This window comes from Mesorhizobium amorphae CCNWGS0123 (assembly GCF_001686985.1).
GTDB classification, from domain to species: Bacteria; Pseudomonadota; Alphaproteobacteria; order Rhizobiales; family Rhizobiaceae; genus Mesorhizobium; species Mesorhizobium amorphae.
The window spans coordinates 3,613,130-3,723,556 of record NZ_CP015318.1; the positions used below are offsets into that span (position 1 = coordinate 3,613,130).

Annotated in this window: 113 protein-coding genes, 3 tRNA genes and 1 pseudogene (1 of these 117 running past the window's edge); 66 read left to right on the forward strand and 51 right to left on the reverse strand. The window is 63.3% G+C overall.

Annotated features, from left to right (window positions below):
* Nucleotides 1-372: 372 nt before the first annotated feature.
* The gene (locus A6B35_RS16900; protein WP_006205938.1) at nt 373-2,541 is read left to right on the forward strand and encodes a tetratricopeptide repeat protein; all 2,169 of its coding nucleotides are present in this window, start codon (nt 373-375) and stop codon (nt 2,539-2,541) included.
* A 770-nt stretch (nt 2,542-3,311) separates the two neighbouring features.
* Here the strand turns inward: A6B35_RS16900 and A6B35_RS16905 are convergent.
* The 3 genes from A6B35_RS16905 to A6B35_RS16915 form a co-directional block, all read right to left on the reverse strand.
* Nucleotides 3,312-3,806, reverse strand: coding sequence for a DUF302 domain-containing protein (locus A6B35_RS16905; protein WP_006205939.1), 495 nt, complete (start codon nt 3,804-3,806; stop codon nt 3,312-3,314).
* Between the two features lie 68 nt (nt 3,807-3,874).
* Nucleotides 3,875-4,735: an alpha/beta fold hydrolase gene (locus A6B35_RS16910; RefSeq protein WP_006205940.1), complete on the reverse strand. Its 861-nt coding sequence runs from the start codon at nt 4,733-4,735 to the stop codon at nt 3,875-3,877.
* A gap of 150 nt (nt 4,736-4,885) precedes the next feature.
* A complete protein-coding gene (locus tag A6B35_RS16915) occupies nt 4,886-5,656 on the reverse strand; it encodes an alpha/beta hydrolase (RefSeq protein WP_006205941.1) in 771 nt (256 codons plus the stop codon).
* Between the two features lie 216 nt (nt 5,657-5,872).
* Here A6B35_RS16915 and A6B35_RS16920 point away from each other — a divergent pair, with 216 nt between their 5' ends.
* Entirely contained in the window at nt 5,873-6,838 is a 966-nt protein-coding gene (locus A6B35_RS16920) for an AraC family transcriptional regulator (protein ID WP_040584031.1), read from the forward strand.
* A 120-nt stretch (nt 6,839-6,958) separates the two neighbouring features.
* On the opposite strand, the gene A6B35_RS16925 is transcribed toward A6B35_RS16920, so the two are convergent.
* The 4 genes from A6B35_RS16925 to A6B35_RS16940 all read right to left on the reverse strand — a co-directional run bounded on the left by A6B35_RS16925 (nt 6,959) and on the right by A6B35_RS16940 (nt 9,026).
* Nucleotides 6,959-7,029, reverse strand: a tRNA-Gln gene (locus A6B35_RS16925).
* Between the two features lie 111 nt (nt 7,030-7,140).
* A complete protein-coding gene (locus A6B35_RS16930; RefSeq protein WP_006205945.1) occupies nt 7,141-7,773 on the reverse strand; it encodes a hypothetical protein in 633 nt (210 codons plus the stop codon).
* A gap of 98 nt (nt 7,774-7,871) precedes the next feature.
* Nucleotides 7,872-7,945 (reverse strand) — tRNA-Gln (locus tag A6B35_RS16935).
* Nucleotides 7,946-8,096: 151 nt separating this feature from the next.
* Nucleotides 8,097-9,026: a lysylphosphatidylglycerol synthase domain-containing protein gene (locus A6B35_RS16940; RefSeq protein WP_006205946.1), complete on the reverse strand. Its 930-nt coding sequence runs from the start codon at nt 9,024-9,026 to the stop codon at nt 8,097-8,099.
* Nucleotides 9,027-9,270: 244 nt separating this feature from the next.
* On the opposite strand from A6B35_RS16940, the gene A6B35_RS16945 reads away from it, so the two are divergent.
* Entirely contained in the window at nt 9,271-10,614 is a 1,344-nt protein-coding gene (locus A6B35_RS16945; RefSeq protein ID WP_006205947.1) for a Ppx/GppA phosphatase family protein, read from the forward strand.
* Complete coding sequence (locus A6B35_RS16950) at nt 10,611-11,408, forward strand: RlmE family RNA methyltransferase (protein ID WP_006205948.1); 798 nt, start codon at nt 10,611-10,613, stop codon at nt 11,406-11,408. Before A6B35_RS16945 ends, A6B35_RS16950 begins: the two co-directional genes overlap by 4 nt.
* A gap of 11 nt (nt 11,409-11,419) precedes the next feature.
* Here A6B35_RS16950 and A6B35_RS16955 read toward each other — a convergent pair whose 3' ends face one another.
* The gene (locus A6B35_RS16955) at nt 11,420-12,841 is read right to left on the reverse strand and encodes an MFS transporter (protein WP_006205949.1); all 1,422 of its coding nucleotides are present in this window, start codon (nt 12,839-12,841) and stop codon (nt 11,420-11,422) included.
* 308 nt (nt 12,842-13,149) lie between these two features.
* Between A6B35_RS16955 and guaB the strand changes: the two genes are divergently transcribed.
* The 3 genes from guaB (at nt 13,150) to A6B35_RS16970 (ending at nt 15,687) form a co-directional block, all read left to right on the forward strand.
* On the forward strand, nt 13,150-14,652 hold the full coding sequence (gene guaB, locus A6B35_RS16960) for an IMP dehydrogenase (protein ID WP_006205950.1): 1,503 nt from the start codon (nt 13,150-13,152) through the stop codon (nt 14,650-14,652).
* Between the two features lie 70 nt (nt 14,653-14,722).
* A complete protein-coding gene (locus tag A6B35_RS16965) occupies nt 14,723-15,271 on the forward strand; it encodes a hypothetical protein (RefSeq protein WP_006205951.1) in 549 nt (182 codons plus the stop codon).
* Nucleotides 15,268-15,687, forward strand: a complete 420-nt coding sequence (locus A6B35_RS16970; protein ID WP_006205952.1) for an MAPEG family protein — start codon at nt 15,268-15,270, stop codon at nt 15,685-15,687. Before A6B35_RS16965 ends, A6B35_RS16970 begins: the two co-directional genes overlap by 4 nt.
* Before the next feature lie 18 nt (nt 15,688-15,705).
* Here the strand turns inward: A6B35_RS16970 and rnd are convergent, their stop codons facing one another.
* Together rnd and A6B35_RS16980 are read right to left on the reverse strand one after the other, a co-directional pair.
* Nucleotides 15,706-16,857 (reverse strand): ribonuclease D, encoded by a 1,152-nt coding sequence (gene rnd / locus A6B35_RS16975; protein WP_006205953.1) that lies wholly within the window; start codon nt 16,855-16,857, stop codon nt 15,706-15,708.
* Nucleotides 16,858-16,930: 73 nt separating this feature from the next.
* The gene (locus A6B35_RS16980) at nt 16,931-18,175 is read right to left on the reverse strand and encodes an MFS transporter (RefSeq protein WP_006205954.1); all 1,245 of its coding nucleotides are present in this window, start codon (nt 18,173-18,175) and stop codon (nt 16,931-16,933) included.
* Between the two features lie 184 nt (nt 18,176-18,359).
* Here A6B35_RS16980 and A6B35_RS16985 point away from each other — a divergent pair, with 184 nt between their 5' ends.
* The gene (locus tag A6B35_RS16985; protein ID WP_006205955.1) at nt 18,360-19,154 is read left to right on the forward strand and encodes a GNAT family N-acetyltransferase; all 795 of its coding nucleotides are present in this window, start codon (nt 18,360-18,362) and stop codon (nt 19,152-19,154) included.
* Between the two features lie 40 nt (nt 19,155-19,194).
* Here the strand turns inward: A6B35_RS16985 and A6B35_RS16990 are convergent, their stop codons facing one another.
* Nucleotides 19,195-19,656: an Lrp/AsnC family transcriptional regulator gene (locus A6B35_RS16990; protein ID WP_006205956.1), complete on the reverse strand. Its 462-nt coding sequence runs from the start codon at nt 19,654-19,656 to the stop codon at nt 19,195-19,197.
* 129 nt (nt 19,657-19,785) lie between these two features.
* Between A6B35_RS16990 and A6B35_RS16995 the strand changes: the two genes are divergently transcribed.
* Nucleotides 19,786-20,781 (forward strand): ornithine cyclodeaminase family protein, encoded by a 996-nt coding sequence (locus A6B35_RS16995; RefSeq protein WP_050900885.1) that lies wholly within the window; start codon nt 19,786-19,788, stop codon nt 20,779-20,781.
* A 75-nt stretch (nt 20,782-20,856) separates the two neighbouring features.
* Here A6B35_RS16995 and A6B35_RS17000 read toward each other — a convergent pair whose 3' ends face one another.
* Nucleotides 20,857-22,089: an MFS transporter gene (locus tag A6B35_RS17000; protein WP_006205958.1), complete on the reverse strand. Its 1,233-nt coding sequence runs from the start codon at nt 22,087-22,089 to the stop codon at nt 20,857-20,859.
* A gap of 120 nt (nt 22,090-22,209) precedes the next feature.
* On the opposite strand from A6B35_RS17000, the gene A6B35_RS17005 reads away from it, so the two are divergent.
* Both A6B35_RS17005 and aspS read left to right on the forward strand, forming a co-directional pair.
* Nucleotides 22,210-22,968, forward strand: a complete 759-nt coding sequence (locus tag A6B35_RS17005; RefSeq protein WP_006205959.1) for a DeoR/GlpR family DNA-binding transcription regulator — start codon at nt 22,210-22,212, stop codon at nt 22,966-22,968.
* A gap of 123 nt (nt 22,969-23,091) precedes the next feature.
* Nucleotides 23,092-24,882 (forward strand): aspartate--tRNA ligase, encoded by a 1,791-nt coding sequence (gene aspS / locus A6B35_RS17010; protein WP_006205960.1) that lies wholly within the window; start codon nt 23,092-23,094, stop codon nt 24,880-24,882.
* A 116-nt stretch (nt 24,883-24,998) separates the two neighbouring features.
* Here aspS and A6B35_RS17015 read toward each other — a convergent pair whose 3' ends face one another.
* On the reverse strand, nt 24,999-26,186 hold the full coding sequence (locus A6B35_RS17015) for a hypothetical protein (protein WP_006205961.1): 1,188 nt from the start codon (nt 26,184-26,186) through the stop codon (nt 24,999-25,001).
* Nucleotides 26,187-26,621: 435 nt separating this feature from the next.
* On the opposite strand from A6B35_RS17015, the gene parC reads away from it, so the two are divergent.
* Nucleotides 26,622-28,874 (forward strand): DNA topoisomerase IV subunit A, encoded by a 2,253-nt coding sequence (gene parC, locus A6B35_RS17020; RefSeq protein WP_065518225.1) that lies wholly within the window; start codon nt 26,622-26,624, stop codon nt 28,872-28,874.
* Between the two features lie 281 nt (nt 28,875-29,155).
* Nucleotides 29,156-30,376, forward strand: a complete 1,221-nt coding sequence (locus tag A6B35_RS17025) for an AI-2E family transporter (RefSeq protein ID WP_006201943.1) — start codon at nt 29,156-29,158, stop codon at nt 30,374-30,376.
* Here A6B35_RS17025 and A6B35_RS17030 read toward each other — a convergent pair.
* From A6B35_RS17030 to A6B35_RS17040, 3 genes are all read right to left on the reverse strand, one after another.
* The gene (locus A6B35_RS17030; protein ID WP_006201942.1) at nt 30,364-31,260 is read right to left on the reverse strand and encodes a DMT family transporter; all 897 of its coding nucleotides are present in this window, start codon (nt 31,258-31,260) and stop codon (nt 30,364-30,366) included. The two genes, A6B35_RS17025 and A6B35_RS17030, sit on opposite strands and share 13 nt — an antisense overlap.
* A gap of 128 nt (nt 31,261-31,388) precedes the next feature.
* Complete coding sequence (locus tag A6B35_RS17035; RefSeq protein ID WP_006201941.1) at nt 31,389-32,153, reverse strand: arginyltransferase; 765 nt, start codon at nt 32,151-32,153, stop codon at nt 31,389-31,391.
* 139 nt (nt 32,154-32,292) lie between these two features.
* Nucleotides 32,293-32,763, reverse strand: coding sequence for an RDD family protein (locus A6B35_RS17040; protein WP_006201940.1), 471 nt, complete (start codon nt 32,761-32,763; stop codon nt 32,293-32,295).
* 214 nt (nt 32,764-32,977) lie between these two features.
* On the opposite strand from A6B35_RS17040, the gene sthA reads away from it, so the two are divergent.
* Entirely contained in the window at nt 32,978-34,366 is a 1,389-nt protein-coding gene (sthA, locus tag A6B35_RS17045; RefSeq protein WP_006201939.1) for a Si-specific NAD(P)(+) transhydrogenase, read from the forward strand.
* 94 nt (nt 34,367-34,460) lie between these two features.
* On the opposite strand, the gene A6B35_RS17050 is transcribed toward sthA, so the two are convergent.
* Nucleotides 34,461-34,640, reverse strand: a complete 180-nt coding sequence (locus tag A6B35_RS17050; protein ID WP_040582684.1) for a hypothetical protein — start codon at nt 34,638-34,640, stop codon at nt 34,461-34,463.
* 270 nt (nt 34,641-34,910) lie between these two features.
* On the opposite strand from A6B35_RS17050, the gene A6B35_RS17055 reads away from it, so the two are divergent.
* Both A6B35_RS17055 and A6B35_RS17060 read left to right on the forward strand, forming a co-directional pair.
* A complete protein-coding gene (locus A6B35_RS17055; protein ID WP_006201937.1) occupies nt 34,911-35,552 on the forward strand; it encodes a DUF47 domain-containing protein in 642 nt (213 codons plus the stop codon).
* Nucleotides 35,552-36,556, forward strand: coding sequence for an inorganic phosphate transporter (locus A6B35_RS17060; RefSeq protein ID WP_006201936.1), 1,005 nt, complete (start codon nt 35,552-35,554; stop codon nt 36,554-36,556). Before A6B35_RS17055 ends, A6B35_RS17060 begins: the two co-directional genes overlap by 1 nt.
* An 89-nt stretch (nt 36,557-36,645) precedes the next feature.
* On the opposite strand, the gene A6B35_RS17065 is transcribed toward A6B35_RS17060, so the two are convergent.
* Together A6B35_RS17065 and A6B35_RS17070 are read right to left on the reverse strand one after the other, a co-directional pair.
* A complete protein-coding gene (locus tag A6B35_RS17065; protein ID WP_006201935.1) occupies nt 36,646-36,831 on the reverse strand; it encodes a hypothetical protein in 186 nt (61 codons plus the stop codon).
* 203 nt (nt 36,832-37,034) lie between these two features.
* A complete protein-coding gene (locus A6B35_RS17070) occupies nt 37,035-37,688 on the reverse strand; it encodes an alpha/beta hydrolase (RefSeq protein ID WP_006201934.1) in 654 nt (217 codons plus the stop codon).
* Nucleotides 37,689-37,906: 218 nt separating this feature from the next.
* Between A6B35_RS17070 and A6B35_RS17075 the strand changes: the two genes are divergently transcribed.
* Nucleotides 37,907-39,124: an OpgC family protein gene (locus tag A6B35_RS17075; RefSeq protein ID WP_006201933.1), complete on the forward strand. Its 1,218-nt coding sequence runs from the start codon at nt 37,907-37,909 to the stop codon at nt 39,122-39,124.
* Nucleotides 39,125-39,148: 24 nt separating this feature from the next.
* On the opposite strand, the gene A6B35_RS17080 is transcribed toward A6B35_RS17075, so the two are convergent.
* Complete coding sequence (locus A6B35_RS17080; RefSeq protein ID WP_006201932.1) at nt 39,149-40,231, reverse strand: LacI family DNA-binding transcriptional regulator; 1,083 nt, start codon at nt 40,229-40,231, stop codon at nt 39,149-39,151.
* A 132-nt stretch (nt 40,232-40,363) separates the two neighbouring features.
* On the opposite strand from A6B35_RS17080, the gene A6B35_RS36230 reads away from it, so the two are divergent.
* The gene (locus tag A6B35_RS36230) at nt 40,364-40,507 is read left to right on the forward strand and encodes a hypothetical protein (RefSeq protein WP_006201931.1); all 144 of its coding nucleotides are present in this window, start codon (nt 40,364-40,366) and stop codon (nt 40,505-40,507) included.
* Between the two features lie 62 nt (nt 40,508-40,569).
* Nucleotides 40,570-40,719 (forward strand): hypothetical protein, encoded by a 150-nt coding sequence (locus tag A6B35_RS36235; protein ID WP_006201930.1) that lies wholly within the window; start codon nt 40,570-40,572, stop codon nt 40,717-40,719.
* Between the two features lie 22 nt (nt 40,720-40,741).
* On the opposite strand, the gene A6B35_RS17085 is transcribed toward A6B35_RS36235, so the two are convergent.
* From A6B35_RS17085 to A6B35_RS17095, 3 genes are all read right to left on the reverse strand, one after another.
* Entirely contained in the window at nt 40,742-41,113 is a 372-nt protein-coding gene (locus A6B35_RS17085) for a DUF423 domain-containing protein (RefSeq protein WP_006201929.1), read from the reverse strand.
* 70 nt (nt 41,114-41,183) lie between these two features.
* On the reverse strand, nt 41,184-41,564 hold the full coding sequence (locus A6B35_RS17090; protein WP_006201928.1) for a YkvA family protein: 381 nt from the start codon (nt 41,562-41,564) through the stop codon (nt 41,184-41,186).
* 60 nt (nt 41,565-41,624) lie between these two features.
* Nucleotides 41,625-42,872, reverse strand: a complete 1,248-nt coding sequence (locus A6B35_RS17095) for a multidrug efflux MFS transporter (RefSeq protein ID WP_006201927.1) — start codon at nt 42,870-42,872, stop codon at nt 41,625-41,627.
* 117 nt (nt 42,873-42,989) lie between these two features.
* On the opposite strand from A6B35_RS17095, the gene A6B35_RS17100 reads away from it, so the two are divergent.
* Nucleotides 42,990-43,655, forward strand: a complete 666-nt coding sequence (locus tag A6B35_RS17100) for a GntR family transcriptional regulator (protein WP_040582694.1) — start codon at nt 42,990-42,992, stop codon at nt 43,653-43,655.
* 70 nt (nt 43,656-43,725) lie between these two features.
* Nucleotides 43,726-43,986: a DUF982 domain-containing protein gene (locus A6B35_RS17105; protein WP_006201925.1), complete on the forward strand. Its 261-nt coding sequence runs from the start codon at nt 43,726-43,728 to the stop codon at nt 43,984-43,986.
* Between the two features lie 42 nt (nt 43,987-44,028).
* Here A6B35_RS17105 and A6B35_RS34555 read toward each other — a convergent pair whose 3' ends face one another.
* Entirely contained in the window at nt 44,029-44,187 is a 159-nt protein-coding gene (locus tag A6B35_RS34555; protein ID WP_006201924.1) for a hypothetical protein, read from the reverse strand.
* Nucleotides 44,188-44,389: 202 nt separating this feature from the next.
* Here A6B35_RS34555 and A6B35_RS17110 point away from each other — a divergent pair, with 202 nt between their 5' ends.
* The gene (locus tag A6B35_RS17110) at nt 44,390-45,361 is read left to right on the forward strand and encodes a glycosyl transferase family 90 (protein ID WP_006201923.1); all 972 of its coding nucleotides are present in this window, start codon (nt 44,390-44,392) and stop codon (nt 45,359-45,361) included.
* Between the two features lie 24 nt (nt 45,362-45,385).
* Here A6B35_RS17110 and A6B35_RS17115 read toward each other — a convergent pair whose 3' ends face one another.
* Nucleotides 45,386-46,429 carry an aldo/keto reductase gene (locus tag A6B35_RS17115; protein ID WP_006201922.1) on the reverse strand — a complete coding sequence of 348 codons (1,044 nt, stop codon included), beginning with the start codon at nt 46,427-46,429 and terminating at the stop codon, nt 45,386-45,388.
* Between the two features lie 268 nt (nt 46,430-46,697).
* On the opposite strand from A6B35_RS17115, the gene ppk2 reads away from it, so the two are divergent.
* The gene (gene ppk2 / locus A6B35_RS17120) at nt 46,698-47,618 is read left to right on the forward strand and encodes a polyphosphate kinase 2 (protein WP_006201921.1); all 921 of its coding nucleotides are present in this window, start codon (nt 46,698-46,700) and stop codon (nt 47,616-47,618) included.
* A 99-nt stretch (nt 47,619-47,717) separates the two neighbouring features.
* On the opposite strand, the gene A6B35_RS17125 is transcribed toward ppk2, so the two are convergent.
* The 3 genes from A6B35_RS17125 to A6B35_RS17135 all read right to left on the reverse strand — a co-directional run bounded on the left by A6B35_RS17125 (nt 47,718) and on the right by A6B35_RS17135 (nt 50,482).
* On the reverse strand, nt 47,718-48,362 hold the full coding sequence (locus tag A6B35_RS17125) for a dihydrofolate reductase family protein (protein WP_006201920.1): 645 nt from the start codon (nt 48,360-48,362) through the stop codon (nt 47,718-47,720).
* A gap of 187 nt (nt 48,363-48,549) precedes the next feature.
* Nucleotides 48,550-49,581: a porphobilinogen synthase gene (gene hemB / locus A6B35_RS17130; RefSeq protein ID WP_006201919.1), complete on the reverse strand. Its 1,032-nt coding sequence runs from the start codon at nt 49,579-49,581 to the stop codon at nt 48,550-48,552.
* A 76-nt stretch (nt 49,582-49,657) separates the two neighbouring features.
* The gene (locus A6B35_RS17135; RefSeq protein WP_006201918.1) at nt 49,658-50,482 is read right to left on the reverse strand and encodes a DUF2066 domain-containing protein; all 825 of its coding nucleotides are present in this window, start codon (nt 50,480-50,482) and stop codon (nt 49,658-49,660) included.
* A gap of 205 nt (nt 50,483-50,687) precedes the next feature.
* Between A6B35_RS17135 and A6B35_RS17140 the strand changes: the two genes are divergently transcribed.
* The 20 genes from A6B35_RS17140 (at nt 50,688) to A6B35_RS17235 (ending at nt 70,385) form a co-directional block, all read left to right on the forward strand.
* Complete coding sequence (locus tag A6B35_RS17140) at nt 50,688-51,731, forward strand: enoyl-CoA hydratase/isomerase family protein (RefSeq protein WP_006201917.1); 1,044 nt, start codon at nt 50,688-50,690, stop codon at nt 51,729-51,731.
* Nucleotides 51,728-52,150, forward strand: coding sequence for a DUF6163 family protein (locus A6B35_RS17145; RefSeq protein WP_006201916.1), 423 nt, complete (start codon nt 51,728-51,730; stop codon nt 52,148-52,150). The genes A6B35_RS17140 and A6B35_RS17145 overlap by 4 nt, the downstream gene beginning before the upstream one ends.
* A gap of 204 nt (nt 52,151-52,354) precedes the next feature.
* Nucleotides 52,355-52,870: a transcriptional regulator LdtR gene (gene ldtR, locus A6B35_RS17150; protein ID WP_006201915.1), complete on the forward strand. Its 516-nt coding sequence runs from the start codon at nt 52,355-52,357 to the stop codon at nt 52,868-52,870.
* Between the two features lie 183 nt (nt 52,871-53,053).
* On the forward strand, nt 53,054-53,452 hold the full coding sequence (locus tag A6B35_RS17155) for a hypothetical protein (RefSeq protein WP_100084773.1): 399 nt from the start codon (nt 53,054-53,056) through the stop codon (nt 53,450-53,452).
* Between the two features lie 375 nt (nt 53,453-53,827).
* Complete coding sequence (locus A6B35_RS17160; protein ID WP_006201912.1) at nt 53,828-55,081, forward strand: L,D-transpeptidase family protein; 1,254 nt, start codon at nt 53,828-53,830, stop codon at nt 55,079-55,081.
* A 140-nt stretch (nt 55,082-55,221) separates the two neighbouring features.
* Nucleotides 55,222-56,862, forward strand: coding sequence for a Na+/H+ antiporter (locus A6B35_RS17165; protein ID WP_006201911.1), 1,641 nt, complete (start codon nt 55,222-55,224; stop codon nt 56,860-56,862).
* A gap of 173 nt (nt 56,863-57,035) precedes the next feature.
* Entirely contained in the window at nt 57,036-58,349 is a 1,314-nt protein-coding gene (gene glyA, locus A6B35_RS17170) for a serine hydroxymethyltransferase (RefSeq protein ID WP_006201910.1), read from the forward strand.
* 84 nt (nt 58,350-58,433) lie between these two features.
* Entirely contained in the window at nt 58,434-59,030 is a 597-nt protein-coding gene (locus tag A6B35_RS17175) for an invasion associated locus B family protein (protein ID WP_006201909.1), read from the forward strand.
* Between the two features lie 25 nt (nt 59,031-59,055).
* Entirely contained in the window at nt 59,056-59,385 is a 330-nt protein-coding gene (locus A6B35_RS17180; protein ID WP_006201908.1) for a GlpM family protein, read from the forward strand.
* Between the two features lie 86 nt (nt 59,386-59,471).
* Nucleotides 59,472-59,951, forward strand: coding sequence for a transcriptional regulator NrdR (nrdR, locus tag A6B35_RS17185; RefSeq protein ID WP_006201907.1), 480 nt, complete (start codon nt 59,472-59,474; stop codon nt 59,949-59,951).
* Nucleotides 59,952-59,953: 2 nt separating this feature from the next.
* Nucleotides 59,954-61,084, forward strand: coding sequence for a bifunctional diaminohydroxyphosphoribosylaminopyrimidine deaminase/5-amino-6-(5-phosphoribosylamino)uracil reductase RibD (gene ribD, locus A6B35_RS17190; RefSeq protein ID WP_006201906.1), 1,131 nt, complete (start codon nt 59,954-59,956; stop codon nt 61,082-61,084).
* Nucleotides 61,084-61,701: a riboflavin synthase gene (locus tag A6B35_RS17195; protein ID WP_006201905.1), complete on the forward strand. Its 618-nt coding sequence runs from the start codon at nt 61,084-61,086 to the stop codon at nt 61,699-61,701. The genes ribD and A6B35_RS17195 overlap by 1 nt, the downstream gene beginning before the upstream one ends.
* 95 nt (nt 61,702-61,796) lie before the next feature.
* Entirely contained in the window at nt 61,797-62,291 is a 495-nt protein-coding gene (ribH, locus tag A6B35_RS17200; RefSeq protein WP_006201904.1) for a 6,7-dimethyl-8-ribityllumazine synthase, read from the forward strand.
* Nucleotides 62,288-62,788 (forward strand): transcription antitermination factor NusB, encoded by a 501-nt coding sequence (gene nusB / locus A6B35_RS17205; RefSeq protein ID WP_006201903.1) that lies wholly within the window; start codon nt 62,288-62,290, stop codon nt 62,786-62,788. The genes ribH and nusB overlap by 4 nt, the downstream gene beginning before the upstream one ends.
* Nucleotides 62,785-64,005 (forward strand): MFS transporter, encoded by a 1,221-nt coding sequence (locus A6B35_RS17210; protein WP_006201902.1) that lies wholly within the window; start codon nt 62,785-62,787, stop codon nt 64,003-64,005. The genes nusB and A6B35_RS17210 overlap by 4 nt, the downstream gene beginning before the upstream one ends.
* A gap of 157 nt (nt 64,006-64,162) precedes the next feature.
* Nucleotides 64,163-65,074 carry a glycine betaine ABC transporter substrate-binding protein OsmF gene (osmF, locus tag A6B35_RS17215; RefSeq protein WP_006201901.1) on the forward strand — a complete coding sequence of 304 codons (912 nt, stop codon included), beginning with the start codon at nt 64,163-64,165 and terminating at the stop codon, nt 65,072-65,074.
* A 43-nt stretch (nt 65,075-65,117) separates the two neighbouring features.
* Nucleotides 65,118-66,293 carry an ABC transporter permease gene (locus A6B35_RS17220; RefSeq protein WP_006201900.1) on the forward strand — a complete coding sequence of 392 codons (1,176 nt, stop codon included), beginning with the start codon at nt 65,118-65,120 and terminating at the stop codon, nt 66,291-66,293.
* Nucleotides 66,290-67,228 carry an ABC transporter ATP-binding protein gene (locus A6B35_RS17225; protein WP_006201899.1) on the forward strand — a complete coding sequence of 313 codons (939 nt, stop codon included), beginning with the start codon at nt 66,290-66,292 and terminating at the stop codon, nt 67,226-67,228. Before A6B35_RS17220 ends, A6B35_RS17225 begins: the two co-directional genes overlap by 4 nt.
* On the forward strand, nt 67,225-67,974 hold the full coding sequence (locus tag A6B35_RS17230) for an ABC transporter permease (RefSeq protein WP_006201898.1): 750 nt from the start codon (nt 67,225-67,227) through the stop codon (nt 67,972-67,974). Before A6B35_RS17225 ends, A6B35_RS17230 begins: the two co-directional genes overlap by 4 nt.
* A gap of 269 nt (nt 67,975-68,243) precedes the next feature.
* A complete protein-coding gene (locus A6B35_RS17235; RefSeq protein ID WP_006201897.1) occupies nt 68,244-70,385 on the forward strand; it encodes a sodium-translocating pyrophosphatase in 2,142 nt (713 codons plus the stop codon).
* A gap of 172 nt (nt 70,386-70,557) precedes the next feature.
* Here the strand turns inward: A6B35_RS17235 and A6B35_RS17240 are convergent, their stop codons facing one another.
* Nucleotides 70,558-71,073, reverse strand: coding sequence for an outer membrane protein assembly factor BamE (locus tag A6B35_RS17240; RefSeq protein WP_040582691.1), 516 nt, complete (start codon nt 71,071-71,073; stop codon nt 70,558-70,560).
* Nucleotides 71,074-71,188: 115 nt separating this feature from the next.
* Between A6B35_RS17240 and A6B35_RS17245 the strand changes: the two genes are divergently transcribed.
* The 7 genes from A6B35_RS17245 to A6B35_RS17275 all read left to right on the forward strand — a co-directional run bounded on the left by A6B35_RS17245 (nt 71,189) and on the right by A6B35_RS17275 (nt 76,106).
* Entirely contained in the window at nt 71,189-71,731 is a 543-nt protein-coding gene (locus A6B35_RS17245; RefSeq protein ID WP_006201895.1) for a ubiquinol-cytochrome C chaperone family protein, read from the forward strand.
* A gap of 11 nt (nt 71,732-71,742) precedes the next feature.
* The gene (locus A6B35_RS17250) at nt 71,743-72,291 is read left to right on the forward strand and encodes a YceD family protein (protein WP_006201894.1); all 549 of its coding nucleotides are present in this window, start codon (nt 71,743-71,745) and stop codon (nt 72,289-72,291) included.
* Nucleotides 72,292-72,423: 132 nt separating this feature from the next.
* Complete coding sequence (gene plsX / locus A6B35_RS17255; protein WP_006201893.1) at nt 72,424-73,494, forward strand: phosphate acyltransferase PlsX; 1,071 nt, start codon at nt 72,424-72,426, stop codon at nt 73,492-73,494.
* Nucleotides 73,495-73,503: 9 nt separating this feature from the next.
* A complete protein-coding gene (locus A6B35_RS17260) occupies nt 73,504-74,475 on the forward strand; it encodes a beta-ketoacyl-ACP synthase III (RefSeq protein ID WP_006201892.1) in 972 nt (323 codons plus the stop codon).
* Between the two features lie 102 nt (nt 74,476-74,577).
* Nucleotides 74,578-74,901, forward strand: coding sequence for an integration host factor subunit alpha (locus tag A6B35_RS17265; RefSeq protein ID WP_006201891.1), 324 nt, complete (start codon nt 74,578-74,580; stop codon nt 74,899-74,901).
* Between the two features lie 263 nt (nt 74,902-75,164).
* Complete coding sequence (locus tag A6B35_RS17270) at nt 75,165-75,707, forward strand: MerR family transcriptional regulator (protein ID WP_006201890.1); 543 nt, start codon at nt 75,165-75,167, stop codon at nt 75,705-75,707.
* Nucleotides 75,708-75,803: 96 nt separating this feature from the next.
* Nucleotides 75,804-76,106: a hypothetical protein gene (locus A6B35_RS17275; protein ID WP_006201889.1), complete on the forward strand. Its 303-nt coding sequence runs from the start codon at nt 75,804-75,806 to the stop codon at nt 76,104-76,106.
* A gap of 70 nt (nt 76,107-76,176) precedes the next feature.
* Here A6B35_RS17275 and A6B35_RS17280 read toward each other — a convergent pair whose 3' ends face one another.
* The 4 genes from A6B35_RS17280 to A6B35_RS17295 form a co-directional block, all read right to left on the reverse strand.
* Nucleotides 76,177-76,452, reverse strand: coding sequence for a hypothetical protein (locus A6B35_RS17280; protein ID WP_006201888.1), 276 nt, complete (start codon nt 76,450-76,452; stop codon nt 76,177-76,179).
* A gap of 193 nt (nt 76,453-76,645) precedes the next feature.
* Nucleotides 76,646-77,617: an ATP-grasp fold amidoligase family protein gene (locus A6B35_RS17285; protein ID WP_006201887.1), complete on the reverse strand. Its 972-nt coding sequence runs from the start codon at nt 77,615-77,617 to the stop codon at nt 76,646-76,648.
* Nucleotides 77,618-77,808: 191 nt separating this feature from the next.
* Nucleotides 77,809-77,991, reverse strand: coding sequence for a hypothetical protein (locus A6B35_RS35620; protein ID WP_139032204.1), 183 nt, complete (start codon nt 77,989-77,991; stop codon nt 77,809-77,811).
* Nucleotides 77,992-78,163: 172 nt separating this feature from the next.
* Nucleotides 78,164-78,772 (reverse strand): hypothetical protein, encoded by a 609-nt coding sequence (locus A6B35_RS17295; RefSeq protein ID WP_040582688.1) that lies wholly within the window; start codon nt 78,770-78,772, stop codon nt 78,164-78,166.
* A gap of 308 nt (nt 78,773-79,080) precedes the next feature.
* Here A6B35_RS17295 and A6B35_RS17300 point away from each other — a divergent pair, with 308 nt between their 5' ends.
* The 4 genes from A6B35_RS17300 (at nt 79,081) to A6B35_RS17315 (ending at nt 81,663) form a co-directional block, all read left to right on the forward strand.
* A complete protein-coding gene (locus A6B35_RS17300) occupies nt 79,081-79,344 on the forward strand; it encodes a helix-turn-helix domain-containing protein (protein WP_040582677.1) in 264 nt (87 codons plus the stop codon).
* A gap of 104 nt (nt 79,345-79,448) precedes the next feature.
* Nucleotides 79,449-79,982 carry a hypothetical protein gene (locus A6B35_RS17305; RefSeq protein WP_040582676.1) on the forward strand — a complete coding sequence of 178 codons (534 nt, stop codon included), beginning with the start codon at nt 79,449-79,451 and terminating at the stop codon, nt 79,980-79,982.
* Between the two features lie 10 nt (nt 79,983-79,992).
* Nucleotides 79,993-81,180, forward strand: coding sequence for an SMI1/KNR4 family protein (locus A6B35_RS17310; protein ID WP_139032203.1), 1,188 nt, complete (start codon nt 79,993-79,995; stop codon nt 81,178-81,180).
* Nucleotides 81,181-81,459: 279 nt separating this feature from the next.
* On the forward strand, nt 81,460-81,663 hold the full coding sequence (locus A6B35_RS17315) for a hypothetical protein (protein WP_006201881.1): 204 nt from the start codon (nt 81,460-81,462) through the stop codon (nt 81,661-81,663).
* A 1,160-nt stretch (nt 81,664-82,823) separates the two neighbouring features.
* On the opposite strand, the gene A6B35_RS35625 is transcribed toward A6B35_RS17315, so the two are convergent.
* From A6B35_RS35625 to A6B35_RS17340, 6 genes are all read right to left on the reverse strand, one after another.
* Complete coding sequence (locus A6B35_RS35625; RefSeq protein WP_139032202.1) at nt 82,824-83,150, reverse strand: hypothetical protein; 327 nt, start codon at nt 83,148-83,150, stop codon at nt 82,824-82,826.
* Nucleotides 83,151-83,441: 291 nt separating this feature from the next.
* Nucleotides 83,442-83,518, reverse strand: a tRNA-Pro gene (locus A6B35_RS17320).
* 54 nt (nt 83,519-83,572) lie between these two features.
* A complete protein-coding gene (locus tag A6B35_RS17325) occupies nt 83,573-84,844 on the reverse strand; it encodes an O-antigen ligase family protein (RefSeq protein WP_006201878.1) in 1,272 nt (423 codons plus the stop codon).
* Nucleotides 84,841-86,376 carry an undecaprenyl-phosphate glucose phosphotransferase gene (locus tag A6B35_RS17330; protein WP_006201877.1) on the reverse strand — a complete coding sequence of 512 codons (1,536 nt, stop codon included), beginning with the start codon at nt 86,374-86,376 and terminating at the stop codon, nt 84,841-84,843. The genes A6B35_RS17325 and A6B35_RS17330 overlap by 4 nt, the downstream gene beginning before the upstream one ends.
* Nucleotides 86,377-86,485: 109 nt before the next feature.
* Nucleotides 86,486-87,616, reverse strand: a complete 1,131-nt coding sequence (locus tag A6B35_RS17335; protein ID WP_040582675.1) for a glycosyltransferase — start codon at nt 87,614-87,616, stop codon at nt 86,486-86,488.
* 8 nt (nt 87,617-87,624) lie between these two features.
* A complete protein-coding gene (locus A6B35_RS17340; RefSeq protein WP_006201875.1) occupies nt 87,625-88,188 on the reverse strand; it encodes a polysaccharide biosynthesis/export family protein in 564 nt (187 codons plus the stop codon).
* 272 nt (nt 88,189-88,460) lie between these two features.
* On the opposite strand from A6B35_RS17340, the gene A6B35_RS17345 reads away from it, so the two are divergent.
* The gene (locus A6B35_RS17345; RefSeq protein ID WP_006201874.1) at nt 88,461-90,635 is read left to right on the forward strand and encodes a GumC family protein; all 2,175 of its coding nucleotides are present in this window, start codon (nt 88,461-88,463) and stop codon (nt 90,633-90,635) included.
* A gap of 82 nt (nt 90,636-90,717) precedes the next feature.
* Here A6B35_RS17345 and A6B35_RS17350 read toward each other — a convergent pair whose 3' ends face one another.
* Nucleotides 90,718-91,950, reverse strand: coding sequence for a GNAT family N-acetyltransferase (locus A6B35_RS17350; RefSeq protein WP_006201873.1), 1,233 nt, complete (start codon nt 91,948-91,950; stop codon nt 90,718-90,720).
* Between the two features lie 90 nt (nt 91,951-92,040).
* Here A6B35_RS17350 and A6B35_RS17355 point away from each other — a divergent pair, with 90 nt between their 5' ends.
* Nucleotides 92,041-93,099 carry a polysaccharide deacetylase family protein gene (locus A6B35_RS17355; protein WP_006201872.1) on the forward strand — a complete coding sequence of 353 codons (1,059 nt, stop codon included), beginning with the start codon at nt 92,041-92,043 and terminating at the stop codon, nt 93,097-93,099.
* 36 nt (nt 93,100-93,135) lie between these two features.
* Here A6B35_RS17355 and A6B35_RS17360 read toward each other — a convergent pair whose 3' ends face one another.
* Both A6B35_RS17360 and A6B35_RS17365 read right to left on the reverse strand, forming a co-directional pair.
* Entirely contained in the window at nt 93,136-93,540 is a 405-nt protein-coding gene (locus A6B35_RS17360; RefSeq protein ID WP_006201871.1) for a hypothetical protein, read from the reverse strand.
* A gap of 99 nt (nt 93,541-93,639) precedes the next feature.
* Nucleotides 93,640-93,855, reverse strand: coding sequence for a DUF2842 domain-containing protein (locus tag A6B35_RS17365; RefSeq protein WP_006201870.1), 216 nt, complete (start codon nt 93,853-93,855; stop codon nt 93,640-93,642).
* A gap of 148 nt (nt 93,856-94,003) precedes the next feature.
* Here A6B35_RS17365 and A6B35_RS17370 point away from each other — a divergent pair, with 148 nt between their 5' ends.
* Nucleotides 94,004-95,095 carry a COX15/CtaA family protein gene (locus A6B35_RS17370; protein ID WP_006201869.1) on the forward strand — a complete coding sequence of 364 codons (1,092 nt, stop codon included), beginning with the start codon at nt 94,004-94,006 and terminating at the stop codon, nt 95,093-95,095.
* A gap of 466 nt (nt 95,096-95,561) precedes the next feature.
* On the opposite strand, the pseudogene A6B35_RS17380 reads toward A6B35_RS17370, so the two are convergent.
* From A6B35_RS17380 to speB, 3 genes and pseudogenes are all read right to left on the reverse strand, one after another.
* A pseudogene (locus A6B35_RS17380) lies at nt 95,562-96,353 on the reverse strand (aminoglycoside phosphotransferase family protein); the annotation flags it as partial.
* A 6-nt stretch (nt 96,354-96,359) separates the two neighbouring features.
* Nucleotides 96,360-97,292: an N-acetyl-gamma-glutamyl-phosphate reductase gene (gene argC / locus A6B35_RS17385; RefSeq protein ID WP_006201867.1), complete on the reverse strand. Its 933-nt coding sequence runs from the start codon at nt 97,290-97,292 to the stop codon at nt 96,360-96,362.
* 30 nt (nt 97,293-97,322) lie between these two features.
* Nucleotides 97,323-98,324, reverse strand: coding sequence for an agmatinase (speB, locus tag A6B35_RS17390; RefSeq protein WP_006201866.1), 1,002 nt, complete (start codon nt 98,322-98,324; stop codon nt 97,323-97,325).
* A gap of 122 nt (nt 98,325-98,446) precedes the next feature.
* Here speB and A6B35_RS17395 point away from each other — a divergent pair, with 122 nt between their 5' ends.
* Complete coding sequence (locus A6B35_RS17395) at nt 98,447-99,661, forward strand: acyltransferase family protein (RefSeq protein ID WP_006201865.1); 1,215 nt, start codon at nt 98,447-98,449, stop codon at nt 99,659-99,661.
* A gap of 95 nt (nt 99,662-99,756) precedes the next feature.
* Nucleotides 99,757-100,815 (forward strand): glycerophosphodiester phosphodiesterase family protein, encoded by a 1,059-nt coding sequence (locus A6B35_RS17400; RefSeq protein WP_006201864.1) that lies wholly within the window; start codon nt 99,757-99,759, stop codon nt 100,813-100,815.
* Between the two features lie 84 nt (nt 100,816-100,899).
* On the opposite strand, the gene A6B35_RS17405 is transcribed toward A6B35_RS17400, so the two are convergent.
* Complete coding sequence (locus tag A6B35_RS17405; RefSeq protein ID WP_006201863.1) at nt 100,900-101,772, reverse strand: aldo/keto reductase family oxidoreductase; 873 nt, start codon at nt 101,770-101,772, stop codon at nt 100,900-100,902.
* Nucleotides 101,773-101,863: 91 nt separating this feature from the next.
* Here A6B35_RS17405 and A6B35_RS17410 point away from each other — a divergent pair, with 91 nt between their 5' ends.
* Nucleotides 101,864-102,763 (forward strand): LysR family transcriptional regulator, encoded by a 900-nt coding sequence (locus A6B35_RS17410; protein WP_006201862.1) that lies wholly within the window; start codon nt 101,864-101,866, stop codon nt 102,761-102,763.
* Nucleotides 102,764-102,824: 61 nt separating this feature from the next.
* Here A6B35_RS17410 and rpsI read toward each other — a convergent pair whose 3' ends face one another.
* The 3 genes from rpsI to A6B35_RS17425 all read right to left on the reverse strand — a co-directional run bounded on the left by rpsI (nt 102,825) and on the right by A6B35_RS17425 (nt 104,468).
* The gene (gene rpsI / locus A6B35_RS17415; protein ID WP_006201861.1) at nt 102,825-103,307 is read right to left on the reverse strand and encodes a 30S ribosomal protein S9; all 483 of its coding nucleotides are present in this window, start codon (nt 103,305-103,307) and stop codon (nt 102,825-102,827) included.
* 1 nt (nt 103,308) lies between these two features.
* Nucleotides 103,309-103,773, reverse strand: coding sequence for a 50S ribosomal protein L13 (gene rplM / locus A6B35_RS17420; protein WP_006201860.1), 465 nt, complete (start codon nt 103,771-103,773; stop codon nt 103,309-103,311).
* A 230-nt stretch (nt 103,774-104,003) separates the two neighbouring features.
* Nucleotides 104,004-104,468: a PaaI family thioesterase gene (locus A6B35_RS17425; RefSeq protein WP_006201859.1), complete on the reverse strand. Its 465-nt coding sequence runs from the start codon at nt 104,466-104,468 to the stop codon at nt 104,004-104,006.
* 161 nt (nt 104,469-104,629) lie between these two features.
* On the opposite strand from A6B35_RS17425, the gene A6B35_RS17430 reads away from it, so the two are divergent.
* The 6 genes from A6B35_RS17430 to A6B35_RS17455 all read left to right on the forward strand — a co-directional run bounded on the left by A6B35_RS17430 (nt 104,630) and on the right by A6B35_RS17455 (nt 108,963).
* Entirely contained in the window at nt 104,630-105,451 is an 822-nt protein-coding gene (locus A6B35_RS17430) for an enoyl-CoA hydratase (protein ID WP_006201858.1), read from the forward strand.
* Nucleotides 105,452-105,453: 2 nt separating this feature from the next.
* Nucleotides 105,454-105,876 carry a VOC family protein gene (locus tag A6B35_RS17435; RefSeq protein WP_006201857.1) on the forward strand — a complete coding sequence of 141 codons (423 nt, stop codon included), beginning with the start codon at nt 105,454-105,456 and terminating at the stop codon, nt 105,874-105,876.
* Nucleotides 105,877-105,886: 10 nt separating this feature from the next.
* Nucleotides 105,887-106,663, forward strand: coding sequence for an AAA family ATPase (locus A6B35_RS17440; protein ID WP_006201856.1), 777 nt, complete (start codon nt 105,887-105,889; stop codon nt 106,661-106,663).
* On the forward strand, nt 106,660-107,181 hold the full coding sequence (locus A6B35_RS17445; protein ID WP_006201855.1) for a CoA-binding protein: 522 nt from the start codon (nt 106,660-106,662) through the stop codon (nt 107,179-107,181). Before A6B35_RS17440 ends, A6B35_RS17445 begins: the two co-directional genes overlap by 4 nt.
* A gap of 146 nt (nt 107,182-107,327) precedes the next feature.
* Complete coding sequence (locus A6B35_RS17450) at nt 107,328-108,608, forward strand: O-acetylhomoserine aminocarboxypropyltransferase (protein ID WP_006201854.1); 1,281 nt, start codon at nt 107,328-107,330, stop codon at nt 108,606-108,608.
* 4 nt (nt 108,609-108,612) lie between these two features.
* Entirely contained in the window at nt 108,613-108,963 is a 351-nt protein-coding gene (locus A6B35_RS17455) for a cupin domain-containing protein (RefSeq protein WP_006201853.1), read from the forward strand.
* Between the two features lie 15 nt (nt 108,964-108,978).
* Here the strand turns inward: A6B35_RS17455 and A6B35_RS17460 are convergent, their stop codons facing one another.
* Together A6B35_RS17460 and A6B35_RS17465 are read right to left on the reverse strand one after the other, a co-directional pair.
* Complete coding sequence (locus A6B35_RS17460; RefSeq protein WP_081482126.1) at nt 108,979-109,686, reverse strand: transporter substrate-binding domain-containing protein; 708 nt, start codon at nt 109,684-109,686, stop codon at nt 108,979-108,981.
* 21 nt (nt 109,687-109,707) lie between these two features.
* A protein-coding gene (locus A6B35_RS17465) for a cytochrome P450 (protein WP_006201851.1) crosses the window boundary here: on the reverse strand, nt 109,708-110,427 show its 3' portion. Its footprint extends 528 nt past the window's final position; 720 of the gene's 1,248 nt are visible here — the last part of the coding sequence; the start codon falls outside the window, past its right edge; its stop codon occupies nt 109,708-109,710.

The following is a 110,427-nucleotide window of genomic DNA, read 5'->3' on the forward strand; positions in this document are numbered from 1 at the left end:
AGAATAGGACAGCGCGGTCTAAATTTTGGTTAATACGTTACAGGCTGCTAATTCAGCAAATATAGCCTTTGAGGGCGCGGGCGCAGCCGCCGAAGATGCGCTTCACCTTTCCTTCACCATATTAGCGCACGTTCATAAGTGGACATGCTGGTGTAGCTCGTACATGCCCAGAGCCCCGGTGCCGACCTAGGCGCCGGGGCATTTTGGTTTCGCCCCTACGGCTGGCTAGCAGCTGGCTCACCTTACGTCTTTGTGCTTAGCGACCTTGGACCGCTGCTGGATCCCGAGACGCCCACGGCGGACGCTGGTGAGGTCAGTCGTTTTCATTTCAGCGCAACTAGTTCTATAATCCGTCGAGGATGGGCCAGATCGATGGACCGCAAGCTTTCCGCCATTCTCGCCGCTGATGTTGTGGGCTATTCCACCCAGATGGAGCGCGACGAGGCCGGCACGTTCGAGCGCCTTCGTGCTGGACGCAAGGAACTGTTCGAGCCCGAGATTGCCCGCCACCACGGCCGCGTCTTCAAGCTGATAGGCGATGGACTGCTGGCCGAATTCGGTAGCGTCGTCGACGCGGTCGAATGTGCCGTGTCGTTGCAGCGCGGCCTAGTGGAACGCAACGCCGCCGTTTCCGAAGATCATCGGATTCGCGTCAGGATCGGGATCAATCTCGGCGAGGTGATTGTCGAGGGCGAGGACCGGTATGGCGAGGGAGTCAACGTCGCTGCCAGGCTTCAACAGCTGGCACAACCTGGCGGCATCTGCGTCTCAGGAAAGGTCGCCAAAGAGGTCGAGAAGAAGTTGGCTTTCGGCTTTGAGCCGATGGGCGAACAGAAGCTGAAGAACATCGCCGAATCGGTGAAGGTATACCGGGTGCTGCTCGATCCCGCGGTGGCGGGAAAGCCTAGGGATGATGTCAATCAACCCCCACGCTTCTGGCGCAATCTGGCCGTCTCTATTGGGGTCTTAGTTGTCGCAGTCGGCCTTGCCGCAGCCTGGTGGCGACTGTGGGAGCCGACGATTCGGCCAGCCGCTTTGGAGGCCAACGCGAAAGCCGACGCCCGGCCATCCCTCGTCGTGCTTCCATTTGACAATCTCAGCGACGATAAGGCGCAAGGCTATCTGGCAGACGGTTTCACCGAAGACCTGACCACAGAACTTGCACGCATACCCGGCTTGTTCGTCGTGTCGCGAAACGCGGCTTCCGCCTACAAGGGCAAGGAGACTAAACCCGCGGAGGTCGCCGCTGCGCTTGGTGTCCGGTACATGCTGGAGGGCTCGATACGTCGGGTCGGCGACGACATGCGTATCAACGCTCAATTGGTCGACGGCTCGACCACCGGTCATCTCTGGGCGGAACGTTTCGACGGCCAGTGGGCGGATGTCTTTGCGCTACAGGACAAGGTCGTCGCCAGCATCGCAGGCGCGCTCAAGCTCCGTCTCGTCAGCGCCCAAGGTAAGGCAGACTTCGCAGGAGGCACGCGCAATCCCGCAGCCTACGAAGCTTACCTCATGGGCATGGAAATCTACAATCGTCGCAATACTCCAGAGGAGTTTGCGCAGGCGGTGAGGTTATTCCAGCAGGCGCTGGAACTCGATCCGAACTTCGGCGCGGCGGCAGCATCGCTCGCATGGGCCTATTGGGAGATGGACGGGCCGCGGGTCAAGGCTTTGGCAGTCTCGGACATTATCGCGATTTACAACGTCTACAAGTACCTGGAGCAGGCGGCCAAGCATCCTTCGCCCTCCTACTATCAGCTCGTCGCCAGTTTGCTGGTTCGCGAGCACCGGTCCGATGAGGCAGTCGCGGTTATGTTCAAGGCAGTGGCGCTCGACCCGAGCGATCCCCTGAACTATGTCGGGCTGGCAGAAGCCCTGAGTTTCAATGGCAGGCCGAACGAGGCCCGCGACTATCTCGACGCGGCCAACCGTGTCGATCCAGGCGGCAATGACCATCGGCACTACCAGACTGGGCTGGCTGCATTTGGCCAGGGTCGTTTCGAGGAAGCCGTCGACTACCTTGAAAGGATCGATCTCCAATCGCCCGATCCATGGCCGAAATTCTACGGCCTGCAGGTATTGGTCTCGGCCTACGCACATCTCGGGCGTAGTGACCAGGTCGCCGCCTATAGCGACAGGCTAAGGAACGTCATGTTGGAAAGAAAGGATGGAGGGGCAAATCAGCTGGTTACGCAGAGGTATTTTGTGTTCAAGAACCCGGCAGACATCGGGCGCCTGCTGGACGGCCTGGACAAGGCCGGTGTGCCGGAGTTGCCGGAACAGCTCGATTTGGATGCGAAGGACCGGCTTACCGGTTCGGAGATCAGGTCGCTCATCCTCGGTCATGACCTGCGCGGGGGAGGCGCATGGATAGATAAAGGAACCAGTTGGGTGCAGGAGAACTTCCTGTGCGACGCTATTCCGAAAGTTCAGACAACCTGCGGCGCGATCTTCCGCAATCCTGCAGGGACGCCGGGGCGGGGCCACGAGTATACGGCAGTTTTCCGTTTTGATCGTTTTGAGTTTTCGACCATCAAATGAGACCATTTGAGAATCGACCTCCCCAGTGTTCGGCGCGAATTCGGCGTTTGGTCAGAAGCCCGTCGACAATGGAGGTCAGGACGCTTTATCCACGTTTGTGCCGTCGAGCGCGCTGGTCTTTCGGCAACCGTTTGACACCCTTGTGGAAACGACTGCAGCGGCCGCGCGCATTGAGGAAAACGCGAGCGCCAAACTTCGAAATCTGAGATTTGGCTGGGGTTCCTGGAAGCTTTTCGAACTTTCTGGGTCGCGCCTCAGCCCGAGTTGCGCGTGCTTATGGACAAAGTAGGATACTAGATTGGGCTTTTGATAGTGCGGAAGGCATCGACTTCTGGCACGTATGCCGCAGGCGTCAGCATCTCCTCCCAAGTTCTCGACGGTCTGAACGGCAGCTTTGCGCCTGATATCGGCCGTTCGAAGTGGTGGTCACCGCGCCCAAAAGCAGCCGTTCATTCAATGCGCCAAGAATGGCTGCTTGCCGCGCCTGTGGGTGAGTCGATCGAGCTCGCGAGGGAAAGCGCACGTCGCATCGCGACGCAAGTGGTGCCGCCGAGACGGAACGCGCTTGCTCGCGGGGCTGTCACCGTCTCTCGAAGCGATCCCGTACCGAGCCGCTCCGCACGACCCGGAAGGATGCCGAGCCACCATCGCTTCGGCGACCGCTTTACTCAACGCCCGTCGCAATGGTTCTCATCCGCCGCATCGCGGGAGGTCATGCGTTTTCGGGACAGGCTCTCACTTCCATCCGTCAGAAGCTTCATCAGGAGAGCTTAGCTTGCGCATTCGCGCAACAAGGTTGTGATTTTCGCATCAAGGTCGCGGGCGACAGCAAGAGCCTCCAAACTACCATAAGAGAGCAGATAACTCTCCATTTTGTCATAGGAGACATGCACGCCATCGGGACGTTGATCAAGAAGGACTGTGACTGGGGCGTAAGATCCAGCATCGGGAACGTGCTTGACCATTTCTTTCATAATGAGAGGATTGCCCACTAAAAACCGCATGCTCTTAGGAGTGTCGCGTCCAGTTTCGCGGCGCAGAATGGCGCCCAGGTCGAATTCCGCGAAGAGCATGAGACCTGTGCGGCCTTGGCTGTTTTGCACAACGCGCTCCAAATCCGAGAAGGAATTTGCAGCCCTCGTCGCCTTGAAAAATTCGACCATGTCGGGTTGCCCAACTGCTGACTTGAGCACGGCCACAACGGCGTCGAATGGTTTGGAACACGTCAGGCTGAAACGCTCAACCTCGACCTTTGCGATTGTCATTTCTTTCTCCGCAACAACTCTCAGGAATAAAGGTGCGACCGATCGCGCCGGGATCATGCAACCGCCGATCACGCTTCCAGGAAGGTCCGGACGTGGCTGACGAACAATTCGTGGTACTGAAACAGGGCGCCGTGGCTGGAATCGGGATAGAGGACCAGCTGGGCGTTGCTTAGAGCCTTGAACATTGCATAGGCGTTGTCCGCCGGCAGCATGGTGTCGTGGCTGCCGCTGACCACGAGGGCGGGCTGGCGGATGGCGCGCAGAATGGCGTGCTCGGGATCAGGTGTGGCGCACCAGGTAGTAAGCGCCTTGGCCTGCGGATCCGTCACCGCGCCGCCGTTGTCGGTGTCCCGATCTTCCTTACGCGCCTTCGCCCGCTTCAGGAACGCCAGGCCGGCCGACTGGCTGGCGGACGACTTCGTGAAGAATAGAGGCAGGCGGAGGTCCGGCGCCTCGGTTTGGGAAAACGCGTCCTGGAGAACCGTCAACAGATGCTCCTCTCCACCTTTCGGAGCCGTGCCAACGAGGATGAGCTTGCGGACCAGCCGTCCGTGCTCGGCAGCGATCTGCTGGGCGACGCAGCCGCCGAGGGAAAAGCCAAGAAGGTCGACTTCGGAGAGGCCGAGCAGTTTGATAAAAGCGACCGCGTCTCGGGCCATCGCCTCGATATTGTCGGGCGTTTGGCCTGTCGAGCGGCCGACCCCGGCGTTATCGAAGGCGATCACCGGTCGATTGGCGGCCAGGACATTCACGACGGCGGGGTCCCACGCGTCGATGTTGCCCGAGAAATGCTGCAGGAGAACCAGCGCCGTTCCGGTCGATGGGCCGAGGCGGCGATAGGCGAAGCGAATACCGCCGCCTTCGACGTAACGGGTGGGGGCCGTTTCTAGCGTGGCGGTGTCCTGGCTCGCAGTGTCGAACTCAGTCATGTCATCCTCCGGATGCTTGGCATGGAATAATCGAGTGGGAGTAGCTGGGTGCGATTTTGGCTAGGTCTGCGCCGCTCGCGGACCGAGGCATTCCGCAGTCCGCCGAGCACGCGTGGTGCTCCCGGCACGAAGGCGCCGGGAGCAAAATCGTCACTTCACGAGCGCGGCCTTTTCAATCACCGCGGCGACTTCCTTCGCGTGGACGACCAGGGAGGCATGGCTGCCGGCGACCTCCGTCGTCTGGGCCTTCATCCCGGCGGCGAACATCTTTTGAGCCTCGGGTGCGATGACCTTGTCCTTCGTGCTGATCACATAGAACGTTGGCTTGTCGTGCCAAGCTGCCGTATCGACCGGAGCCTCGAACGCTGTGTGGTTCAACGGGAGCTGATGGTTTGCCAAGGATTCTGCGATCTCCGGAGGAAGGTCGGCCGCGACTGCCGAAGGAAACACTTTGGGATCGATGTAGAGGTTGCCCTTTTCGTCGGGATGAATCGCCGCGGCGCCTTCGGTTGCCGGACCGCTCTTGGCTAAGCTCGCCAGAGATTGTCCCACGTCGGGCGCGAATGCAGAGACGTAGACGAGGGCCGAGACCTTGGGATCGTCACCTGCTTGCGTGATGACCACACCGCCCCAGGAGTGGCCAACGAGAACGGTCTTGCCGTTCTGTTTCGCGAGCGCCTGTTTGGTGGCATCGACGTCCGCTGCGAGGGAGGTGAGCGGGTTTTCGACGAGCGTTACATTGTAGCCCTTCTTCGTGAGGATATCGGCAACCGGCTTCCAACTCGTCTGGTCGACGAAAGCGCCGTGGACGAGCACGATGTTGTGAGCCGCCCCCTTAGGCAGTTGAGTCGATTGGGCGGGGCCGGCAACCGTTGCTCCGGCCATGAGGACGGTGGCGACGGAGAGTAGAAGATTTCGCATTGGTTGCTCCTGTTGAGATGACGGACGACGCGGGTCCGGAGAAAGGGCAGGCGTGTCGGCAAAAAGTCGCGGTTCTCCCATCCGTCGTTTGCGTGATGGTTTGCCGCGCGACCTGTTGGCTCGACGTGAGATCAGGTAGTACGTGGAGCATTTGGACGTTAGGCCTCAATCGTCCGAATATTGTGTCTGACTGTCCGTCGTATTAACATCGGGACGATGGACATCCTCGCCCAAGTGCTTGATCGCGTCCGCCTCAGTGGGACCCTGCTCTTCCACTTCGAGCTCGGCCATCCATGGAATCTGGCATTGCCAGCGCGCCCATACGCCCTGTTCCACTATCTCAGTCGTGGCTCAGCTACCCTCGCGCTCGAAAAGGGACGAGAACTCCACATGACCGAGGGCGACTTTGTTGTCGTCACGCGTGGCGAGCCTCATGTGATCTACTCGGATAGCGAGACGGAGCCGCTGCCGATTCTCGACATCGATCGACTAGCTGGGCGTCTTGGCCTCGTTCGTCACGGAGGCGGCGAGCAGCCGCTCGCGACGATGATCTGTGGTAATTTCACAGTGGCACGGCCGCCCTCGCGCGGCAGCGTCTTGGAATTGCTTCCGCCCGTGCTTCTCCTGAAGCCGACGGAAGACGGAGAATGGCTCAAGGCCATTCTGCAACGCATGGTGAGCGAGGCGGCGTTCGAGCGTCCCGGGCAAGGCGTCGCGCTCTCACGTCTAACTGAAGTGCTCTTCGTCGAGGTGTTGCGAAGCTGGATCAAGTCGCTCGGTCCCGGAGAAGGCGGGTGGCTGGGGGCGATGGCGGACCCGCACATAGGACCGGCGCTTCAGTTGATTCACGAACGACCGGATCGGCCCTGGACACTTGGCGACCTTGGGCTCAGCGTGGGGCTCGGCCGCTCGGCATTTTCGGCTCGCTTCACCAAGCTCGTTGGCCAGTCCATGTACCGCTATCTGATCGCACGACGGATGTCGGAGGCTGCGTTTCTACTCGAAACAAGCGACGAGGGAATTGCACGGATTGCGACCCGTGTAGGCTACGAGACCACGGCCGCGTTTTCGAAGCTGTTCCATCGACATCATGGCCTGTCGCCTGGCCGTTATCGAGCGGTGCGCCGGTCTGACAGTGGCCGAAGGCAAGGTGGCGTTCTGGAAGCGGAAGTCGCCGATTGACCTCGACCAGGCTGGCTATCACAGTCGCGACAGACTGCTTTCGCGAGGTGCCATATAGCAGTGGACAGTCTGCATGCGGCCCCAAACCGGTCGTCAGCTAGTTCTACAATTCGCGATCGACTGGGGAACCTGGATTCGAACCAGGATCAACGGAGTCAGAGTCCGTGGGTCTGCCGTTACCCTATTCCCCAGCCAGCGTGGCTATGAGGACAAACGTGAAAACCGCAGGGGCCGAGGAGGTGGCCAAAGGGTCAATTGTCTGCTGGCCCCCTTGGCTTCTGCGTTTAGATACTGCCGCCACGCTAGTTCGTCCCTTGGGGCGGCGCTTCATTTTGCCAGCCGGCTAGCTCTGGCAGGTCGTCAAGCCAGCTTTTCTCTGTCATCGAGGCATCGCCGGCTTGCGGTGCAGCCTCGGTGGCGTTTTGAATGAGCCAGTCCATCCACTTCCGGTAGGCAAGCGGGTCAAGTTGGGGCGGCAGGACCTTGGCCTTGGCCAGCATGCGTTTGCGGAAACTGACTTGCCTGCGTAGCTTGGTCGTCGTGAACTTGATGGCCTTGCCCTGGTATTCAACCGTCCATCGCCCATCGCCGTGGCTGGCGAGCCTGTCGATAGCGAAACCGGCATCGACCGGCCTGTCGCGCCAGGGAAGCTCGATGGCATTCTTCCTCAGATCGATAGCCCATCGCCTGTAGCTGGCTCCTGCACGCTGGGGCGGCAGCACACCTGCTTGTTCGAGCATCTTCCTGCGGAAGGTAGGCTGCTTCTTGAGCTGGCCTGTCGTCAGCTCGATGCGATGCCCACGGAATTCGACGTGCCAGCGGATCCTTCCGTTGCCGACATACTTCACCAGCCTGTCGATGAAGAACTCGTCATCGGTAAGCATCACGCATCCCTGCTTGATGCTTTCGAGAATGTACTGGCTATCGGTGGGCATGAAGCGGTCTCGTGCAGGAACCTCTTGGGAAGCATAGCGATGCAAAATGAAAGCAGGGCCGAATTGCCGCACCAAGACATGTTTCTGTTGTGGAATCTTGGCTGGGGAACCTGGATTCGAACCAGGACTAACGGAGTCAGAGTCCGTGGGTCTACCGTTAACCTATTCCCCAGCAGGCGCGGTCGATAACGGACCGTGCGAAGCGGGCGGCTATGTGCCGCGAGCGCTGCCTTGTAGCCGCCGCCGGAAAATAGTCAACCCCGCGCTGCGTTTCAATCGCTGCCTTTTGGCGCTCCCGCCTCAGCTCCGGCGGCGAGCGAGCCTCAATTCTCCGTCCGGCTGTATTGCGAGTGTTCGAAGAACAGCACCACACAGAGCCCGATCAGCAGCGGGATGATCAGGTAGAACAGTCGGAACACGAGGAGCGCCGCCAGCACGCCGACCGGGTCCATGTGCGACAGACCGGCAAGGAACACCACCTCGAACACGCCGAGGCCGCCCGGCGCATGCGAGATCTGCGCCACCGAGAACGACACCAGGAAGACGCCGAGGATGACGAAATAGCCCGGGTTGCCGGCGGGGAGCGCAAAGAAGATGATCGCCGCCGCCGCCAAAAGCTCGATCGGACCGATCAGCAATTGCCGCGCCACGATCGGCAGCGCCGGATAGTGCAACTGGAAGCTGCCGATCTTGAGCGGCTTCAGATGCAGCCAGCTGCCGAAGACATAGGCGCCGACGAGGATCAGCATGGCGAGGCCGGCGGCGATCGCCAGTCCATGGTGCGGGGCACCGGAATAACGGTCGATGATCTCGGGTTCGAACACCAGCACGAGGCCGCCAACGAGCAGGCTGGACAGCACGAACGTGATCCAGCAGATGGCGACGAGTACGCCGACATCCTGGCCGCTGAGCCCCCTAGTGCCGTAGGCGCGGTAGCGGATCACGGCGCCCGAGATGACCGAACCGCCGATATTGTGCGACAGCGCATAGGTGGTGAAGGAGCAGAAGGTGACGAACAGCCACGAGACCTTCTTGCCGATATGCAAAAGCGCGATGTGGTCGTAGCCGGCGAGCGAGGCATAAGCGATGACGGAGCTCAAGGCTGCCAGCAGCCAGCCGCGCGCCGGGATCGCGACAATGCCGTCCCAGACATCGTCGATCGAGATGCCGCGCAACTCGTGCCACAAAAGCAGGAGCGAGAAGACGACCGCCGCAATGCCGATGACCGGCCAGAGATAGCGCCTCCAGTTCATGCGTCGCAGCTCATCGTCAGGCTTTGGCCCCGCATCTCTTTCCCAGTCCGCCCTCGATTTCAGACATGCCTGATTGAAGCCGGCTATTCAACAGGCAAGCACTGCCGGCGCATTGCGCCGCGAAAATTCACCCGCGTGCGCTCTTGGTGATCCGGCCCGGCGCTGTTAGTCTGGCCGCAACTTGAAACATTTAAGCGCCTGCTGCGTCCGGTCTCCGGTTCGCGCGGCGCCGGAAGGAACTGAAGTGGAAGACCACGACACCGGCGCTGGTGCGCCGGCAGTGGGCGTGTCCAGGGCTTCGCCGACGCCGCCAGGTCAGGCAAGCCCATCCGCCGGGCGGCATCACGATCGCCATGCGGGGCCAGGCAGCAGACATGCTGACGAGGCGGGCGAGGCCCAGCACCAGAAAGGCAAATCAAGAAAACGGCGCAAGCGCCGGCGCGGCCGCAAGGTTTTCGCCCGCGACGACAATCCTGCCGCGAAGGCACCGGCGCCAGCCGCCAGTGTCGCGCCGGTCGCCCGTCCGCCCGAAGCCGCGCCTTCGCCGGTAGCGGCCCGGCCGCAGCACGGCCGGCCGCCGATGCAGGAACTGCCTGTGTTCGCCGCGCTCGATCTCGGCACCAACAATTGCCGCCTGCTGGTCGCGGTGCCGACGCGCCATGGCCAGTTCCGGGTCATCGATGCCTTTTCGCGCATCGTCAGGCTGGGCGAGGGGCTCACCGCCAATGGCCGCCTCGGTCAGGCCGCCATGGACCGCGCCGTCGAGGCGCTGAAGGTCTGCGGCGACAAGCTGCGCAACCGCAAGATCAGGAAGGCGAGGCTGATCGCCACCGAAGCCTGTCGCTCGGCTGACAATGGCGTCGAATTCCTCGAGCGCGTCGAGCGCGAGGCGGGGCTGAAGCTCGAGATCATCGACCGCCAGACCGAGGCGCGGCTTGCTGTGTCGGGCTGCGGTTCGCTGGTCGAGCGCGACACGCAAGGCGTCGTCCTGTTCGACATCGGCGGCGGCTCTTCCGAAATCGCGCTGATCGACCTCACCGGGCATCGTTCGCCACGGCTCGCCAACCACATCGTCTCCTGGACCTCGCTGCCCGTCGGCGTCGTCTCGCTGGCCGAGCGCTTTGGTGGTCGTACCGTGACGCGCGAGATCTTCACCGCCATGGTCGAGGATGTCGCGGTCCGGCTGAAGGCCTTCGACGGGCGCGACCGGCTGGCACATGTGCTCGCCAGTCCGAATTTCCACCTGCTCGGCACCTCCGGCACGGTGACGACGCTGGCCGGCGTCCATCTCGACCTCGAGCGCTACGACCGCCGCCGCGTCGACGGTTTGTGGATGGACCGCGACAGCGTCGACCGCATGGTCGAAAAACTGGTCGGCTGGGATTTCCAGCAACGCGTCGCCAATCCCTGTATCGGCGCCGATCGCGCCGACCTGGTGCTCGCCGGCTGCGCCATACTGGAAGCGATCCGGGCCGTGTGGCCGTCCGAGCGGCTGCGCGTCGCCGACCGCGGCCTGCGCGAGGGCATCTTGAGCGAGCTGATGGCCGATGATGGCGTCTGGCGCAATAACGGGCGTGGCCGGCAATGAGCAAGAAACCGGAAAAGCCAGGTTCGGGAAGCATTCGCGTCCTGAAGACCAGGATCAAGAAGAAGAGCGGCCTGAAGGAATCGTCGCGCCGCTGGCTGCAGCGCCACATCAACGATCCCTATGTGCAGCGCTCCAAGGCCGACGGCTATCGCTCGCGCGCGGCCTACAAGCTGATCGAGATCGACGACAAGCACCATCTGCTGAAGCCCGGCATGAAGGTCATCGACCTCGGTGCCGCCCCCGGCGGCTGGTGCCAGGTTGCGGCGGCACGCACCAAGTCGACGGCGGACAATCCGCATGTCATCGGCATCGACTATCTGGAAATGGATGCCGTGCCTGGCGCGCCGGTGCTTTTGATGGACTTCCTCGATCCCGAGGCGCCGCAAAAGCTTGCCGAGGCGCTCGGCGGCGATCCTGATGTCGTGCTGTCCGACATGGCGGCCCCCACAACCGGTCATAAAAGAACCGACCACATCCGCACCATGCACTTGTGCGAGGTGGCGGCGGACTTCGCGCTTTCGGTCCTGAAGCCCGGCGGCCATTTCCTCGCCAAGACTTTTCAGGGCGGCGCCGAGAACGAATTGCTCTCCATGCTCAAGAAGAATTTCCGCTCGGTCCACCACGTCAAGCCGCCGGCGTCGAGGGATGAGTCGGTGGAGCTGTATTTGCTGGCGAAGGATTTTAAGGGGCGAGAGGCCGGTCCGCCCTCAGGCGGATCGGAACGTCCAGTGGACGTTCCGAAGGACTCGAGCGCCCGGAGCCATAGCGGAGGGCCGGGGGATGCCGAGGCCTGATTGGGCCGCCCTTACTCCCCCGGCGACCTCGCCGGCTCCAGCACCTTGGGCGTCGTCAGCCTGCCATGCCCCGACACGGCGTTGCCGGCATCGGGCGCCAGCCGCATGAACGACAGCGATGCGGCCGCAGAAATCGCCGCCACTATGAAGAAGGCGATGTGGAAGTCGGCGAGCGTCAGCGATCCGCCGTGGATCGATGTCGACACTTCCAGAACCCCGCCGGCGACAGCCACGCCGAGCGCGATCGACAGCTGCTGGAACACCGCCGTGATCGGCGTCGCCTTGCTCGTGTCTTCGGCCGACACCTCGGCATAGGAGAGCGCGTTGACGCCCGTGAAGAACATCGAGCGGATGAAGCCGCCAACCAAAAGCATGGCGAGCATCAGCACATAGGGCGTGTCGGGCGTGAACAGGCCGTAGACGCCCATCGATGCCGCCGCCACCAGCGAGCCGACAATCAGCACGCGGCGGAACCCTGCCACGCGGAAAATCAGCGCCGTGACGAATTTCATGCCGATGGCGCCGATCGCTGAGACGAAGGTGATCATGCCCGACTGGAACGGTGTCAGCCCGAAGCCGATCTGGAACATCAGCGGCAGCAAAAACGGCACCGCGCCGATGCCGATGCGGAACAGCGAGCCGCCGAGCACGGAGGAGCGGAACACTTGGTTGCGGAACAATTCGAGCGCCAGCAGCGGGTTTTGGGCGCGGCGCGCATGCAGTAGGTAGAGCGCGCCCGACACCACTCCGACGGCCACGGTGATCAAGCCGGCAAGCGGCGGCAGGGCCGGCAGGCTGACCACCGACAGGCCGAAGACCACGCCTGACGCTGCCAGCCCGCTCAGCACGAAGCCGATGAAATCGAGCGGCGGCGTCTCGGTTGCTTCGGTTTCCGGCAGGAAGCGCGTGGCAAGCCAGATGCCGAGGAGCCCGATCGGCACATTGATCAGGAAGATCCAGTGCCAGGTGAAATAGGTGGTGATGAAGCCGCCGATCGGTGGACCGACAAGCGGCCCGACAAGTGCCGGAACGGTCAGCCAGGACATGGCGGCGACAAGTTCGCTCTTGGGCGTCGCGCGCACCAGCACCAGGCGCCCGACCGGCGTCATCATGGCGCCGCCAATGCCTTGCAGGAAGCGCGACACGACGAAGGCCGGCAGTGAATTGGAAACCGCGCAGGCGACCGAACCGACGATGAACACCGCGATCGCGGCGCGAAAGACATTCTTGGCGCCGAAGCGATCCGCCATCCAGCCGCTGATCGGAATGAAGATCGCCAGCGACACCAGATAGGCCGTCAGCGCCAGCTTGAGCGCGATCGGGCTGGTGTGGATGTCGATGGCGATCGCCGGCAGCGACGTCGCGATGACGGTCGAATCCATGTTTTCCATGAAAAGAGCGACCGCCAGGATGAGCGGGATGGTGCGGTTCACAAAACGCGTCCGGACTTGATTCTCTGTGTCGTCGACCGGGGGCAAGCCGACACCAGGGGCGGTTATCATGCCGCGGTCCGGATGTCGCATTAATTTGCTGTCACTTTTGTGCGACCGCAATCCTTGGTGGCGGCTGTCAGGACAAATCCCAGACTTTGCGATCGCGTCGCAATGATCGGCTTTTCATCGGCGCCGCGACGTGTTACCAGCCAGCGCCAATCCTGAAGGGGAAGAAACGAGTCGGCGCTGTCCATTCCGGTCCAGCGCTTTTTTGTATTCCCGGCACTTTTGTACACCAAGGACTGGCCATGGCAAAAATCATCGAAACGTCCACCGGCGCGCTGGCGCTGACCTTTGACGACGTGCTGCTGCAGCCCGGCCATTCCGAGGTCATGCCCGGCGAGACCGACATCCGCACCCGCATCGCCGGAGACATCGATCTCAACGTTCCGATTCTCTCCGCCGCCATGGACACCGTCACCGAGGCGAGGCTCGCCATCGCCATGGCGCAGGCCGGCGGTATTGGCGTCATCCATCGCAATTTCTCGCCGGCCGAGCAGGCCGAGCAGGTGCGGCAGGTGAAGAAATTCGAATCCGGCATGGTGGTGAACCCCGTTACCATCGGTCCCGACGCCACGCTCGCCGACGCGCTGGCGCTGATGCGGACCTACTCGATCTCGGGCATTCCGGTGGTCGAGAACGGCGGCTCGGGCGGTCACACGGTCGGCCGCCTGGTCGGCATCCTGACCAACCGCGACGTGCGTTTCGCCTCCGACCCTGCGCAAAAAGTCTACGAACTGATGACCCGTGAGAACCTGATCACGGTCAAGGAGAATGTCGACCAGGACGAGGCCAAGCGTCTGCTCCATCAGCACCGCATCGAAAAGCTGGTCGTCGTCGACAAAAATGGCAATTGCGTCGGCCTGATCACCGTCAAGGACATCGAGAAGTCGCAGCTCAACCCGCACGCTACCAAGGATGCGCAGGGCCGCCTGCGCGCCGCCGCCGCCACCAGCGTTGGCGATGACGGCTTCGAGCGCGCCGAGCGGCTGATCGATGCCGGCGTCGACCTTTTGGTCATCGACACCGCGCACGGTCATTCGCAGCGCGTTCTCGATGCCGTCACCCGCGCCAAGAAGCTGTCCAACTCGGTGCGCATCCTGGCCGGCAACGTCGCCACTGCAGAAGGCACGCAGGCGCTCATCGATGCCGGCGCCGACGCCGTCAAGGTCGGCATCGGCCCGGGCTCGATCTGCACCACCCGCATCGTCGCCGGCGTCGGCGTGCCACAGCTTTCGGCCATCATGTCGGCGGTCGAGACGGCGCACAAAGCAGGCGTCTCGGTGATTGCCGACGGCGGCATCAAATATTCGGGTGATCTCGCCAAGGCGCTCGCCGCCGGCGCCAGCGCGGCCATGATCGGCTCGCTGCTCGCCGGCACCGACGAGAGCCCGGGCGAGGTCTATCTGCACCAGGGACGTTCCTTCAAGGCCTATCGCGGCATGGGCTCGGTCGGCGCCATGGCCCGGGGCTCCGCCGATCGCTACTTCCAGGCCGAGGTCCGCGACACGCTGAAACTGGTTCCGGAGGGCATTGAAGGGCAGGTTCCCTACAAAGGACCTGTGTCCGGCGTACTGCACCAGCTTGCGGGCGGCCTGAAAGCCGCTATGGGTTATGTCGGCGGTCGCGATCTTGCCGATTTTCGCGACCGCGCCACTTTTGTGCGCATATCCAACGCCGGACTTCGTGAAAGCCACGCCCATGACGTCACGATCACCCGCGAAAGCCCGAACTATCCGGGCGGACTTTGATCATGCCGATCGGGTCGATCAGCGAGATCGCTATGCATTTTGGCGTAATCTGACGGCGAGTGTGCTCAGGTTGTCGCGCCACGCCGCCGCGCTTTGTATCGCGACGGCGGCGGTCTTCGTCGCCATGACGGCGCTGGAATTCCTCTATTTCCGCAATCTGAGCGGCGGGCTGCCGTCGCTCGACATGCGCGTTACCGGCTTCACCCCGGACGAGGGCATGGCCTGGCTGACGGCGCTTGGCCGGCGCGGCGGCGAGATCATTCTGGTCTGGCACTACCTGACCTTCGATCTGCTGTTCCCGGCGTTGCTGTCGCTGACCCTGGTTAGCCTGATTCTGGCAACCGGACGGCAGCTGAGGAATTTCCGGGCAATGATCGCGCCGGTTCAGGCGCTGGTCGCGCTGGTGCTCGTGCTGCCCTACACGCTCGCCGACTACGCGCAGAATTTCGCTGTGGCGCGGCTGTTGTCCGACTTCCAGTCGGCCAATCCCGATTCGCTCGCTTTCGCCTCGGCGCTGACCGTCACCAAATTCGCGCTGCTGGCGATACCCTTCGCCGTCATCGCGGTCTTTTACCTGGCGGGGCAGCGGCGATCCGCTGAGGGCGGGGAGCAATCGTGAACCAGACCGCGATCTTCTGGCCTGTCCTGGCGCATGTGCTGCTTGTCTATATCGTCTATCTCGTGATGGCCCGTCGCCGGTATTTCGCCGTCAAATCCGGCGAGGCCAAGGTCCGTCAGTACAAGGTGCGTTCGACCGAGCCGGCCTCCAGCGTCACCGTCGCCAACAATCTGATCAACCAGTTCGAACTTCCGGTACTGTTCCACGCGCTTTGCCTGGCGCTTTTCGTCACCAACGGCGTCAACTACCTGACGCTGGCGCTGGCCTGGATCTTCATCCTGTCGCGCTATGTCCATGCCTGGGTGCATCTGACCAGCAATCGGGTGATGCTGCGCAGTCGCGCCTTTTTCTTCGGCGCGGTTGTCCTGCTGCTGGCCTGGATGTGGTTCGCGTTTCATTTGCTCGGCGCGGTCTGAGCCGCGCCGGCGCAGTCGCTACAGATCGAACAGCGCGATCTTGCGCTTGTCGAACTTGATGCCGATCTCGCCGCGCACCAGCTTGAGCGCCGCTTCTCCGAACACCGCGCGCCGCCAGCCCTGCAGGGCCGGCACGTCGGCGGCCTCGCCCTCGGCGGCGATGCGGTCGATGTCGTCGCTGGAAGCCAGCACCTTCGACGCCACGCCTTCCTTTTCGGCGACGATGCGCAAAAGCACTTTCAGCAATTCCGACGCGGCATTCGAGCCTTCCGGCGGCTGGAAACTCTTCGGCAGCTTGGGCATCGCTTCCTTCGGCAGCGCCAGCGCGGTGTTGACCGCGCCGAGCAGGGCGGTTGCCGTCGCCGAGCGTTCCCAGCCTTTCGGCGTGGTGCGCAGGCGGCCAAGTCCCGCCGCATCGCGCGGCGCCTGCTGGGCGACCTCGTAGATCGCGTCGTCCTTCAGCACCCGGCCGCGCGGCACGTCGCGTTCGCGCGCCTCGCGCTCGCGCCATGCCGCCACCGCCTGTACGATCGCCAGCTCCTGCGGCTTGCGCAGCCGCATCTTCAGCCGCTTCCAGGCGTCCTCGGGATGCGGATCGTAGGTCTCGCGCGAGGTCAGCACCTCCATTTCCTCGTTCAGCCAATGGGCGCGGTTTTCCCGCACCAGTTCGGCGCTGAGGTGCTGGTAGACCTCGATCAGATGGGTGACGTCGGCCAGCGCGTAGTCGAGCTGCTTGTCGGACAAGGGACGATGGCGCCAGTCGGTGAAGCGAGAGGACTTGTCGAGCCGGGCGCCGGTGATGCGCTGCACCAGCTGGTCGTAGGAGACGCTGTCGCCGAAGCCGCAGACCATCGCCGCCACCTGTGTGTCGAACACCGGATGCGGCACGAGATCGCCGAGATGGACGATGATTTCGATGTCCTGCCGCGCCGCGTGGAAGACCTTGACCACCGCTTCGTTGGCCATCAGCCGGAAGAATGGTTTCAGGTCGATGTCCGGCGACAACGGATCGATCAGCGCCGTCACGCCGGGCGCCGCCATCTGGATCAGGCAGAGAATCGGCCAGAAGGTCGTTTCGCGGATGAATTCGGTGTCGACGGTGACGAAATCCGACTTTTCGAACGCGGCGACAACGTTCTCGAGTTCACTTTGTGTGGTGATGACGTGCATCAAATCGCTTTTGGCAACATATTAGGTCTCTTTCAATTTCAGCCGCGCGGGCTTTCGTCAAGCCGCCGCACGGTCATGTGTCCGTCGATCCGTCGGAATCACCGTTCCGCCGCGCCAGCCGCGCAAACACCGTCGATGTGCGCAACAGTGCGGTAAACCGGCTGCGGTGGCCCGCCGGCACGCCGGAGCGCACCTGCATCCGGTAAAGGATCACGATGATGAGAATGGCGTACACGACAGCCGTGAAAACAAACAGGGCGCCCGGTCCGAAATACTGCATCGCCGTCGAGGCGGCGAACGGGCCGCCGATGGCACCGAAGGAATAGAACAGCATCAGTGCCGCGTTAATCAGCACGAATTCGCCCTTGTCGGCGCGATCGTTGGAATGCGCCGCCGACAGCGAATAGAGCGGCATGGCGAAGCTGCCGAAGATGAAGACGATGACGAAGTTGAGGAACGGGTCGTTGCCGGGAATGAACGCCAGCACCAGCGCCGCGAGCATGGCGCAGCACGTCGTCGCCAGGAGCACCGTGCGCCGGTCCCGGCGGTCGGAGAGGTAGCCCAGCGGATACTGGATGAGGGCCCCGCCGAAGATGCCGACGCTGACGAAGGTGACGACGTCGGCCACCGACATGCCGAGCTGTTCGGCATAGACCGGCGACAGCGTACGGAAGGCGCTGTTGGTGACGCCGACGCAGATGCAGCCGAAGCAACCGAGCGGCGAGATCCGCCAGACGCGCGCGAGGTCGAGCTTGACGTCTTCTGGCGGAGTCGGGTTGGAGCGGTCGCCGAGCGACACCGGCACCAGCGACAGCGTGATCATCATCGACATGATGGCGAAGATGGTGAAGCCGCCGGCGCCGAAGACCGGGATCAGGAATTGCGCTGATGTCACCGAGCCGATATCGACCATGCGGTAGATGGCAAGCACGCGCGCACGGTCCTTGTTGGTGACGCCGGAGTTGAGCCAGGCTTCCATGACGGTGAACAGGCCGGCGAAGCAGAAGCCGCCGGCAAAGCGCACCGCGCACCACATCACCGGGTCGATGACCAGAACCAGCAGCAGCGTGCCGGCCGATGCGGTCGCCGCCAGCGCGGCAAAGGTCCTGACATGGCCGACCGCCTTGAGGATGCGGGTGACGGCCAGGCAGCCGAGCAGGAAACCGGCGAAGTAGAACGTGCCCAGCAGGCCGATGATCGTGGCGGAAAACCCTTCCTGGGCGCCGCGCAGCGCGATCAGCGTGCCCTGCAGCCCATTGCCGCCAAGCAGGATGCCGGCGGCGATGAGAAGCGGGATCAGCGGGCGGATGGAAGACATGAAGGAAGGCAATCACTTTTCGTTGATCCTTCTTGAACCATCGCTACCGCCAATGCCAGCGGCAATTCCCGGTGGCATTGAGCCAACCAGGCGGCCCGACTGGTTCCAACAGTAAGCAGCTTGGCTGTATTCCGTGGTCCTTGCTACACTCCATGGGGCTCGTCAAACGGGGTGGGGACTTTCCATGTCAGGCTATTTCGGCACGGAGCTTCAGCAGCACCTGCAAGCTCAGGCTGAGGCGAGTGTCGACTTCATCAGAACAACCCCAGGCGCGTGTCAGACCGGTCGCACCATGGGGTGCGATGATCCCGATCGGTTTGGGTGGGAGCTGATCGACAAGATACTCAATCGCGACGGCATCTGCGGCTTTCGCATGATACCGGCAAGTAAGGTGGACGAGCTCAAGTCGCGATTGGCCAAGGGCGGCTTCCGCCTCGATACCTGGGACGTGTTTGTGGCCGACCGGCTAGGTGCCCTGGCGGCATCGGAGGCAATTGTCCGCCGCGGATTGCCTGACGGGCTTGTCGATCAAGACAAGCCGTCCGAGCCGGAAGGTGCTTACACGGCCCGCATCCAGGCGCTTATGGCGGCATCGGGCGTAGTCCCATTTTCAGGGTCGCTGCTGGCCGGAACCTTGGGACCGGCGACGACGGTAGTGGTGTGCGACGAGACGGGAACTGTCGCGGCAACCGCGCATGGCTACTTTGCGCACAATTCCTACAGCGCCTATCACCGATATGCATGGGGTGGATTGGTTGCAGTCGCCGAATCGCAGAGGGGCCGAGGGCTCGGCAACTACATCAACGCTCGCATGATCCTTAGTGTGTTTCGCGACCTGCATGCGACGCACATTTATGAGCTCGTCTCAACATCGAACATACCGTCCCGACGAATGGTGGAATCATGCGGACTTCGTCCAGATCCCACTGTCGTGTGTGGGGCTGCCACGCCCAGCGATAGTGCTCGCTTCACCCGCTGACCACCGTGTTGGGGAAGGCGGACGCTGCCTTGATGCCAATCTAGATCGGCAACAAGGCGTCGGGCTTCACATTGGCGATCGAGGCGTAGGTGTGCGTTTCCCGGACCCCGGGCAGCGGCAGGATGACCCGTTGCAGGAAGTCCTGGAACATTGCCATGTCGGCGATGCGCGCCTTGACCAAGTAGTCGAAGCCGCCAGCCACCATGTGGCACTCGATGATCTCGGGCGCCCGCAAGACCGCCTCGGCGAAGCGGTCGAAGACATGCGGCGCCGTATGGTCGAGCCGAACCTCGATGAAGACGAGTTGTGCCTGCCCGATCCTGGCCGGGTCGAGGACGGCCCGCACCGCCCGGATGAAGCCTTCACTGAACAGCCGCTTGATGCGCTGCGAGGCGCCCGTCGGCGACAGCCCGACCCGGCGGGCCAGGTCGAGCGTCGTGCGGCGGCCATCCTCCTGCAACAAACGCAACAGCGAGCGGTCGATACCGTCGAGATTGTCCATTTCAGGATTCACACTTCTTGGCCAAGAATAGCGTGATAGTCACGCTAAAATAGCCAAAACAGCATATTTCATCACGCCGTCAGGTGGCAATACCGTTGGCAGGCAACTCAACCAGCCAAGGCAAGACCCATGACATCAGCTATATCGAACTCCCGCAACGCTCAGGCCAAGGGCGACACGCCAGTGCTCATCTTGAGCGAGGCCGAGGTGAAAACCTGCATCGACCTCCGCCGGCTTCTCGACGTGCTGGCGGACGGCTTCGAGGCGCTGTCTGGCGGCAAGGTCGTCTATCCGGCGCGGCCGCAACTCGACATTCCCCAGGCAGGCTATTCGCTGGCGATGCCGGCCTGGATGGCGGGCATGCATCTGACGGTGAAGATCGTCAACGTGTTCGAGGGCAATATCGCCAAAGGCATCCCCAGCCATCTCGCCACCATCCATCTGTTCGACCCGCAGACGGGATTGCCGGTCTGCGTCATGGACGGCACCTACATCACCGCCGTGCGCACCTCCGGCTCGGCCGTGCTCTCGGTGCGCGAACTGGCCCGGCGCGACGCCAAGGTCGCGACAGTGGTGGGCGCCGGCGTCCAGGCCGGCCAGCACCTGCACCTTTTGCCGCTGGTGCGAGACTTCGCCGAGATCCGCGTTGCCTCGAAGGAGTTCGCGGATGCGCAGGCGCTTGCCACACTACATCCGGGTGTTGTTGCCGTCAGCGATGTCGAGGCCGCGGTGCGCTCGTCGGATGTCGTCTGCCTGGCAACGCATTCCTATGAGCCGGTGATTTCAGCCGAATGGGTGAGACCCGGCACCCACGTCTCGTCGGTCGGCGTCGCGCCACCCGGCGGCGAATTGCCGGTCGAGCTTGTCGGCAAGGCCGGCCTCTTCGTCGAGACAAGCGACGCATTCGCCCCGACGCCTGTCGGCTCCTACGAATTGGCCGGGATCAACCCGGAAACCGGAACCGAACTTGGCGAGATACTGCTCGGGGTGCGGCCGGGACGGGTCAGCGCCGACCAGATCACCGTCTACAAGGCAATGGGCGTTGCCATGGAGGACATGGTGGCGGCCGACCTCGCTTACCGCGAGGCGATTCGCCGGGGAATCGGGGGCGTCGCTTCGCTGTAGGGGTGGCCGCCACGATGCGCCAAATATGGGGAAAGCGGGCCGAGATGGCGATCGACTTGGTGATGGGCGAGCCGTTCACGCCTCACCGGCCTCTGCCAGTATCTTCTTCTGCTTCGGGTCAGGCGCTTCGCCCGCTGGCACTACGGCCTTCTCCGAGGCAGCCCTTCGCCCAAGCGACCCGGCGGTCAGCAGGCTGAGCGCGATCAACGGGATGCCGATGGCAAAGGCAGAGCGGATGCCCCAATGGTCCGAGACGAAGCCAAGCAGCGGCGGGCCGAGCAGGAAGGCGACGAAGGAGATCTGCGACAGCGCTGCGACATTGATGGCCGCGGGGCGATCCGTCCGCTGGGCGGCCGCGGAGATCGCCAGTGGAAACAACGCGCTGCTGCCGATGCCCAGAAGGGCAAAACCCAGCATGGACAGGAACGGGGCAGGCGACAGGAAGACGAGCAGCACGCCCGCCGCCATGCTCGCCAGCAGCACGCGCGCCACGCCGCTCGGCGAGTGGCGGTCGACGAAGCTGTCGGCGAAGAAGCGCGTGGTCGCTTGCGAGAAGGCGAACAGCGCCACGGTGAAGCCGGCGACGAAGGGGCCTGAGTCGAAGACGGTGCGCATGTAGATTGCCGACCAGTCGATGCTGGCACCTTCCAAGAGCATTGCCGACAGCGTCACCGCGACAAGGACGAGGATCGGCAGTGTCGGCCTTGCCAGCCTGGGCGCTTTGTCGCCATTGCCGGCGAAGCGGCTCGGCGCCGGTTCGTAACCGCCGAGAAACAGCGCCATCGATATCACCACGATCGGCACGACAAGAGCCAGGTGCAGTTGCGGCGACATGCCGAGATGGCCGAGCGCCGCGCCGAACAGGCCTGCGCCGAAGAAGCCCATGCTCCAGAACGAATGCGCCCGGTTCATGATCCGGCGTTTCAGCAGGAATTCGGTTCTGTCGGCCTCGACATTGAGCATGATCTCGATGCTGCCGATCATCAGGCCCACCGGAAAAAGCATCAGGAACAGCGCTACAGGCCCCGGCGCATGCACCGCGATGGCATAGGCTGCCGCCACCAATGGGACCAGCACGAGCAGCGCGCGGCGGAAGCCAACCCGCTCCAGAATAGGGGTCGCCAGCGTCAGCGCGGTCAAGGTGCCGATCGGCGTTCCGATCAGGCTGAGGCCGAGCGTGCCGTCCTCGATGCCCATAGCGTGCTTGATGTCCGGCAGCCGCGGAAAGATGTTGCCCATGGCGAACGAATAGATCGCAAATCCGGCATAGACCCGGTGTTGAGGGGCAAGGCTGAGGCCAAAAGTCATCGCGGTGCTTTCAACGAAAGAGAAACCGGCGGTTGGTTTGTCAAACGGCTCGGTACACCCTGCTTCTTGCACAAACATGCAAAACATGCAAGAACGTGCAGAAAGAAACAGGATCATGCGATGCTCACCGATGAACGGCACCAACTCATCCGCGACCGGCTTGCGGCGGAGGGAAGGGTACTGGCCGGCGAACTGGCGAGCCGCTTCGGCGTTTCGGAAGACACGGTCCGCCGCGACCTGAGGGAAATGGCCAAGGCCGGGCAATGCCGCCGCGTCTATGGCGGCGCGGTCGCGGCCGCACCTTTCGCCGCCGCGCCGGTCAGTCTGCGCGGTGGCCATGCGGTCGAGGAGAAGATGCGGCTGGCGCGCGCGGCGGTGGCTCTTCTCTCCAGCGGTCAAAGCCTGTTCATCGACGGCGGCACCACCAATGCCGCGATCGCCAGCGCCATTCCGCGCGATCTCGAACTGACCATCGCCACCAATTCGCTCAGTGTCGCTTCGGCTCTCTCCGATCACGCCTTGGTCGAACTGATCGTGCTCGGCGGCAGGTTCGACCGAGACCTCGGAACCTGCGTCGGCGCCGATACGCTGGCTGCCGTCGCACAGCTTGGCGCCGACCTGTTTTTCCTGGGCTCCTGCGGTCTCGATGCCTCGCGCGGCGTGACCGCTTTCGATTCGGCGGAGGCAGAAGTGAAGCGGGCCATGGCCAGGAACAGCGCCGGCATCGTCATCGCCGTCACCAACGACAAGCTGGCCACGGCGGCGCCCTACCGCGTCGCCGGACCCGAAGCGATCCGCCATCTGGTGGTCGAAAAGACGGCGCCGGCCGCTATCCTCGCGGATTTCGAACACCAGGGCGCTGAAATCCACTTCGCCTGAACAGGCGCGCCGCACCGGAACCGCCCGCTTGCCTTGACAAAGCCGGCCTCTCATGCGCTTTTCGCGCAAATTTCGAGCAGGGCGCACGGCCCGCAACCCAGCATCCGGACTTCACCCATGACAATGCATCGTTACCGCAGCCACACCTGTGCCCAGTTGAGAAAGAGCGACGTCGGCACGCCCGTCCGCCTGTCGGGCTGGGTGCACCGTGTGCGCGACCATGGCGGCCTGCTGTTCATCGACCTGCGCGACCATTACGGCCTGACCCAGATCGTCGCCGATCCGGATTCGCCGGCTTTCAAGATCGCCGAGACCGTGCGCGGCGAGTGGGTGATCCGCGTCGACGGCGAGGTCAAGGCGCGCCTGCCCGAGACAACCAACGCCAATCTGCCGACCGGCGAGATCGAGATTTTCGCGCGCGAGATCGAAGTGCTGTCCGCGGCCAAGGAATTGCCGCTGCCGGTGTTCGGCGAGCCTGACTATCCCGAGGACATCCGCCTCAAATACCGCTTCCTCGACCTGCGCCGCGAGACGCTGCACAAGAACATCGTGGCGCGGACAAAGATCATCGCCGAGATGCGCAAGCGCATGGGCGAGGTCGGTTTCACCGAATTCTCGACGCCGATCCTGACCGCGTCGTCGCCCGAGGGCGCGCGCGACTTCCTGGTGCCGTCGCGCATCCATCCCGGCACTTTCTACGCGCTGCCGCAGGCGCCGCAGCAGTACAAGCAGCTGATCATGGTGTCGGGCTTCGACCGTTATTTCCAGATCGCGCCCTGCTTCCGCGACGAGGATCCGCGCGCCGACCGTCTGCCGGGCGAATTCTACCAGCTCGACCTGGAGATGAGCTTCGTCGAGCAGGACGACGTGCTCTCCACGATGGAGCCCGTGCTGCGCTCCGTCTTCGAGACCTTCGCCAACGGCAAGCCGGTGACGCAGACATTCCAGCGCATTCCCTATGATGTCTCCATGCGCAAATACGGCACCGACAAGCCGGACCTGCGCAACCCGATCGAGATGCAGGCGGTCTCCGACCATTTTCGCGAGTCCGGCTTCAAGGTGTTCGCCAACATCCTCGCCAACGATCCGAAGGCCGAGATCTGGGCCATTCCCGCCAAGACCGGCGGCTCACGCGCTTTCTGCGACCGCATGAATTCCTGGGCGCAAGGCGAGGGCCAGCCGGGGCTGGGCTACATCTTCTGGCGCAAGGAGGGCGAAAAACTCGAAGGCGCCGGACCGCTGGCCAAGAACATCGGCGAGGAACGCACCGAGGCGATCCGCCTGCAGCTCGGCCTTGCCGACGGTGATGCCGCCTTCTTCGTCGCCGGCGACCCGAAGAAATTTGTGTCCTTCGCGGGTGCCGCGCGCACGCGCGCCGGCGAGGAATTGAACCTCGTCGACCGCGAGCGCTTCGAACTGTGCTGGATCGTCGACTTCCCGTTCTTCGAATGGAACGAGGAGGAGAAGAAGATCGACTTCGCCCACAACCCGTTCTCCATGCCGCAAGGCGGCATCGACGCGCTCAACGGCGGGGATCTGCTCGGCATCAAGGCGTTCCAGTACGACATGGTCTGCAACGGCTTCGAGATCGCCTCGGGCGGCATCCGCAACCATCTGCCGGAAACCATGGTCAAGGCCTTCGAGACGGTCGGGCTCGACCGTGCGACGGTCGAGGAGCGTTTCGGCGGCCTCTACCGTGCCTTCCAGTACGGCGCGCCGCCGCATGGCGGCATGGCTGCCGGCATCGATCGCGTCGTCATGCTTCTGGTCGGGGCCAAGAACCTGCGCGAAGTCACCATGTTCCCGATGAACCAGCAGGCCTACGACCTCCTGATGAACGCGCCCTCCGAAGCTAGCCCGCAGCAGCTCCGCGAACTGGCGCTGCGCGTTGCGGCCACCAAGAAGGACGCCTGATCCCGTTTTCGGCCAGCACTTTAAAGAACGGCCGGAACTGGTTCTTTCGATTCGACAATCCAACAAAAAAGCCCGGCATCGCTGCCGGGCTTTTTCATCTCGTGAGACGGTCTCGATCAGTCTTCGTTCGCCTTGACCTTGACGCCCAGCGTCTTCGGCAACTCGAGCGGGTTGGACATGGCGCCCGCCATGATCAGCGCGAACGGCACCGAGGCCGGCGGCTCGGCCGAAATCTCGAGGCTCTTCGGGTCGTCCAGATACTTGCTTACCGCGGCCGTCACTTCGGCCGTCAGCTCCGGATTGTTGAGCTGCGCCATGCCGAACGGCACGATCGCCTTGGCCTGGTTGGCGATGTCCTTGGCCGACATACCCTGCTGCTTGCCGACATACTCCAGCACCTTGCCGGTCAGCGAGTCGTCGTCGAAGCGGATCGAGGCGCCGTTGAAGGAGAGCTGCTGCATCAGGCCGAGCATGGCCATACCTTGCGCCGAATTGTCGGCGCCTTCGGGCTGCGCCGCCATCTTCTTCTGCATCTCCTGCACCGACTTGACGAAATCGAGTGTGTAGCCGCCGAGGTCGAAGGTCATGCCGAACTTGCCGGCATTGTCGACCGCGATGTCGTATTGCGACAGTTCCATCTTGCCGTCCGAAGGCTGCCAGGTGCCGGCCACGTCGATATTGCCGGTGATGTTCTGGTAGCCGAGCGCGTCGATGACCTCCTTCGACTTCGGATCCTCGACGAGGGTCAGGTCGGCATTGAACTTTTCCGTCGTGCCGGTGAATTCCATCGCCTTGCCGTCGGCAGGCGGCGTGATCTCGATGGCGAGGCCGTCCATCGAGAAGGCGGTCTTGTCGGCGACCTTGACCGTCATGTTGGCGAGTTCGGCCGATTTGTACATCAGCATCGAGCCCGTCGGTCCGGTGGCACCATCGGCCGGAACCGTCATGTCACGGATGACGAAGGGGCTGAGATCGAGCGTGATGCCGTCCTGGGTGCGCTGGAACGCCGAGGTCGACACGGTCGCGATGTCAAAACCGCCATTGGCCTCGGTCACGCCCTCGAGCTTGACGTCGCCGATCGGCAGCGCCTCCTTCTCGGCCGCCGGTTTCACCGACACGCCCTGCAGGACCATGCTGGTGGCGTCGCCGGTCACTCCGGTCCAGGAAATGTCGACGCCCTGAGCGGCAAGCGTCGCCTTGAGCCGGTCAGCGACGGCAGTGTCCTGCGCGAAAGCGGCATTCAGCGGCAGCGTCAGCAAAAAGGTCGAAAAAGCGAGTTTGCGGAATGAGTGTTGGATTGTCATTGCAAGTCCCCTGAGATGTCCTGAAAAATTGGCTTCATCGGTTACGCCATCACCATTCTGAGACGAACTGGACGGGATAAAGGCGTTGCCGGTCAGAATGGTCGAAAATCACGGCGAAAGGCAAACCCGATCCTCGGTCTTTGCGTGGTGCGGTGAATTTGTCATGAAGATCGGATTTCCATGCGTCATCACGTCATGCCTTAGACAGGGCTTGTAACAGATTGATGTTGGCCGGCGCCGGCACCGCTTCCGATGCTGTTGCACATAGACGTGGCCGCGCCGGCAATTCCGTGAAGCCCATCACACCCTGTGGTGGATTTTGAGGTGCCGCCGCCGCCCGGACTTCGCCCTTAATTACCGCGCCAAGGCCTTACGGAGTACGGATTCCCACACCCGCGTCTTGCCGCGAATCACCCGCTCGGCTAGTGCAGCGCCATGGGAAAAAGGCTTTTGCCGCCTCAAGATGGCGGCGGCGACAATATCGAACCGGTCGATCTGAAGAAGGCGCTGGAAGAGCGCTACCTCGCCTATGCGCTCTCGACCATCATGCACCGGGCGCTGCCGGACGTGCGCGACGGGCTGAAACCCGTGCACCGCCGCATCATGCATGCCATGCGGCTGCTCAGGCTCAATCCCGACCAGGGTTTCGCCAAATGCGCCCGCATCGTCGGCGAGGTGATGGGCAAGTTCCACCCGCATGGCGACCAGTCGATCTACGACGCGCTGGTGCGCCTGGCGCAGGATTTCTCGATGCGCTACCCGCTGGTCGACGGGCAGGGCAATTTCGGCAATATCGACGGCGATAACGCAGCCGCCATGCGTTACACCGAAGCGCGCATGACCGATGTGGCGACCGAGCTGCTCGCCGGCATCACCGAGGACGCGGTCGACTACCGGCCAACCTACAATGAGGAGGACGAGGAGCCGGTCGTGCTGCCCGGTGCCTTCCCGAACCTGCTGGCCAACGGTTCGTCGGGCATTGCCGTGGGCATGGCGACCTCGATCCCGCCGCACAACGCCGCCGAGCTTTGCGATGCGGCACTGCACCTGATCGAGCATCCGGACGCGCCGGTGACGGCGCTGATGGAATTCGTCCAGGGGCCCGATTTCCCGACCGGCGGCATCATCGTCGACAGCCGCGCCTCGATCCTCGAAGCCTATGAAACCGGCCGCGGCGGTTTTCGCGTACGGGCGAAATGGAGCCAGGAGGACCAGGGCAGGGGCACCTGGAGCATCGTCGTCACAGAGATTCCCTATGGCGTCCAGAAGGCCCGGCTGATCGAAAAGATCGCCGAACTGCTGATGGCGCGCAAATTGCCGCTTCTGGAAGACATCCGCGACGAGAGCGCCGAGGACATCCGCGTCGTGCTGGTGCCGAAGAGCCGTTCGGTCGATCCGGGCATCCTGATGGAATCGCTGTTCAAGCTGACCGAGCTCGAAAGCCGCTTCCCGCTCAACATGAACGTGCTGTCGCGCGGCAAGGTGCCGAACGTGCTGTCGCTGAGGGGCGTGCTCAAGGAGTGGCTGGAGCATCGCCGCGACGTGCTCATTCGCCGCTCGAAGCATCGGCTTGGCGAGATCGAAAGGCGGCTGGAAATCCTCGCCGGCTATTTGATCGCCTATCTCAACATCGACGAGGTGATCAGGATCATCCGCGAGGAGGATGAGCCCAAGCAGGTGATGATGGCCCGCTGGTCGCTCACCGACACCCAGGCCGAAGCCATCCTCAACATGCGTCTGCGGGCCTTGCGCAAGCTCGAAGAGATCGAGATCCGCAAGGAGTTCGACGGCCTCACCGCCGAGAAGAAGCAGATCGAAGCACTGCTTGCGTCCAACGCCAAGCAATGGGCGACGATCAAGTGGGAAGTCACCAGCATTCGCGACAAGTTCGGACCGGAGACCGAACTCGGCAAACGCCGGACCCAGTTCGCCGATGCGCCCGAGCATGACCTGACCGACATCGCGCATGCCATGATCGAGCGCGAGCCGGTCACCGTGGTCGTCTCGGAAAAGGGCTGGCTGCGGGCGATGAAGGGTCATCTGAGCGATCACTCGACGCTCACCTTCAAGGAGGGCGACAGCCTCAAGCTCGCCTTCCATGCCCAGACCACGGACAAGATCCTGGTCTTCACCACCGGCGGCAAGTTCTACACGATCGGCGCCGACCGGCTGCCGGGCGGGCGCGGCCATGGCGAACCGATCCGCATCATTGTCGACATGGACAACGACCAGGACATCGTCACCGCCTTCATCCACGACCCCAAGCGCAAGCTGCTTCTGGTGTCCTACGACGCCAACGGCTTTGTCGTGCCGGAGGAGGAGGTCGTCGCCAACACCCGCAAGGGCAAGCAGGTGATGAACGTCAAGGCACCGGACGAAGCCAAGCGGTGCCTGCCGGTCACCGGCGACCACCTCGCCATCGTCGGCGAGAACCGCAAGATGCTGGTCTTCCCACTGGCCGAGATCCCGGAGATGGGCCGCGGCAAGGGCGTTCGCCTGCAGAAATACAAGGACGGCGGCGTACTCGACCTCAAGACGTTCACCCTCGAAAGCGGCCTGTCCTGGCAGGATTCGGCCGACCGCACCTTCATCAAGTCGCGCGAGGAACTGGTGGAGTGGATCGGCGCCCGGGCGTCGACCGGACGGATGGTGCCGAAGGGTTTTCCGAGGACGGGCAAGTTCGGGTAAATTGCTGATCTCCCCCCTTGTGGGGGAGATGGCCGGCAGGCCAGAGGGGGGCGCTGTCCCGCCAACCTCTCGGTTCGGTGCCGACCAGCCTTCGTTCGTTTTCATCAGGACAGATTTAGCTTGAAAGGTAGCGATCCTTCGCGCCCCCCTCTGTCCTGCCGGACATCTCCCCCTCGTGGGCCCACAAGGGGGGGAGATTAGCCAAACATTTGGACTATCGTCACGTTTGCTGCACTATGATCGTGCATAAGCAGTAGGATGGGCAGGGAGAGGCACAGGGTTTGAAGCGGACCGAGATCCAGAAACCGGAGCGGCAGCAGCGCCTGTTCGGCCTGTCGGCGCCGCTGAGATCCGCCGTCATCCCGCCGCTGTCGGCGGCGCGCTGGCTTTTGGTGCTGATCGTCGCCGCAGGCGTCTACTTCTTCCACGGTTTCCTGTTTCCGGTGCTGGCAGCACTGGTCATCGCCTTCGCCAGCTGGCCGCTCTATCGCCGGCTGCTTGCCGCCGTCGGCGGCAACCGCACCATCGCCGCGACTTTCGCGATCCTGTTCATCCTGACCTTCCTCGTGGTGCCGATCGCGCTCGCCGGCACCTATGCCATCAACGAGGTCCGCGAATGGGTTGCCTGGGCGATCGAGACCAACCGGCACGGTGCGGTGACGCCGCACTGGATCGCCACCATGCCCATCGTCGGCGAGTGGCTGAACGAGCAATGGACGACAAATTTTGGCCATCCCGGCGGCATCGGCGAACTGATCCAGCTGGTCAGCGGCGCCAACATCGGCAGCATCTATCGCGGCGTGCTGGCGGCCGGCGGCAGTGCCTTCGGCCTGTTGCTGACGCTGCTGTTCATGATGATCGCGCTGTTCTTCGCCTATCGCGATGGCGAGCATTTCGCCGGCCAGGTCGACCGCCTCGGCGAGCGCATCCTGCCGATGAGATGGGAGCGGATTTCGCGGGTTGTACCGGCGACCATCTCCTCGACCGTGACCGGCATGACCATCATCGCGATCGGCGAGGGGTTGGTGCTGGGCATCGCCTACTGGCTGGCCGGCGTGCCTTCGCCGGTGACGCTGGGCGCCTTGACCGGTGTCATGGCACTGATCCCAGGCGGCGCACCGCTGTCCTTCACGCTTGTCTCGATCTATCTCGCCGCCAGCGGCTCGCCGGTGGCGGGGTTCGCGCTGTTCATCTGGGGCGCGGTCGAACTCTTCATCGTCGACAAGACGCTGCGCCCGAAGCTGGTCGGCGGGCCGATCAAGCTACCCTTCCTGCCGACCTTTTTCGGCCTGATCGGCGGCGTCAAGACGATGGGCTTCCTCGGCCTGTTCATCGGCCCGGTGCTGATGGCGTTGCTGGTCGCGATCTGGCGCGAATGGCTGCGCGAGGTCGAGCTGATGGACGAGGCCGCTCCTGCGGCACCTGAGGAACTGGAAGATCGTCCTCCGCAGATCGAGATCGCCGCCGAGCACGGCGTGCCGAAAAAGAGTCAAGCCGGGTGACTGACGGCGAGCGCGGCACGGCGCTTGCGTCCTTCATGCAGCTGCCACAGTGAGTGGGCGACCAGCGCGACGATCAGGATGACGCCGCCGATCAGGCTGTCGCGCGACGGTGTTTCGGCAAAGATCATCCACACCCAGACCGGCGCCAGCACGGTCTCCAGCAGATAGAACATCGCCACCTCCGGTCCGGAAATGTATTTCGGTCCGTTGGCAAGGCAGAAGAACGATATCGGCATGATCACGGCGCCGTTGAAGACGATCCACCATGGCGCGTTGACGTGAAAGCCTTCGCCCGAGACCATGAACGCGGCAACCGCCAGCGGCAGGACGACGCCGACCAGCGAGGTGAAGCCCATGTCCTTGCCGCTGGCGCTTGAGATGGTGATGGCTAGAGCGACGAAGAAGGCCGAGCAGAGCGCCATGAAATCGCCGAACAGGTGCCCGGTGCCGACCGACCCGCCGACGATGATCAGCACGCCCAGGATCATGACCAGCATCGTCGCGAGCGTCACCAGTCGCGGCCGCTCCCGGAGGAACAGCCAGGACAAGAGCGCCGCGAACACGGTGCTGAAGGCTAGGATGAAGACGAGATTGGCGGTCGAGGTGTGGAAGACGGCGGTGATGAAGGTGATGCCGGTCAGGCCATAGCATATGGCGACTGCCAAGCCTGACCAGCCTGGGATGAGCTGTGGCGCGTTCCTGCTCAGCCTGCGCCAGACAGCCCAGACCACGAGTGCGGCGATCAAGGTCGTGGCGTTGCGCAACATCATGATGGTCCATGGGCTGCCGTCGGCGAGCCGGATCAGCGGGATGTCGATGGTAAGCGTCAGTCCGCCGATGGCGGTGATGAGGAGACCCTTCTGATGATCGTGGTGGGTTGACATGCCCGATCTCGCAATGAATGGGGAGGCAGGCCGCAATAGCGGCCTGTCGCCTGTCTTCCAGCCACACGGCCGGAAGACCAGCTTCCTCTTCCTTGAAACAGTTTAGGGACGAATGGCGGAAGGAAAAGTCAGCGCGAAACCGCTTCGTGGTCGTAGCGTTCCCAGCCCTTCGGGCCGAGATGCTCCTGCGGCATGAAGCGCATCTTGTAATTCATCTTGCGCGAGCCGTTGACCCAGTAGCCGAGATAGACGTGAGGCAGACCCATTGCCCTGGCACGGGCGATATGATCGAGGATCATGAAGGTGCCGAGCGAGCGGTCCTCGAATTCGGGATTGAAGTAGGAATAGACCATCGACAGGCCGTCGGCCATCTTGTCGGTGAGCGCCACGGCGATCAGCTCGCCCTGGCCCTTTCCGGTGATGAAGGTGTCGGGGCCGCGCCGCCGGTATTCGATGATCTTGGTGTCGACATGCGTGTCCTCGACCATCATGGCGTAATCGAGCACCGTCATGTCGGACATGCCGCCGCGGCGGTGCCGGGCATCGAGATAGGTGCGGAACAGCGAATACTGCTCGGTGGAGGGCTGCGCGTCGTGCATGGCGCCGATAAGGTCGGAATTGTGCTGGATCACCCGCTTCATGTTGCGGCTGGCGGTGAATTCTTGCGCTAGGATGCGCACCGAAACACAGGCGCGGCAGGTTTCGCAGGCCGGCCTGTAGGCGATGTTCTGCGAGCGCCGGAACCCGCCTTGCGTCAGCAGATCGTTCATCTCCGGCGCCTTGTCGCCGACCAGGTGCGTGAACACCTTGCGCTCGAACTGGCCCTCGAGATACGGGCACGGCGACGGCGCGGTCAGGAAGAACTGCGGCGACTGGGTCGGGTGCTGCGTCATCGAGTCTAGAAAACACTCCTGCGAATCGCCTTACCTTTGGCCCGGTCGGCGAAAAATTCAACAGGATTGTGAAGCAGCGGTCGACCGAAGGCCGTCATATTTGCGCATAAGCGCCCGCGCAGCCCCTCGAAATGCTGTTTCAACGATCCCTGCGGCTGACCACGGTGCCGAGCAGCAGGTCGTGCAGCGTGCGCTTGCGGTCGGAAAACAGCGTCACCAGAAGAACCAGCGGTGTCAGGATGACGTTGGCGGCCCAGAACAGCACCGAATGCACCACGGCGGTCAGCCCGTCGATGCGGGTGCCGTCGAGGCGATCGAGCCGGATGCCCATCATCTTCATGCCGGTCGTGGCCTGATCGCGGCTGCCCAGCGTGTTCCAGATGTAGAGAATGGCGACCGCCGGCACGAGGACGGAAAACAGCATCCAGCCAAGGCCGAACGTCAGCAGCCCAAGCAGGAGCACCAGGATCGCGAACGGGATGGTGAGCAGCGCGACAATGCAATAGTCGATGATGAAGGCCAGGATGCGCCGGGTGCGCACGCCGTCATAGGCCCTGACATCGTCGAGCCTGCTGGTGATGATTTCGCCGTCGAGAACGCGCGCGTTCATGTCATATCCTCGTAACCTGGCCCACAATAGGGTGCGGGCGCACTGCTGATGAAATGGTGAAGGCCTGCTGCGGAATCAAGATCGGTGCCTTTCGCCCGGCATATGTGATCAGGCTACGCCAACGCCTTTCGAATCGGTTGAATTTGCCGCGCGGATGGCATTAGCTTGCTGCGGCGCAACAAAGCGCAGGGGTAGAGACGAGGGACGGGGCAATATGGATTACGACATGCTGGTCATCGGCAGCGGCCCTTCCGGGCGCCGTGCTGCCGTGCAGTCGGCCAAGCTCGGCAAATCGGTGCTGGTGGTCGACAGGGGCACGCGCCTCGGCGGCGTCTCCGTGCACACCGGCACCATCCCGTCGAAGACGCTGCGCGAGACCGTGCTCAACCTGTCCGGCTGGCGCGAGCGCGGCTTCTACGGCCGCGGCTACCGGGTCAAGCAGGACATTTCCATCGGCGATCTGGTCGAGCGCCTGCACAAGACACTCGACCACGAGGTCGAGGTGCTGCAGCACCAGTTCATGCGCAACGCCGTCAAAAGCGTGCGCGCCACGGCGAAATTCGTCGGCCCCAACAAGGTCAGCCTGACGAGCGACAATGGCGACCACAGCGAGGTCGGCTTCGCCAATGCGCTGATCGCGGTCGGCACCAGGCCGCACCGGCCGCGCGACGTGCCCTTCGACAAGACCCGTATCTTCGACAGTGACGAAATGCTTGAACTCGGCCGGTTGCCGCGCACGCTGACGGTGATCGGCGCCGGCGTCATCGGTGTCGAATATGCGACGATCTTTTCGGCGCTCGATGTGCCGGTGACGCTGGTCGAGCCGCGCAACACCATCCTCGATTTCATCGACCGCGAAATCGTCGACGATTTCATCCACCAGATGCGCGACCGTGGCATGACCATCCGTCTGGGCAGCACGGTCAAGGAGATCGCCTCGAAGCCGGACTATGCCGAAGTGACGCTGGCCGACGGCCGCACCATCCGCTCCGAGATCGTGCTTTATGCCGCCGGCCGCAGCGGCAATCTCGGCAGCCTCGGTCTGGATGCAGTTGGTATCGAGGCCGACTCCAGGGGCCGCATCAAGGTCGATTCCCAGACCTTCCAGACCAGCGCGCCCAACATCTATGCCACCGGCGACGTCATCGGTTTCCCGAGCCTGGCTTCGACCTCGATGGAGCAGGGCAGGGTCGCCGCCTGCCATGCCTTCGGCGTAACCCTGCCACCGCCGCCGGAAACTTTTCCCTACGGCATCTATGCCGTGCCGGAAATCTCCACGGTCGGCCAGTCGGAGGAGCAGGTGCGCGAAAGCGGCGCCGCCTACGAGGTCGGCGTGGCGCGTTTTCGCGAGACATCGCGCGGCCACATCATGGGCGTCAACACCGGCTTCCTGAAACTTCTGTTCTCGGTCGAAACACGCCGGCTGCTCGGCGCCCACATTGTCGGCGAAGGCGCCACCGAACTGATCCATATCGGCCAGGCGGTGATCAATCTCGGCGGCACCGTCGACTTCTTCGTCAACAACACCTTCAACTATCCGACGCTGGCCGAGGCCTACAAGATCGCCGGGCTCGACGCCTGGAACAGGATGGGGCAGGGGTAAGCGCTATTCCAGGAAAAGTGCGTAGCGGTTTCCGTCCGCGTAAAAAGTACGCCCGCTTCCGGCCTGCACCCGCTGCCCTGCGGTGGCCGGGGGCCTACGTCCAGGGCCGCATATCAAGCCCGAGCCGCGCCTGTTCGCCTTGGGCGAAGGCTTTGGCATCTGCCCGGGAATGGAAGCCCTTGACGCTTACCACGCCGTCTTCGATGACCCGCACATAATGCCTATTTCCAAGTTCCTCGATCTCGACCGAAGTCTTCCATGGTTGCGTGTTCATCAAATCGCCCCGCTTCTGGTCGCCTGAAACGTCATCACCGGGGAAAATGTTCCAATCCGCCCGCTGCCGCAAGGTGGCGGGCCTCTACGCTTTTGATCTAGCTCGGCAAGCCGCCGCGAGACATGGTCGACTAGCTGCCCCTTGGACTTGCTGTAGGTTTGTATCTGCGATCGTCCGCATCCACATCTTTCAGCCGGCTTACTGTTTCCAGTGGCTCGCTGCGGCGTTATGTGAGTTGATGGGTCGTGACTGGCGCGACGGGAGATCGACATGCTGGGCTGGTTCCGCAGGCTTCTGCCGCGCGAAGATGGTTTCTTCGACATGTTCGAACGGCACTCCCGCACGGTGGTCGGCGGGGCCGAGGCGCTGCAACAGCTCCTCCTGGGCAAGGACATCGATCACTGGAGCCAGAGGATCATCGATCTTGAGGACGAGGCCGATCACATCACCGCCGAAGTGCTGCTGGCCGTGCGGCGCTCCTTCATCACGCCTTTCGATCGCGGCGACATCAAGGACCTGATCCAGTCGATGGATGATGCCATCGACACGATGCACAAGACCGTGAAGACCGTGAGGTTGTTCGAGCAGAAGGAATTCGATCCGCTGATGCAGGAAATGGGCGGTGTCATCGTCGACGCCGCCAAACTGGTCGCCGAGGCGATCCCGTTGCTCCACAAGGTCGGTGCCCATAGCGTGCGCCTCAACGCCATCGCCGAAGAGGTCATGCGCGCCGAAGGCCGGGCCGACGATCTGCACGAGCAGGGCCTGAAGGACCTCTTCAAGCGGCATGGCCGGAGCGATCCGATGGCCTATCTGGTCGGCAGCGAGATCTATGGCCAGCTCGAGAAGGTGGTCGACCGTTTCGAGGACGTCGCCAACGAGATCAGCGGCATCGTCATCGAGAACGTATAGTGGAAGTCACCGTCGCCTTTCCCGTTCTGGTCGGCCTCGTTGCCGTGGCGCTGTTCTTCGATTTCCTGAACGGCCTGCATGACGCCGCCAATTCGATCGCCACCATCGTCTCGACGCGCGTGCTGCGGCCGCATTATGCGGTGTTGTGGGCGGCCTTCTTCAACTTCATCGCCTTCCTATTCTTCGGTCTTCATGTCGCAGAGACAGTGGGCAAGGGCATCGTCGACGCCAGCATCGTCACGCCGGCGGTGATCTTCGCAGCCCTTGTCGGCGCCATTGTCTGGAACATCGTCACCTGGATCGCCGGCATTCCTTCGAGCAGCTCGCATGCGCTGATCGGCGGGCTGGTCGGCGCCGGCGTTGCAAAGGCTGGGGTCGGCGCCATCGTCTGGACGGGCCTTGGCAAGACGGTCGCCGCAATCGTCTTATCGCCGGCAACCGGGTTTCTGCTGGCGCTGGTGTTGATCCTGGTCGTTTCGTGGCTGTTCGTGCGCCAGACGCCCTTCGCTGTCGACAACACATTCCGCGTAATGCAGTTCCTTTCCGCCTCGCTCTATTCGCTCGGGCACGGCGGCAATGACGCGCAGAAGACCATGGGCATCATCGCCGTGCTGCTCTATTCGCAAGGCATGCTCGGCGAGACATTCCACGTGCCGCTCTGGGTCGTCCTCACCTGCCAGTCGGCGCTGGCGCTGGGCACCTTGTTTGGCGGCTGGCGTATCGTCCACACCATGGGCTCGAAGATCACCCGGCTGAACCCGATGCAGGGCTTCTGCGCCGAGACCGGCGGCGCCATCACCCTGTTCGCCGCCACCTGGCTTGGCATTCCCGTATCGACCACGCATACGATCACCGGCGCCATCATCGGCGTCGGCGCCGCCCGCCGTGTCTCGGCCGTCCGCTGGGGCATCGCAGGCAACATCGTCATTGCCTGGATCGTCACCTTGCCGGCAACTGCGGCCATTTCGGCCCTCACCTATTTTGTCACGCGCCTAGGCGGCTGACGCGGAACGGGCGCCGAAATCTGAATATGGGCGATGAAACGTCACAGAGATCTGACGCAAGTCTTTGGCCCTGAGGTGCCAGCCAACCCCTATCGGGCTTTTGCCAGATTTCTGCTAGGCAAGGGTTTCACGACGCGGGCCTCTTTGAGGGTCTTAAGCGCTTCTTCTTTGGTGAGGCCGAACTTGCGAGCAAAGTAGGCCGCTTCGATCGCCATTTCGCGATCTGCCAAGGATTCGGTTCTCTGCTTTGCCTTCTTGCCCACGATGCGAATCATAGCACATTCCGCTAGATAGCTCCAATCAAGTCATTAATTGGCTAACGAAAAGTCCGCCGCGCTAGAGGGACCGTACAGCGGGCTTTCAATGGGAGCGGCTACAACAGTATCTCGATACATAGTGTGTGACACACACACATGTCCGTGTTGTGGACGATGGAAGGGCATGCCGCTTGCGGCTGTGAAATGCGTTACTTGACCTGTCAGGCGTCGGAAGCTGCCAGCCATTGCCTGACGATTGCGGCGTCCGGGTCGCCGAATTCATGGCCGGAGGGGACAATCCGCGCGTCGATCTCGGCGCCATGCCGGCTGAGCAGCGTGACCAGCGCCGGCGCGAAGGGCGCGTAGGTGACGTCGGCTGCGCCGGCGATGATCAGCGCCTTCGTGCCGGTCAGGTCGGTCGCAGGCACCTCATCCAGGACCGGCATCGGCCTGAGCAATGCTGCCCGCTCGACAAGCCCGGGATGCAGCAGCATCAGGCTCGAAACCAGATTGGCGCCATTTGAATAGCCGAGGAAAGTCGCCCGCGCGAGATCGAACGTGTGGCGCTTCGCCGCCTCTGCCACGAACGCGGCGAAGGCGGCCGTTTCGGTCAGTATGCTCTCCTGCTCGAAGCGGGTCGGGGTGATCCGCTCGAACCAGCGGAAACCGTCCTCCTGGGCGATGCGGCCACGCGCTGCGACAAGGGTGGCCCTGGGTGCGATCTGCCTCGCCAAGGGCATCAATGTCGTCTCGTCGACGCCGGAACCATGCAGCACGAACAGGCATTCGCCGCTTGCGTCTGCTGGCCTGAAGAGGCGGTAGGAGAAGGCCAGATCGCGGTGCAGGAAGCCGTTCTCGTCGGTATATTCAGGCATGCTTATATCCTATTGATTCCATGGCCGTTTTGTTGGTTTGCCGGCTTCAAAACGGAATATTTTCTTGCTCCGCGAAAGTTGATTGAACCGGGCGCATTTCAGTCCGTTTCTTCGCGGATATGCTCCTGCGGGAGGAATCGAAGCGATGCGCCGGGCGGCCGCATTGCTGGTGTGAACAACGAGAGCATCCTCTGCTCTCCCTTTGAGGCCTTTTGTCGATGACCACCCAGATTTCGCCGGATCGCAGTGTGCGTATCCCGGATCGCGACATGCGTATCCCGGAGCGCGACACGCGCATCGATGTGTTTCGCGCTCTCGCGCTGCTCACCATTTTCATCGACCATGTGCCCGGCACCGTCTTTGAAACCCTGACCTACAAGAATCTCGGCTTTTCGGATGCGGCGGAAGCCTTCGTGCTGATTTCCGGCATGTCCGTGGCTCTTGCCTATGGCGGCAAATTCCAGCCGGGAGGCCGGCTGCTGGCGACGCTCAAGATGTGGCGCCGGGCCGGTGTCCTCTATACCGCCCATATCGTCACGACGATGGTGGTGATGGCCATGTTCTGCGCGGCGGCGGTGTTTGCCAAGCGCCCGGATCTGCTGAAGCTGATCAACATCGAGCCGCTGATGAAGAATACGCCGGAAGTGCTTGTCGGCATCGTCACGCTCGGCCATCAACTCGGCTACAACAACATCCTGCCGGTCTATGCGGTGCTGCTGTTGCTGGCGCCGCTGTTCCTGCTCTTCGTCAGCTACCGGCCCCTGGCGGCGCTCGCCGTGTCCGGAGCGCTGTGGCTGCTTGCAGGCATCTACCAGATCGCCCCGCCCAACTATCCCGAGCCCGGCTTTTGGTTCCTCAATCCGCTGTCCTGGCAGTTCCTGTTCAATATCGGCCTGGCGGCCATGCTGCATGTCAGGCGCGGCGGCACAATTCCGGTCAATCACTGGCTGGTCGGCGTTGCCGCAACCTATGTCGCCGGGGCGCTCATCTGGGTGCACAGCCCGCTTTGGGGGCACGTGTCGTGGCTGGACCTGCCGGTGGTGCTGAGCGGTTTCGACAAGACGTTCCTGTCGCTGCCGCGGCTGCTGCACATCCTTGCGGTCAGCTACCTGATCGTGGCCATTCCGGCCGTCTCGAATCTTTTCCGCACCGCGCCCGACAATCCGCTGGCCATACTCGGCAAACGGTCGCTGCCGGTCTTTATCGCCGGCACGGTGATCGCCATGGTGGCGCAGGTGATGAAGCTGATCAATCCTGGCGGCCTTGCCTACGACACGCTGCTGATCGCGGCCGGCATCGCCATGCAATTCGCGCTCGCCTTCTATCTCGAATGGCTTTCGGGCATCGGCTCGTCCGGCAAGAAGTCGGCTCGCAGCGAGACAGCACCCGCACGCACCGCCTTCGGCGCCCAGCCGGCAACGGCAGTCAATCGTTGAATACGTTGAATACAGGGAGCAGTTTCAGCTGCCTGCTGGCGGAGGCCCTGACGACGCCCTGACGATCAACTCGACATCGAGCGTCTCGCGCCGCACCGCGCCATCGAAATCGAGGATCATGCGCGCCGCCCGACGGCCGATCTCGATGATGGGCTGGGCGACTGTGGTCAGCGGAGGATCGCACAGCGCGCCATCCGGCACGCCGTCGAAGCCGACGATGGAGACATCGCCGGGAACCTTCATGCCGCGCTCGGTCAGCCATTCGATCGCGACCATCGCCATCCGGTCCGACATCGCCAGGATCGCGGTTGGCGGCTCACCCATGGCGAAGATCGTTTCGAGGCCGGCCCTGGTGGTGGCCGCGTCGTTCCCGGTCTCGTAGACCGGCACCTTGGCGGTGTCGACGCCGAAGCGGGAAAGCTCGTCGAAATAGCCGGCAAGGCGGTTGCGCGTTGCGGTGTAGATCGCCGTCCCGAACCGATCGGGCGAGACAAGACCGGAGCTGTCGTCAACGAAAGGCAGTGTCAGAACGGCGTAGCGGCGATGCCCAAGTTCGGCGAGATGGCGCGCAGCCATCCTGGCACCGGCCGCATTGTCGATGCGGATCGTCGAGATGGTGTCATCCTCGACGCCGAGCTCGAGCGCGACGAATGGCAGCTTGCGCTCGCGCGTCAGCTCGACCAGGCGCGGGCCGCCTTCGATGCAGAAGAGGATGAAGCCGTCGACCAGCGCACTCTGGATGTTCCAGGCGAGTTTCTCGTCATTGCCGGCCGAGACGAGCGCGATCCCAGCGCCAGTGGCGTCGCAGGCCTCGGAGATGCCAGCCATCATCACGCGTGCGAACGGATCGTCGAAGAAATAGGAGAGGGGCTCTGTCGTGGCGACCCCGATCGCGTTCACCTTGCCGGCACGCAGCAGGCGGCCCTTGGGGTCTGGGCCGGCATAGCCCATCGCTTCGGCCATCGCCTTGACCCGCTCGCGCACTTCCTCGCGCACGATCTCGGGACGGCTGAAGACATTGGACGCCGTGCCGTGCGATACGCCGGCAGCCTTGGCTATGTCGGCCAGCCGGACCGGTCTTGGGTTGCCTGTGACGAGTGATGCCATTTTTGCTGCCTCCGGACCCTCACTTAGCACCTTCGTTGGATCGATTCAAATTTTTGCTTGACATTGGTGTGCCAAAGCCTATTTTTGAATCGATCCAATCGTATTGATTGGGCAAACCGAGAGGAGGGTGCCATGCATCCCGTCAATTACCTGTTCGAAGACATCTACCGCAACCATTGGGGCCTCGCCTTGATCACCGGGACCGAAAAGCGCCGTGGCACTGCCAGCGCCTGGAAGCGCGACCTGCGAATCCTCGTGGAACGCAAGCGCGGCTAAGCAGGCTGCCGTTTTCGCGGCCGTTGATTGGATCGATTCAAGTCAAGAAAGGAGACCAAGCCATGCACCCGATCAGCCATCTGTTCGAGGACATCTATCGCAATTATTGGGGCATCTCGCCGGCTTCCGACCGGCCTGAGCGGCGGCGACTGACAGGACCGGCCGCGCGTGACCGCGAATTGCTGGCCAGGCGCGAACGCCGGCAGGATTGAGCTTTCGCGCCCCAGGCAAATTTCAGGGGCGAGGGCGCAGCAGCGCCGAGCCGGCGATCGCCAGCCAGCCGGCGATGAGCAAGGTGCCGCCGATCGGCGCCGACATCGGAAACAGCCGCGAACCCATGAAATCGCGGGCGAGAAGATCACCGCAGAAAAGCACCAGCCCGACAAGCAGGATAAGGCTTGCGATCCGCAGCACCCGCCCTGCGCCGACAAAGCCGACGGCGAGAAAGATCGGCGCATGCATCAAAAGGAAGGACGCGGCGGTGCTCACGAAGGCGCCGCCCAAATGCGCGGCAGCTGCTGACAACGCCACCCCCGCCGCGCCGCAAAGGCCACCGGCCAGCACAAGGAGGCGGCTGTAGCCTGCAGGTTGTTCAGTTGTGTCCATGGTGCCTCCGTGAATTGTCAAACGACGAATGCGGTGTTGCGTAGCGTGGATGGTGATAGTGTCGCCGAACTCAGTCGGTGAAGTAGCGATAACCGAGCCACGCTGCCAATGCGGCGAATGCTCCCCAGGTGCAGGCAATCACGACGCCGGCGGTTCGATTCGCCGGGCGCTGTGCTGCAAGCGCCGCGGCGGCTCGATGTTCTGCCATGACTTCCGGCGGGATCATTTTCAGCACGGCCAGAATGCCGAGCGGCACAATGATCGCGTCATCGAGATATCCCAGCACCGGTATGAAGTCGGGGATCAGGTCTATTGGTGACAGCGCATATCCGGCGACACACAGCGCCAGCGCCTTCGCATACCACGGGGTGCGGGGATCGCCGGCTGCGAAGTAGATCGCGTGCACGTCTCGCTTGATCGTGTGTGCCCAGTCTTTCAGCCTTCCGTTCATGGGGCGGGTTTATCCGCAATAGGTGACGGCTGCCAGTCAAACCGGGACACCGAAACAGCGTCAGGATTTGCCGGCTTGCGCCGGCATGTTGCGCGTGCGGCGCGACTGGACAATCCAGTTGTAGGCCGCACCGCCTGCCATCAGCACCGACGTGCCGAGAAACACCGAGCGCATGCCGAAATGGCCGCCGGCGAAGCCGCCGAGCAGCGGTCCGGCGACCTGGCCGACATATTGCGCCGAGATCGACAAACCCAGCACGTTGCCGCCGACCCCATCGGGAACATTGTGGCGGATGACGCTGGTGATGCAGGGCAGCAGGCCGCCCAGCGCCAGCCCCATCAGGAAGCGCAGGCCGATGAGTTGCCAGCCCTCGGTGACGAAGGCCTGCGGAATAAGCAGCAGGGCCGAGACAGAAAGTGCTGCAACGACGACATTCCAATGGCCGATGCGGTCGGCAAGCTTGCCCATCCACGAGGCCGACAGGATGGCGCCGAGTGCCGCTGCAGACATGACGACGCCGGCGACCATCGTCACCCGGCTCTGATCCTCGATCAGCTGCTGCACATAGACGGTGATGATCGGCTCGATCGACATGGTTGCGAAGGCGAGCAGCATGCCGGTCGCCAGCATGGCGACGACGGGACGCTTGTCGGGGATCTGCGACCAGCCGCTCTGCGGTTTCGCTGCCGTCTTGGCGGCCGGCGGGCGCGGGTTCTCCTTGATGAGAAAGGTCGTCGCCAGGAAGGCGAGGAAAATGACGCCACCCGACAACAGGAAGGTGGCGCGGATGCCGATCAGCGGCGGCAGCGCGCCACCGAGCAGCGGGCCGACCAGGCTGCCTGCGGTGATACCGGACGACATCACGCCGAGCGCCCAGCCGGAACGGTCCTTCGGCGTCTGCATGGCGACCAGGATGGTCGAGCCCGAGGAATAGCCGCCAGCAAACCCGATCAGCAGGCGCAGCAGCACCAGTTGCCACACGCTCTCGACAATGCCGGTCAGCGACATGCAGATGGCCATGCCGAAGCTGGCGCGCACCAGCATCAGTTTGCGGCCGTAGCGGTCGCCGAGCCGTCCCCACAGCGGCGCAACGAGCGCGGCGGCAAGAAAGGTCGCGCCATAGGCGATCCCCGACCATTGCACGATCGCTGCGTGGCCCTCTGCACCCAGTTGCTCGACATAGAGCGGCAGGAAAGGCAGCAGCAACGTCATGGCGATGAGCGTGCTGAATGAGCCTGCAAAGCACACGGCGAGATTGCGCCGCCAGTGGACGTTGTAAGCGCTTTGTTCGGTGCCGTCCTGCGCCATGTGCTGTCCTGCCCGATATCGACCTTGTTGCGGATACCACTTTGGGATACCAAGTTGGTATTCGTCATGAACCCCAGCCCCGTCGCTGTCAATGCGGCCGATACGAACGGAACCACCATGTCGCAGATGCAGAGCGTCGAGAAACAGCTGCGCGAGATGATCCTCGGCCTCGAGATCGGTCCCGGCGAGCGCCTGACCGAGCGCTGGATCGAACGCCGCTTCGGCGCTTCGCGCACGCCGGTCAGGGCCGCATTGCTGCGGCTTGAGACCGAGGGCCTGATCTGCCGCGACGGGCGCGGCTGGACGGTCTCGCCGATCAATCTGGCCGAACTGGAGCAGATCGCGGTCTACCGCGAGGCGGTCGAAGTCGCCGCAGTGCGGCTGACCTGCACGCTAAGCGACAAAAGCGTCATCGATGACATCGAGGCGATGCTCGATTCCTGCGATGCCGATACCCCGCGCGAGGAATGGCACCGCGTCGGCATGGATTTCCATATCGAACTGGCGCGCCTGTCCGGCAACGACTTTCTGTTCCGGGCGGTACGCGATGCCATGACGCGGCTGTCGCGTGCCCGGTGGCTGGAAGTTCGCGACGAGGCCGCCCTCGGCCGTGCCTGGACGGAGCACCATGCCATCCTGGCGGCGGTGCGCGCCGGAAACGCGGACGCGGCGGCGCGGCTGCTCTCGGCTCATATCATCGGCAGCCGCGACCGGCTGGTGACATCGCTTCACAACGACCGGCGTGGCCTGCGCGCCAGGGGCTTCGCCGTCGTCGCCGCGTGAAAAGCCGGCGCCCGACGATGAAACGCACTTTCGGTCTCGCTTCGCCGCCGCCGATGGCGTAAGAGCGGCGATGGAAAACAACCGATTTGAAACACCCGTGACCGTCAAGTCGGCCACGGCCGGACCCAATCAGCTCTTGCGTTCGGCGCGTGAGGCTTCCGATTACCTGCTCAACAGCTGGCCGGGCAAGCGCAGTCCCAAGCATCGCGAAGCGCTGCAGGCCTGTCATGATGCGCTGGCCGGCGACAAGCCGGCCATGAATGCAAGGCGCGCCTTCATTGCCGCTGCGCGCGAAGTGAACGTCTTCGTCAGCGACAAGGCGCCGGCCTGAACCCAGCTGAATCTTGAGCGGCATCCCGCTCGGGGTGCTTTGCTACTCTGCGGTTTCCGCCTCGGCTTCAACGCTGGTCCGGTCCTCAGGCTTATCGCGTTCCTTGGCCGCGACCTTGGCCGCCAGCTTTTCGGCCTTCTTGGCGGCCTTCTGGCGGTCACGCTCCTTGCGTTCCTGTCCGTAATTCGGTGCTCGCGCCATATCGGTTCCCTTTCGTATGCCCGGAGGCTCCTGACCCTGCCTAGGAGCATTGGTCGGCAAACACAACAGCTGAAGCGATGGTGCCGCCAGTTTGCTCCTGCACGGTTCCGGGCTTGCAAGATGCGTGGCACAATGGTGTAGGAGAGAAGCGGGGGCCGAGATTTGTGGGAGCCACCCTTTTTTGTTTTTGATCAAGTGACCGATGGCCACAGCTCTGCGCAACGCGGTAAAGGTGTTCTATTACGCACGCAATGCCGCGCGCGATATCGTGCCGCAGGCACTGTTCCGTCGCAGGCTCACCGGCTGGCTTGACCAGGTCAGGCTCTCGGACGCCACGGTCCGCGAGCGGCTGAATTACTACAACAAGCTGCAGCACGCCTTCGTGCCGAGCCCGGCTGCGGTGCCTGTCAGCCGACTGCCGTTTTCGCCGAGCATGTACTACTACGACCTGAAGGAGTTTGCGCGCTACTTCGATCCCGGACTGCTCATCGATGTGGAATTCGGCGACGTCATCAACGTGCCCAGGATGCCGGCGGTCGTTAAGGATCGACCGATCAACGACGACAACAGCAATGCCGTCCTGATGAAGCTCGACAAGTTCCGTCACTTCCACATGCCGGCCGACAGGATGCATTTCGCGGACAAGCGTCCGGCTGTGGTCTGGCGCGGCGAGCTCAACAATCCGATACGGACCGTGTTTCTCGAGGCCACGCGCAACCTGTCTTTCTGCGACGTCGGCACACCCAAACGGACAGCGGCGGAACAATATCGCAAGCCCTACCTCACCATCGAGCAGCAGCGGCACTACCGCTACATCGTTTCGCTCGAAGGCAACGACGTGGCGACCAACCTCAAATGGATCATGAGTTCGAACTCGCTATGCCTGATGCCGCCGCCGACATATGAGACCTGGTTCGCTGAACGGCAGATCGAGGCCAACGTCCACTATGTGCCGCTCGAGCCGGACTTTGCCGACCTTGCCGACAAGGTGCGCCATTTCGAGCGGCACCCGGCTGAGGCAGAACGCATCATTGGCGCAGCCAACGCCTATTGCCGCAAGTTCTGCAACGAGCGGGACGAGCAGGCGATTTCCCTGCTCGTGCTCTACAAATATTTCGTGCTCAGCGGCCAGGTCGAGCCGGATCCCGACGTCTGGCGTTTTATCTCGAGCTAGACGAGGCTCACCACGCGGCCTTTGTCAGAGGCCGCTGCGGTCGAGAACCAGATCGGCCGCGCCGAAGCGCTCCTTGGCCGTGAATTGCTGGTGCCAATAGGGATAGAGCACGGGTGGCCTGCTGACGGCGTCGAGGCGTTGGCGCTCGTCGAAGGACAGCGTCAGGCTGGCGGCGGCGATGTTGTCCTTGAGCTGGGTTTCGTTGCGGGCGCCGATGACCAGCGAGGCGACGGCCGGCCGGCCGAGCAGCCAGGCGAGCGCGACCTGCGCCGCCGACACGCCACGCGCCTTGCCGATTTCATTGAGCACGTCGACGATCCGCCACAGCCGGTCCTCGTCGCGGATCGGCGGTTCCGACCAGCCGCCGACCTGGCGGGCGGTGGGGCTGTCGCGATGGTACTTGCCGGACAGCAATCCGCCGGCCAGCGGACTCCACACCAGAACGCCGAGGCCCTGGTCGACAGAGATCGGCAGCAGTTCGTACTCAGCCTCGCGCGCTTCCAGCGTGTAGTGGATCTGCTGGGTGACGAATCGCGGCTGGTGGCTTCTGTCGCTGATGCCGAGCCCCTTCATCACCTGCCAGCCGGAATAATTGGAACAGCCGACATAGCGGACCTTGCCTTGGCCGACCAAGGTGTCGAGGGCGGCCATGGTCTCCTCCAGCGGCGTCACACCGTCCCACTCATGCAGGAAGTAGATGTCGATGACATCGGTCTTGAGCCGCTTCAGGCTCCTCTCGCATTCGCGGATCAGGTGATGGCGCGACAGGCCTTCGTCGTTGGGGCCGTTGCCGATGCGCATGCGTGCCTTGGAGGCGATCAGCACATCGGCCTTGCGCTTGCCGCCGAGCGCCTCGCCGATGATCTCTTCCGAAATTCCGTTCGAATAGACATTGGCGGTGTCGATGAGGTTGATGCCGGCATCGATGCACATGTCGATCATTCGCTTTGCTTCCGCGAGATCGGTCTTGCCGACCGCCGCGAATGCGCCGGCACCGCCGAAGGTCATGGTGCCCATGGTCAGCGTCGAAACTTTCAAGCCGGAACGGCCGAGGGTGCGGTATTCCATGTCAGGTCCTCGCGATTTGATTGAGAAGCGGGCTCGGGTGAGCTCGTCGCATTTGTAGGACAATTCCCGCCGCTTGTCGCCCCTCCGCTAGACCTGGCCGATTACAATCTCACCGATTGGCTTGACGGACGGCGCACCGGGTCACTGCAATAAAACCGTCATTGCCGGCCTATATTGAAGTCGGCTCAAGGTGTTTCCATTCCAGCCGCGGGCAGGGGCTCGAGGCACCGGAAATGACCCGACAGGGCTTGCAAGCGGAGCAGCGCAAATGACCGAGCTAAAACAGAATTCTCCCGCCAAGGACTGGCTTGAAGCAGAGCTCGCCGACACGCTCGACGAAGACTATGAGCTCGAAATGTCGGAGCCCGCGCTGTCGATGGAGATCGCCAAGATCTACAAGAACGCGCATCCGCCATCGATCGATCGCATGCAGTATTTTCGCGACCTGATCAGCCTGCAGTCCGAACTGATCAAGCTGCAGTCCTGGGTCGCCTATCACAAGAAGAAGGTCGTGGTGGTCTTCGAGGGCCGCGATTCCGCCGGCAAGGGCGGCGTCATCAAGCGCATCACCCAGCGGCTCAACCCGCGCATCTGCCGCGTCGTCGCACTGCCGGCGCCGACCGAGCGCGAGAAATCGCAATGGTATTTCCAGCGCTATGTTCCGCATCTGCCGGCCGGCGGCGAGATCGTGCTGTTCGACCGCTCCTGGTACAACCGCTCCGGCGTCGAGCGGGTGATGGGTTTCGCCGGGCCGGACCAGGTGGAGGAGTTCTTCCGCGACGTGCCGGAGTTCGAGCGCATGCTGGTGCGTTCCGGTATCACGCTGGTGAAGTACTGGTTCTCCATCACCGACGAGGAACAGCAGATGCGCTTTCTGATGCGCATCCACGATCCGATGAAGCAGTGGAAGCTGTCGCCCATGGATCTGCAGTCGCGCGTGCGCTGGGAACAGTACACAAAAGCCAAGGAAGAGACCTTCGCCCGCACCAACATCCCGGAAGCGCCCTGGTTCATCGTCGAGGGCAACGACAAGAAGCGGGCGCGGCTGAACTGCATCGACCATCTCTTGCAGCAGGTGCCTTACGAGGAGGTGTCGCACGAGGAGATCACGCTGCCGGAACGCGTCTTCAATCCCGAATATGAGCGCCAGACGCTGCCGCGCGAGCTTTATGTGCCGGAGAAGTATTGAAGCGCGCTTCCCTTCTCCCGTCACTATGCGGGAGAAGGTGCCGGCAGGCAGATGAGGGCGGCGCCAACTTCGACAACGGCCGCGTCGCCCCCGAAAGAGTCAGCCCCGCCCGATCATGACATGCGTGGCGTCCGCCGTCGTGACTTGCTCTGTGCACCGATACCCAAGCTTCAGCATATCGAGGCCGGCGAAAAGATGCTCGCCCGAGCCGAGCAGCATCGGCGAGATCGCCAGGTGCATCTCGTCGATGAGCTTCTCCTGGAGATACTGTCGGATGGTCGAAGCGCCGCCGCCGACCCGCACGTCCTTGCCGGCCGCCGCGGCCTTCGCCTGTTCGAGCGCCGCATGGATGCCGTCGGTGACGAAATGGAACGTCGTGCCACCCTCCATGATGATTGGTTCGCGTTTGTAATGGGTCAGCACGAAGACCGGCACATGGTACGGTGGGTTATCGCCCCACCAGCCTTTCCAGTTTTCGTCCGGCCAGTCGCCGCGGATCGGCCCGAACATATTGCGGCCGAGGATCCAGGCGCCGACATTCTCGAAGCTGCGCACGGTGAACCTGTCATCCACATCAGTGGTCCCGCCGTCCTTGCCGACCATCTGATGAAAGCTGCGGGTGCCAACCATCCATTTGTGCAGGGCCTCACCGCCGACGCCGAGCGGGTTTTCGAGGGTCTGATCGGGACCGGCGCCATAGCCGTCGAGCGACAGGGTGAAAGCGTTGACACGCAGCTTGGACATGAAAGCCTCCTCCATAACCAGTTGTGATTTGCAAGCGGTTAGTTTCTAGTCATACTGATTGCAAAAAGCAAGTGGTTTTTTCTGGGATGCGATCAGCCGCTGCAGGAAGCGGTCGCTCGTGCAGTGACGATCGGGTGTTGGATCGAGACGTCGCAGTCGGCCAGCCGGTTGGCGCGACCGGAAGGGACTACCCCTTCAGCATCGCCGCCACTTGCGGCGCGAAATAGGTGAGGATGCCGTCGCAGCCGGCGCGCTTGAAGGCAAGCAGGCTCTCGAGCATCGCCTTTTCGCCGTCGATCCAACCATTGGCGGCCGCGGCCTTGATCATCGAATATTCGCCAGACACCTGGTAGGCGAAGGTCGGCATCCGAAGCTCGTCCTTCAGCCGGCGGATGATGTCGAGATAGGGCAGGCCGGGCTTGACCATCAGCATGTCGGCGCCTTCGGCGAGGTCCTGTTCCGCCTCGCGTACCGCTTCGTCGGAATTGGCATGGTCGATGTAGTAGGTCTTCTTGTCGCCCTTGAGCAGGCCGGCGGTGCCGACCGCTTCGCGGTAGGGGCCGTAGAAGGCGGAGGCGAATTTCGTGGCATAGGACATGATCGCCACGTCCTGGAAACCGTTGGCGTCGAGCGCGTCGCGGATGGCGCCGATGCGGCCGTCCATCATGTCCGAAGGCGCGATGATGTCGGCGCCAGCGGCAGCCTGTATGACGGCCGCAGCAGTGACCTGTTCCACCGTCTCGTCATTGACGATGATGCCGTCGCGCAGGATGCCGTCATGGCCGTGGCTGGTGAATGGATCGAGCGCGGCGTCGGTGATGATACCGATCTCCGGCACCGCATGCTTGATGGCGCGGGTGGCGCGGTTGATGATGTTTTCGGGATCGAGGATGTGCGAGCCGGTCTGGTCGCGCAGGGGAAGTTCGACATTGGGGAAGGTGGCGATCGCCGGGATGCCGAGCTTGGCCGCGCGCTCCGCTTCCTTGACCGCGAGGTCGAGCGACAGGCGGAAGACGCCGGGCATGGCCGCGATCGGCTCGCGCACATTCCTGCCGTCGACAACGAAGATCGGCCAGATCAGATCGTCGACCGAAAGCCGGTTTTCCTGCACCAGGCGACGCGACCAGTCGGCCTTGCGCATGCGTCGCAAGCGACGGCTGCCGGTGATCTCGTCGACGCTGCGCGCGCCGGCAGGCTTTGCGGGGGTGAATTTGTTCATCGCCAAAACTCTCGTTTGGCGGGCTTTTTACCACGCACCTCCGCCGCTGACCAATGCGACACGATTGTGCCAGGCTTCAATCGGGTTGCCCGTTCCCCGACAGCACCTGCGCGGCTCCGCGCATGGCAACGCGGAATGCCTCGTCAAAACTGACGCCGCGCACCTGCCAGGCATAGGTCTTGCCTTCAATGGCCAGCCGCCAATCGGCGATCCAGCCCAGTTCCTTGTCGCTCCACACGATGCTGCCGGCCAACGCCCGGTCGGCTCCGGCCTTTTTCGCAAGTTGGTCGAGCATGGTGATGTCGGTGGCACGCAGCGCCTTTTCGTCTGTGCTGGAAAGCAGCACTGCCGGCGGAAAGACGATGTGCATCAGAAGCGGTCCGGTGGCATTGACGAAGGATTCCCGCATCGCCTGCGCACGCGGATCGTCGGCCGTCAGCACGAAACGCTTGGCACCTTGTTCGGCAGCGAGGAATACGGCGAGCAGCGGCCGCGCGCCAAGCCAAGGCTTGCTACCCAGCTGAGTGAGTAGCTTGTCGATCACCTCCGGTTTGTAGAGGCAGGTGAGGTCGTGCGGCCGGTCATGCGTGCCTTGCTCGTCATGCACCGGAATACCTTCCAACCGGTCGCGATAGTGGAAAGAGTCGACGAAATCGCCGGCCTTGTCGCGCAGAGCTAGCATTTCCGGCTTCTGGGGCAGGCGCTGATCGCCGGAAACCCTGACCAGCACCCGGTCCAGGCAGTCCCTGAAGCCGATCTGGCGGTTCACTTCGCCCTGGCCGGTGACGATGGTCTGCGCCTGGTAGAGCTCTGCCGTGCCTGCCGCGTCTGCGGGCCGAACGATCGACAGCGCGGCGGTCAGGCCGATCATCGCAAGCACAAAGCGCGAAAACCCAGGCATGGCTTGCCGTCCGGTTCGAGGCGGCCACTTATTAGCACTGGGCAACGCCGGCCGCCAAGACGCCGCGCTTGTGCCGACAACATTGACGCATTCAGGCGCCGCACTCACATGCGAAGCCAGCTATCGCGGCATCCGACAATTGACGTTCGTCCAGTCGCCGCTTAGCACTTCAGACCCGCACAAGCGGGGGAGGGATTCTCTGGCGATGGATTTTGATGGAGGCGACGAGATTCGCTTCGAACGGTTGGGCAGGGCCGGCGTCGTCACGCTGACGCGGCCGCAGGCGCTCAATGCCGTCACCCATCGCATGGTCAAGGCGCTCGACAGGGCGTTGCGCGCCTGGGAGCGCGATGACGGTGTCGATGTCGTCGTCGTCAAGGCCGAGGGCAGGGCGTTTTCCGCCGGCGGCGACATCCTGCACATCTACGAGGCAGGCCGGGCCGGACAGCCCCCGGTCGAGTTTTTCGCCGACGAATATCGGCTGAATGCCCGCATCAACCGGTTCAAAAAGCCCTATGTCGCGCTGATCGACGGCATCGTCATGGGCGGCGGCGTCGGCATCTCGTTCCACGGTTCGCAACGCGTGATGACCGAGAATGCCCAGTTCGCCATGCCGGAAGTCGGCATCGGCTTTTTCCCCGATGTCGGCGCCAGCCACCTTTTGCCCGACCTCGGCGGCAGCTTCGGCATGTATCTGGCGCTGACCGGAAACCGCATCCGCCATGGCGATGCGCTGTGGTCGGGCCTGGCCACCCACACCATCAAGGCCGAGGACCAGCCGGGTTTTCTCGATCGGCTCTGCGCGACCGGCGATCCGGAAACGGTGTTGCGCGGCTTTTTCGTCCCGGCAAAGCGCGAGACCGACCGGCCGGTGCTGGAGGCGATCGCCCGCCATTTCGCGCAGCCGTCTCTGTCGGATATCATCGCCAGCCTGGAGCGGGCGGCGCCCGCCGACGAGTTCGCCGCAAAGACGCTGGCGACGATCAGGATGCGCTCGCCGACCAGCCTGCACGTCGCCTGGCGACAGATCGGCGCCGGGCTGACGCTGTCGATGGACGAGTGCATGAAGATGGAATTCCGCATCCTCAACCGGATGCTGGCGGGCCACGATTTTTACGAGGGCATCCGCGCCGCCATCATCGACAAGGGCTCGAAACCGCAATGGCGCCCGGATCGCCTCGATGCGGTACGGACAGCGGACGTCGACGCCTATTTCGCGCCGCTCGGCGAGCGGGAACTCGACCTGTGAGCGAGGTCACCTCCAGGCGCGTCGTGCTGCAGCCCTCGGCCGCCGAAATCATCTTCGCCTGGTTCCAGCGCGTCGTCGCCGGCTACTGCCTGCTGTTCGGCATCCTCTACTGGATCCGGCTGATCGGCTTCTATCCGGGCCCGCTGTGGCGCTTCGACCTGATGCCGGTGCACTGGCAGGTGGCGGCGGTGATGCTCGCCGTCTTCTTTCCCTTCGCCGCCGCCGGCCTCTGGATGCTCGCCTCCTGGGGCCCGGTGATCTGGTTCATCTGCGCGGCGACCGAGATCGTCATGTATGCCGGCTTTCCCAACCTGTTCGGCCACCGGTTGCTGATCATTGCCTCGCATGCCGCTGTGGCGCTGCTCTATATCGTCTTTCGGGTGGTGATCTGGCTGCAGAAGCGCCAGGCGCGACGCTAGCGAATTTCCGCACGAAATCATTGGCTAAATCTTTAGGTTAATTATCCTTGCTCGGGTGACCGATCGTTAAGCCTCTTTCGAAACCTCTTACCGGTAAGCTCTTGTTAGCCTTGGCGTTTAAGTCGAATTTTATGAGTATTCGATAGTGTCGCGATCAAGGTGAAAAACAAAAAATCACCGGGCGACAAACGAGAGGCTAAGACAATGATCAATTCGCGTCCGGCGGCGAAGCCCGCCACCGTATCCGACGACCGCCGCGAGGCGATCCGTTCGCTGTACATGGAATCGCTGCAGCTGGTGGAGCGCCTGCACCGCCGCCTGCTTGACGTGATCAAGGACGAGTTCGACCGCAACGGCCGTTCCGACATCAACGCCATCCAGGCGCTGCTGCTGTTCAACATCGGCAATTCCGAGCTGACCGCCGGCGAACTGCGCTCGCGCGGCTATTATCTCGGCTCGAATGTCTCCTACAATCTGAAGAAGCTGGTCGACCTCGGCTTCATCAACCACCAGCGCTCGCGCATCGACCGCCGTTCGGTCCGCGTCTCGCTGACGCCGAAGGGCAACGAGGTGGCTGACGTCGTCGCCGGCCTCTACGAGCGCCATGTCGGCTCCATCGAGCAGGTCGGCGGCATCAACACCGACGAGTTCAAGCAGATGAACCGCGCGCTGCAGAGGCTGGATCGCTTCTGGAACGACACCATCGCTTATCGGATGTAGGGCATCCGCGTCATAACCGAAGCCGCGCCGCAGAAGCGCGGCCGGGGGCAGCAATGGGACCTGTGCCGGAAGGCGCCGGTCCTTTTGCTTTTCCTGATCCCGACGCCCAGCCTCCCCGTCCGCAATATCCCAGCTTTGCTTTCGTTGCAGCAGTGCCTAATGTCACGGCCTGACGGGGAGCGCATGATGGACCTGGGAAAACGCTCGAAGATTTGCTCGCTTGCCGTGATGCTTTCATTGCTCCCGCAAACGGCGTTCGCCGAGGAGTGGTGGCAGGATTCCTTTGCCACGGAAGGCAGCGCCCCATGTGACAACAATGACTCGATCGTGACGTTTACCGACAAGGCAGTGGAGATGTGGGAGGTCGGCTGCACACTGGAAAAAGTTCAGAAAATCAATCGCCTGGACGCCGTCCTTCTGGACATGACTTGTTCGGACGGTGAGAGCACGGAAAAGAGACGGGAGCTGCTGCTCAAACTGGACAACAAAGTCCTGCGCTATCCTCAAAATGAGGTGTTGCAACGCTGCTCGGAATTGAAGGCGCAGCCAAGTCAGGATCCAAAGGTCGAGACTTCGCCCTGAAGGGGCATGAGATAGCCCCCCACCGGTACGTGTGACGATCGTCGGCGCGCGACTGTGGCGGTCGAAGGTCTAAGACCCGCTTCTGTCACCGGTGCCGAAAAGCACCGGTCCTTCCCTTTCGCGGCACCGCCCGATGCAAATCGCGGGCCAAGGCCACGTTGCCGCCATAATCCCAGTGGAAGCGAGGATGCGGGTGATGCTGCGGGCCAGCGCTTGCGCTCACTCGAACCGGCATCGCGACAGCGCGCTTCACGCCCAAGTGATGCAGGTCATGGTTGGCTAATTGTTAACATTGCCAGCCCTAGAGTGCGGGCGCAATCGCCCGTTTGAGCGAACCGAGCGAGATCGAACACCGCTAAAATGTCTGGAACGTCCATGAGAACCAGCCGCCGTTTCTTCCTTTCCGGAGCCTCCGCGCTCGCCGCCGCTCTTGTGGCGAACAGCGCCAGCGCTCAGGACGTCATCGGGGATATCCTGAAGTCCTCGGGCCGCGGCAATTGGGACGACCAGTTCGACGCCCGCGCCTCAGAGGGCGGCAAGGTGGCTTCGACGCTGCCGATCTTCAGCCTGCAGACCGTCGCCTTCACCGAGCAGGCGGTGGCGCAATATCAGAACATCGTCGCCCAGGGCGGCTGGGGCGAGGTTCCCGCGACCAAGAAGCTGCAGCTCGGCGTCGACGACCCGGATGTGGTGCCGCTGCGCAAGCGCCTGATGATGTCCGGCGACCTGGCGCAGAGCGCCGGCATCTCGACCGCCTTCGATTCCTATGTCGATGCCGCGGTCAAGCGTTTCCAGGCGCGCCACGGCCTGCCCGCCGACGGTGCGATGGGCAAATACACCTATACGGCGATGAACGTCTCGGCACAGATCCGGCTCGGTCAGTTGCAGACCAACCTGCAGCGTCTGCGTGAAAAGGCCGGCACGCTCGGCAGCCGCTACGTGCTGGTCGACATCCCGGCCGCCCAGGTCGAGGCGGTCGAGAACGACCGCGTCGTGCTTCGCCACACCGCAGTCGTCGGCAAGATCGATCGCCAGACGCCGATCGTCAATTCCAAGATCAACGAGATCATCGTCAATCCCTACTGGAACGCTCCGGTCTCGATCGTGCGCAAGGACATCATTCCGCTGATGCGCAAGGACCCGAACTATCTCAAGGACAGCCATATTCGCCTGTTCGCGCCGGATGGCAGCGAGGTCGATCCGATGACCGTCGACTGGTCGACCGACGATGCCGAGAAGTACCGTTTCCGCCAAGATCCGGGCGCCGGCAATGCCATGGCCTCGGTGAAGATCAATTTCCCGAGCCCGGACGGCGTCTATATGCACGACACGCCGCAGCAGAGCCTGTTCGGCAAGCTGATGCGTTTCGATTCCTCCGGCTGCGTGCGCGTCCAGAACGTGCGCGACCTCGTCACCTGGATCCTGCGCGACACGCCCGGCTGGGACCGCCAGCATTTCGAGGGTACGATCAAGACCGGCGAGAACACCCCGGTTCAGGTCGTCAACCCGGTGCCGGTCCACTTCCTCTATCTGTCGGCCTGGTCGACGGGGCCTGGCGTCGTGCAGTTCCGCGACGACATCTACGGCCTCGACGGCAACGACGAGCTGCAGATCACGTCTTCGCTGTAAATAGCTGATATATTTTTCGAAAGGGCCGCCGATAGGGCGGCCTTTTTGCTTTCCGCCACAGGCCGACGGCCTTCGCTAGAGACCTGACTGGACGGCGCGGTCTCCATTGCGCATGGTCCGCCAACACCCGGAATCGCACCATGCATGTCGCCATCTTCATCCTGGTCGTGCTCGGCTTCGTCGCTATCTCCGGCGCGCTGGTACGGCTGGTGCGGGTGCCGCTGCCGGTGCTGCAGATCGCGATCGGTGCCGCGCTTGCCTGGCCGGCTCGCGGCCTCCACGTCGAGATCGATCCCGAACTGTTCCTTCTGGTGTTCATCCCGCCGCTGCTGTTCAGCGACGCCGCAACGGCGCCGAAGCGTGAATTGCTGGCACTGCGCGGCCCGATCCTCGACCTGGCCATCGGTCTCGTCTTCTTCACCATCGTAGGCTTCGGCTACGCCTTGCACTGGCTGGTGCCGAGCATCCCGCTCGTCGTCGCCTTCGCGCTGGCCGCGGTGCTGTCGCCGACCGACGCGGTGGCCGTATCCTCGATCGTCGACCGCAATGTGGTGCCGGCGCGCCTGATACACATTCTCGAAGGCGAGTCGTTGCTCAACGACGCATCGGGGCTGGTCATGTTCCGCTTCGCCGTGGCGGCTGCGCTGACCGGCAGCTTTTCCCTGGGCGCCGCGTCGCTCAGCTTCCTCTACGCCGTGGCGGCGGGCATCCTGGCCGGCGTGGTGGCGTTGATCGTCGCCGCAAAGACACTGCAGCTCCTCAACCGCATTGGTGGCGTGCCGGCCGAGGCGCAGGTGCTGGTGATGATCCTGATCCCCTTCATCGCCTATCTCGGCGCCGAACATGCCGGCGCTTCCGGCATCCTGGCGGCGGTCACCGCCGGTATGCTCACCAGCGGCTCCGGCATATTCCGCCATCTCGGCGTTTCGGCGCGCATGCAGACCATGTCGCTGTGGACGACGCTGTCCTTCGTCTTCAACGGCGCGCTGTTCATCCTGCTCGGCCTGCAGCTTCCCGATATCATCCGCAAGGTGCCGCCCGAGCTTTCGAGCCGGCACTGGCTGGTCGAGCCGGTCGCCACGGTGCTGATCCTGACCCTGTGCCTGATCGGCTTGCGCTTCCTTTGGATCTGGGTCGGCGACATCGCGCAGCGCCTCGCCGCGCGGTTTGGCAAGCGCAAGGCCGAACCGTTCGGCCTGCGGGTGCGGCTTGCCGGCTCGGTTGCGGGCGTGCGCGGCGCCATCACTTTGGCCGGCATCCTGTCGCTGCCTCTGGCCATGCCTGACGGCTCGCCCTTTCCGGCGCGCGACATCGTCATTTTCCTCGCCGCCGGCGTCATCATCTGCTCGCTCACCATCGCCAGCCTTGCCTTGCCGAAGATCGCGCGCGGGCTGGTCGAACCGGGCGAGGATCCCGGTGCCGCCGAGGAGCGCCGGGCACGCGTCGGCGCGGCCAATGCGGCCATCGCCCGCATCGAGATTATCGCCAACGACGCAAGCGAAGGGGAGGCGGCCGATGCCCGCTTGGCCGTCGCCGACAGCATCGTCGCCGGCTACCGTCGCCGCATCGCCGCCTCCGACGAGGCCGATGAAGCCCGCGCCGAGGCGCGCGAAGCCGGACGGCTGGAGTTGGAACTCCGCTTCGCCGCCATCGAGGCCGAGCGCACGGCCGTGCGCGCCATGCTGCGCAGCGGCGAAATCAACGACCATACGGCGCAGGCGCTGTTTGCCGAGATCACGCTGACCGAGGCCCTCCTGAAAGGCCGGCAGCGGCGGAAATAGACGTCACGCAGACCTCCTGGCGCAATTCGGCCAGCAAATTTCGCGCCGCAAACGTGGCGAGGCGAAAACAACTGTGTTAATGGCGCGGCAATGCATGTCGCCCAGAAGTGTGCAGCGGTTTTGGGGCAACGATATGCATAAACAAATGCCCCCGAACCCCGAGGATTCAGTCCATGGCTACAGCAGCGGCAGTGTCGAACAAATTCGAATCCTTCTTCGAAACCACGCTGGAAGATGCCGATCCGGAGATTTTCGGCGCCATCCGCAACGAACTCGGCCGCCAGCGCCATGAGATCGAACTGATCGCGTCGGAAAACATCGTCTCGCGCGCCGTGCTCGAGGCGCAAGGCTCGATCATGACCAACAAATATGCCGAGGGCTATCCGGGCAAGCGCTACTATGGCGGCTGCCAGTTCGTCGACGTGGCCGAAGAACTGGCCATCGAGCGCGCCAAAAAGCTGTTTGGCTGCAACTTCGCCAACGTCCAGCCGAATTCCGGCAGCCAGATGAACCAGGCGGTGTTCCTGGCTTTGCTGCAGCCCGGCGACACCTTCATGGGTCTCGACCTGAATTCCGGCGGCCATCTGACCCACGGCTCGCCCGTCAACATGAGCGGCAAATGGTTCAAGGTCGTCTCCTATGGCGTGCGCAAGGAAGACCATCTGCTCGACATGGACGCGATCGAGAAGACCGCGCATGAGACCAAGCCGAAATTGATCCTCGCCGGTGGCACCGCCTATTCGCGCGTCTGGGACTGGAAGCGGTTCCGCGAGATCGCCGATGCGGTCGGCGCCTATCTGATGGTCGACATGGCCCACATCGCCGGCCTCGTCGCCGGCGGCGTCCACCCATCGCCGCTGCCGCATGCCCATGTCGTGACGACGACGACGCACAAGTCGCTGCGCGGCCCGCGCGGCGGCATGATCCTGTGCAATGACGAGGACATCGCCAAGAAGATGAACTCGGCCGTCTTCCCGGGCCTGCAGGGCGGCCCGCTGATGCATGTCATCGCCGCCAAGGCGGTGGCCTTCGGCGAGGCGCTGAAGCCGAGCTTCAAGGTCTATGCCGAGAGCGTCGCGGCCAACGCCAAGGCGCTGGCTTCCAGCCTCAAGGAGACCGGCCTCGACATCGTCTCCGGCGGCACCGACAACCATCTGATGCTGGTCGATCTGCGTCCGAAGAACGCCACTGGCAAGCGCGCCGAGGCGGCGCTCGGCCGCGCCAACATCACCTGCAACAAGAACGGCATCCCCTTCGATCCGGAAAAGCCCTTCGTCACCTCGGGCGTGCGCCTCGGCACGCCAGCCGGCACCACGCGCGGCTTCGGCCAGGCCGAGTTCCGCGAGATCGGCAAGCTGATCGCCGAGGTGCTGGACGGGCTGAAAGTGGCGAATTCCGACGAGGGCAACGCGGCCGTCGAGGCGGCGGTGAAGGCCAAGGTCGTGGCTTTGACCGATCGCTTCCCGCTCTATCCCTATCTCGGTTGACCTGACGCCCGGCCTCATCCCTTATTGGCGATGACGAGAAGCGCCGCTCCAGCTGGAGCGGCGTTGCGGACAGGAGCCTTGATGATGCGATTTCTTCGACTTGCCGGCCTTGGCGTGCTGGCCGTGCTGCAATTGGCCGGCGCCGCCTCGGCGCAGACTACGGCCACTCAACCTGCACCCCAGCCCGCGGCACCAGAAGCCACCACACCCAAGACGGAAACCTTCGGCAAATGGTCGACGATCGTCGACGAGGTCAACACCGGCGAGGATACGCGCAAGACCTGCGCCGCCTCGACCGCCTTCCTCGATGCGAACGGCACCAGCGGCACGCTGACGCTCGCCATCTCCAACGGCGACGTGCTGCCGCCTAACGGTTATCCGAGCCTCATCATTGCCTTGAGGAACAAGGAGTTGCCGACCGGTGAGAACATTCCCGCGGTGTTCGGCGACGACAAGGGCAAGGTCAAGGCGACGGTCAGCGCCGATATTGGCGACCAGTGGATGATGAACAACAAGGCCGAGACCACGCTGGCGGTCCTGCGCGCCATGCGCCGCGCCGGCGCGCTCGACGTCGCCTTCGCAAATGCGCCGGTCGCGACCATCTCGATGGACGGCTTCACCAAGGCCTATCGCAGCCTCGGCGCATCCTGCGGCTTCCCGACCACCGACGTCGCGCCCTGACGCGGCGCCGGCAAGGAGCCGCGCCATGGATATCCTCTGGAAAGGTGTGGTCGGCGGCCTGGTCACCGCGCTGATCGTCTGGGCCTCGAAGCGCTGCAACATCTTGCCTGGCATCCTGCCGCTGGCGCCGACCTTCGCGGTGATCGCGCTGCTCGCCGTCGGCGCCAAGGGCAACCCGACCGGTTTTCGCGAGGCTTGCCTCGCCGGTTTCAAGACCATCCCGGCCTATCTCGCCTTCCTCGGCGCCTGCTGGCTGTTCATCGACCGCATCGACTACCGGCTCGCCATTCTCGGCGGCATCGCGGTATGGCTGGTCGCGGCGCTGGCAATCTTCCTCGCGCCTCGCTATCTCTGAGGCACGGAAGGCCGTCCGTACTTTGCCATTGCGGCAAAAACCTCTAAGCCTTCCGCTCACCAAGAATCGCGAGCTGAAGGCTGTCCATGCGCTGTCCCTACTGCCAGTCCGAAGATACGCAGGTGAAGGATTCGCGCCCCGCCGAGGATGGCGCGGCGATCCGCAGGCGGCGCGTCTGCCCCGATTGCGGCGGTCGTTTCACCACCTTCGAGCGCGTGCAATTGCGTGACCTCGTCGTAGTCAAGAAATCCGGCCGCAAGGTGCCGTTCGACCGCGACAAGCTGCTGCGCTCGGTCGAGATCGCGGTGCGCAAGCGCAATGTCGACCCCGAACGCATCGACCGCGCCGTCACCGGCATCGTGCGCCAACTCGAAAGTTCGGGCGAGACGGAAGTGGCCTCGGGCGAGGTCGGGCGGCTGGTCATGGAGGCGCTGAAGTCGCTCGACGACGTCGCCTATGTGCGTTTCGCCTCGGTTTACCGCAATTTCCGCGAGGCCAAGGATTTTCATGAGGTGCTGGGCGAGCTCAAGGGCGACGAGCTGAAGAGCGAAGAGGACGCCGGCTGAGCATGGCAAGCCCGACGCTCAGCCCGGCCGAACAGCAGGCCCTCGATCGCCGTTTCATGGCGGCGGCGCTCAGGCTGTCGCGCAAGAATGCCGGCCGGACCTCGACCAACCCTTCCGTCGGCACGCTGATCGTGCGCGACGATGGTGCCGGGCCGATGATCGTCGGCACCGGTGTCACCGCGGTCGGCGGGCGTCCGCATGCCGAGACCGAGGCCTTGGCCGAGGCCGGCGAACTGGCCCGCGGCGCCACTGCCTATGTCACGCTGGAGCCTTGCGCCCACCACGGCCGAACGCCGCCTTGCGCCAACGCGCTGGTCAATGCCGGCGTCGCGCGCGTGGTCGGTGCGGCGAGTGACCCCGACCCCCGCGTTTCCGGCCAGGGTTACGCGATCCTGCGTGCCGCAGGCATTGAAGTGGTCGAAAAAGTGCTGGCGGCCGAGGCCTCGGAGCAGATGGCCGGCTATCTGATTCGATCGCTCAAAAAACGTCCGGAAGTGATTTTGAAACTTGCGCTTTCCAGCGATGGCAAGATCGGTGTGGAAGGCGAGGGGCAGGTCGCGATCACCGGCGACATCGCGCGCCGCGAAGTCTATCTGATGCGGGCCGAGGCCGACGGCATCCTGGTCGGCATCGGCACCGCTCTGGAGGACGATCCGGCGCTGACCGTGCGTTTGCCGGGGCTGGAGAACCGCTCGCCGGCACGCATCGTGCTCGACCGCCAGATCCGCTTGCCGGAAGCTTCGAAACTGGTCTCCGGTGTCGACCGCGTCCCGCTCTATGTCGCCGCTTGCCTGGAGGCCGACCCGCACCGCCGCGCTGCGCTCGAGCGCGCCGGCGTCCGCTTCATCGGCACCGAGACCCATGAGGGCGGCGTTGCCTTGCCCGAGCTGCTGGAAGATCTGGCAGCGCTCGGCATGGCCAGTGTGCTGGTCGAGGGCGGCGCCAAGGTGGCTCGAGCCTTCCTCGCCGACGGACTGGTCGACCGCATCGTGCTGTTCCACGGACCTGAGACGATCGGCGAGGGCGGCATTGCATCACCCATCGACGCCAGCCATATCCCGGCGGGCTTTCGCAAGCTGCGCGACATGCAGTTCGGCGAAGACAGCTATTTCGAGTGGGTGAGGGACATCTGATGTTCACCGGAATTGTCACCGATGTCGGTAGCGTCGCTGCCGTCAGGCCGCTCAGGGAGGGTGTCGGCCTGCGCATCGACACCGCCTACGATCCCGAGACCATCGCCATCGGCGCCTCGATCTCCTGCGGCGGTGTCTGCCTGACGGTAACGGCGCTGCCGGATGGTGGCTCGAACGCGCGCTGGTTCGAGGTCGAGGCCTGGGAAGAAGCATTGCGGTTGACGACAGCCGCTGGATGGAAATCGGGCATGCGCATCAATCTCGAACGAGCGCTGAAGATCGGCGACGAACTCGGCGGCCACATCGTCTCCGGCCATGTCGACGGCACGGCCGAGATCGTGGCGCGCAAGGACGAGGGCGATGCCGTGCGCTTTACGCTCGAAGCGCCGCGCGAACTGGCCAGGTTCATAGCGCCAAAGGGCTCCGTCGCCCTCGACGGCACCTCGCTCACTGTCAACAAGGTCGAAGGCACCCGCTTCGATGTGCTGCTGATCCACCATTCGCTGACCGTGACCACCTGGGGCGAACGCCAGCTCGGCGACAAGGTGAACCTCGAGATCGACACCATGGCCCGCTACGCGGCACGCCTGGTGGAAGCGGCGAAAGAGGGGCTTTGAGCCACCCTGGGAAATTAGACCGGGCCTGAACGTCCGACAAAGCTTGCGAATGCGGCCGCTTCGGCCTAAGTCACCGGCGATCCCCGGAGACATCTATGGCTGGCACATCCCAACACGGCAAAGCGTTTATCCGCCCGAAGAAGAAGGCCCACCTTCTCGTCATCGAGGCGCGGTTCCATGACGACCTTGCCGACGCGCTGCTCGAAGGCGCGACAAGCGCGCTGGACGAAGCCGGCGCGACCTATGATGTCGTCACCGTTCCAGGCTCGCTGGAGATTCCGGCCGTGATCACCTTCGCCCTCGATGGTGCTGCCGACGGCGGGACCGGCTATGACGGTTTTGTTGCGCTTGGCACCATCATCCGTGGCGATACCTATCATTTCGACATCGTCGCCAATGAATCCAGCCGTGCGCTGATGGACATTTCGGTCCAGGATTCGGTCTGCATCGGCAACGGCATCCTGACCACCGAGAACGACGCCCAGGCCTGGACGCGCGCCAAGCGTTCGGAAGGCGACAAGGGCGGCTTTGCCGCGCGTGCGGCGCTGACCATGATCGCTCTCAAAGAGCAGTTGGGAGCGCGATCGTGAGCGACCCCGCTGCGCCCGGCCAGCCCGCGATACGCCACGCCAACAAGCGTGGCGCCGCCCGTCTCGCCGCCGTGCAGGCGCTCTACCAGATGGACGTGGCCGGCAGCGGCATTTTTGAGATCACGGCGGAATATGAGGCGTTCAGGCTCGGCAAGGAAGTCGACGGCGCGCTCTATCGCGAGGCCGACGCGCAGTGGTTTCGCGCCATCCTCACCGGCGTCGTCGAAAACCAGAAGACCATCGATCCGGTCATCCGCCAGGCGCTGACCGACGACTGGCCGTTGTCGAGGCTCGATTCGACGCTGCGCGCCATCCTGCGCGCCGGCGTCTATGAATTGATGAAGCGCGATGACGTGCCGGTCGCCGTCATCGTTTCGGAATATGTCGACATCGCCAAGGCCTTCTACGAGGAAGATGAGCCGAAGCTTACCAACGCCGTGCTCGATCGCGTGTCACGCCGGGTGCGCGGCGAGGGCCGCGGCAAGGACGCTTCGTGACGGCCGCGGCTGTCGTCGCCGAGGCAAGCAGGGAAGCACGCCGCACGGCATTCATCCTTGCCGCCGCGCAGGCGATCATCGGTTCGGCCGCACCTATCGCCATTTCCGTGGGCGGGCTGGCCGGCCAATACCTGCTCGCCGCCGACAAGTCGCTGGCGACGGCGCCGATCACCGGCTTCAATGTCGGTGTGGCGCTCGGCGCACTGCCGGCTGCCGCAATCATTCGCAGCCTCGGCCAGCGCGGCGGTTTCATGACCGGCACTATCATCACCGCGCTCGGCGGGCTGGTCGCTACGCTGGCGCTCTTCCATCCGAACTTTTGGCTGTTCGCCTTCGGCCTGGCGGTGCTCGGGATCGGTGGTGCTTTCGTCCAGCAGTTTCGCTTCGCCGCCGCCGACAACGCACCTTCGGAATTCAAGGCGCGCGCCATTTCCTTCGTGCTGGCCGGCGGCATCGTCACCGCCATACTCGGGCCGCAGATCGTCATCTTCACCCGCGAACTGTTCGCGCCCGTGATGTTTGCCGGCTCGTTCGCGTCCATCCTCGTGCTGTCGGCTGTCGGCGCCATCATCCTCTCGTTCCTGCGCATTCCGTCCCGGGCTGCCGGCAAGGCGGAGATCGCCGACAGCGATGCGCGGCCGCTGTCCGAGATTGTCACCCGGCCGCGTTTCGTCGCGGCGCTCTTCTGCGCTGTCGGCAGCTACGCGCTGATGAGTTTCGTCATGACCGGCGCGCCACTCGCCATGGTCGGCTGCGGCCTGTCGACCGACGATGCGATGCTCGGCATTTCCTGGCATGTCATGGCGATGTTCGCGCCGAGCTTCTTCACCGGCTCGCTGATCCACCGCTTCGGCGCCGAACGCATCGTTGCAGCCGGCCTGATCCTGCTCGTCGCTTGCGCCGTGGTGGCTCTGTCGGGACTGGCGCTATGGCAGTTCTGGACGGCGCTGATCCTGCTCGGCCTTGGCTGGAATTTTGGCTTCATCGGCGCCACGGCCATGGTCGCCGACAGTTACCGGCCATCGGAAAAGGGCAAGGTGCAGGGCTTTCACGACTTCGTCCTGTTCGGCTCCGTCGCCTTCGCCTCGCTGATGTCGGGCGCGGTCTACAACGCCTGGGGCTGGGAGATGCTGAACTGGATCGTCTTCCCGGTTACCGCGCTCTGCTTCGTGGCGCTGGGCGCGCTGAAGATGACGAGCTTGCGCCCGGCCACCTGACACCACCTTGTCTGCATGGGCGGCGTCGGATTGGGCCAGCCCGCACAAAATTATTGCGTGCATCCCTCTTGTTATGAAACCGTGTGCCCCGACGGGGCGTTGAAGCCATGCTCTTATGCGGCAACCGTAATCCGGTTCACAGCAAGGGATTCCCATCATGTTTTCAATCAAGCTTCTGGCCGGCGCCGCGCTTGCACTCGGCATCACTGCAGCCTCGGCGAATGCCCAGGTGGTCGTGTCGTCGAAGATCGACACCGAAGGCGGCGTGCTCGGCAACATCATCCAGCTCGTGCTGAACGCCAACAACATCAAGACCACCGACCGCATCCAGCTCGGCGGCACGCCGGTGGTGCGCAAGGCGATCAGCGCCGGCGAGATCGACATCTATCCGGAATACACCGGCAACGCCGCCTTCTTCTTCGAGAAGGCCGACGATCCGGTGTGGAAGGACGCCGCCAAGGCTTATGAGACCGCCAAGAAGCTTGACTATGACGCCAACAAGATCGTCTGGCTGTCGCCGTCGCCAGCCAACAACACCTGGGCGATCGCGCTGCGCAAGGAAGTCGCCGACGAGAACAAGCTGGCGACGCTCTCCGACTTCGGCAAATACGTCGCCGGCGGCGGCAAGGTGGTGCTCGCGGCTTCGGCAGAGTTCGTCAATTCGGCGGCCGCACTGCCGGCCTTCCAGACCACTTATGGCTTCACTCTGAAACCCGACCAACTGATCACGCTCTCCGGTGGCGACACCGCTGCGACCATTGCGGCGGCGGCCAACCAGACCAATGGCGCCAATGCCGCCATGGTCTACGGCACCGACGGCGGCATCGCGCCCTCCGGTCTTGTCGTGCTCGACGACGACAAGGCCGTGCAACCCGTCTACCAGCCGGCGCCGATCATCCGCGAGGCGGTGCTGAAGGAGCATCCCGAGATCGAGACGTTGTTGAAGCCGGTCTTCGCCAAACTCGATTTGGTCACGCTGCAGGAACTCAACGGCCGCGTGCAGGTTGGCGGCGAGCCGGTCAAGGGGGTGGCGGAGGACTTTTTGAAGAAGAACGGCTTCCTCAAGTGAGGCGATTGCGGCGCGCCCTATCGGCGGAGCGCCGTATCGACTGATGGGAGAGGGCGTGCGCATCCGGTTCGACAAGCTCGGCGTGGTCATCGCCGCGATTGCTGCCTATGCGGCGTTCCTCGCCCCTTTCGCCACCTTCCGCGCCAACCGCATCGTGCCCGGCGAGGCGCGCTCCATACTTGAAGCGCTGCCGGCAACGACCGGGCCGCTGCTGCTGGCGATCGTTGTCGCCGGCGCGCTCATTGCCTTGCTGAAAACCCCACTTGTCCTGCGCCTCGCCGCCAGCGTGGTGGCGCTTGCTGCCCTTGCCACACTGATCGGCGTTGCCGGCAGCTTTCTCACCCCGGCGGGCAACACCTTCGCCCGCATCTCTCCGGCCTCCGGCTTCTGGCTGCTGATCTTCGCCTTTACGCTCCTGCTGGCCGACGTGCTGACAAGGCTGAACCTGTCCCCCTGGGCGCGCGTCGGGGTGCTGGTCGTCGCGGCTCTGGCTATCGGCCTGCTGTTGATATCGGGGCAATGGAACAGCCTGTCGATCCTCAAGGAATATGCCAACCGTGCCGACAGTTTCTGGGCCGAAGGCTCCAAGCACGTCACGCTGGCGCTGGGCTCATTGGTGGCCGCTGTGGTCGTCGGCCTGCCGCTCGGCATTCTCTGCCACCGCGTCGAAAAATTGCGGGCAGGGGCGCTCAACGTGCTGAACATCATCCAGACCATCCCCTCGATCGCGTTGTTCGGCCTCTTGATCGCGCCGCTCGGCTGGGTCGCCGCCCACGTGCCGGGTGCTGCCGCGCTCGGCATTCGCGGCATCGGCACAGCACCCGCCTTCGTCGCGCTGTTCCTCTATTCGCTGCTGCCGGTGGTCGCCAACACCGTGGTCGGCCTCGCCGGCGTGCCGCGTGCCGCCAACGACGCCGCGCGCGGCATGGGGATGACCGACCGCCAGCGCCTGTTCGGCGTCGAGTTTCCGCTCGCCTTCCCGGTCATCCTCACCGGCATTCGCATCGTGCTGGTCCAGAACATCGGCCTTGCCACCATCGCCGCGCTGATCGGCGGCGGCGGCTTCGGCGTATTCGTCTTCCAGGGTGTCGGCCAGACGGCGATGGACCTGGTGCTGCTCGGCGCGGTGCCAACGGTTGCGCTGGCCTTTGCCGCGGCCATCATCCTCGACGCAGTGATCGAAATGACCGCCACCAAGCGCAGGGTTGAAACGGCATGATCGAGATCGAAGGCATTACCAAGCGCTATGACGCAACGACCGTCGTCGACGACGTGTCGATGGTGATCGAGCCGCGCACCATTGCTGTCATCGTCGGCACCTCCGGGTCCGGCAAGACGACGCTTTTGCGCATGATCAACCGGCTGGTCGAGCCGACCGCGGGCATCATCAGGCTCGACGGCAACGACAACCGTTCGCAGCCGGACTATGAGCTGCGCCGCAGCATTGGCTATGCCATTCAGGGTCACGGCCTGTTTCCGCACCGCACCGTGGCACAGAACATTGCCACCGTGCCGGTGCTGCTCGGCTGGGACAAGGCCCGCATCAAGGCGCGCGTCGATGAATTGATGACGCTCTACCAGCTTGATCCCGAGGCCTACGGGCCGCGCTATCCGCACGAACTCTCCGGCGGCCAGCAGCAGCGCGTCGGCGTCGCCCGCGCGCTCGCCGCCGAGCCCAACGTGTTGTTGATGGACGAGCCGTTCGGCGCGCTCGACCCGATCATCCGCACCAAGGCGCAGGAGGATCTGCTGGCGATCCAGAAGCGCTTCGGCACCACCATCATCCTCGTCACCCATGACATGGAAGAGGCCGTGCGGATGGGCGACAAGATCGCTGTCATGGATGCCGGCAAGCTGGTGCAATACGCCAAGCCGGCCGAGATCCTGGCGAAACCGGCAAGCGACTTCGTCGAGACCCTCGTCGGCGCCAGCGAAAAACCATTCCGGCTGCTGTCGCTCGGCCGCGTCAGCGACGCGGTGGAGAAGGGGACCGCCGAAGGCGAGGCGATCCCCGGCGATGCCAGCCAGCGCGACGCGCTGGCTGAGCTGCTCTGGTCCGGCCGCTCGGCGCTGCCGGTCAAGGGCGAAGACGGCAAGCCGCTCGGCCGCGTCACTGTGGACGGGCTGGTCAAACGCGCGGCGAGGCCGGCATGAAAGCCTGGCTGCCCTCGCTGCTCAGGCTTTTGCTGGTGGTGCTGCTCGTCGCCTTCGTCACCAATCCCGGCTGGTTCCAGCCGCTTCTGAAGCCACTGACCGAGAACGGCGCGCCGGCGATCTACAATCAGGGCAGCCTGCTGACGTTGACGTTCCTGCATCTGAGGACCGTGCTGATTGCTACCGTGGCCGCGACCATCGTCGCCGTGGCGCTCGCCATCCTCGTCACCAGGCCGGCCGGCGCCGAGTTCCTGCCGCTGTCGCGCAGCCTGGTCAATATCGGCCAGACCTTTCCGCCGGTGGCGGTGCTGGCGCTGGCCGTGCCCGCCGTCGGCTTCGGCGAGAAGCCGACGCTGATCGCGCTGTTTCTCTATGGCCTCTTGCCGATCTTCGAGAACGCGCTGACTGGCCTGACAACGCTGCCGGCCAATGTCATGGAGGCGGCGCGCGGCGCCGGCATGACCGGTTGGCAAAGGCTTTTGAAGGTCGAATTGCCGCTGAGCGCCCCGATCATCCTCGGCGGCATAAGGCTGTCGGTGGTCATCAGCCTCGCCACCGCCACCATCGGCTCGACGGTGGCGGCCAAGACGCTGGGCGAGGTGATCATCGCCGGCCTGCTGTCGAACAACCTCGCCTTCGTCCTGCAGGGCGGCCTGATCGTCGCCGCCCTTGCGGTGCTGATCTATGACGGGCTCTCGGCCATCGAGCGCTACACGGCGCGCCGCATGGGGCAGGAGACGGCGTAGCATGACCTGCCAGTCAGTAATCTCCGTTCAACTTCAACTCCTGAACGTCATTTCAATCGATCTAATTCGACGACGGCACCAATAAGTGCGCCGCCCCCTGCGCCTTTCGGCCGAAAGCCGGGCAAAAACCGAACAATATCTTGACGTTCCGAGCCCTGTTTCGCATACACCGCTGCGAAGGGACGGAATCCGCCTCGCGGAATGCCGCTCCCCGTCTCAACGGCCCAGGGAGGGGTTCTTTTGGGCCATCAATCGAGGAAAATTCGGCAATGACCATCATTTCCGCCGTCATCGCCTGCGGCCTGCTTTCAGTCCTTTACGCAATCTGGGCGACCCGATCGGTCCTCGCGTCCGATCAGGGCAATGCACGCATGCAGGAAATCTCCGCGGCCATCCGCGAAGGTGCGCAGGCCTATCTGGCGCGCCAGTACACCACCATCGCCGTCGTCGGCGTCGTCGTCCTGCTGCTTGCCTGGTGGCTGCTGTCGATCACCGCCGCGATCGGCTTCCTGATCGGTGCCGTGCTTTCGGGCGCCGCCGGCTTCATCGGCATGCACGTCTCGGTGCGCGCCAATGTGCGCACCGCGCAGGCGGCGTCGAACAGCCTGGCTGCCGGCCTCGACATCGCCTTCAAGTCGGGCGCCATCACCGGCATGCTGGTCGCGGGCCTGGCGCTGCTCGGCGTCTCGATCTACTACCTCATCCTGACCCATTTCATGGGCCTCCAGCCCAATGACCGCATCGTCATCGACTCGCTGGTCTCGCTCGGCTTCGGCGCCTCGCTGATCTCGATCTTCGCCCGTCTCGGCGGCGGTATCTTCACCAAGGGCGCCGACGTCGGCGGCGATCTCGTCGGCAAGGTCGAAGCCGGCATTCCCGAAGACGATCCGCGCAACCCGGCCACCATCGCCGACAATGTCGGCGACAATGTCGGCGACTGCGCCGGCATGGCCGCCGACCTGTTCGAGACCTATGCGGTGACCGTCGTCGCCACCATGGTTCTCGCCGCCATCTTCTTCGGCGGCACTCCCGTTCTCGGCGCCGCCATGCTCTATCCGCTGGCCATCTGCGGCGCCTGCATCCTGACCTCGATCGTCGGCACCTTCTTCGTCAAGCTCGGTTCCAACGGCTCGATCATGGGCGCGCTTTACAAAGGCCTGATCGTCACCGGCCTGCTGTCCATCGTCGGCCTCGGCGCCGCCACTTCGGCGACCTTCGGCTGGGGCGAGATCGGCACGGTTGCCGGCATGGTCATTACCGGCAAGAACCTGTTCATCTGCGGCCTGATCGGCCTTCTGGTGACCGGCCTTATCGTGGTGATCACCGAATACTACACCGGCACCAACAAGCGCCCGGTCAACTCGATCGCCCAGGCTTCGGTGACCGGCCACGGCACCAACGTGATCCAGGGCCTTGCGGTATCGCTGGAATCGACCGCACTTCCGGCGATCGTCATCGTCGGCGGCATCATCTCGACCTATCAGCTCGCCGGCCTGTTCGGCACGGCGATCGCCGTCACCACCATGCTCGGCCTTGCCGGCATGATCGTCGCGCTCGACGCCTTCGGCCCGGTCACAGACAATGCCGGCGGCATTGCCGAAATGGCCGGCCTGCCCAAGGAAGTGCGCCACTCCACCGATGCGCTCGACGCGGTCGGCAACACCACCAAGGCGGTGACCAAGGGCTACGCCATCGGTTCGGCCGGCCTCGGCGCGCTGGTGCTGTTTGCGGCCTATTCGAACGACCTGAAGTTCTTTGCCGCCAATGGCGACAAATATCCTTACTTCCAGGGCATGGGCGAGATCTCCTTCGACCTGTCCAACCCTTACGTCGTCGCCGGCCTGATCTTCGGCGGCCTGATCCCGTATCTGTTCGGTGGCATCGCCATGACGGCTGTCGGCCGCGCGGCAGGCGCCATCGTCGAGGAGGTGCGCAAGCAGTTCCGCGAGGATCCGGGCATCATGGCCGGCACCTCGAAGCCGAACTATGCGCGCGCGGTCGACCTGCTGACCAAGGCGGCGATTCGCGAGATGATCATCCCCTCGCTGCTGCCGGTGCTGGCGCCGCTCGTCGTCTATTTCGGCGTGCTGCTGATTTCGGGTTCGAAGGCGTCCGCCTTTGCCGCCCTCGGCGCCTCGCTGCTTGGCGTCATCGTCAACGGCCTGTTCGTTGCCATCTCGATGACCTCCGGCGGCGGCGCCTGGGACAACGCGAAAAAATCGTTCGAGGACGGTTTTGTCGACAAGGATGGCGTCAAGCATCTGAAGGGCTCCGAGGCGCACAAGGCCTCGGTCACCGGCGACACGGTCGGCGATCCCTACAAGGACACCGCCGGCCCGGCGGTCAACCCGGCGATCAAGATCACCAACATTGTCGCCTTGCTGCTCTTGGCCGTGCTCGCGCACGGCTGAGCACGGAGCCATCGCTCGAAAACAAAACCCGCGGGAGCGATCCCGCGGGTTTTTCTTGCGACGAGCAATGCCTCGTCAAAACAAAAGCCCGCAGGATTGCTCCCGCGGGCTCTTGGCTGCCTGAGATGTTTGCTGCTTCAGGGAAGAAGCAAGAAAGGGAATGAAGGGCAGATCAGGGCGTGCCGCCGCCGGGAATACCGGGCGCCAGCTTGCTGGCACCCTTGATGATCTGGCTGAGGAAGTTCTGGTCCTTGCCGCCTGTCGGCGTGGTGCGCGAGATGAAGTCGAACATCTTGCCGTCCTTCAGGCCGTAATTGGCGATCTGGGTGACGCGCCCGTCGGCGCCGAAATAGACAGCCAGCACTTTCTGGTCGACCAGGCGCGGCTTGTCGAAGGCGACGTAACGCTTACGTGTCTGCGAGATGTAGTAGAAGGCCTCGTTGTCGAAGGTGGCCGTCGTAGACGGTGTGCCGAGCGCCAGCATCACCTGTTCGCGGCTGGAGCCGACCGGCACCGAATCGATCGCCTGCTGGTCGATCACATAACCTTGCGTCAGCGTCTCGCTGGGGTTGAGGTCACCGACCATCTTGGACGTATTGCAGGCGGAAAGCGCTGCAGCCACCACCAGCAGCGAGACCATGCCGGCGGGTCTGGGCAAAAAAGACGACTTGAATTTCAGCGCGCGCAACAACAACTCCATTAGCTGGCCGCAACTTGCGCTGGGCGGCAAAACCGGTAAACCAGCTTGCCTGCCGATGCAACAAGGCCAATTCAAACAAACGGTCCCCGGGAGACCACCCTCAATGTTCCAGCGCCTTTTTGGCCGCGAACGCCACGCCAACCGCGCCATCACCGAGGCGCTCTACGCACAAATCGTGGCAGCGGCGCGGCAAACCATATTTTATTCCGACTGGAATGTGCCGGACACGCCGCTCGGCCGTTTCGAGATGCTGTCGCTGCACATGTTCCTGTTCCAGCATCGGCTGCGCGGCGAGAGCGGTGCTGCGACCGAGCTTGCTCAGGTGCTGATCGACGAGTTCTTCCTCGATGTCGAGCATTCGCTGAGGGAACTGGGCATAGGCGATGTCGGGGTGCCCAAGCGCATGAAGAAGCTGGCAAAAATGTTCTACGGCCGCACTGCCGCCTATGACGATGCACTGGAGCGTGACGACCGCGAGGCACTCGCTGCCGCGCTTGCCCGCAATGTCCGGCCCGATGCCGACGCCTGGGCGCAGGCGCCGCTGCTGGCAGCCTATGTCGCCGACACTTCCAGACAGCTCGCGGCACAGCCGGCCGGATCGATCGTTTCCGGCACGGTTGTGTTTCCCTTGGCCAAGCCAGCTTGAAGGAGGGGAAGATGAAACATGCCGATACCCAAAGCCCTGTATCCTTTGTGGCCAACGTCGCCCGCTTGCCGCACAAGGGGCTGCCTGTAGTGATCGATGCCGACGACCGGCAGCGCGCCTCACTCGCCACCGAGCACGAACTGCTGTCGGTCGAACGCTACCGCGCCGAGCTTCTGGTGGCACCATGGAAGCGGCACGGCGTCAAGGTCAGCGGCCGTGTCGAAGCCGACATCACCCAGGCCTGCATCGTCACTCTCGATCCGGTGGCGGCACATATCGACGAGCTGGTCGAGGCGCTGTTCCTGCCGGAGCAGTCCAAGCTCGGGCGGCAGGGTTTCGAAGGCGGTGGCGAGATCGTGCTGGATGCCGACGGGCCCGACAGCCCGGAGACTTTTTCCGGCGATACGATCGACGTCGGAGCGCTTGCCGAGCAGTTTTTCGGCCTGGCGATCGATCCCTATCCGCGCAAGGCGGGGGCATCGGTGGAGGTCGCCGGCGATATCGAGCCCGCCGAAAGCGAATTCCAGCAAAAGCTGCGGTCCCTGCTTGGAAAATCCTGAAAGCGGACGAGATATTAGAAAAGCCGGTTGTGCGGCAGCCCAAAACCGCTATTTTCGCCGAACCTTCGCGAGCCCCCCGTACCTTGGCAAGCCCTCAGTCGCAGGCCAGGCAAACCGTGAGATGAATACCGCGTGATCAGGATTTCCATCGATGCCATGGGCGGCGATCACGGACCGAGCGTGGTCATCCCGGCGCTCATGACCGTCGCCATCCGCCGTCCCGACATCCGCTTCATCATTTATGGACGTGAGGAAGCGGTTCGCCCCGAGCTTGCCAAGTTCCCCAAGCTGGCCGAGATCAGCGATTTCGTCCATTGCGAGATCGCGGTCAGGATGGACGACAAGCCGAGCCAGGCGCTGCGCCACGGCCGCTGGAAGTCGTCTATGTGGAAGGCGGTCGAGGCGGTCAAATCGGGCACCGCGCAGGCCTGCATCTCGGCCGGCAACACCGGCGCGCTGATGGCGATGTCGAAATTCTGCCTGCGCACCATGGCGACCATCGATCGCCCGGCGATCGCGGCCCTTTGGCCGAATACGCGCGGCGAAAGCGTGGTGCTGGACGTCGGCGCCACAATCGGCGCCGATGCGCACCAGCTCATCGATTTCGCCATTCTGGGCACCGGCATGGCGCGCTCGGTTTTCGGCATCGAACGGCCCACCGTCGGCTTGCTCAATGTCGGCGTCGAGGAGATCAAAGGCCAGGAAGAGGTCAAGGAGGCTGGCCGCATGCTGCGCGAGGCCAACATGGCCTCGATGAACTATCGCGGCTTCGTCGAGGGCGACGACATCGGCAAGGGCACGGTCGACGTGGTCGTCACCGAGGGCTTTGCCGGAAACATTGCGCTGAAGACGGCGGAAGGCACCGCAAGGCAGATCGGCGGCTATCTGCGCGCCGCCATGAGCCGCACGCTGATGGCCAGGATCGGCTATATCTTCGCCAAGGGCGCCTTTGACCGGCTGCGCGAGAAGATGGATGTCGGCCGCTCCAACGGCGGCGTTTTCCTGGGCCTCAACGGCATCGTGGTGAAAAGCCATGGCGGCGCCGATTCGGACGGCTTTGCGGCCGCGATCGAGCTCGGCTACGACATGGTGCGCAACAATCTGCTTGACCGCATCGAGGCCGATCTCGATCTGTTCCATGCGCGCAATCCGCATGCGCAGGCAAACAGGAAATCCGACGTCGTCGTCGACGCAAAGGAATAGGAAAGAGCTTTGATCAGATCAGTCGTGCGCGGCTCGGGCGCCGCGCTGCCCCGCCGCATCATGAAGAATGCCGATTTCGAAGGCATGGTCGAGACCTCCGACGAGTGGATCGTCCAGCGCACAGGCATCCGGCAGCGCCATGTCGCGGCCGACGACGAGACGACGGCCTCGCTTGGCGAGGGGGCGGCGCGCGCCGCCCTCGACAGCGCCGGGCTGACGCCCGCCGACATCGACCTCATCGTGCTGGCCACCTCGACGCCCAACAACACCTTTCCGGCGACCGCCGTCGAGATCCAGAACCGGCTCGGCATGCACCACGGCTTTGCCTTCGACATGCAGGCCGTATGCTCCGGCTTCGTCTATGCGGTGGCGACCGCCGACCTCTACATCCGCGGCGGCCTGGCAAAGCGGGTCCTGGTGATCGGCTCGGAGACCTTCTCGCGCATCCTCGACTGGAGCGACCGTTCGACCTGCGTCCTGTTCGGTGACGGCGCCGGCGCGCTGGTCTTGGAAGCGGGCGAGGGGGCCGGCGGCGTCGCCGACCGCGGCGTGCTCGCGGCCAGCCTGCGCTCCGACGGCGTCCACAAGGACAAGCTTTTCGTCGATGGCGGACCCTCGACCACCGGCACGGTCGGCCATCTCAGGATGGAAGGCCGCGAAGTGTTCAAGCACGCCGTCGGCATGATCACCGATGTCATCGAGGCGACCTTCGCGCAGGCCGGCATCACCGCCGACGACCTCGACTGGTTCGTGCCGCATCAGGCCAATAAACGGATTATTGACGCTTCCGCCAAGAAGCTTGGGATTGCCGAACAAAAGGTGGTGGTTACGGTCGATTTGCACGGTAACACCTCGGCTGCCTCCGTGCCGCTGGCGCTTTCGGTGGCCGTCGCCGACGGCCGCATCAAGAAGGGTGACCTGGTGCTGCTCGAGGCGATGGGTGGGGGCTTCACCTGGGGCGCGGTTTTGGTTCGCTGGTAAGTGCCGAACGTACGGGTTCGGTCCTTGACCTTGACGGATCAATTACTTAGGCTCTGCCGCTGCTTGTATCGATTTATGTTTTTGAGCTGATGGGACGGTCGCATGGGGGGAAAGACACTGACGCGCGCCGACCTTGCTGAAGCTGTTTACCGCAAGGTTGGCTTGTCGAGAACTGAATCGGCCGAACTCGTCGAAGCGGTCCTGGACGAGATCTGCGAGGCCATCGTTCGCGGTGAGACGGTGAAGCTGTCGTCCTTCGCCACTTTCCATGTTCGTTCCAAGAACGAGCGTATCGGCCGCAATCCCAAGACCGGCGAGGAAGTGCCGATCCTGCCGCGCCGGGTGATGACCTTCAAGTCGTCGAATGTGCTGAAGAGCCGTATCCTGCGCTCGCATCAGAACAGCAAGGCCAAGGGCGGCAAATAGCCGGCTACAGCAATTCCAGGAAAAGTGTGAGGCGGTTTTCCGTCCGGAATTGCGTCAAGACAAGGACGCAATTCCGGGAAAAGTGGGAAGCGGTTTTCCGTCCGGATTTCCAGAATTGCGTAAAAACAAGGATATAGAAGGCTTCGGTTGAAAACGGCGGTCGATTTTGACGCCGGGCTTGAATGTTGTTTCATAAACCGCTGAAATAATACCCGATTCGGCACAACAGGCCCAATCGCCGTCCAGCGTGGAGGATTTCGCCCATGGACAAGAGCCCCGATGCATTCCGTACCATCAGCGAGGTCGCTGAGGATCTCGATCTGCCGCAGCATGTGCTGCGCTTCTGGGAAACGCGCTTCAACCAGATCAAGCCGATGAAGCGTGGCGGCGGCCGCCGCTACTACCGGCCGCAGGATGTCGAGCTGATCAAGGGCATCCGCCACATGCTCTATGACCAGGGCTATACGATCAAGGGCGTGCAGAAGCTGCTGCGCGAGAACGGCAATCATTTCCTGGTCGCCATCGGCAATGGCGACATGGCCGCCGTCGAGGCCATCGCACAGCGCCGTCAGGCCGATCAGGTGCCGCTGACGCCGGCAGCCCAGCCGCGTGGCGCGGATGACGAGATGCTGGTCGGCCAACCCAAGGTGAAGCCGAGCCGCCGCTTTTTCGGCATCGGCAAGAGCGACGACGAGGGACCGGTGCAGCCGGGCTCGTCGAAACTGTCGCGCGACAATCGCGCCTTGCTGCAGGAGGCGTTGTTCGACCTTCTGGAATGCAAGCGCCTGCTCGACCAGGTGCGTTAGCGCCTCACCCCGCTGCCAGGGGACATCCGACGCAAAACCGGAACCGCTTCTGCGGCCATGCGTTTGGCCTTCTCTGAAAAGGAAGGACAGACAATCATGGCATTGCTTTCGACCCACTCCGATCTTGACCTCGAAAAGCAGGTCGCGACCCTTTCCAGGGAACTCGCAGCCTTGCGGAAAGCCGTAGCCAAACGAGGTGGCGCTTACTTCGAGGACGGTCGCGACGCTGCTTCCGACTACTATTCCGAACTGGCCGGGCGCCTCACGGATGCGCTGCCCGCGATCAGGAACAAGGGCAGGGCGATCGAAAGGACGGCGCGCGACCATCCGGCAACCGCGGCCGCGGTGGGGCTGGTTGTCGTTGGGCTCATCGCCAGCCTCGTCTTCAGCAGACGCTGAACCTCAAAGCTACAGACAAGAAAATGGCGGCGTCGCGCGGACGGCCGCCATTTTCTTCGACGACAGGCGATCAGTTGGCGAGCTTGAGCCGGGTCTTCGGGTCGATCTTCATGACCTGGCTGCACTTGCCGTAAACGGTGCCGTTCTTGTCGGTGGCATCGGTGTAGGTGCCCTTACAGTCGAGCTGCAGCACCAGACAGGAGCCAGAGCCCTTGCAGACCGCGCCGCCGTCGCCGGTGGGGTGTGTGCCGGCAAAAGCCGAGCTCGGAACCGAAACCGAGCCGAAGGCCGAGACGGCGATGACAGCGGCGAGCGAGATGCGCTTGAAGTTGGTGAAGTTGGTCATTTGAGCATTTCCTTCTCTTTGAGTTGAGGATCGCCGTCATGGCGTCCTTCTGGTTTGGGGATCGCCTTCTTGGCGTCCATGCCGGTTAGTGCGGCCCAGAGAAGGAAGGTTCACGCCTCGGTTCAGATTTTTTGCCGCGCGGTGTCGGCGCCGATCTTCGATCCGGTTCGAGGGAGCGGGCGGCTGCTGCCGGTCAACGACTGCCGGCGTCGGCCGCGCATGTGGCGCGCAGCGCGCTGGCATAGAAGCGCGCCAGGCCGCTGTGCCGCCGCCGCAGATAGTGCGACCGATCGAGCCGCCAGAGTCGTTCGATTTCGCCGGCAAACGCCGGATTGGTGGTGGTGCCATAGCCAGCGCCGGGATAGACGACGATCTCGCCGGCGTAGAGACAAAGGTCGGTGACGAGGAAGTCGATGCGGATGTAGTCGAGGTTGCCGGCGATGGCAGGGGCGATCGATACCGCCTGCCGGACATAGTTGAGAAGTCGCGCATTGACGGGCACGGCCTGATCCTCGCGGGGATAGTCCGGATCGCGCCCGGGCAATGGATTGGCTTCCCGATCGAAAAGCAGCGAACGGCCCGCGACCTTATCCTCGACCCAGGCATGCGTTATCACGCCGCCGCAAACATGCACTTTGATGTCGGTCGCGATCCTTGCGCCGGAGAGCGCCAGCCGCTCTTCCACGAAAACGGTGGGAACAATCGGCCAATAGGCCCATTCGCCGTCGCGGCGGCCATAACGTTTTCTCAGCCAATGCCTCGCCTTGGCGATGATGAGGCCGCGATTGGGGTCGCCACTGGCAACGAATATGTTCATCGCGCAGCCGTGGTTTGTCTTGACGATGACCTCGCCGGCCAGCAGGTCGACAGGAATGTCGGCAGGGTCGCGCCCGGACCAGAGCGTCCGTGGCAAGGCAAGTTCAGGGCAGGCGCTGCTGATATGAGCTTTTGCAGCGAGCTTGTCGGTCAGCGTTACGAACAGTGGATTGCGGTCGACGATTTTTCGCCAGAGCAACCGCTCGTGATAGCTCTCAGGCGCGGCCGGATTGGGCAGATAGCCCAGTTTCATGACGAATCGAACGACCAGGGCCGGATGGCGCAGCGTGAACAGCAGGCGCGCAACAGCCAGAACGAGACGGTGTCTGCCCGGGATGTTGGCCTTCATGAGGGATACCTTCCGGGAAAGTCCCTGTCAGGCCGGCAAGCGGGCCGATCGACCCGCAATCATCCCCGTAGCATAAATCAATCAAGCCGTATCATGCCCCATTTGGTGAGGCTCGTATGGCGCAGGAAAACCAGCAAGAAGGCAGCTTGGTTAGAGTCCAAAGCCAGCCTTCCTGCTGGGCAAGTCGGATATTAGGCCTTCTTCGCCTCCACCTTCTTGTGGTGGTGGTGATGATGGTGGTGACGGTGGTGATGATGCTTGCGATGATGCTTGTGATGCACCGGAGCAGCATCAGCGCTGGTCGCGCCGAGGAGCGGCATCGAGACAGCCAGGGCAAAAGCCAGCCCAAGGGCGGAGAGGAGGGACTTCTTCATGACGTTGTTTCCTTTTGTGCGGGCCGCAATCTGGAGATCACCGGACCATATCGATGACTCGAGCGCCGCGATCGGGACTATCGTCCTGGATTTTTTCGACAATTTTTCCCGACTGTAGAATTTTGTTTCCGGATTGTGTCTGAAGCCCTGGTCGTCCCGTGCGGGCGCCGCCTCACATCGGCGGAACGACGCCATGGTTGCCGACGACGACCCTCCGGGAGGTGAGCGTGCCGTCGCTGCCGCGCTCGGTGGTAACGAACACCGCCGCACCGGGCGTCAGGTCCGCCGGCGTGGCGGTCGCGAAGGTCACGATCGGCGTCGACTGCGGAATCGCGATCTGCTTCTTCTGGCCATTGTCATAGGTCAGCGTCACCGTCCGGCCATCGATATCGGTCACGTCGGCGACAGTGCCGTTGGTCATCCGGCTGTTGGGCTGCAGGTCCCATGGCCGGTCGCCTTCTCCCGTGCCTTTCAATGCGGCCGGGAAGATCACGACTTCCAGTGCGCCGCTGCCGCCATCGGCCTTCGAGACGGACGCAATGCCGAGGAAATCGCCCTGCTTGATGTCGGCGGCCGATGCCTTGGCGACGCCGGAGATTTTCCACCCCTGCGCCAACGCTATCGCATCCGTCTTGCCCGCCGGGTCTTTCACCGTCAGCGTCGATCCGGCAAGACCGACGACCGTGCCGCGCACGCGCATCGTGTCTGCCGCCTGAGCCTCTGCCGCAGCGGCAAGGCCCGGAATCGTGCCGAGCACGATCGCGAATATCTTCAAGTTCATGGGATTCGATCCTTCTGGAAAATGGCTGGCCCGACCTGTCGGTGCCAGCGACATCTGCGTAACGAACGCGGGCTCGAAAACGTCGATCAACTCGGCGTTCGATTCTTCAAAACAACTTGATTGAAGAGCGCGACGGGTGAGGTGGCGCATTTGCGCGGTTTCCACGACAGCAAGCCATTACCCGGCGGTAATTCACGTTGCCGTGACGCTTGTTTTGGCGCTTGGCAAATCGCCCGCGAGCGGGCATTCTCCCGCTCGTCTCAGGCAACCCCTCATTTGATCAGACCTTTCAGCCCACGGAGTTGCCAATGCCCGCTACTGCAACACGCGAAGTTCCGTCCGAATTGATTGCCACGTCCGGCTACAGCGCCCTCAAGGCCGTCCGCGAAACCAGGGGATACAGCGTCGAAGAGCTGTCCCTGACATGCGGCCTCTCGGTCCATGAGATTGCCGACATTGAGAACGGCAAGGACGCCGATCCGTCGAAGCTCAGACGAATCGCCCTGGCGCTGCAGGTTCCGGAAAGCGTTTTGATCGACATGCCGACGGCCGAAAATCAGTCCATGCAATAGTCGAAAATGGGTCCCGCCCAACGAGCCCGCCATGGTTTGCCCTGGCGGGCTTTTTAGTCCTCATCCAGGCGGGGTTGCTGGCGCTTGCGAATAGCGGCCATCCCATGCGCGTACCCGAACAAGATTCGCCAAAGATCGCACGCGGCATCAGAATTCGGTGCATAACGCTCCGCGTCGTTTTTTTAGCGCTTGCTGATGCATCCATCCTGGCGCAGCGTTCCCTGGGGCTTTCAGAAGGCGAAATGCTAAAGCGGATCGTAACTCCCACCACAACCGGTTTGCGCCAATTCAACTTTCTTGTTCCTGACGACGTCATTGACGCTGTGCAGCGATATATCGACTGCGCTGGTCCCGGACGTATCATTTCGACCTATTCGGCAATTCAGTCGGTGCGAAACAAAGTGCCCGACTGCGAGCTATCCGACGAACAGATTGAGCGATACGCCGTTTTGTGCGCCCTGGACCAGGCACTCGCGGTGCATTTCGACAGGAGAGGAAGCTCGCGGGATCCCTATTCGCCCCTGAGCAGAACCCACTGGCGCCTTGTGCCTAAGTGGAAAATCAAGGCGCGAACGCGGTTGGCCTGGTTCCATCGGCCCGCGTCTCGTCCCGACATCACCAATTCGCAGCATCTGTGATTACAGCGAATTGAGCGCCTTCGTTCCGAAAACAATAAAGGCGCCGCAGGGCGCCTTCGATAAAGCCGGGGATTTCAAGGAAAAAAGGTCGGAGTGGCCGGATTCGAACCGACGACCCCTTGACCGATGGCGCTTCGCAGGCTGCCGCGACTGGTTGCGCCAACTGCTTATACTAAATCAGGGAATGGGCTATGAGTCGCTATTGGTGATCTCTGGTACAAGTGCCTGCTATGAAGGTAATCATGGACAACTGTTGCCCGCCAGGCTCGGACTTCGTCTGAATGGCGGCAAACGAATCCGGGCCGAGACCTGCGATGCCTTCGGGGCTTGTGTGGCGGCGCCGATCAATCGCGCCGGAATGTCCGTGATGGATCGGAGCAGGCGCAATGTGCTGATCGGTACGTCAATCTTCGGAGCTCTGAGCCTTGCGGGGCTGCTTCCTACCATGTGCGCAATGCGGCAAATCAGGACGAAATCCCCCATGACCGATGCCACCCGTCCCAAACGGCCGCCGGGACAGGCGAAGCCGTTGCTGGAGGAAGATATCGCGCCGGTGCTTGCGCGCCTTGATGCCTGGTATGCTGCCCATCTGCTGCCAGACAAGTATGTGTTCAATCCGCCGGCCACGGACGCGCAACTGGATGCGTTCGAGCGCCTGATCGGCCTCAAGATGCCGCGCGCCTATCGCGACCTATACCGATGGCACGACGGCGAAAACGACGACCGTTGGGGCCATATCTTTGGGCTTCCGCTGCTGCCGCTGCATCAGGCGGGGGCGCAATGGAAAACCTGGGTCGATGTGCTCGCCGATTTCGGCGGCAATCGCTATGAAATTCGCGGAGGGGCGTGGCCTGAACACGCGGTTGACCCGGCCTATTTCAATCCGCGCTGGATACCCCTGACCCATGATGGCTCAGGCAATTATATCGGTCTCGATTTCGATCCCTGGCCTAGCGGTCGCGTCGGCCAGGTCATCCTCTTTGGGCGCGACGAAGATGTGAAGGCGGTGCTTGCGGAATCCCTTGGCAAGTTCCTCGAGTGGATCGCTGACCTTCTGGAAAGCGGCAATTTCAGATTGGAAGCGGCGGAAGAGCCAGTGCTGCGCCGGTTCCGATTGAAAGCCCCCCCATCAAACGATTTCCACGAAGGCGCACGAAGCCTTCTGGGCGCACCTGGCCCCTTCCTAGTATTTCGGTGACGCACGTCCGTGCGAGGCGGGATAGGCATGGCAAACTCCACAAGGCCATCCCGAGGCTAACGCTAGGCCGATAGCGAGGCTTGCAGGGCTCTCTCTCTGGTCACTGGCTGTGCGGCTACCTCTGTCCCGGTTCGGGACCAAAATGCTGGCACCTGTCTTGCACTGGAGAGGTTGCCGGTGCTCCTCCACCGGTCCTGATCGTGGGTCGGGTTGTCAATCTCGCCGGGCCATGGGCTTGGGGTTTCATGCCCGGCGAGTTTTCTTTCAACGGTCCTTACGATGCTGAAGCTCCGCCGAAAGCAGAACAACTACCCGAACGCCGATCGCTTCGACGTGGACGGCCTGCGCCTCTATAGCGCCTACGAAGCGGCGAAGGTTCGACAACGATTGCAACAAGGTGGGATGAAGCGCATCCGGGTTGTCGCGATCGTCCTGGCTTCCATCGCTGCCGTGCTGCTCGTGATCGCCGCGCGGTATGCGTAGCCAAGGCCACGTCCAGCGGCCCGACGGCCGGGGGGCTGCGGGTGCTTGGGGTTCGGCCGCCGGGCCTACCGGAAACGGAGAGACAGTTTGCCGGCGGGCGAGGTTATAGACCGGCTGGCGTGTCTGCCAATTTGGCAAAACGGGGTGTTCGGTTCCCTCAAATTGGATGAGACCAGAGTCTCAACCGTGGGTATGCCTGACCGTGGGCAACGTCATACAAAAACAGACGCCGGCTGCCGATCGAAACAGCGAACAGAAATCGGCATGCCGGCGCTCTACCTACCCCAACCCTGCTCCATTTATCGGTGTATTGTAGCGAGCGCACAACTACGCCAAAAGGATAGGGGCCTGCATTTCACAAACTGCGCCGTGACACCGCAGCTAGTCGGCCTTGTCACGCAGCGGTGCCCGGCGCCCTCGAACCGGAGCTTGTCGCCGGGCTTGGCCTTCGGGTCGATGATCGAACAGGATGATTGAACCTCGGAATGTGCAGCACGGCGCGATCGTCGATGCGCTTCCGCACCGTGGCCGCCACCTCGTCGCCAATGCCTATTTCCCGCGCCATGCGGACGACAATTTGATGCCGCAAAAGCGTAGTCAAGGGGTTGCTAATATGCTGGGTAGCGCTAGGGCGGCCGGTGTGGTTGGCAACCTTCGGGGGGGGGTGATCCACACCGGCCTTTGCGGGTTTGGGTATTGGGGAAAATCCCGCAATGCCTAGGTATCGACATATTAGAAATCGCTCAATTGAGACTGAGTGCCCTAGTCAGCATGGCCAAAGGATAATCACCGTTGCTATGCCCTGGCAGCGGGCCATCTCAGCGAAACAGCAGGTAGGCGCCTAGGCCGGCCATAAGCAGGCAAGCTGGACCTATACTAAGGGTTAGTTGCAACCCGTCACGAGCATCCCAATCTTATGCGGCGGACAGTAAACGAGTAGAGACGATGAGAAGTCTAGCCCGCACCGCCACAGTGATTGCATCGATAGCTATGGCTATCGTGCTGACCTTTATGGCAGCCAAAGGATTCGAGCTAACGCCGCCAGATCCGATCGTGGCTCATACCTTCGCGAGCAACATTGAGGGGCACGACGCGCTGCGCTAGGGCGCTGACTTCCTTCAGCAAGGGCGCCGTCTTGCCATCTCGCCGTCCGCGAATTTTCACAAGCGCAAACAATAAGCAGGCGTTTTCGCATTGTCGCCGAACCACATCCTGAAACTTGGCAATTTGCCCTTGGCACCATAGTCACGCACCGTGACCAGCCGTTTCTCTCGATGATCCTGCTTCGCACAAAGACCGGCCGCGGCGCGGAGGTTTACGGGATCCGACGTCTCCGAGACGATTGGGACATTATGATCTTGGGCGACGTGCTGGTTGCCGTGGCCGATGACGAGGTTGAGACTTGGCGGCGGCCGAGGAAAAATTCCTAACCGCCTGACCGCCGCCACCGTCAACGACAGAGACCCCCGCTTCGGCGGGGTTTTCATGCTTCCAGAAGATAAAAAACCCGCCACCCGAGGAGGTTGGGCAGCGGGTTTAATTTCAAGCTCTTACCACGGCCGGGGAGGAAGCGTGGCTAGCTTGGCATCGGTCATGCCTTGGGAGGAAGGAGATTTGGCCGATCCAATAAAGTACCGACGGCAATGCCACGCCGCAATTGTACGAGGGTATTACCGCCCTACGCGAAGGCGTGTACCTTCGCCTGCTTCTGCTGGCTACAGGGTGGCTAGAAATTTTATAGCCACCTCTGGGGGAAATGACTAAGCCTTTGATTTTGTTGGTCGGAGTGGCCGGATTCGAACCGACGACCCCTTGACCCCCAGTCAAGTGCGCTACCGGGCTGCGCTACACTCCGGACCGGGTCGCGATGTATCGTGATAACCCGGTGCGGGTCAACCGAATTCGGCGGCTACCCTATCGATGAAATCGGTACTGCCGCGGCAGGTGCCGGCGCCAGCCGCAGTTCCTTCTGATGCCGGTATTCCAGCGCGATGGCACCCCAGATCAGGCCGAGCAGCAGATAGACGTGGCGCCAGTGGTCTATGTCGATGAAGGTGCCGAGCCCGATATTGCCGATGAAGGCGACATAGGCGCAAAGCAGATAGGGCTGCCAGGGACGGTCGCGCAGTAGGATGCGGAAGCCGGCGGCGATGGTCCACAAGGTCAGCGCCAGGAACGAGACGAAGCCCAGCCAGCCATAGTCCATCAGCATCTTCAGCCAGATGTCGTGCGTGTCCTCGCCGAAGATCGTGCCGAAGACCAGCGGCCCGATGCCGAACGGATGTTCCAGCGCCATCTGGAAGCCGATCGTGTAGCGGGCGAATCGGCCGAGGCGGGCGGTATCGTAGCTCTGTTCCAGCTGGGCGCGGCTGGAAAACATCTCCGCCACGCCCGGCAGTTGCAGGATGATGATCATCGCGATGACCAGCAGCGCGATTGCCGCGATGGTCATGACCACGACCCGCAGCCGGAACATGCCGCTGGCGCTTTGCAGGAACAGTGAGCCGGTGAGCAGCACCGCCGAGACGGCGAACATGCCCCAGGCGCCGCGCGAGAAGGAGAAGAAGATGCCGGCGGTGATGATCAGCAGCGGCACGGCCAGCAGCGGCATGCGCGCGATCGATCCCGTCAGCAGGAGATAGAGCAGGTAGATGCCGGGCAGCACCAGGAACGGGCCGAACACATTCGGATCCTGGAAGGCGCCGGCGGCGCGGTCGTATTTGGTGAAGATCTCGGCGCCGGGGAAGGCGTGAAAATAGCCGGCGATGCCGAGCAGCGAGGTGATCACCGCCGACACGACATAGGCGATGAAGATCAGCCGGTAGAGGCTGGGCTGGACTGCGGTCACCGAGGCGAAGAACACCGCGGTGAAGGCGAGGAACATCGAGACGGCGAGATAGAGCGGCGTGCTTGCCAGGTCCGACATCTGCGTCATCGCAATCATGCCGCCGATGTTCATCGTCACCAGAAGCACCAGCAGCGGCGTTGCCGCGCGCGAGATGCGCAGGCCGAACAGTGCCCACACCGCGATCAGCCCGACCATGAAGAGATCGTAGGGCGCCGGCTCGTCGATGACGAAACCGGACAGGAAAATGCCGAAGAAGACCGCGCTGGACGCAATCAGCGCGATCAGCTTGGCGTTGACCGCGCCCGGCGGCAGCTCATGGGCGACGGCGCTCAATAGGCGTTTTCCGTGTTGAGCAGGCGCACCGGCGTCAGGAACAGGATCCGCAAGTCGAACAGCAGCGACCAGTTCTCGATGTAATAGAGGTCGTACTCCGTGCGCATGCGGATCTTCTCGTTGGTGTCCATCTCGCCGCGCCAGCCGTTGATCTGCGCCCAGCCGGTGACGCCGGGCTTGACCTTGTGGCGGGCGAAATAGCCGTCGACCACCTCATTGTAGAGAAGGTTGTGCGACTGGGCGGCAATCGCATGCGGACGCGGCCCGATCAGCGACAGCGAGCCGAACAGCGAGTTGAAGAACTGCGGCAGTTCGTCGATCGATGTCTTGCGGATGAAGCGGCCGACGCGGGTGACGCGCGGATCGTTCTTGGTCACCGTCTGCTTGGCCGTCGGATCCGACCGATCGGTGTACATCGAACGGAACTTGTAGACCTCGATGATCTCGTTGTTGAAGCCGTGCCGTTTCTGCTTGAACAGCACCGGCCCCTTGCTATCGAGCTTGATGGCGATCGCCGTCACCAGCATCACCGGCGAGAAGACGATGATGCCGATGATCGAGAAGATGATGTCGAAGGCGCGCTTGGCGACCGAATCCCAATCGTTGATCGGTTTGTCGAAGATGTCGAGCATCGGCACCGAGCCGATGTAGGAATAGGCGCGTGGGCGAAACTGCAGCGCGTTCGAATGCGCTGACAGCCGGATGTCCACCGGCAGTACCCACAGCTTCTTCAACAGCTGCAGCACACGCGATTCGGCGGTCAGCGGCAGCGACACGATCAGCATGTCGATGCGGGCGATTCGGGCGAACTCGATCAACTCGGAAATCGTGCCGAGCTTGGGGTAGCCGGCAACGATGGGCGGCGAACGCTTGTCGCCGCGGTCGTCGAAGATGCCGCAGATGCGGATGTCGTTGTAGGGCTGCTTCTCGACCGAGCGGATCAGCACCTCGGCTGCCTTGCCGCCACCGACGATGACGGCGCGGCGTTCCATGCGTCCGTCGCGCGCCCAGCGCCGGATCAGCTTCGACATCACCAGCCTCAGGCCGAACAGCAGCAGGAAGCCGACGACGAACCAGGTGCCGAACAGCAGGCGCGAATAATCCTCCGACATCTTCATGATGAAGGCGGTCAGCGCCATCAGTGCGAAGGCGCCGGCCCAGACCAGCAATATGCGGCCGAAATTGGCGATCGGCCGCATCAGCGCCGATATCTGGTAGCTGTCGGAGACGTCGAGCAGCACCACCGCGAGGAACGAGGACGAGGCGATCGCCAGCGGGTACTGCCAGGGGAGATAGTTGAAAAAGCCGACATAGTGGAAATAGAGGCAGAGGCCCGACAGGAACAGCAGCGCGAATTCGACCATGCGCAGCACGCCGCTGACCATGATCGGCGACATCGTATCGCGCCGGTACTGCGAGGCGACCTGGCGCGCGACCTCATTCATGCCGCCAGCCGTATCGCTCGCGGCCGGACCGTCGAAATTGCGCACCGCATCCATGGAAAAGCGGCGCGCGGGATCGATTTCGTTCATGGGGATTGTCCGCAGCTTCCCTCAGGTGAATAGCAAAAGAGAGCTAACAAACCTTTGAAACATCGGGTGGCTTTGGAGCGGTCTGCGGTTTGACCTGGGGCAGCAGGCTCTACCGCCGCAGCGCGGCGAAATAGGCCTTCTCGATCTCGGCGGCCATGACGTCGGCGCCGAATCGCGCCTTCAGATCGGCGGTCCCTGGCATAAGGCTTCTGTAGGCGCCTGGATCGGCCAGCGCCTCGCTCACCTTGTCGCCGAGCTGTTTCGGGTCGGGGCGGATCAGGGCAGGCGAGGTTTCGCCGAAGATTTCAGGTATGCCGCCGACGGCGGTGGCGATCATCGGCTTGCCGGCGGCCAGCGTCTCCAGGACGATGTAGGGCATCGCCTCGGCACGCGAGGGCACGACGATCAGGTCCGCCAGCGCAAATGCATCCCTGGCCGGCATGGGCGGCAGGAAGCGGACATGGCCGTCGAGCCCAAGACGCTTCACCTGCGCATGGTAGCGCGGCAGGTCGTCGCCGTCGCCGACCATCACGGCGCTCAGGCGACGGCCAAGCCTGGCGCCTGCCAGTGCCAGCGCATCGATGAAGATGTCGGGGCCCTTGAGGTCGCGCATCATGCCGATGTAGAGCAGGTCGGCCGCTCCCGGCGCGGTCGGCACCATCTCGAACTCGGCGGCGCGCAGGCCGTTATAGACCAGCGTGTTAGGGATCGGTGGTTCGCCGACCTTCCTGCGGTAGGTCTTCCTCTCATAGTCCGAAACGAACAGCAGGCAGTCGGTGAAGCGGCCCATGAAACGTTCGAGGGCGAAGAACAGCTTCCCGGTGGCCGTCGTTTCGTCATAGTGGAGGGAGCCGCCATGCGGCGAATAAAGGCGGGCTACGCGAGACCTTGAAACCCGCAATAATGAGCCGAACAGACGGGCATAGGCGCCTCCTTTGGCGCCGTGCCCGTGCAGCACGTCCGGCCGCAATTCCTTGATGATCCTGTAGGTGCGCCAGGCCGAGGCGAGATCGCCCGGTCCGACATGGCGCTGCATCGGTGTGCGATGGATGCCGAGCGCCAGACTGTCCTTCATCTGCCCGAACAGGCGTTCCTCGAATTCGCCGCCGGTGGTCGAATCGCAAACAATACCGACGGAATGACCGGCGGCGAGCTGTGCCTCGGTCAGGTCGCGCACATGCCGGAATATCCCTCCGACGGGTGAGCGGAAACAGTGGACGATCCTGAGTCGGTCCGCCACGTTGATTGTCAGAACAGGCGTTCGCGGACGTAGACGGTGTCGCCGGGCAGCAGCGGGTCCGAGGTGACCACCCGACCGGTCATCACCTTGCCGTTGATGTCGCGGGTGATGTCGACGCTCTCCTGGTTGGCGCGCGGCGTGAAGCCGCCGGCAATGGCGATGGCCTTCTGCACGGTGAGGCCCGGCACATAGGAATATTGGCCGGCGGCGCCCACTTCGCCCATGACGAAGATCGGCCGGTAGCGGTCGATCTCGACCGATACGTCGGGATCGCGCAAATAGCCTTGCCGCAGTTTGTCGGCGATTTCCTTCTCCAGTTGCTGGGCTGTATGGCCGCGTGCCGGTACCGAGCCGACCAGCGGGAAGGAGAGGTAACCGGACTGGTCGACGCTGTAGGTGTTGGTCAATCCGTCCTGCTCGAACACGGTGACGCGGACGCGGTCGCCGGCGCCGAGTCGGTAGGGCTGGTCGAGCACTTCATGGAAGGCTGCCGGCGTTGGCCGGTAGCTGGAGCAGCCGGCAAGCATCGATACGGCAAGCAGAGCACGAAAGAGGGAAGCAGTGCTTTTCATGACCGGATACGAACCTTCATCGCTCTGGCCGCCAAGTGCTGCGGCAAACCTCAGGGAACGGACCCGTTATCATCCTGTTAGGGTTAATGGCCGGTAAAGGGTTGCAACCCAAAGCGGCGGCAAATGGCAAATCCCATACTCATTTATATGGTTTTTACAGCCTCTGTTTGCGGCCGCGCAGTAAACCCTAACGGATGCTTACAGCGATCTTAACGGCTGAGTTACCATAGTTGTTTACGGTGCGGCGGACTCAAGTACCGGAGCAGAAATGCATGTCCGTCCAGTCCGCGGCCGCAGATGTCGATGTCGATCTCAGGCAGCTCTTCGCCAGCCTGGCGAGGCACTGGCTGCGCATCCTTGTCGTAGCCCTTGCCGTCACCGGCCTGGCGTTCGCATTCGCCTCGCTCGCCACGCCGCATTACAAGGCGCAGACGAAGCTGCTGATCGAAACGCGCGAATCGGTTTTTACCAGGCCTGACGGCACCGCCGACAACGACAAGCCGATTCTCGACGAGGAGGGCGTCGCCAGCCAGGTCGAGGTCATTTCCTCGACCGACATCCTCAAGCAGGTGGCCAAGAATCTCAATCTGTCGCGGCTGCCCGAGTTCGACGAAGCGGCCAACATGTCGGTGCTCGGCCGGCTGCTCGTCATCGTCGGCCTGAAAAGCGATCCCAACGAGATTCCGCCGGAAGAGCGTGTGCTGAAGAAGTTGCGCGAGAAACTCAACGTCTACAGCGTTGAAAAATCACGCGTTATCGTCATCGAGTTCTCGTCGGAGGATCCCAGGCTTGCCGCCGATATCCCGAACGCCATCGCCGACACCTACATATCCGTCCAGGGCAACGCCAAGCAGGAATCGAACGCCGCCGCGACCGACTGGCTGGCGCCGGAAATCGCCGACCTGTCGAAGCGCGTCAAGGATGCCGAGGCCAAGGTTGCCGACTTCCGCGCCCAGTCCGGCCTTTTGATGGGCGGCAACAATTCGGTCCTGCCCACCCAGCAGCTTTCCGAACTGTCGAGTGAACTGTCGAAAGTGCGCGCCAACCGCGCTGCTGCCGAGGCGACCGCCGACGGCGTGCGCAAGGCGTTGCAGAATGGCGGCTCGCTCGATGCCGTGCCGGAAGTGCTGTCGTCGGATCTGATCCAGCGCCTGCGCGAGCGGCAGGTCGAGCTCAGGACCAACATCGCCGACCTCTCCACCACCTTGCTCGGCAACCATCCGCGCATCCGGGCGCTGAAGTCGCAGCTTGCGGATATGGACGGGCAGATCCGCAACGAAGCGGAAAAGATCATGAAGGGGCTGATGACGCAGGCGCAGACGGCGCAGGCGCGCGAAAACCAGCTCGTCGCCGACGTCAACACGATGAAGGCGGCATCGGCCCGCGCCGGCGAACAGCAGGTCGAACTGGACGCGCTGCAGCGCGACGCGAACGCCCAGCGCCAATTGCTTGAATCTTATATGACGCGTTACCGCGAGGCCTCCTCGCGCAACGATCGCAACTACCTGCCTGTCGACGCTCGTGTCTTTTCCCGCGCCGTGGTGCCGTCGGAACCCTATTTCCCGAAGGTCGTGCCGATCGTCGGTGCTGCCTGCGCCGGCTCGCTGCTGCTGATGGCGATCGCCACGTTGTTGGGCGAACTGTTCTCCGGCCGCGCCATGCGTCCGGCCACCGGCGCCCAATTCGGGCGAATCGAACAGGTGTCGATGCCGGTTGCCCGGCAGGAGCCTGTGGTTGCCGAGGCGATTGCGCCTGTGGTGCCTCCGGCCGAACAACCGCAGGCGGAATCGGACGTCGTGGCGGCAGCGGATGCGCCGGCGGAGGAGGCCGAACCGGTCCGCTCGACGCTTGGCGAGGTCGACGTCGACAAGGCCGCGGAGAAACTGATCGCATCGGGTGCGGCGCGCGCAATATTCGTGTCCCCGGAAGGCGACGAGGCGGCCGCCTCTGCGGTGCTGGTGGCGCGCGAGGTTTCCGACGCGGGCCTGCGCGTGCTGCTGCTCGATCTCACCGCTTCGGGTGCGGCCTCGCGGCCGATGCTGGACAGCGGGCTTTTCCCGGGGATCACCGACCTGCTCGCCTCCGAAGCGCAGTTCAGCGACGTCATCCACGCCGACCTTTATTCCGACTGCCATGTCATCCCGGTCGGCACAGCCGATCCGGCCCGCGCCATGCGGGCAGCTGACCGGCTGCCGATCATCATGCAGTCGCTTACCACAGCCTACGACCTCGTCGTGGTCGAATGCGGCCCGGCCGACGCGCAAGGCATCGGCAGGCTGGTCGGCGAGGCCACGGAAGTCTTCCTCTCGATGCTGGAAGCGGACGACGAGGTGACGCAGGCGGCGGTCAAGCTGATCGAGAACGGCTATCCCGAACTGACGCTGGTGACGCCGATCGGCCACGAGACTCCGAGAGCGCCGCTGCCGGGACGGCGTTCGGCGGCTTGAGTGGCACAATCAGTCCGCGCAACGGTGCAGGATTTTCGTCGCTGCAGAATCTGCCAGGCAGAGATTGGGTGAGGGCAGTTCGTCAGCTGTCGTCGTCGCCGGTGGCTGCAGGCGCCGCCTTGCCCACCGCTTTGCGGCGCAGCATCTTGGTCAGCTTCCAGATGAGCGGGCTGTTCTTGACGAAGGCCTTCGCCCGCGCGCCTTGCCGCATCACGATCGCCAGCGCGCGGCCCTTCAGCGTCAGCGGCATCAGAACCTCGAAATGCCGGGTTTCGATATCGCACCACAGCCTTTTGTAGGGCTCGTCGCCGACCGAGAAATCATAGAGGCCGAAGCCGGTCTCGCAGGCTTCCTGGATGTTGTCGAAGAACAGGAAGTCGCCGGGGCTGGAGTGGGCCAGATCGTCCTCGGCTATCGCCCCGAACTCGCAGATCAGCCGCTTGCCCGACCGGCTCGATCCGGTGACCGCGCGCAGCTTGCCGGCGACCTCGAGCCCATGCAGCACGAACGAAGGTGTCTGCCCCGCCAACGCCTCGCTGAACAGCGCGCGGAAGAAGGCGCGAACCTCCGGCTCGCCGAAAACATTGGCGATGCCCATCTTGCGGAAGCGGAACTCCTTCATTTCGAAGAAGGCGTCGAGCAGGCGGTTCACCTCTTGCACCGTCTTCGCCTCGATGCGGCGGTGGCTGCCGACCGCCTCGAACTTGCGCGTCTGCGAGCGGTGTTTCTTACGCTTGCGCTTGCCGCTGGCGCGCGACAGCAGTGCATCGAAGCCACCGTCGAGATCGACGGCGAGCGACAGGTTCGGGCTCGGAAAACCGGGCAGCGCCGCGAACGGGTTGGCGACGCCGTCGAGGTCGGGCAGCAGCCGCTCGAGCGCAATGAGGTCGATGTCGGGCCGCGCCTTGGCGATCGCCGTCACCATCGTGCGAATGGCCGAAGCGTCGGCCCTTGGCAGCCAGTGTGGCGCCGCGGCGGCGAAATTGCCGTTGGCATGGCGGCCGCCGGTGAAGCGTGCGACACTAAATGGTCCAAGGCGGGCAATTTCGAGGGCCAGCGCAAGCACCGGCGCACCTTCGGAACTCAGCGTCGCGACGACAATGTCGGTGTGAACCTCATTGGCCCAGTTGCGGATCCAGGTGGCGCTTTGCGCCGGCGCAAACAGCGCTGAACCGCAGAATTCCGTATAGGAAGCAAGTGCCGTGCTGCCGGCCACGGCGACCGACAGGCCGGCCTGATTGTCTGGCAGTGCGCGCGGCGATGCCTCGCTCGCGGCGAGCCGATTGCCGTCAAATGACGCGGTGGCGTCAACCATACCTCAATCCTTAAGGCGTATTCATCCCGATTGGGGGCACGCGTAGGCGCATTCCGTGCTTGGACGAGCCTAGGCGCAAAAGGTGAAGGAATGATCGACGGGGGCGAGGCAATCAGGAAACTGGCGCTCAACGTCGCCCGTTATACCGGCCTTGCTCCGCTGGCAAAGCCGTTTGTCGGCGGCATCGGTGCCATCCTGATGCTGCATCGGGTCACCGCGACGCCGGAGAAGCCCGATGGCGTCAACCGGCATCTCAACATCGCCCCCGGCTTCCTCGATGCCCTCATCGCCGACATGAGGGCCGACGGTTACGCCTTCGTCTCGCTCGACGAGGCGATCGAGCGCATCAAGGCCGGCGGCAAGGGCGGCCAATTCGCGACCATCACCGCCGACGATGCCTATCGCGACAACATGACCGAGGCGCTGCCGGTGCTGGAAAAGCACGGCGCGCCGATCACCATCTATGTCGCGCCGGGGCTGATCGACGGCGCCGCCGATCTGTGGTGGGACGTGGTCGAGGACATCGTCAATGCGCGTGATCGGCTGACGCTGGTGACGCCGGATGGCCCGGTTACGATCGACTGTTCGACGCGCGGCAAGAAGCTGCAGGCCAACAACCGCCTGCATAGCTGGCTGACGCTGGAGGTCCGCGAGGAGGACCTGCGCGCGGCGCTGCACGAATTCGCGCGCATGAACGGCATCAGGCTGGACGGTCAGCAACCGAGCACGCTAATGAACTGGGACGAGATCCGCACCATGGCCGCTCATCCGCTGGTGACCATCGGTGCCCATACCGTCAACCACGTCAACCTGAAGCGGCTTTCGGAGGCCGATGCGCGCCGCGAGATCGGCGAGGTCAGGCGCATCCTGCAGGCGAAGCTGGGCGAGGAGCCGCGCCATCTCGCTTATCCCTATGGCTATGCCAGCGCCGTCGGCTGCCGCGAGGTCGGCTTTGCCCGCGATGCCGGCTATGTCTCGGCGGTGACGACGCGCCATGGCGTGCTGCGTGCCGAGCATTCCGGCTTCCTGCTCGCGCTGCCGCGCATTTCGGTCAACGGCCGCTACCAGAGCCTCGCCCATATCCGCACCATGCTCTCGGGCGTGACGACGCCGCTGGCCAATGCCGGCAAGATGGTCGTCACCATCTGAGGCGACAGCCCGTCGGAACCGGACGGCTCCGAAGCATCAGCACTTGTGGAAATAGCGGTAGGTGTCCGGCGCGCTCATCCATTTGAGGTTGGGCGTCAGGCCGCCATGCGCATTGATCCAGCCCCTGATGTCGGATGCATAGGCATTCCACAAAACGCCGGTCATGTCGGTGCGATGCGCCAGGTGGAAGCCGAAGCTTGCCGCCGGCATCACGCAGATGCGGCTGCGCGGGATGTAGCCGAGCAGCACCGTGCAGGCCGATTGGCATTTGCCGACGATGCGGACATCGACGCCGCGCGCCGCAAGGCCCTTCCAGCGCTGGCTGTAGGCGGCGACGCTGCCGCCATGGTCGTCAGAAACGTTGATGGTCTCGGCGGCCGCGATCGATGCGGCAAGCGAGGCGGCGAGAAGGATCAGCCCCGCGAACATGGCTTTCAGCATGCCAAGCCTCCCTGCCGAGCAATGAACGCCTGGCAAAATAGTCTCGTGCACAATCACTTGTGAATCACATTCGCGTTTATGCGAATGTGTCGCCGCGCGTCAGCCCTTCGGCCGCGGCTCCAGGATCAGCCATTTGATGATGCCCATCGCCGGCAGCACCCAGAGCAGGCCGCTGAACAGGAAGAACAGGAAATGCACGAGAGGGCCCGACTCGGACAATTGGGCGACCGCCACGATCGACGCCACCAGCGCATAGATGATGACCAGCGCCACCAGCAGGAAGGTTCCGATCAGCTTTTTCAGGCGAATAGGCATCTCGCGCTCTCTTTGATCGGTATCGCTTAGGCTGATTGAAGAATGCGCGCAACCTTGCAGGCATGGCGCGACGGCGTGCCGCGCCGCCTTGTCTTGCCAGCAAGCATGCTATGGTTCACCAATCCGCGACTTCAACCGGGATGAGCCCATGGCTGCCATAACCGCCGCGGCACCTTACGCTGGCCGCGATCGCGACCTGCACAACCGGGCGCTTGTGCGCGGCTGGCTCTATGTCGTGCTTCTGGTGCTGGTCGCGCTGGTGCTGGTCGGTGGCGCCACCAGGCTTACCGAGTCCGGGCTGTCGATCACCGAATGGCAGCCGATCCACGGTGTCATCCCACCGCTCAACGACGCCGAGTGGCAGGAAGAGTTCCAGCGCTACCAGCAGATCCCTCAGTACACCGAGCTCAACAAGGGCATGAGCATCGAGGCGTTCAAGTCGATCTTCTGGTGGGAATGGGTGCACCGCATCCTGGCGCGCGGCGTCGGTGTGGTCTTTGCCTTGCCGCTGCTGTTCTTCTGGGCGACGCGCCGGATCGAGAGCGGGCTGGGGCCAAAGCTGGTCGGCATTCTGCTGCTTGGCGGCCTGCAGGGCGCGATCGGCTGGTGGATGGTGGCGTCCGGTCTGGTCGACCGCGTCTCGGTCAGCCAGTACCGGCTGGCGACGCATCTGACACTGGCGGCACTGATCTTCACTGCAACCATGGTGGTCGCGCGCGGGCTCGCCCCGCATTCCGAACCGGCTGCCGACCGCTCGACACAGCGACTGGCCGGTTTCATCGTGCTGCTGGCACTGGTGCAGATCTATCTGGGCGGACTGGTCGCCGGACTTGATGCCGGGCTGAGCTACAACACCTGGCCGCTGATGGATGGCAAGGTGATCCCCGGTGATCTCTTGCTGCTCGAGCCGGCCTGGCGCAATTTCTTCGAGAACCCGAAGACAGTGCAGTTCGTCCATCGGCTCGGCGCCTACACGATCTTCGTGGTCGCGCTCTGGCACATGATTGCCACGCGCATCCGCCTGCCGGGCACGACGCATGCCCGCCGTGCGACGCTGCTGTTCCTGATTGTCCTGGTGCAGGCCTCGATCGGCATCGGCACGCTGTTGATGCAGGTGCCGCTGCACATGGCGCTGACGCATCAGGGTTTTGCGCTGGTTCTGCTGGGTTTTGCCGCCGCGCACTGGCGCGGCACCAAGGGCGCGTATCCGCTACCTCACCAGATAGCCGTCAGAACCTGACGCCAGTTATTCTGGCCCCGAAGGTCACATCCAGAATTCGTTCGATGTGGTCTTCGTATCGCCATCGAATTCGGCCTGACGGGCGACAGCGTCGGACGGTGTCGACTGCTCCTGCTGGGCGGCCTTGTCGGCGGCCTTGAGCGCGGCGAGCTTGGCCTTCAGGGCGGCGATCTCCTTGTTGCAGCTTGGCGGCCTGAACCTGGTCCTCGACCGTCTTGGCCTCTTCTTCCTTGGCCTGGATCTGCTTTTCGAGCGCGGCCTCCTGCGATGCGTTGCTGGACGCGCTGGACGAAGAAATCTGCGTCGCCTGAGAAGAGCTTGAAACCGCGCTGACCATGCCCCGATTCCCTTGTGGTTGCCGAATCTGTCTGTAGGCGATCATCGTGAATGGGGCGTTAGCGGAAGCGTCGGCGCGTCTATGACTGGTCAGAAATCGCGCCGCACCGCCCGGATTTTCCTCGCGATCGACAGCTCGATTCTCGTCGGCCGCGTTGCCGTCCTCGTGGTGCCACGCAGCCGACAGGCAGCCATAGGCAATGGCATGATCGAGGATGGCGGGCGAGGTCTGGCCGAGCGTCCCGGCAAAGATTTCGGCCATATGCGCGATACGGTGCGGATCGAGGCAGAGATCGTCGCGCTCGAGCGGATTGTAGAACATGTTGGCCGCATCGAAGCCGGGGTCGCCGAGCACGCCTTTCGGGTCGAAGGCGAGCCAGCCGCGCGTCCCGAACATGATGTTGTCATGGTGCAGGTCGCCATGCAGCGGCCTGATGTCATGCGGGTCGGCAAGCAGCCGCTCGGCGATGGCGGCCGCCTCGACATAGAGACTGGCATGACCGGCCGCGCGAGCTGCCTTGGCCTTCCTGAACAGGCTGAAGTATCGCGTCCGCAGCGGCTGAAGGTCCGGTGGGGCAGGGTGCTTTGACGGCGAGAACAGTCTTGCCATCACCTCGGCGGCGATCGCGGTGGCGGCATTGTCGCCCTGATCGTCCAGCACCTGCGACAGCAAGGTGTCGCCGGCATATTCGAGCAGCATGCGGTGACCGTCGCGGCCGAGCAGCCGCACCGCGCCTTCGCCGCGCCGCCAGGCTAGAAAATGCTCGCCGCGCAATTCGTCAGCGACATCGTCAAAGGGTTTCAGATCCTTGACGATCGCCGGCTGGCCGTCCTCGCGCAAAACCTTCCAGATGCGGCTGGAAAAGGTTTCGGCAATGAGTTCAGGCGCGCTGACCTTCCAGCGCTGCGGAAACTCCGGCATCTGCACTCACCGCTTGATGCCGAGCATCAGGTCCATGTTCTGCACGGCCGCACCCGAGGCGCCCTTGCCGAGATTGTCGTAGACGGCGAGCAGCAGCGCCTGCGCCCGTTCGTCATTGGCAAACACGTAGACCTTCATCCGGTTCGTGCCGTTGTAGACCTCCGGATCGACCTCGGGGATGCGCTCAAGATGCGTATAGGGTGCGACTTCGACTGCGCCGCCCTCGATTGCCGCATAATGGTCGGCGATCGCGGCGTGAAGCTCCGCACCTGTCGGCACGCGGTCGAGGCCGCCGAGTTGCAGCGGCACCACCGTGATCATGCCTTGCGCGAAATTGCCGACCGCCGGCTGCATGATCGGGTCATGCGACAGCTTCGCATAGGTCCTGAGTTCCGGCACATGCTTGTGCTGGAGGGTGAGCCCATAGGGCAGGAATTCCGAGGCATCCTCGCCCTTGGCGACGTAGTCCTCGATCATCGGCCGGCCGCCGCCCGAATAGCCCGAAATGCCGTTGACGGTGACCGGGAAATCCGGCGGCAGCAGGCCTGCCGACACCAGTGGCCGTAGCGTCGCGATCGGCCCCTGCGGCCAGCAGCCGGGATTGGCGACGCGCTTCGCCGAAGCGATCTTCTTCGCCTGATCCTTGTCCATCTCGGCAAAGCCGTATTGCCAGCCCTCGGCGACGCGAAACGCGGTAGAGGCGTCGATCACCCTTGTGGTGTCGTTCTCGATCAGCGAAACGCTCTCCTTGGCAGCGGCATCCGGCAGGCACAGGATCGCGACATCGGCGGCATTGAGGAATTCGGCGCGGGCCGCCGTTTCCTTGCGGCGCTCGGTGGGGATCGAAATGATCTCGAGATCGCCGCGCTCGGCAAGCAGCGCCCTGATCTGCAGACCGGTCGTGCCGTGCTCACCATCGATGAAGATTTTCGGTTTCATAGCCTGATCAAATTCCCTGACATTTCAAAACTATATGCCGTGACCGTGATTCGCTGCGCCATGATTGCCGTTGTTCAGATCTTCCTGACGAGCCTTCCGTTCGGCCACTAGGCCGAGATAGTGCATGGCGACCATCGAACCGGCGATCGCCGTTATATCGGCGTGATCGTAGGCCGGCGCAACCTCGACGACATCGGCGCCGACAATATCGACCTGGCCAAGCTGGCGCAGCGTCGACAGGATTTTGGCCGAGGATGGTCCGCCGGCGACCGGGGTTCCGGTGCCAGGCGCGAAGGCCGGGTCGAGGCAGTCTATGTCGAAGGTGAGGTAGGTCTTCCTGCCGCCGGTGCGATCGACGATGGCATAGGCGATGTCTGACGCCCGCATTTCCTCGATCTCGTGGCCGTAGAGGATCTTGATGCCGAATGTATCCGGCGCATGCGTGCGGATGCCGATCTGGATCGAACGGTCAGGGTCGATGATGCCTTCCTTGACGGCGCGGCCGACGAACGAACCGTGGTCGATGCGCTTGCCGTCATCAGGCCAGGTATCCTGATGGGCGTCGAACTGCACCAGCGCCAGTGGGCCGTGGATGGCGGCATGCGCCTTGAGCAATGGCCAGGTGACGAAATGGTCGCCGCCCAGCGACAACAGGAAGGCGCCTGATTTCAGGATCTTCGCCGCTTCGCGCTCGATCGTGCCGGGCGTCTTCTGGTGGTTGCCGCTGTCGAGCAGACAATCGCCATAGTCGACCACCGCCAGGTGCTCGAACAGGTCGCGCGAGAACGGATATTGCGGGTCGTTGTCGAGGATGGCCGAAGCGCGGCGGATCGCCTGCGGCCCGAAGCGTGCGCCAGGCCGGTTGGTGACGGCGGCGTCGAAGGGAATGCCCCACACCACCGCGTCCGCGCCCTTCACGTCCTTCGTGTATCTGCGTCGCATGAACGACAGTGCGCCGGCATAGGTCGGCTCGAAGGATGCGCCCGTCTTGGAGCGGGCAGTGAAGGCGTGGTCGATGTTCTGGTTCGCCATTACGGATCCTCGGTTTGTCGGGCTGCCACAACTACAGAACCGGCACGCAACATGCCAGTCACAGTCTGAGGAGACGGAATGGCACTCGCTGAGTGCCATGGCAGCACAGGATTTGTATCATCATGACGCAGGCCGCTTTGCTCAACCTTGCATCCGCTCCGGCAGCGACCCGGGCCGGCACGAAAGCGGGCGAGCGCTTCCTAGTGCTCGATTCCTGGCGTGGCATCTGCGCGCTGCTGGTGGCGCTGTTCCATTTCCCGACCAGCTCGATGATTTCGCAAAGCGCCTTCGTCGGCGGTTCCTATCTTTTCGTCGATTTCTTCTTTGTGCTGTCGGGCTTCGTCATTGCCAGCTCCTACGCCGACCGGCTGAACGAGCCGGACGAGGTCGCGCGCTTTGCGCTGGTGCGTTTCGGCCGCGTCTATCCGCTGCATCTTGTGATGCTCCTGGCCTTCGCCGCTTTCGAGATGCTGCGGCTGCTGCTGCCGCAATTGCACGGCACGGGCGCCGCACCTTTCACCGGCGGCTTCGACGTCAAAAGCCTGGTGACGAATCTCTTCCTGCTGCAAGGCATGGGCCTCGAGGATCATCTCTCCTGGAACGCGCCGAGCTGGAGCATCTCGGCCGAGTTCTTCACCTATCTCATGTTTGCCGGCGTTGTCTTCGTCGCAGGCCGGCGTGCCTGGATCTGGTTCGTCGCCGCCGCGCTCACCGCGCCTTTGTTCCTGCTTGCCTTCTCCAACAGGCATATGGACGTATCCTTCGATTTCGGCTTCATCCGCTGCCTTTACGGCTTTTCGCTTGGCGCGCTGCTGGCATGGTTTCAGCACGATTCCATTGCAGCGGCGCGACAGTCGCTGGCCGGCGGCCGTGCACGGATGGCCTGGACATTGGCCGAGATCATGATGATTGCGGTGATCGGCCTCTTCGTCTCGCTGGCGGGAAGCAATGACGCCGGGATCGCGGCGCCCTTCGTGTTTGCGCTGGCGCTCTTTCTCTTTGCCCATGAAGGCGGGCTGGTCAGCGCCTTGCTACGCAGCCGGCCGATGCTGGCGCTGGGCGCGTTCTCCTACTCCATCTACATGGTCCACATCTTCGTGCAGGCGCGCATGATCAATGTCGCCGGACTGGTCGAGCGCAAGCTGGGTCTTGGGCTGGTCGGTGATATCACCGTACGAGGCGAGGCCGCGACCGGCTTCGGCGCCGCCTCGCCATGGTTTGGTTTCGCGGCAATCCTGGCGATGCTCGTTGCGGTCGTCGTTGCCTCCTGGGTTTCATGGCGTTTCGTGGAAATGCCGGCTCTGGCCTGGTTCCGCCGGCTCGCAAAGCGCATCTGAGGCGCTGCCGCGGCCGATCCGCTAGCCGGCTTCGTTCACCGGCCTGTCATGGGCATCGCCTATCCGGGGTCCGATCCGGAACGGAGCGATTCTCGATGCGAACGATCTGGCAGAGCCTTCTGTTTGCCGCAGGACTTGCCGCCTCTGTTGGCCACGCCTCGGCCAGCGAAACCCGCGCCAGGCAGATCCTCGACCGCTTCGAACACGCCAACCAGTGGCGCGACCATGTGCTGGTGGCGGCGCACCGGGCCGGCAGCATGCAGGCCGGCAAGACGCTTTACCCGGAAAATTCGATCGCCGCCGTGGAAGGCTCGATCGCCATCGGCGCCGAGATCGTCGAGGTCGACATCAGGCGTTCGAAGGACGGCGAATTCGTCGTCATGCATGACAGCTGGCTCGACCGCACGACGAATTGCAAGGGCGAGGCGGCCAACTACACCGTCGCGGAACTCAAGCGCTGCAGGCTCGTCATCGAAGGCACTGGCGCGGTCACCAATGAGACGGTCTCCACGTTGCGCGAAATGCTGACGGTGACGAGGGACAAGATCCTGATCAACCTCGACAACAAGCTCGATGTCCAGGCTCTGCCGGGCATGATCGCGGTCGCCCGCGATCTCGGCATGGCCGATCAGGTCATCGTCAAGGAGAACCTCTGGAACCAGCAACGGATAGACAGCGTCAAGGCGGCCCTGGCTCGGACCGGCGGCGGTTTCCAGTTCATGCCGATCATCGCCGACGACGCCGTGCATGATGCAGCCTTCGCCGAACAGGTCGGCAAGGCTTTTTCGCCCGGTGCGATCGAGCTCATCAACTGGCGGGCAGGGACCGAGACCCTGACCGAGACTGGCGGTCCGTTGTTCAGCACCCGCATGCGCGCCGTGTCGGTGCGGGGTGGCTGGCACATCTGGGCCAACACCTACGCCATCGTCAACAAGCCGGGTGGTTTTCTCTCCGGTGGCCGTGGCGACGAGCTGGCCGTGCAGGCCAGCCTGCCAGCCGAGACCTACGGCTTCTGGGCCGAGCGCGGCGCCACCATCATCCAGACCGACGAGCCAAAGGCGGCGATCGGCTGGCTGGCCGCGAATGGTTTTCGCGTGCCCTATGCCGAACAGGCGCGGCCGGCCGAGCCAGCGAATACGGCGAGCATCAACTAGGTTCCGGCGTGGGCGCCATCACCCCACCCGGCGCTGCGCGCCGACCTCCCCATCGAGGGGAGGTGGGGCGTCGCGCTCCTACATTCAGGCGGCCATCGCCACGCCGTCCAATTCTCTGAGCGCATCCGCCGGCAATGCGAGTTCGGCTGCAGCGAGGTTCTCCCGCAAATGCGCGACGGACGATGTGCCGGGGATCAGCAAGATGTTGGGTGCGCGGTGAAGCAGCCAGGCGAGCGCGACCTGCATCGGCGTGGCACCGAGGCGAGCCGCAACGTCCGACAAGGTCGACGATTGCAGCGGGTTGAAGCCGCCGAGCGGGAAGAACGGCACGTAGGCGATGCCGTCGCGGCCAAGGTCGTCGATCAGGGCGTCGTCACCGCGATGCGCCAGATTGTACTGGTTCTGCACGCAAACGATCTCGGCGATCCGGCGTCCTTCCGCGATCTGCGCCGACGTCACGTTGCTCAGTCCGATGTGCCTCACCAGACCTTGCCGCTGAAGCTCGGCCAGGACCGTAAGCGGCGCCTCGATCGAGCCTTCGGCGGGACCATGCGTATCGAACATGACCCTGAGGTTGACCACGTCCAGCACGTCGAGCCCGAGATTGTTGAGATTGTCGTGCACCGCCTGGGTCAGCGCTTCCGGCGAGAACGCCGGCAGCCATGATCCGTCAGCGCCGCGGCGGGCTCCTATCTTGGTGACCATGACGAGGTCGTCGGGGTAGGGCGCCAGCGCTTCGCGGATCAGCAGGTTGGTGACGTGCGGACCGTAGAAGTCGCTGGTGTCGATGTGGTCGACGCCGGATGCGACGGCATCGCGCAGCACGGCCAGTGCCGCGTCGCGATCCCTAGGCGGGCCGAAGACGCCGCGCCCTGCGAGCTGCATGGCGCCATAGCCGAGGCGCTTTACCGTGCGGCTGCCGAGGGCGAACGTTTCGGGCTGTTGGATACTTGGCATCGTTGATCTCCTTTGAGGAGACGAAGATAGGCGCTGCTCAACCTCATGATAATCAGGTACAATTCGCACAGGCTGTGCGGAATGACGAACAATGACGGACCTCGGTGATCTGAACGCCTTCGTGGCCGTGGCGCGCGCCGGCGGCTTTCGTGACGGCGCGCGTGCCAGCGGCGGCAGCGCCTCGGGCTTGAGCGAGGCGGTGCGCCGTCTCGAGGCGCAACTCGGTGTCAGGCTGTTCAACCGCACGACGCGCAGCGTTGCCTTGACGGATGCGGGTGTAGGCCTGCTGGCGCGGCTCGGTCCGGCCTTGAACGAGGTCGAGGCGGCCCTTGACGTGGTGAATGGTTTTCGCGACCAGCCAGCCGGCACCTTACGGCTCAATGTACCAATCAGTGCGGCGCGGCTGGTGTTGCCCAGCATCGTTCCGCGGTTCTTGCTCGCTTACCCCGGCATTCGGCTGGAGGTGGTCCCCGAGGAAAGTTTCGTCGACGTGCTGGCGGCTGGCTGCGACGCCGGTATCCGCTACGACGAGCGGTTGGAACAAGACATGATTGCCGTGCCGATCGGACCCCGCGTGCAGCGCTTCACCACATCCGCCTCGCCGGCCTACCTTGATCGCCATGGCCGGCCTCAACACCCCAGCGAATTGCTTGGCCATGCTTGTATGCGTGGCCGCTTCCCCAGCGGAGCCATGCCGTCGTGGGAATTCGAACGTGACGGTGAGGTGGTGCGGGTCGATCCTACAGGCCCGCTGATCGTCGGGATCGGTGGGGGAATCGATCTCGTCGTCCATGCGGCAATCGCTGGCCTGGGCATTGTATGGCTCTTCGAAGACTGGATGCGCCCGCATTTCGAGAGTGGTGCGCTGGAACCCATACTGGAGCCGTGGTGGCAGCGCTTCCCGGGGCCATTCCTCTACTATCCCGGACGGCGCCTAGTGCCGGCGCCGTTGCGGGCGTTCATAGACTTCGTCAAGGATGGCGGGGCCTGAGGCACACCAAAAGAAAAGGCCGCCCGGAGGCGACCTTTGGATCGTCCGAATTTCGTAGCTCTTAGCGCTTCGAGAACTGGAAGCTGCGGCGGGCCTTCGCCTTGCCGTACTTCTTGCGCTCGACGACGCGGCTGTCGCGGGTCAGGAAGCCACCCTTCTTGAGCACGGAGCGCAACGTCGGCTCGTAGTAGGTCAGCGCCTTGGAGATGCCATGGCGCACGGCACCGGCCTGGCCGGACAGGCCGCCGCCGACAACGGTGGCGACGATGTCGTACTGGCCGGCGCGGTTGGCCGCGATGATCGGCTGGTTGAGGATCATCTGCAGGACCGGACGCGCGAAATAGGTCGCGAATTCCTTGTCGTTGACGACGATCTTGCCGGAACCCGGCTTCACCCAGACACGCGCGATGGCGTTCTTGCGCTTGCCGGTGGCATAGGCGCGGCCCGACTTGTCGAGCTTCTGGACATGGACGGGGGCGGCCGGCTGCGTATTGAGGTTGCCGGTAGCCGATCCGAGTTCTGCGAGCGAGGAAAGCTCAGCCATCTTACGAAGCCTTCTTGTTCTTGGCGTTCAGCGCGCCGACGTCGAGGGTGACGGGCTGCTGGGCGACATGCGGATGTTCCGTGCCTGCATAGACGCGGAGATTCTTCATCTGGCGACGGCCGAGCGGGCCACGCGGGATCATGCGTTCGACGGCCTTCTCGACGACACGCTCGGGGAAACGGCCCTCGAGCAGCTGGCGCGCGGTGCGCTCCTTGATGCCGCCGGGGTGGCCGGTGTGCCAGTAATAGACCTTGTCGGTGAACTTCTTGCCGGTGAACACCACCTTGTCGGCGTTGATGACGATGACGTTGTCGCCGTCGTCGACATGCGGGGTGAAGGTGGGCTTGTGCTTGCCGCGCAGATGGTTGGCGATGACAGTGGCGAGGCGGCCGACGACGAGACCTTCGGCGTCGATCAGCACCCACTTCTTCACCACATCCGCAGGCTTCTGCGAAAAGGTTGGCATGGATTTATCGCTTTCGGTTTGACCTTCCCCATCCACGAATGACAAGGAAAGGCGTTTCTTGTTGCTTGGATTGGCAACAGGCACTTGCCCGCCGCCAATAACAAAACGGCGGCCTTTGCGGGCCGCTGCTTCGTGGTGGCTTATAGGGGAGGGTGTTGCAGGCGTCAAGGTGCATGAAAAGCATGTTGGCGCATAAAATGCAGCAAAAACAACCGCTTGCTAAAAAGGTATTATTTTACCACATCACCTGCCCGTTTCGGTGGGATCGAATAGGTCCCTGTTGCATGTGCGACCGTCTGTCCGTCCGGGCCGGCGACGATGTCGATGTCGAACACCATCAGGCTCTTGCCCAGTTTGAGGATGCGGCAGTGGCCGTCGATCGGCCCGGCCTCGGCCTTGCGGACAAAATTGATGTTGAGATTGGTGGTCACCGAAAGCGCATCAGGGCCGGCATGCGAGAGCACGCAGACATAGCCGCCAATGTCGGCCAGCGTGAACAGCGACGGGCCAGACACCGTACCGCCGGGGCGCAGATGCCGCGCGTCGGCATTGAGCCGCACCGTGCAGCCGCCGGGAAACACCTCGAGCGCCTGGTAGAAGGCAAACTGGTCGTTGAGCTGCGGGTAGACGGTTCCCATCAGCGCGTTGACTTCCGCCGCCGTTAGCACCGGTTTGAGATTGTCTTGGGCGGGCATTGGCGGTTTCCTACATGGAGCCGGTATGGGCTCAGCAACTGGTCCAATAGTCGGGGTCGAGAAAACACGTCTCGCAGCTTTTCTTCAATCGGCAGCGTGCTAGTTCTTTTGTTCCATGGCTCGCGAATACACAGAGCGGGCACACAGAGAGGTTTGGACCCATGGCCGAAATCGTCGCCATCAAGCCGGCCGTCGCCGAAGGTCCGGTTGTCTCACAACAGAACAAGGGCGTGCTGCGGCTGACGCTCGCCAGCCCACCGGCCAATGCCTTGTCGCTTGCTGTTATGGCGGCTTTGACGGCGGAGCTCGACCGCGCAAAAGCGGACAAATCCGTCCGCGTCATCATCCTGGCCGCGGCCGGAAAGGTGTTCTGCGCCGGGCACGATCTCAAGGAACTGACCTTGCATCGCGCAGATGCCGACAAGGGCAAGGCGTTCTTCGAACAGACCTTTACCGCTTGTGCGGCGCTGATGCAGACGATCGTGCGCCACCCGAGGCCCGTCATCGCCGAGGTAGACGGCCTGGCCACCGCCGCCGGGCTGCAGCTGGTCGCCAGCTGCGACCTCGCCATCGCCTCGCATGAGGCGACTTTCTGCACGCCCGGCGTCAACATCGGCCTGTTCTGCTCGACGCCGATGGTGGCGCTGTCGCGCAACGTCTCGCGCAAGCACGCCATTGAGATGCTTCTGACCGGCGAGACCATCGATGCGGCGACGGCCAAGGAATTCGGCCTGGTCAACCGCATCGTGCCGCGCGAATACTTGAATCAGATTGTCACCAAATACGCGCAAACCATTGCTTCCAAATCATCTTTGGTCGTGAAGACCGGCAAGGAAGCTTTCTATGCGCAGGCCGAGATGGGCCTAGCGGATGCCTATGCCTATACCGGCCGCGTCATGGTGGAAAACATGCTGGCCCGCGACGCCGAGGAAGGCATCGGCGCCTTCATCGGCAAGCGCAAGCCGGAGTGGAAGGAGGACTAGAAATGGAGCCGCGCATCTCCATCATCACCATAGCCACCGACGATCTCGACCGCGCCGCGCGCTTTTACGAGGCGATGGGCCTGAAACGCCATGCCGGGATCACCGATGGCGTCGCCTTCTTCCAGATGGGCGGCGCCATTCTCGGCCTGTTCCCACGCGCCAGCGCCGAGGAGGATTCGGGCGTCACCTTCGCCGGAGCACCGTCGGCGGTCTACCTTGCCTACAACACCCGCTCCGACGCCGAGGTCGACGAGGTGCTTGCCATGGTCGAGAAGGCCGGCGGCCGTGTCGTCAAGCCGGCAAGCCGCGCCTTCTGGGGCGGCTGGTACGGCTATTTCGCCGATGCCGACGGGCATGTCTGGGAAGTGGCGCACAATCCGGCCTTTCCGATCGCGGAAGACGGCTCGATTTCCCTGCCGGCCTGACCGCATCCGTATGGCGCCTCGCAAGCAACTGACGCGGCTGAAGGCGCCCTACCTCAAGCGCATCCTGCTCGAGCCGGCACGGGTAGCAGACTGGGAAAAGTACCCGTGGAACCTACCGATCTTCCGTGAGCGCGAATTCCAGTTCGAATTCACCACGCCGATCACCATCATCGTCGGCGAGAACGGCACCGGCAAATCGACGCTGCTCGAGGCAATCGGCGCGCTGGCCGGTTACGACGAGGCCGGCGGCGGCAAGGGCTACAGGCCGGTCGATCATACCGCCGCCATCGACAAGAGTGGCGCGGCGCTTGCCGACACGCTACGCGGCCACTGGCTGCCCAAGGTCACCGCCGGCTGGTTCTTTCGTGCCGAATCCTTTTACTCCGTGGCCCGTTACCTCGACCAGGCGGCGCTGGACTCTGGTGGGGCGCCACCGGATTTCCTGTCGTGGTCGCATGGCGAGGGCTTTATCCGCTTCTTCGAGGAGCGTTGCCGCCGGCAAGGCATCTACATCCTCGACGAGCCCGAAAGCGCGCTTTCGCCGACGCGCCAGATCGAACTGCTCAAACTGCTCAGGCGAATGGACCAGTCGGGAACGGCGCAGGTGATCATGGCGACGCATTCGCCGCTGCTGATGGCCTGTCCCGGCGCGCGCCTGTTCCGCATCAGCCGCTTTGGGCTCGATCCGGTCGATTTTCAGGATACCGACCATTTCCGCATGATGCGCAATTTCTGCAGCGACCCGGATGGTTTTCTCACCGAGGCGTTGTATGAGGACGAGGCATGAACCACGACAGCTACGACAATGCCTACATCGGCGGCATCCTCAATTCGGTGAAGACCATCGCCATGGTCGGCGCGTCGCCCAACGACGTGCGGCCAAGCTTTTTCGTGCTGAAATACCTTTTAGCCAAGGGGTTCTCGGTGTTCCCGATCAATCCGGGACATGCCGGCAAGGAGATCCTCGGCCGAACCGTCTATGCAAGGCTCGTCGATCTCCCTGAACCCATCGACATGGTCGACATCTTTCGCGGCTCCGCGGCCGTGCCTGGCGTCATAGAGGAGATTTTGCGGCTCGATCCCTTGCCGAAGGTCGTCTGGATGCAGCTTGGCGTGCGCAATGATGAGGCCGCCGCGCGCGCCGAGGCCGCCGGCATGAAGGTGGTGATGAACCGCTGCCCCAAGATCGAATACGGCAAGCTGTCCGGCGAGATCGGCTGGACCGGCGTCAACTCGGGCGTGCTGTCGTCGAAGAAGCCGCTGATGCGCCAGGGATTCCAGAGTTTTGGCGTTCGCCAGAAGTAGAAGCAAAATTATTCCGCAGGCTGGCGCATTTTCTCGCTCACCGGGCGCCGATCGCTCGCCGAAAGGCATTTTCTTCTTTGCATTCGCAAGCGCGCTTCGCCAAGAATGCCCGGCGATTTTGAGAGATTTCAAAAGGGAGGTTTTAGATGACCCGTACGCCCGGTTTCAACACGCTCGCCGTTCATGCCGGCGCCAAGCCTGATCCGGCGACGGGGGCACGGGCGACCCCGATCTACCAGACCACTTCCTATGTCTTCGACGACGCCGATCATGCGGCCTCGCTGTTCGGGCTGAAGGCGTTCGGCAATATCTACACCCGCATCATGAACCCGACGCAGGCGGTGCTCGAGGAACGCGTCGCGGCACTCGAGGGTGGCACAGCGGCACTTGCGGTCGCATCGGGTCATGCCGCGCAGATCCTGGTGTTTCACAACCTCATGCAGCCGGGCGATAATTTCGTCGCCGCGACAAGGCTTTACGGCGGCTCGATCAACCAGTTCGGTCATGCTTTCAAGAATTACGGCTGGCAGGTGCGCTGGGCCGACACCGACGACGTCTCGACCTTCGAGAGCCAGATCGATGACAGGACCAAGGCGATCTTCATTGAGAGCCTGGCCAATCCGGGCGGCGTCTTCGTCGACATCGAGAAGATCGGCGACATCGCCCGCAAGCACGGCCTGCCGCTGATCGTCGACAACACGCTGGCCTCGCCCTATCTGGTGCGGCCGATCGAGCACGGCGCCGACATCGTCGTGCATTCGTTGACCAAGTTCATCGGCGGCCACGGCAATTCGATCGGCGGCGCCATCGTTGACGGCGGCACCTTCGACTGGTCGAAGTCGGGCAAATATCCGATGTTGTCGGAGCCACGCCCCGAATATGGCGGCATCGTCCTGCACGAGACCTTCGGCAATTTCGCCTTCGCCATCGCTGCGCGCGTGCTCGGCCTGCGCGACATCGGTCCGGCGATCTCGCCCTTCAACGCCTTCCTGATCCTGACCGGGCTGGAAACCCTGCCGCTGCGCATGCAGCGGCACTGCGACAACGCCGTGACGGTTGCCGGCTGGCTGTCCAACCACCCCAAAGTCGCCTGGGTGAACTATCCCGGCCTGCCCAGCGACAAGAACAACGCCCTGCAGAAGAAGTACTCGCCGCTCGGCGCCGGCGCCGTCTTCACCTTCGGCCTCAAGGGCGGCTATGCGGCGGGCGTCAAATTCGTCGAGGCGCTCGAACTGTTCTCGCACCTTGCCAATGTCGGCGACACCAAGTCGCTGGTCATCCACCCGGCCTCGACCACGCATCGCCAGCTTTCCGACGAGCAGAAGGTCAAGGCGGGCGCCGGGCCCGACACGGTCAGGCTTTCTATCGGCATCGAGGATGTCAACGACATCGTCGCCGATCTGGAACAGGCGCTGGACAAGGTCTGAGATCATGACCACGCCGAACTTTCTGTCCGTCGATACCGACAGCGTCGAACCGGAAGCCGGCGCGCCGGCGCCGGATCGCCTGATCTCGGGCGATCCGAAATTCCGTACCTGGAACGTCGAGGAGCGCGACGGCGGCCTCTATGCCGGCATCTGGGAATCGACGCCGGGCAAATGGCGCATCGTCTATGACGAGTGGGAGTTCTGCCACATCCTGTCGGGCGTGTCGGTCATCTCCGAGGACGGCGGCGAGGCGCGCACCGTGCGGGCCGGCGACAGTTTCGTGCTCCGGCCCGGCTTCAAGGGCAGTTGGGAAGTGCTTGAAACGACGCGCAAGGAATATGTGATCAAGCTCTGACGACCTGCCGGCGGGTCACAACAGGCGATCGATATCCGCGTCGGAAAATCCGTATCCGTTCATCATCTCCCTGTGCCAGGAACCACCCAGCAATTCGCCGAGGCAGGAGTCGAGACGCTGGCGCAGCGCCGCACTGCCCTTGGCGAGCGCGAAAGCGCCGGCGGCCGGTTGCTTTTCCTCTGCCGGGACGTTGATGACCGCGAGATCTGCCTCGGGGTGCCTGCCCAGATAGCCGCGATGCGCCATGGCGACGCTGGCATAGGCATGCACCGCACCGGCCGCAACGACGTCAGCCGCTTCGGCCTGCGTGGCGAAGATCCTGATGCGCTCGGACGGAACACCATTCTGCAGGGCCGTCTGATGCTGGACCTGACCTGAGATGACGCCAATCAGGGCCGCCCCGTCCTCGGCGACGGATCGATAGCCGTCGAAGGCGCGCGGATTGCTTTTCGCGACCAGAAGCCCGTCCGGCAGCATCCAGATCGGCCGGGTGAAGTCGACGAGCTTCAACCGTTCGTCCGAAATGAACAGTCCCGTGGTCATATCCCAGCGGCCCGAGGCGAGCCCGGACAGCAGCTCGGCGAACTCTGTCTCGATAGGTGAAAAGCTCTCCAGTTCCAACAGCTGGCAAACCTTGTCGGCGAGCATGGCGTCGCAGCCTCCCAGAACCCCCGAAGCGTCGGTGAAGCAGAAGGGAGGCTCCTGCAGGAACGCGAATCTCATTGTCACTGGTCCTGTCACTGGTCAGAAAGCCACCGCGAGCCTTTCCAGCCCATGGAAATGAAAGGTGTCGCGGAAGCGCGGCTCATCCGCAAGGTGGAGCCGGGGCTGTCGCTCGAACAAGGTCTTCAGGGACACCTGCAATTCGAGCCTCGCCAGCGGCGCGCCGATGCAGAAATGGATGCCGGCGCCGAACGAGACGTTTTTCTGGTCCCCGCGTCCGGGTCGGAAAGCGCCGGGTTCGGCAAAGGCCAGGGGATCGTGATTGGCCATGCCGAGCAGCAGCGCGATCTTGTCGCCAGGCTTGAGCACGATCCCGGGCCCGGCGTCGATCTCCTCATAGGCATAGCGCAGGAACATGTGCAGCGGCGCGTCGAAGCGCAGGCATTCCTCCACCGTTGCCGCGGTCGCGTCCGGCGTGGTGAAGAAGCGGCTGGGGTCACCGCCTTGCGCCAGGATCGAACGCACGGCATTGCCGGTCTGGTGCACGGTCGCCTCATGGCCGGCATTGAGCAGCAGGATGGCCGAGGACACCAGTTCGTCCTCCGACAGTTTCTGGTCGTCCTCCTGCGCCGCGATCAGCAGCGATAGCAGGTCGTCGCCCGGCTGCTTGCGTCGCTCGGCGACATAGCCGCGCAAAAAGTCGGAAAAGTCGCGCGCGGCGCGATTGGCCGTCTCTTCGGTCTCACGCGTGCGGCCATGCATGTACATGGCAACCATCTGGTGCGACCAGTCGAGCAGCTG

Excerpts from the sequence above, each read along its gene's own strand:
- speB (WP_006201866.1), bottom strand. The coding sequence starts at position 98,324 with ATGGCGAACCAGAACATCGACCACGCCTTCACTGCCCGCTCCAAGACG.
- A6B35_RS17180 (WP_006201908.1), top strand. The coding sequence starts at position 59,056 with ATGGATATCCTCTGGAAAGGTGTGGTCGGCGGCCTGGTCACCGCGCTG.
- A6B35_RS17080 (WP_006201932.1), bottom strand. The coding sequence starts at position 40,231 with ATGGCATCACTCGTCACAGGCAACCCAAGACCGGTCCGGCTGGCCGAC.
- A6B35_RS17250 (WP_006201894.1), top strand. The coding sequence starts at position 71,743 with ATGAAACATGCCGATACCCAAAGCCCTGTATCCTTTGTGGCCAACGTC.
- A6B35_RS17155 (WP_100084773.1), top strand. The coding sequence starts at position 53,054 with ATGATGGACCTGGGAAAACGCTCGAAGATTTGCTCGCTTGCCGTGATG.
- A6B35_RS17195 (WP_006201905.1), top strand. The coding sequence starts at position 61,084 with ATGTTCACCGGAATTGTCACCGATGTCGGTAGCGTCGCTGCCGTCAGG.
- A6B35_RS16940 (WP_006205946.1), bottom strand. The coding sequence starts at position 9,026 with ATGAACTGGAGGCGCTATCTCTGGCCGGTCATCGGCATTGCGGCGGTC.
- A6B35_RS17360 (WP_006201871.1), bottom strand. The coding sequence starts at position 93,540 with ATGCTGAAAGCCATGTTCGCGGGGCTGATCCTTCTCGCCGCCTCGCTT.
- A6B35_RS17355 (WP_006201872.1), top strand. The coding sequence starts at position 92,041 with ATGATCGACGGGGGCGAGGCAATCAGGAAACTGGCGCTCAACGTCGCC.
- A6B35_RS36230 (WP_006201931.1), top strand. The coding sequence starts at position 40,364 with ATGCATCCCGTCAATTACCTGTTCGAAGACATCTACCGCAACCATTGG.
- A6B35_RS17075 (WP_006201933.1), top strand. The coding sequence starts at position 37,907 with ATGACCACCCAGATTTCGCCGGATCGCAGTGTGCGTATCCCGGATCGC.
- A6B35_RS35620 (WP_139032204.1), bottom strand. The coding sequence starts at position 77,991 with ATGAAGAAGTCCCTCCTCTCCGCCCTTGGGCTGGCTTTTGCCCTGGCT.
- A6B35_RS17100 (WP_040582694.1), top strand. The coding sequence starts at position 42,990 with ATGTCGCAGATGCAGAGCGTCGAGAAACAGCTGCGCGAGATGATCCTC.
- A6B35_RS16990 (WP_006205956.1), bottom strand. The coding sequence starts at position 19,656 with ATGGACAATCTCGACGGTATCGACCGCTCGCTGTTGCGTTTGTTGCAG.
- A6B35_RS17050 (WP_040582684.1), bottom strand. The coding sequence starts at position 34,640 with ATGAACACGCAACCATGGAAGACTTCGGTCGAGATCGAGGAACTTGGA.
- A6B35_RS16980 (WP_006205954.1), bottom strand. The coding sequence starts at position 18,175 with ATGTCTTCCATCCGCCCGCTGATCCCGCTTCTCATCGCCGCCGGCATC.
- A6B35_RS17115 (WP_006201922.1), bottom strand. The coding sequence starts at position 46,429 with ATGGAATACCGCACCCTCGGCCGTTCCGGCTTGAAAGTTTCGACGCTG.
- A6B35_RS17280 (WP_006201888.1), bottom strand. The coding sequence starts at position 76,452 with ATGACCAACTTCACCAACTTCAAGCGCATCTCGCTCGCCGCTGTCATC.
- A6B35_RS17430 (WP_006201858.1), top strand. The coding sequence starts at position 104,630 with ATGGCCGAAATCGTCGCCATCAAGCCGGCCGTCGCCGAAGGTCCGGTT.
- A6B35_RS17235 (WP_006201897.1), top strand. The coding sequence starts at position 68,244 with ATGACCATCATTTCCGCCGTCATCGCCTGCGGCCTGCTTTCAGTCCTT.
- nrdR (WP_006201907.1), top strand. The coding sequence starts at position 59,472 with ATGCGCTGTCCCTACTGCCAGTCCGAAGATACGCAGGTGAAGGATTCG.
- A6B35_RS17445 (WP_006201855.1), top strand. The coding sequence starts at position 106,660 with ATGAACCACGACAGCTACGACAATGCCTACATCGGCGGCATCCTCAAT.
- A6B35_RS17330 (WP_006201877.1), bottom strand. The coding sequence starts at position 86,376 with ATGAACGAAATCGATCCCGCGCGCCGCTTTTCCATGGATGCGGTGCGC.
- glyA (WP_006201910.1), top strand. The coding sequence starts at position 57,036 with ATGGCTACAGCAGCGGCAGTGTCGAACAAATTCGAATCCTTCTTCGAA.
- A6B35_RS17345 (WP_006201874.1), top strand. The coding sequence starts at position 88,461 with ATGTCCGTCCAGTCCGCGGCCGCAGATGTCGATGTCGATCTCAGGCAG.
- A6B35_RS16950 (WP_006205948.1), top strand. The coding sequence starts at position 10,611 with ATGAGCAAGAAACCGGAAAAGCCAGGTTCGGGAAGCATTCGCGTCCTG.
- A6B35_RS17125 (WP_006201920.1), bottom strand. The coding sequence starts at position 48,362 with ATGTCCAAGCTGCGTGTCAACGCTTTCACCCTGTCGCTCGACGGCTAT.
- A6B35_RS17370 (WP_006201869.1), top strand. The coding sequence starts at position 94,004 with ATGGCTGCCATAACCGCCGCGGCACCTTACGCTGGCCGCGATCGCGAC.
- A6B35_RS16985 (WP_006205955.1), top strand. The coding sequence starts at position 18,360 with ATGTCAGGCTATTTCGGCACGGAGCTTCAGCAGCACCTGCAAGCTCAG.
- A6B35_RS17400 (WP_006201864.1), top strand. The coding sequence starts at position 99,757 with ATGCGAACGATCTGGCAGAGCCTTCTGTTTGCCGCAGGACTTGCCGCC.
- A6B35_RS17435 (WP_006201857.1), top strand. The coding sequence starts at position 105,454 with ATGGAGCCGCGCATCTCCATCATCACCATAGCCACCGACGATCTCGAC.
- A6B35_RS17165 (WP_006201911.1), top strand. The coding sequence starts at position 55,222 with ATGCATGTCGCCATCTTCATCCTGGTCGTGCTCGGCTTCGTCGCTATC.
- A6B35_RS17000 (WP_006205958.1), bottom strand. The coding sequence starts at position 22,089 with ATGACTTTTGGCCTCAGCCTTGCCCCTCAACACCGGGTCTATGCCGGA.
- A6B35_RS17275 (WP_006201889.1), top strand. The coding sequence starts at position 75,804 with ATGGCATTGCTTTCGACCCACTCCGATCTTGACCTCGAAAAGCAGGTC.
- guaB (WP_006205950.1), top strand. The coding sequence starts at position 13,150 with ATGGCAAAAATCATCGAAACGTCCACCGGCGCGCTGGCGCTGACCTTT.
- hemB (WP_006201919.1), bottom strand. The coding sequence starts at position 49,581 with ATGAACAAATTCACCCCCGCAAAGCCTGCCGGCGCGCGCAGCGTCGAC.
- A6B35_RS17110 (WP_006201923.1), top strand. The coding sequence starts at position 44,390 with ATGGCCACAGCTCTGCGCAACGCGGTAAAGGTGTTCTATTACGCACGC.
- A6B35_RS16915 (WP_006205941.1), bottom strand. The coding sequence starts at position 5,656 with ATGCGAAATCTTCTACTCTCCGTCGCCACCGTCCTCATGGCCGGAGCA.
- A6B35_RS17015 (WP_006205961.1), bottom strand. The coding sequence starts at position 26,186 with ATGACAATCCAACACTCATTCCGCAAACTCGCTTTTTCGACCTTTTTG.
- aspS (WP_006205960.1), top strand. The coding sequence starts at position 23,092 with ATGCATCGTTACCGCAGCCACACCTGTGCCCAGTTGAGAAAGAGCGAC.
- A6B35_RS17065 (WP_006201935.1), bottom strand. The coding sequence starts at position 36,831 with ATGATTCGCATCGTGGGCAAGAAGGCAAAGCAGAGAACCGAATCCTTG.
- A6B35_RS17295 (WP_040582688.1), bottom strand. The coding sequence starts at position 78,772 with ATGAACTTGAAGATATTCGCGATCGTGCTCGGCACGATTCCGGGCCTT.
- A6B35_RS17055 (WP_006201937.1), top strand. The coding sequence starts at position 34,911 with ATGCTGGGCTGGTTCCGCAGGCTTCTGCCGCGCGAAGATGGTTTCTTC.
- ribD (WP_006201906.1), top strand. The coding sequence starts at position 59,954 with ATGGCAAGCCCGACGCTCAGCCCGGCCGAACAGCAGGCCCTCGATCGC.
- A6B35_RS17230 (WP_006201898.1), top strand. The coding sequence starts at position 67,225 with ATGAAAGCCTGGCTGCCCTCGCTGCTCAGGCTTTTGCTGGTGGTGCTG.
- A6B35_RS34555 (WP_006201924.1), bottom strand. The coding sequence starts at position 44,187 with ATGGCGCGAGCACCGAATTACGGACAGGAACGCAAGGAGCGTGACCGC.
- rpsI (WP_006201861.1), bottom strand. The coding sequence starts at position 103,307 with ATGGCTGAGCTTTCCTCGCTCGCAGAACTCGGATCGGCTACCGGCAAC.
- A6B35_RS17315 (WP_006201881.1), top strand. The coding sequence starts at position 81,460 with ATGCTGAAGCTCCGCCGAAAGCAGAACAACTACCCGAACGCCGATCGC.
- A6B35_RS16910 (WP_006205940.1), bottom strand. The coding sequence starts at position 4,735 with ATGACTGAGTTCGACACTGCGAGCCAGGACACCGCCACGCTAGAAACG.
- A6B35_RS16930 (WP_006205945.1), bottom strand. The coding sequence starts at position 7,773 with ATGCCCACCGATAGCCAGTACATTCTCGAAAGCATCAAGCAGGGATGC.
- A6B35_RS16905 (WP_006205939.1), bottom strand. The coding sequence starts at position 3,806 with ATGACAATCGCAAAGGTCGAGGTTGAGCGTTTCAGCCTGACGTGTTCC.
- A6B35_RS17040 (WP_006201940.1), bottom strand. The coding sequence starts at position 32,763 with ATGAACGCGCGCGTTCTCGACGGCGAAATCATCACCAGCAGGCTCGAC.
- A6B35_RS16900 (WP_006205938.1), top strand. The coding sequence starts at position 373 with ATGGACCGCAAGCTTTCCGCCATTCTCGCCGCTGATGTTGTGGGCTAT.
- A6B35_RS17265 (WP_006201891.1), top strand. The coding sequence starts at position 74,578 with ATGGGGGGAAAGACACTGACGCGCGCCGACCTTGCTGAAGCTGTTTAC.
- A6B35_RS17135 (WP_006201918.1), bottom strand. The coding sequence starts at position 50,482 with ATGCCTGGGTTTTCGCGCTTTGTGCTTGCGATGATCGGCCTGACCGCC.
- A6B35_RS36235 (WP_006201930.1), top strand. The coding sequence starts at position 40,570 with ATGCACCCGATCAGCCATCTGTTCGAGGACATCTATCGCAATTATTGG.
- A6B35_RS17350 (WP_006201873.1), bottom strand. The coding sequence starts at position 91,950 with ATGGTTGACGCCACCGCGTCATTTGACGGCAATCGGCTCGCCGCGAGC.
- A6B35_RS17460 (WP_081482126.1), bottom strand. The coding sequence starts at position 109,686 with ATGAGATTCGCGTTCCTGCAGGAGCCTCCCTTCTGCTTCACCGACGCT.
- A6B35_RS17440 (WP_006201856.1), top strand. The coding sequence starts at position 105,887 with ATGGCGCCTCGCAAGCAACTGACGCGGCTGAAGGCGCCCTACCTCAAG.
- A6B35_RS17030 (WP_006201942.1), bottom strand. The coding sequence starts at position 31,260 with ATGTCAACCCACCACGATCATCAGAAGGGTCTCCTCATCACCGCCATC.
- A6B35_RS17270 (WP_006201890.1), top strand. The coding sequence starts at position 75,165 with ATGGACAAGAGCCCCGATGCATTCCGTACCATCAGCGAGGTCGCTGAG.
- A6B35_RS17085 (WP_006201929.1), bottom strand. The coding sequence starts at position 41,113 with ATGGACACAACTGAACAACCTGCAGGCTACAGCCGCCTCCTTGTGCTG.
- A6B35_RS17395 (WP_006201865.1), top strand. The coding sequence starts at position 98,447 with ATGACGCAGGCCGCTTTGCTCAACCTTGCATCCGCTCCGGCAGCGACC.
- A6B35_RS17285 (WP_006201887.1), bottom strand. The coding sequence starts at position 77,617 with ATGAAGGCCAACATCCCGGGCAGACACCGTCTCGTTCTGGCTGTTGCG.
- A6B35_RS17005 (WP_006205959.1), top strand. The coding sequence starts at position 22,210 with ATGCTCACCGATGAACGGCACCAACTCATCCGCGACCGGCTTGCGGCG.
- rnd (WP_006205953.1), bottom strand. The coding sequence starts at position 16,857 with ATGCACGTCATCACCACACAAAGTGAACTCGAGAACGTTGTCGCCGCG.
- A6B35_RS17140 (WP_006201917.1), top strand. The coding sequence starts at position 50,688 with ATGGATTTTGATGGAGGCGACGAGATTCGCTTCGAACGGTTGGGCAGG.
- A6B35_RS35625 (WP_139032202.1), bottom strand. The coding sequence starts at position 83,150 with ATGAAAACCCCGCCGAAGCGGGGGTCTCTGTCGTTGACGGTGGCGGCG.
- argC (WP_006201867.1), bottom strand. The coding sequence starts at position 97,292 with ATGAAACCGAAAATCTTCATCGATGGTGAGCACGGCACGACCGGTCTG.
- ribH (WP_006201904.1), top strand. The coding sequence starts at position 61,797 with ATGGCTGGCACATCCCAACACGGCAAAGCGTTTATCCGCCCGAAGAAG.
- A6B35_RS17305 (WP_040582676.1), top strand. The coding sequence starts at position 79,449 with ATGCGCGTACCCGAACAAGATTCGCCAAAGATCGCACGCGGCATCAGA.
- A6B35_RS17070 (WP_006201934.1), bottom strand. The coding sequence starts at position 37,688 with ATGCCTGAATATACCGACGAGAACGGCTTCCTGCACCGCGATCTGGCC.
- ppk2 (WP_006201921.1), top strand. The coding sequence starts at position 46,698 with ATGACCGAGCTAAAACAGAATTCTCCCGCCAAGGACTGGCTTGAAGCA.
- A6B35_RS17220 (WP_006201900.1), top strand. The coding sequence starts at position 65,118 with ATGGGAGAGGGCGTGCGCATCCGGTTCGACAAGCTCGGCGTGGTCATC.
- A6B35_RS17300 (WP_040582677.1), top strand. The coding sequence starts at position 79,081 with ATGCCCGCTACTGCAACACGCGAAGTTCCGTCCGAATTGATTGCCACG.
- A6B35_RS17035 (WP_006201941.1), bottom strand. The coding sequence starts at position 32,153 with ATGACGCAGCACCCGACCCAGTCGCCGCAGTTCTTCCTGACCGCGCCG.
- A6B35_RS17225 (WP_006201899.1), top strand. The coding sequence starts at position 66,290 with ATGATCGAGATCGAAGGCATTACCAAGCGCTATGACGCAACGACCGTC.
- A6B35_RS17455 (WP_006201853.1), top strand. The coding sequence starts at position 108,613 with ATGACCACGCCGAACTTTCTGTCCGTCGATACCGACAGCGTCGAACCG.
- A6B35_RS16920 (WP_040584031.1), top strand. The coding sequence starts at position 5,873 with ATGGACATCCTCGCCCAAGTGCTTGATCGCGTCCGCCTCAGTGGGACC.
- A6B35_RS17160 (WP_006201912.1), top strand. The coding sequence starts at position 53,828 with ATGAGAACCAGCCGCCGTTTCTTCCTTTCCGGAGCCTCCGCGCTCGCC.
- A6B35_RS17090 (WP_006201928.1), bottom strand. The coding sequence starts at position 41,564 with ATGAACGGAAGGCTGAAAGACTGGGCACACACGATCAAGCGAGACGTG.
- parC (WP_065518225.1), top strand. The coding sequence starts at position 26,622 with ATGGGAAAAAGGCTTTTGCCGCCTCAAGATGGCGGCGGCGACAATATC.
- A6B35_RS17405 (WP_006201863.1), bottom strand. The coding sequence starts at position 101,772 with ATGCCAAGTATCCAACAGCCCGAAACGTTCGCCCTCGGCAGCCGCACG.
- ldtR (WP_006201915.1), top strand. The coding sequence starts at position 52,355 with ATGATCAATTCGCGTCCGGCGGCGAAGCCCGCCACCGTATCCGACGAC.
- A6B35_RS17425 (WP_006201859.1), bottom strand. The coding sequence starts at position 104,468 with ATGCCCGCCCAAGACAATCTCAAACCGGTGCTAACGGCGGCGGAAGTC.
- A6B35_RS17450 (WP_006201854.1), top strand. The coding sequence starts at position 107,328 with ATGACCCGTACGCCCGGTTTCAACACGCTCGCCGTTCATGCCGGCGCC.
- A6B35_RS17340 (WP_006201875.1), bottom strand. The coding sequence starts at position 88,188 with ATGAAAAGCACTGCTTCCCTCTTTCGTGCTCTGCTTGCCGTATCGATG.
- A6B35_RS17105 (WP_006201925.1), top strand. The coding sequence starts at position 43,726 with ATGGAAAACAACCGATTTGAAACACCCGTGACCGTCAAGTCGGCCACG.
- A6B35_RS17410 (WP_006201862.1), top strand. The coding sequence starts at position 101,864 with ATGACGGACCTCGGTGATCTGAACGCCTTCGTGGCCGTGGCGCGCGCC.
- osmF (WP_006201901.1), top strand. The coding sequence starts at position 64,163 with ATGTTTTCAATCAAGCTTCTGGCCGGCGCCGCGCTTGCACTCGGCATC.
- rplM (WP_006201860.1), bottom strand. The coding sequence starts at position 103,773 with ATGCCAACCTTTTCGCAGAAGCCTGCGGATGTGGTGAAGAAGTGGGTG.
- A6B35_RS17245 (WP_006201895.1), top strand. The coding sequence starts at position 71,189 with ATGTTCCAGCGCCTTTTTGGCCGCGAACGCCACGCCAACCGCGCCATC.
- A6B35_RS17095 (WP_006201927.1), bottom strand. The coding sequence starts at position 42,872 with ATGGCGCAGGACGGCACCGAACAAAGCGCTTACAACGTCCACTGGCGG.
- A6B35_RS17365 (WP_006201870.1), bottom strand. The coding sequence starts at position 93,855 with ATGCCTATTCGCCTGAAAAAGCTGATCGGAACCTTCCTGCTGGTGGCG.
- A6B35_RS16995 (WP_050900885.1), top strand. The coding sequence starts at position 19,786 with ATGACATCAGCTATATCGAACTCCCGCAACGCTCAGGCCAAGGGCGAC.
- A6B35_RS17175 (WP_006201909.1), top strand. The coding sequence starts at position 58,434 with ATGCGATTTCTTCGACTTGCCGGCCTTGGCGTGCTGGCCGTGCTGCAA.
- sthA (WP_006201939.1), top strand. The coding sequence starts at position 32,978 with ATGGATTACGACATGCTGGTCATCGGCAGCGGCCCTTCCGGGCGCCGT.